Source organism: Acinetobacter sp. FY683, assembly GCF_059515885.1.
In genome coordinates this window covers 57672-157686 of record NZ_JCAKNA010000006.1, presented here as the reverse complement: position 1 = coordinate 157686, position 100015 = coordinate 57672, and the positions used below count along the sequence as shown (strand labels likewise).

Sequence of the window (100015 nt, the reverse complement as noted above, 5' to 3'; positions counted from 1 at the left end):
TAGGGTCTGTTGACATTTGCTGTGCAAAAAAAATAGCGAGAAAGTAAAATTTAATCGCCAAACCAAATCTACTCCTCGCTATGCCTCGTACAATGTTGACTGATCAACACTGGTCTAAGTTAGAAACTATTTTCCGTAATTTTCGTATTTATCTCAAACAAAATCTTCGTAATTTTATTGAAGCTATTCTTTATAGAATCCGTACAGGTTGCCCATGGCGGGATTTACCCGCCACTTTTGGAAAGCCAAACTCCATATTCAAGAAATTTTCTAGATGGTCGAAAGATAATAAGCTATTAAAAATATTTAAGTTAATTTCATCTGATGCTGACCTAGAGTGGATATTTATTGATGCTAGTCATGTGAGAGCTCATCAACATGCTACAGGAATTAAAAATCAGGCTATTTCAAAAAGTATCGGTGGAAACAGTTCTAAAATTCATTTGGCTGTTGATGCTCATGGGAACCCTGTTCAGTTTCTAATAGAGGATGGCACGACCCACGATGTAAAAGTGGCACCTAAATTAGTTGATAGCCTCTACCTAAACGAGACAGAAACTCTATGTGCAGATAAGGGTTATGACTCTGAATCCTTGAGAGAACAGATAGAAAATACGGGTACTCAAGCCAATATTCCTAAGAAATCCAATACACTATCAAATCATGATCATATGGATTGGTATTTATATAAAATCAGGCATTTAGTTGAGAATGCCTTTGCTAGATTAAAGCACTTTAGAGGCATTGCCACACGCTATGATAAGCTAAAGCAAAGCTATGAAAATTCTGTTGCCTTAGCTTGCATCTTTATTTGGTTACCATTATGAAATGTCAACAGCCCCTATAAAAAGTGAATAGTTTCAGCCTGTGGTTTCAGTCATTTAAATCTAATGCCATTTTAGTATATTGCTTACAAATTTTTATTGTCTTAACAGGTACAACTTTAGGTTTGTATTATTTAGGCGCTCAAGAACTAATTGTACCCACCACTTTAGGTGCTATAGCAACTGCCCTCACCGACTTTGATGATCGCTTAAGTATTCGCTTACGTAATTTAGTTTATGTCTGTATTTTATTTTTTGGTGTAAGTAGCATTCTTGATTTTTTGCATGAATATAAATTTTTATTCATTTTATATTTATCACTTTCTAGTGCAGGTTTAATTTTACTTGGTGCTTTAGGTCAGCGTTATGTAGCCATTTCATTTGGTACTATTTTACTTTCAATTTACACCATGTTTGGCTTAGACGAATACACCGAATGGTACTTTCAACCATTCTGCTTTGTGGCGGGTGCATTGTGGTATGGCTTTACTGCTATTTTATTTTACCTCATTAAACCAACCCTTGCTGTACAAGATAACTTAAGCCAAAACTTCGAAAAAATAGCAGATTTACTCTATGCAAAAGCTAAGCTGTTTGACCCAGATAATACCAAAAATGTCGAACAACTCTTGTATGATCTTTCACTTAAAAATAGTGAGGTTGTTCTTGCGCTCAATAAAACCAAAGCATCTTTACTTACCCGTTTAAAAGCCTCTAGAGCAAATCAAAATACCATTTACTGGCTCAATTTATATTTTCTTGCACAAGATATTCACGAACAAGCAAGTTCCAACTATTTGCATTATGAACATCTTCATCAAAACTTCAGTCGTACCGATTTAATCTATCGAATTCAAAAGAATATTCGTTTACATGCTCGTAGTTGCCAAGAATTAGCTCAAGCCATTTTAAATAATAAAAACTATGAAGCGAGCCAAGAACGAATTTTGGCATTGAGTTATTTAAGAAGCTCCATGCAGGATTGGATTAGGGAAAATCCGTACAATTTAGAAGTTAAAAATTTACAGCTTATTTTAAGTAATTTAGAAAAATTCCTAGCTCGATTTCAAAATCTAAAAGAACTACAAAAACAAAGTTCAGTACAGGTGCAGCAACATCTTAAAAACTTCGATTTATTAGATGATGATATTCACGGCGCTGAAGATTTGTGGCTAAAGTTAAAACAGCATTTAACACCTCAATCTGCATTATTTAGACACGCAGTACGCATTGCCTTTGTATTTGCAGTGGGATACTCCATTTCCTTGTTACCCTTTGCAAAAAATGGATATTGGATTTTATTAACCAGTTTATTCGTTTGCCAAATGCGTTACTTTGCCACCAAAAGCCGCTTAAAAATGCGAACTTTAGGCACGCTTTTAGGTGTACTTATTGGTATACCAATTTTATATTTCGTACCGAGTATTGAAGGTCAATTACTTCTCACTATTATTTTTGGCGTGTGTTTTTTCTATTTGAGTGCAAAAAAATATGCCATGGCAACACTTATGGCAACGCTCATGGTTTTGCTTATTTTTAATTTAAAAGGCGCAGGATATGCCATTATTTTACCGCGTATTATAGACACCCTGCTTGGCTGTTTTATTGCATGGTTTGCAGTGAGTACTATTTGGCCCGACTGGGATTTCCGCAACATTTCAACCACAATGAAAAAAAGCACCAAAGCAACTTTGGACTATTTCCATGCAGTCGTTTTGCAGTATCAATTTGGAAAAAATAATAGTTTCGATTATCGACTTGCACGGCGCTCCGCACACAATACTCAAATTGAACTTTCAAATATGATTTCAAGTTTAAGTACAGAACCCAATCCTAATCCAGAGCTCATTCACCATGCCTTTCGCTATTTGGTTTATAGCCACAGCCAACTCAGCTATATATCTGCTTTAGGAAGTCACAGAGAATATGTGAATGAACCTCATGTATTGGCGCTCATGCAATGGACACAACACACTTTAGACAATGTTCTTATTCAGCAACATACACTTTCATTGACAGACATTGAACAAAAGCTTGAGGAAATTAAACAACTCAATGCAGAAGCGCACTTATCGGAACATTTATTATTAGTACTCAAGCAAATGAGTCTATTACTAGAAACCTTGCCTGAATTATTAAAACTGCAAAATAAATTGCTCGAACTAGATATTAAGTAACAATTCCATTTTCAAATAAAAGGGAATGATATTTCCCTTGAACTATTTTTCAGTTTTGTTCGATCTATCGTTCAACTTTTCAACTTTATGCACTACACTGCCTGTTCATTCTCATTTTAAATATAGTGACCATGAATATTAAAACCTTACGATGTGTTGGTTTCTTAGAAGCTATTTCCTTCTTACTTTTACTTTTTATTGCAATGCCTGTGAAATACCTAATGGATAATCCTATTTTGGTAAAATACGTTGGCATGGGGCACGGGCTATTATTTATCGCTTTTCTTGCAGTATTGTTTATTGTGTGTGAAAAGCAAAAATGGTCTATTAAGATGTTTGTTTTAGGTTTAATTGCATCTATTTTGCCATTTGGTCCTTTTGTTTTTGATAGAAAATTGAGAAAACTAGAGCATCCAGAACGCTATTCTTAATATAAAAGCTTTAAAAAAACCTCCAAATGTGGAGGTTTTTTTTGATGTAAAAATGCAATATTGATGATTTAAAACTGACCTTTTTCAACACGTTCTTGCATGACTTTTTTCAAATGTAACCGTGGCAAAGTAAACCAAAAGGCAATAAAGGCTAAACAAATTAAGCTATATGCCCAAATATGAAAACTTTCATATAACACACGCCCAAGTTCTAAGAATATAAAGAAACTCAGCATCATTAATACAGAAACTGCTGCTGCAACTGTTCCTTTAGATACTTCAGATGACATGAGTGCAAAACGGTAAAGTACAGAGAAACTAATGCCTTCACCAAAGCTAATGAGCGTCATTCCTAAAATTAAGCTATGAATAAAGTATTCTTGCCAAATGGCACCAAGCACTAAAATAATTGCACCTGTCAGCATGAGTGGTAAGCCCATGAGTACCGTTTGTCCTAAAGCATATTTATCTATAATTTTAAGTAAAACTAAGTTACCTACAATTAAACCGCCCAATACAGGAAATTGTGCAAGTCCGTATTGCATACTGCTTAAGCCTATGTATTCCACAAGCATGACAGGTGATAGTGCAATCCATAACATAAGTGGCATGCTCACGAGTGGCAAAGCCAAGGTAAGCGCAACAAACCGCTTGTTTTTAAAGACTTGTTTAAAGTCATCTAATATATAGCTTAATGGTTTTTTTGTTCTGCTGACTTTTACATCGGGCATTTTGGCATTTAAACCAAACCAACTGATGAGTGCAATAACGGCAATGCCTATAAAGCCCCAATGCCAAGACACATGATCAATCATAAATGCGCCAAGTACAGGTCCTAATAATGGCGCAAGTAATGATACATTTGCCATAAGCGCCATGACTTTAATAGCATCGCGTTCATCGAAGGTTTCTTGAATGGCAGCATAACCTACGGCGGCAATAACAGATAAACCAAAACCTTGTAAAAAGCGCAGTGCTAAAAAGCTTTCGATATTGGTTGTAAGTAAAATAAGTAGGCATGTGAGTACAAAAAATAGTACGCCACCCAATAGGACTTTTTTTCGTCCTAAGCGGTCTGAAAGTGGTCCAAGTAGCCATGCAACAAATGCCCCACCCAATAGGTAAAATGACATGGAAGATGGTGCCCACGCGCTGCTTACGCCAAAGTCTTTGGTAATGGCAAGCATGGCTGGTTGGACTAAGTCGTTACCGATATAGACGGAAAATTCAAAAAGTACCAATGCCAACGGAAACATAAAGGTGGCACGGTTAAGTTTTACAGTTTGTATATTTTGCATTTATTTCTACGTGTGGAGACAACTTTGCCTAAACCACTTTTATTTTAGGGAAATGAAGTTTCTACCCAATGACATGCATTGAGTTTTAACTTTGAAATTTGTATGGAGTTAAGTTTGTTTAGAAGTACATCGTGTTCACGAGATGTGTTTTCTTTGGTTTTGCTGTGAGATTTTTGCTCATGCCAATACACCTAAGGATGAGTAGGTGTATTGTAGCAATTTTTCTAATAAAGAGCATTCTAACTTCCAGTTATAGGAAAATCTCTTGCTATCAAGTATTTCTCAATCGCATTTTTATTTGAGTTTTCAGTAAAATATTTTGGGCATATATTCATTATTTTTGCTGAAAGTTCCTCATAACTTAGAACATCATGAATATCCTTTAGAGTGTCTTTCTTAAATTCAATGACTTTTCTTCCATGTATAAAAGAACAAAATGCTTCTAAAAAAACACTCAAAAAATCTTCACTTTTGATAATGTCATTTAAATACCTTTCAACATTAATTTTTTTGCTTTGCTTCAACAAATATAATAGTGAAAATATTTCAAAATCATCTGAACAGTCAAAAATATTAAATTTATGATCTTTGATTCTTACTACTAAATTATCTGCTAAATAGCTACGCACATCATCACATTTTGCCTTAACAATCATATAAAATTTAACAAACAACTCATTGCTCATCTTTTCTAAAAAGTCATTCGCCTCAATGAGCTTATTTAAAAGATCATAACCCTCCATGACCTCGATCATACTTCTCAAAAATCTTTCTCTATTTTTTATTGGAAAGAAACCATCATCGTAATATTCATTATTAAATTTATTATAAGCATTAAAAAGTTGAATAATTATTTTTTCCTTATCTTTTACCAAATTTATAAATAAGAAAATTTTATTAATTACTTCATAATGCTCATATTTATCCAAGATTTCATCAAATTTTTCAATGAAATCAACATTATTTTTAGTATTAAACAATAAGTCTTTAACCAAAGTTTCGGGCAATTCCATAGGATTCAGACTATATGTAAAATATCTATCAAAATAATCTTTACTACCTATTTTTAATTTCGTTTTTAAATCTCTAGACTCAACCCCATAACCAAATCCTGTCCATAATGCATTTAACGTGGGAAATAAATCCTTGAGAAGACTTAACACTCCTTTATAATTGGCAATTTCTTGTAAACATGTGATTTCATAAAATTCATCAATTCGTCTTTTATCCCTTTCCTTTTGTTTCCTTGCATCACTAAATAAAGTAACACTCTCACTAAAGTCTTTACTTTCATCAAAAATATCAAATTTCTTATACTTTAACGCTAAATACAAATTGGGATAAAAAAACCTCATACTTTCAATTGTGATTAAATCAACAATATTAGTTTTATTATTTAATATCGGCAGAACATAGCTTAATGAGTTTTCGATATTTTTAATTTTTCTCAAGTCATCCAAATTTTGCAAAAATCCCTTATGAATTCGATTTCGAAGTTCAATCCATTGAGTATCATCAAACTCAATGCTATTTGTTTTCAAAACTCGGGCTAAACTTTTCTTCCACTCTCTTAATAATATTTTTTTATTTATTAAAGGCACTTCTATTTGTAATTGAATTATTTTTTCTAAAAATGTTGCACTCTTATCAAAAGAATAAACTTCACCTAATGCTTGCGTAACCACTTGCTTATCAAAGGCTAATATATAAGTAACATTATCAAAATCGCCTAATAATTTTATAACTTTGAATAAGTCTTGAATTTCTTTTCGTGGTAAGCGATCTATATCATCAATATAAATAACAACTTTTTTCTGCTTCTCGATAAGTAACTCTTGTACCCTTAACTTAAAATCATCCAATTCCGATGTCTTTAAAAAACTACTCAACCAAGTTGCAACGCTCTGAGATGAATTTGTCGGATCGCCAGCCATCACACTTATTAAACTACCAACTTTATCAGTATGCTTCTTAAAGAATTTTTTAACTAATTCTCCACCTGTTTCAAGATTTTTATCTAATGCCCCAGCTATACAATTAAAGAAATTCATCAAGAGTTCATTTTCCCCACTGTACCTCCATGGATTAAAAAATATAGTTATAACATCCTGATTATTTGTCTTTATCTGACTATCAATCAAATTTAAAATTGAACTTTTACCACTTCCCCAAGCCCCGATTATACCTATTGTAAAAGCCTCTTTATCTTCTCTCGAAACTATTAAATCAGCAATATTGTTTGCAAATTCCCCACGCTCTAATACATCTTCTTTAAAATCATGTATTGCTGAATCACTTACTAAAGCCATTCTAATCATCCCTAAATAAAAAAGCGTATCAACCGATACGCTTTTTTATGAGGTCTTTATATTAAATTTCAATCATTTTTTAATCAAATATTAAGAACAAAGAGCCGTTTGGAAAGCTTTCGTATTCTTACCACGTACACATTTATACGCTTCTTTCTTATCTACCTGCTTCCAAACATTATCTTGCAATTTAAAACTATAAATAGTACGAATCGCACTCACAGAGTCATCCATTAAACCTGCTTGCAATACCATTACTTGTGCCACATTTGGAGATTCCACACGGTTAAATACCTGACGAATTTCAACCATATTCAACTCATTTTTTAAATTAGGTTGAGCCTTTAAAACTTGCTCAAGTGGCGTATGTGAAGTCCCCACTTTAGACACCAAATCCTTCGTAGTCGCACAGCCAGCCAAAAGCCCCACACATGTTACCATTACGAATAACTTTTTCATCATTTTTTAATACTCAATATAAAAAAGGCATAACACCAATGATGCTATGCCTTTTACAGTTACACGATAGTTAGTCTGTAACAACTTAATCTATCTAACTTTTCAAAACATTTAAAAACTTACTTCAAAGAACACTTACATATTCATGAAATCCCCTCTCCTCTTAGGAGAGGGTTAGGGAGAGGTCTATCTATAAAACCTACACCCTCTTGCGAAATACATGCTTCACTTCATAGAAAAAAGAAACATATTTCACCATATTCAATATTCATTAAAAATCACATTTAAAAACTATAAATGTCATGATTAAAGATCAAATAATTTACCAGGGTTCATAATACCGTTCGGGTCAAAAACTTGTTTCAACGCTTTCATGTATTCAATTTCTTCTGCTGTACGTGTGTATTCTAAGTATGGCTTTTTCGTCATACCAACACCGTGTTCCGCAGAAATAGAACCATCATATTTTTTCACAGTATCAAACACATACTTATTCACGACCTGACATTTTGCAAAGAATTCGTCTTTGCTTAAATCTGCAGGTTTTAAGATGTTTAAGTGCAAGTTACCGTCACCAATATGACCGAACCAGCAAATTTCAAAATCTGGATAGTTTTCAGACACGATTGCATCAATTTCTTTAATAAACGCAGGAACGTGCGTAATTAACACAGAAATATCGTTTTTGTATGGTGTAAATGGTGAAATAGATTCTGAAATATCTTCACGTAAACGCCATAAGCTTTCTACTTGGTCTAAGCTTTGGCTCATCACACCATCAAGTACCCAACCTTCTTCCATACAATGCTCAAAAATTTCCATTGAAGCATCCATAATTGGTTCATACGGCGCTTCAAATTCTAGCAATACATAAAATGGACATTCTGTTTCAAATGGACGTTGAACATGACCATGATCAAGTACTTTTTGCATTGCAAGTTCACCAAAGAACTCAAATGCAGTTAAATCAATTTTCTTTTGGAATGCATGAAGTACAGGCATAATTGCGTCAAAATCTGGAACGCCCAATACCATCACTTGTAAATCGTGTGGTTGACGTTCAAGTTTAATTTCAGCTTCTGTTACCAAACCTAAAGTTCCTTCACCACCAATAAATAAGTGTTGAAGCGCATAACCTGTTGCGTTTTTAATCATGCCTTTGTTTAAACGAAGGATGTCGCCTTTACCCGTAACAACGGTTAAACCTAAAACCCAGTTACGTGTCATGCCGTATTTAATTACTTTAATACCGCCAGCATTTGTACCAATGTTACCGCCAATTTGCGATGAACCCGCAGATGCAAAATCTACTGGGTAGTACATGCCCTGTTCTTCTGCGTAGTTTTGAAGTTGTTCAGTCACCACACCTGCTTGAACACGAACCATACGGTCTGCTGGGAAAAATTCAAGAATTTGGTTCATTTTGTCCATGCTAACAACAATTTCACCGTTAGCAGCTACAGCACCCGCAGATAAACCAGTACGACCACCGCTTGGTGTAACCGCAACATTAAATTGGTTAGCAAGTTTTACAATTTCTTGAACTTGTTCAGTGGTGGATGGAAAAACGATAACCGATGGATTTGGATCGAAGTGCTTAGTATGGTCACGTCCCCAATTTTGGAGGCTATCCGCATCTGTTTTAATGCGGTTTTCACCAACAATTGCAGTTAATTGGGTCAATAACTCTGGGGTTAAAGCGACTGGAGCGTTCATCGTTTTCAGACCTTGCAAGAAGTAAACAAGTAGTTAGGGCTTAAGAATACTGTTTTTAAACAATATTTTTCATGTTCAAATGCACGTTTCTTAGACCACTCATGAATATAAAACCAACACTGAATATGCGTGGTAATTTCACGAGGCAGTATTATAAGCCATTTTTATTAAATCCCGCAGAAAATCGTATTTTTCGAATGTCACCTTTGAAATTACACAGTTAATTAGACCAATTTCGACAAACCTTGTCACATATTTTAGAAAAATACCTATCTTCAAAGCCATAAAGGAAATGTATATAGGCTTATTTCCTATGCTATTATATCGCCACTAAATTTGGCCTTTGTAGCGGAGCCGTAATGAGCCAACATCTTTCTTTGCCTAAAGATAAAATTCGTTTCTTGTTGTTAGAAGGCGTTCACCAAAACGCAGTCGACACTTTAAATGCTGCTGGATACACCAATATCGATTATCGTAAAACTGCGCTTGAAGGTGAAGCGCTGAAAGAAGCGATAAAAGATGCTCACTTCATTGGTATTCGTTCTCGTACTCAACTTACTGAAGAAGTATTCGAAGCTGCGAACAAGCTTATTGCTGTTGGTTGTTTCTGTATTGGTACGAACCAAGTGAACTTAGATGCAGCAATGCGTCGTGGTATTCCTGTATTTAACGCACCGTATTCAAACACTCGTTCAGTTGCTGAACTTGTTCTTGCTGAAGCGATTCTCCTTCTTCGTCGTGTACCTGAAAAATCTACAGATACACATGCAGGCGGTTGGAATAAATCTGCTGTAGGTTCGTTTGAAACACGTGGTAAGACATTAGGTATCGTTGGTTACGGCTCTATCGGCTCTCAACTTTCTGTACTTGCAGAAAGCTTGGGTATGAAAGTGATCTACTTCGACACAGTGACTAAATTACCTTTAGGTAATGCACGTCAAGTTGGTAGCCTAGATGAGCTATTGGCAAATGCTGATGTTGTATCTCTTCATGTTCCTGATGTTCCGTCTACACGTAACTTCATGACAAAAGAAAAATTTGCACAAATGAAAGAAGGTGCAATCTTCATCAATGCTGCACGTGGTACATGTGTTGTAATTGAAGACTTGGCTGATGCGCTTAAATCGGGTCATATTGCAGGTGCTGCGGTTGACGTATTCCCGAAAGAGCCAAAAGCGAACGGTGAAGAATTCATTTCTCCACTTCGTAACATTCCAAACGTAATTTTGACTCCGCACGTAGGTGGTTCTACTATCGAAGCGCAAGCAAACATTGGTTTAGAAGTTGGTGAGAAATTTGTTGCTTACTCAGATAAAGGTATGACTTTATCTGCTGTGAACTTCCCAGAAATCGCGCTTCCATTGACTGAAGGTAAACATCGTTTACTTCACATTCATAAAAACATTCCTGGCGTTCTTTCTAAAATAAACAACTTGTTTGCTGAACACGGCATCAACATCTCTGGTCAATCTTTAATGACTAAAGGTGACGTTGGTTACCTAGTAATGGACGTAGATGCTACTGCATCTCAAGAAGCACTAGATACGCTTCACGAAGTTGAAGGTACAATTCGCGTACGTGTATTGTTCTAATATTCGTTTATATTAAAAACCACAGCATTCGTGCTGTGGTTTTTTTATTGCCTTATTTTATGTTTTTCATTTTCCGCTACCTATGAAAACAAAACGAATTTAGTTCATGCCCAATTTAAAAAATGCACCACATATTCAATCTTTGTTCTTATTACTTATTGCTATGGTGAGTATGCAAAGTAGTGGTGCGCTCGCAAAATCACTTTTTACCCAATTTCCTGTTTTGACCATTTCGGCTATGCGCTTAATGCTTGGCGCACTGATTTTGGCAATTATTTTTCAGGCATGGAAAATCAATTTCAAACAAGTGAAATGGTCTGCCATTATTAGCTATGGCATTGCACTTGCAGGTATGAATGCCCTGTTCTACTTATCTATTCAAAGACTGCCTTTAGGCATTGCGGTTTCTTTTGAATTTATTGGGCCTTTAAGTGTTGCGCTTTATTATGCAAGACAAAAGTTCGATTTTATTTGGGTTGGACTTGCCATTATTGGCTTAATTTTACTTTCCCCTTTTCAGCAAGCTTCACAAAGTTTAGATTTAATTGGAATTGCATTTGCATTGGGTGCAGGTGCCTGTTGGGCACTTTATATTGTTGCAGGTCAAAAGCCTTCAGGCGTTTCAGGTAATCACACGGTTTGCTTAGGCATGTTTATTGGCATGCTGTGTTTAATGCCAATTGCACTTATTTCTGGTATGTCGAGCAACGTTTTTCAACCTTCAAATTTAATGTATTTTATTGCGCTAGCAGCACTTGCAAGTGCCTTGCCTTTTACTTTAGAAATGATTGCTCTGCGAAATTTAACAGCATTAAGCTTTGGTACTTTAATGAGTGTTGAGCCGGCTATTGCTGCATTTTCAGGATTTATTTTTTTAGGTGAGCAACTTGCTTGGAATCAATGGCTCGCTTTAGCCACCATTATTACCGCATCTATTGGTTGTACTTACACCACACAACAAGCAAAGAAAAAATCTGGAGTTTAAATTTAAAATATTTTGAATTCAAATTTTCACAGAATAAATACTAAAAAAATAACGATGTGCATTTTTTGAATTCAAAACTTTGAATTTACATTTTGGCTATATTTCCAACATCAAAATAAAAGCAGAATTGATATACTCAATCTTCGACTTTAATGCTCACACCTTTTGGGTGTAGTGATATAAAAATGCCAAAATCACAACTTCTCGCTGTTTTGTACATGGTTCTTGCCATGATTTCGTATCAAATAAGCGCTTCATTTGCCAAACAACTTTTTAGCCAAATAGACCCTCTTTCTGTGACTATTTTACGCCTATGTTTTGCAGCCATTATTGTCTGTTTGATGTTTCGTTCTTGGCAAATTTTAAAACGATTACCATTTTTAAAATGGCGAGATTTATTGTGTTATAGCGCAGCTTTATGCTTCATGAATGTCTTGTTCTATATGTCTTTAGGCAAGCTTCCGCAAGGTATTGCAGTCGGTTTAGAATTTATTGGGCCTTTAGGTTTAGCCTTACTTTCCATTAAGCAACGTAGCGATTTTATTTGGGTACTTTTCGCCATTTTAGGTGTAGCACTTATGGTGCCTTGGGGACAAGCCAATACAGATAACTTCTCTATTTTTGGTGCGCTTTGTGCTTTAGGTGCGGGCTTATGTTGGGCAGGATATATCTTTTTTGGACAAAGGGTTGCTCATCAAAATATAGGCATGCACGCCCTCACTATCGCAATCACTTTATCTACTATTAGCTTGTTGCCCATTGGTTTATATAACAATGCTGATGCACTTCTAAATACACAATATTGGGGACAAGCGCTCGCTATCGCTATTTTAGCAACAGCCATTCCATACGCTTTAGATTTAAAAGCCTTAAGACATTTAAGCCGTTTAAGCTATGGAACTTTACTTAGCCTTTCACCAGCACTTGCAGCATTAGCAGGGTTATTTTTATTGGGGGAAAAAATCGGATTCTTACAATGGATTGCACTGTCTTTCGTCATGCTTGCATCTATTGGTGTGACTTTTAAATCCAATAAAGTAAAAACAGCTTGAATAAAAAAGGGATGTATCAACATCCCTTTTACTTTTTAGGTTCATAAATTTAAGTAAGACTATCTTTGTCCGCTTTCAAATACTTTTTATATTCAGTCAAATACTTCTTTGCTAAAGTTTCCTTTTGCTTATCATCCAAAATTTTTCCTGCTTGCTGAAAAAAGCTATGTTCCTCTTCTTCTAAATGATGAAGCACAGTTTCAGACAATTTTTTCGCTATCGCCAACCAACCCGTATTACTAAAATCTATTTCAGTTAATTGCTCAAGCAATTCATCCATTTCATGATGTTCTGCAAGTGCGTGACGAGTTATATTTAATCCTGAATCGGTCATCATTAATGGAATATAAAAATAACGATCCTCTGCTACAGCATGTGCAAATAGTTCATTTTTAAATTGATCAAACAAAGCTCTTCTTTCTTCTGTATCTCCTGATGTTTGTATTAATTTTTCTGCTATGTCTCTTTGTTTATTATGACTTTCACGTAATGCTTCAAATATATTCATTATTATGACCTCTGGCTTTTAGCTATATGATCCATTCAAATTCACACAAATAAGTAAGTGAAATCTACACTCACCTATTTATGCAATAACTTTACAGAGATGTATGTTTATTTTTGTTGTTGGTTTTTTAAGCAGCAAAAAAGGTTTGATATCCCAAGCGAACAATTAATACTGAAACTAATATCAAGAATAAAATTCGAATGAAACCGCTACCATATTTTAATGCCATCTTAACACCAACCAATGAACCACAAACATTAGCAACAGCCATCATAAGACCAACACCAAAAAGTACATGACCTGTTGGAATAAAGAAGCTTAACGCAGCAAAGTTCGTCATAAAGTTAGCAATTTTAGACAGCGCCGAAGCATGTAAAAAGTCTGTTTGTAAAAAACGAATGAAGAAGAAAATGAAAAAACTGCCCGTACCTGGCCCAAAAATTCCGTCATAAAATCCAATCAGCAAGCTACCTACAGCAGCCAATATTAGAACCTTAGTGCTGAGTTCTTGGCTTACATGAACCTGACCAAATTCTTTTTTAGCAAAGGTATATATCGCAATCACAATAAGCATGACCAAGACAAATGGTCGTAATACTTCTTTTGGAATCATCGAAACACATGCAGCACCCGCAAAGGAACTAATAAATGCACATATTCCAATAACAGCCAATAGTTTCCATTTCAGTTTAACTTTGCGAACAAAACTATAAGCGGCCGATGCAGTACCACAAATTGATGCAAGTTTATTGGTACCAAAAACAGTTGCAGGACTAAGTTGAGGCATTGCCCCCATAATGGCAGGAATTTGAATTAAGCCACCACCACCAACAGCTGCATCAATTGCTCCTGCAAAAAAAGCAAAAAAAATCAAACTGAGAATAATCTCAATATCCACAAATATCTCCCTTTGCTTTTTTATTTAAACTTTATAACAAGTTTAGTACGCGTTTCGGCACTAATCTTTTCTTATCTGTAATTTCAGCTAAACCTAAACATTTATCGCCATCAAAGACCACAACCTGCTCTGCTGCTTCATGATCAATATTACTTTCCATACCACGGCTAAAATATTCAGCACGACCTTCAGGTGCCTGAATTTTTGGAAAATGATCAATAGGTGCATAAACAGGAAGTAATAATGCTTCGCGCTCCATTTCAGTCAAACTTTCTAAATATTCAATGGTATATGTTGGAATAAGTTCAAATTGCCCTGTTTGAATACGGTGCAGATAGGTCAAATGACCATATGTATTCAACGCTTGTGCAATATCTTCACCCAATACCCGAATATATGTACCTTTAGAACAAGTGATATCGAGCGTAATACTGTCGTTGGTATAAGACAGTAGTTCTATTGCAAAGATATGTATTGGACGTGCTTCGCGTTCAATTTCAATGCCTTGACGTGCCAACTCATATAAAGGACGACCATCTTTTTTTAGAGCAGAATACATAGGCGGTACTTGTTGAATATCACCAATAAATTTATCTAGCGCTTCTTTTATTTTTTCTTCAGTTAATTCAGGTACTTCTTTTTCAAGAAAAACTTCGCCTTCTACATCGCCAGTTGTTGTGCTATTGCCTAACTTAATTGTTGTTTGATAGCGTTTAGTTGAGTCTAATAAATAATGTGAAAACTTTGTTGCTTCTCCTAAGCAAATAGGAAGTAAGCCAGAAGCTAAAGGATCTAAAGCTCCTGTATGCCCTGCTTTTTGAGCACGGAACAACCAACGTACTTTTTGTAATGCACCATTAGAACTAATGCCCAAAGGCTTATTTAAAAGAAATACACCACTAATATGACGACGTTGAATTTTAGGAGAAGGCTTTTTCATATAAAAATTAGGCTATTTATAAACTGCCTCATGGTAACAATCTGTAGGTGTTATTATCAATGTTAGTTCGTCTTATTTAAATTTTAAGTATAAAAAAATGCGCCTAAAGGCGCATTTTTCGAACTCGTGTAAAACTTAAAATTAAGCTTTAACTTTACGAGCTGGTAATTTTTCACGGATACGTGCAGCTTTACCAGACAATTCGCGTAGGTAGTAAAGTTTCGCGCGACGAACATCACCACGACGTTTAACTTCAACTTTAGCAACGATTGGAGAATGTGTTTGGAAAACACGTTCAACACCAACACCGCTAGAAATTTTACGAACTGTGAATGCAGAGTTTAAACCACGGTTTTTAATCGCAATTACAACACCTTCAAAAGCCTGAAGACGCTCACGGTCGCCCTCTTTAACTTTTACAGAAACAATTACTGTATCACCTGGTGCAAATGCAGGGAGATCAGTTCTTAATTGTGCGTTTTCAACAGCTTGTACTAAAGGATGCTTACCGCTCATGGGGTATCTCCAATAAATGCGAGTCAGAAGAGGTCTGATCATCGCGGGGTATAGAGGCTAAGGCGCATACACCCGATTATCTTTCTCTTTATGCTTGACCACTTCAATGCATAATGAGCCTATTAAAGAATACTTAATTTTAAAATTAAGTACGGAATCCTAAGTAAAACTTCGGACTTTTACAAAATAAGAGATAAAAAATTACGACTTATTTTGCGAATCTTTTAGCCATTTTTTCTGCTGCTTTGTCAGTTCTACTTGTTCGACCAACTCTGGACGGCGTTCAAGTGTACGCTGATATCGCTGCAAAAACCGCCATTTTTCAATATTTGCATGATGCCCAGATTTTAACACCTCAGGCACATCCAAACCTTCAAAATGATCTGGCTTGGTATATTGTGGGCAGTCTAGAAGACCATCCACAAATGAGTCTTGAACGTGTGATTGCTCATCAGACATTGCATTCGGAAGTCTCCGAATAATACTATCTAATAAAACCATCGCAGGTAATTCACCGCCAGATAACACGTAATCACCAATTGACCATTCCTGATCAACATATTGCTGGATCAAACGTTCATCGACACCTTCGTAACGCCCACACAGTACAATTAACCCATCATATTCGACAAATTGTTGTACCGCAGGTTCGTTTAAAGTTTTCCCTTGTGGTGACATATACACCACTGGAACCTGAACTGCTCCTGCTTGCGCTGCAAGCTCTTTGGCATGTTTGATTGCCTGAGACAAAGGCTCAGCCATCATTACCATACCTGGACCACCACCAAATGGACGTTCATCCACTCTTTTGTAGTTGCCCTCAGCATAATCACGAGGATTAATACAAGTGACTTGTACTATTTCGCGTTTTGCTGCACGCCCGCTAATTCCGTAGGCTGTAATCGCTTCAAACATTTCAGGAAAAAGCGTAATGACTGCAAAAAACATCGCAGACTCCCTTATTTCCAAAAAATATTAGTAATCTACGCCCCAATTCACGTAAATACGACCAGCTTCAAGATCAACTTGCTGTACCACATCTTTATGCCATGGAATCATGCGCTCTTCAGCATCAACGCTATCTGGTGTTGCGTGAACCACCATCACATCGTTGGCACCTGTCTCAAACATTTCATGGATTTTACCAAGATTTACTTCTTGTTCGTCATCGCCAAGCCCTAACACTGTTAGACCTTTTAAATCAGACCAGTAAAACTCGTCCATTCCTGCTTTTGGAAGTTGCGCTTTTGAAATCCAAACATTGGTACCTACTAAGCCATCAGCAGCGGTGCGATCAATCACACCCTTTAAACTAACAACTAAGCCTTTACCATGTGGCTTCCAGCGTTTTACATCTACTGTATGCCAACCTTCCTTAGTCTCAATGTACCAAGGAAGATAGTCAAAGATGTTGCTCATAGGTTCGGTATTGGAATAAACCCAGAGCCACCCATTTAATCCATATGCTGAACGTAGCTGTCCAATCTGAATACGATCTTCTGGAACATTCTGTGTTGGTGTCATGGGCTATCTACTACTTAATTCAGAATTATGCAGCAGCTGCAGCTTTTTTAGCTTGAACAGCTAAAGAAGCAACACGGTCAGACGGTTGAGCGCCTTGAGAAACCCAATGAGCAAAACGGTCAGCATCTAAACGAAGTTTTTCTGCTTTACCTTGAGCTGTAGGGTTGAAGAAACCAATACGTTCGATGAAACGACCGTCACGTGCATTACGGCTATCAGTCACAATGATTTGATAGAACGGACGTTTTTTAGCACCACCGCGTGCAAGACGAATAACAACCATGATAGAACCTTATAGTTTTTACGGATTATCCGTGCATCGACCATCGATACATTTCAAACCCCTTTCATAGAGGGCAGTATTTTACTTTAAATTCTGGAAAAGTGAAAGGTTAAATAATGATTTATCCACAGTTTTGAATTTAACTTATTTGCCATCCCAATTGGTACTTGCCGTAGGGACACAAGCAGTGCCATTGGTTTTACCTGTACCTTTATTCCAACAACGCTCTCCACGATGGTTTAGTACAATAAAACCATCACCTAATTGGCTATTAATGGGAGCTGCTGTTAATGTCCAGGTATTCGCAGTTACATTACCTAATGTAATCGCGTATGTTGGTTTATTCCCTATTGGTAGCAATAAACTGCCATTGCTTAATGCATACCCTAAATCTGCCAATGTTATTGCCGTATTTGCAGGAGTAAATGTAAAATTTGCAATTTTATAGCGTTGCAAATGGCTAGATAAATTTACAAGCTCTGCCTGCATTTCTACACGCTGAGTTTTTTTGAGATGATTTTGATATGCTGGATATGAAATTGCAGTAATAATTCCAATTATCACAACGACTATCATCAACTCAATTAAAGAGAAGCCTTTATTCATTTACCACACCTCCGTACCAGCTGCCTCGCAGGCTAAAAAAGTGACATTTGCTTTTGTTTTATTCTTACACCTAGTTCCCTGACTCGTCATTAAATAATTATAATTTTTAGCATCTGTTGCTTCAGCACGAATAGCCCAATTACGACCTGGGGCATTATTAGCACTAGATAATATTTGAGTCGTAACATCACCATCACGAATCAGAATTGTGTACTTAACAGAATCTCCTGTAGCACCTGTTGGTATAACTACTTGAGTTCTATTAAAGTTTTTATAATTAAAATTACGAGATTTATGACGCTCTAATTGCATAGCCAAGTTCTGCATTTCTTGTTGAACTTGGCTTTCTAATGCCTTTCTCCCATAAGCTTGATAAGATGGTATCGCTATTAAAGAAAATAGAGCAATCACGATCACCACAATCATTAACTCAACCAAAGTAAACCCTTTGCTAAATAATTTAGAGCTCATTTTCTTATTTACTCCAAATTATTGTTTAACGTACCAACGCTGAGGGATTAATCGGTTACCTGTTTGATACTTACGTTTCAAAATTTCATTACCCTCTAAACCGCTTGTATCTCTGGTCGCAATAATGCGGCGAACCATACCTTCGAAATCACCAGCGCCAAGTGCCCCACCTACAATACCCGCACCTAAATTTAATCTATAATCATCTGTAGTTCCTGTTGCTGCTTTACACTGACCGTAAGGCATACAGAATAAAGTAATAAAACTTTCACCTTTAACACCTGCACCACATGCACCCGATGAACCAGGTTTACTTGCATCAAATGTTGTAACATACAAATCATTATTTATGACAATTGGTGTAGCAAATACTTTTTCACTCTGAAGCTTATTACTCTTAAATAAATAGTACCAACCCTGTGTATCACCATAAGAAGCAGTAGGGCTTAATTTATCTACATTTTTTAATCTATCGCTATTTGCTAAATTAATTAACATCTTCGAAGAAGTAGCAGTAATTCCATTTGTTTCCTCTGATTGCAAAGTAACATCAACTGTAGTCAATAATGTTTGATTCGTTCCTTTTTCACTAGGTACATATTTATAAACTTTCGCCGCACCTGGACCACTCACAAAATCAAATAAATCTGAACGTGCTACATCTTTATCATAAATATTATAAACACCATCGTGTGATATATCATTAGTACCAACGGTATAGTCTTTCAATGGCAAACTTCTATTTCCAGAACCTATTGATACAACACCAAAAATTTTATTCCCCTCATTTGTATATGTTGAGAATCCTGGTGCCTCATAGAAACGTTTTCTTGTTAGTCCTGAACCACCTAAATTCAACAATCGAACAGGAGCTTTTGCAAACTGTTCACTAGTAATAGCTGAATCATTATTTAAATCGACTCTCCAAACTTGCCCACCCAAATCACCAAAAAATAAATGATCACTTAAGCCATCAGAATTTCGATCAACTGCTTTAATTGGACTCACAACACTAAATTTCATTTCAGCAGCAGGTGTGGCAACATAACCACCTTCACTCGTCGTCGCATTTGCACTAGACCACCAAAGTAAACTTCCTGTTAAAGCGTCAAACATATAAACACCAGCTCCACGCTTATTGATCTGCTCATATGAATCGCTTTCATACCCAGCATAATTTTGTTTTACACCTTGGGCATCTTTTGCATTGCCATCAACACCACCAGCATCGTAGCCACCACCAACTAGCATCACTAATTTTTTCTTACCTTCCCAATTTACATGCGTAATAGTAGGTTTAGACCAACTTTGCCCCATACATCCTAAAGGATTTTCTGCACTACACGCACCACTTGGAGAAATCTTAAATTTTAGTTTTGGATCATCGATATCAGATAAATCTAATGCATAGTAATCACGCCCCCCCATACGTAAACCACCGTATACAAGCTGCGTTCCTACTGCATTATCTCTACCAGCACCTACTGTTAATGTTTTATTATCTTTATCTAAAACATATTCGGTATAAGCTGTCCACTGCCCATCTATACCATAGAACATTTTATCACGACCAAGGAATGGTATATTGGGGTCACCAAATGCTAAGTGTTGATCTTCAATCATTTCATTTGGAACAAATGCAAATTTCTCTACACCCGTTTCAGCATCCACAACATGTAACAGACCTTGTGTTGTACCAAATAGAATATAGTCTTTCCTATTTTTTGATCCTAAAACATTGTTTTCAGAAGTAACTTGCCCACCATTAGTTAACAACATTGGCGTTGAATGCATTACAGCCCCAAAGCGAATTCCCGCTGTTTTATCAAGCTCTGCTTTAGAAATACTTGTATCATCCCCAACAGTAGACTTCACCTGATAACCCAGTAATTCTAATAATGAAGCTGCTTTATCCGTTTTTTTCAAATTCATGCTAGCTAAGTTTTCGGTGGAAAATTGCTGCAAAGTATTTGTTGCTGCTTTTGTAGAAAAATTACGAGTACTTAAAATTTTTCGCTCTTTAGAGGCTGTTTGGTCTAATTGCAACTGTAGTTTTGCACCACCAATCAATGCATTTTCGCGTTCTGCATCCGTAGGGGTAGCTGTCGCATTTGGTGACCACAAATCAAAAATTTCTACAGGCGTTGCTAATTGATCTGCCACAGTTTGCAACAAGCGACCCTTGCTATCCGCAATTAAACGGCCGAACTTGTCAACTAGGGCACCATCTTCACTTACCTTATATTTTTTGACATTTCCAAGCCAAATTTGCGATGCAGATGCTGGTGTTGGTTGAAACTGTGGGTAATATGCATAGTTTTGTAATGCTGAGGGAATTAGTGCATCTACAGGAATTTCTGGTGTTCCTGTTGTTACAGCAGGAATTTCTTTACCTAAATCGCCTAAAAATGAGTTTACGCTATCCACAACATCTTGCGAGCTACTACCTGAATACCAACCACCTTCAGCTAAAACCCCCCACCTTGCAGCATTTTTAATATCTTCAGCATTATTACCACTTAAATTTGTATTTGTAATATTATCAAGGTTTTGCTGTTGAGTTAACTTTCTATCAAATGAGGGAATACTATTAAAACTACCACCGAAACCAACAACAGCTGTTTTAAATTTTAAATTTTTAGGGTTGCCTGCCTCATTTAAAATACTAGCTGCAAGCTTATGAGTACAATCCCAAGAGGAATTATTACAACTAAAATTAGCACCAAACACCCCTCCTAACGCAGCTTTCATTAGTGCTTGGGCATTATCATCTTGTGTTGGCTCACCATCAGTTAAAACATAAATCCCCTGCCCGCTACATTGCTTTCCATCAACTGTTTGATTTAATGAACTCGGTGCTGCATATTTTGTATAACTAGGTGCTGCCTTAGTTTCTTGTTTGGAATATTCAAAACCACCATTATTATTTGTAGTTACAGCAACATTATGTTGGTAATAACATGTCCCTGTTTGATTATAATAATTAATTTTTACCGTACACTTCTCAGAAGTTGTTCCTGAAGTACTAATACTATTCACTGCACTCCAAGACGTACAGTTATCATAATCGCCATCCGTCCATCCATTACATTGATATCTATTCGTATTACTATAACTAAAATACTTCAAACTCTTTGGCGCAACAAAAGATGACGTTGTCGCTCCCATTAAGTATGCAACAGTTTCTGCGTATGAACGAGCTGTGGGAGTATTTGCATATGCGACAATACTATCAATAGTATTAATTAATAATTGTCTCTGAGTAATATTGCCAACTTGCTCATTAAGCCTTCTTGCTGGAATCCATACAGCCCCTGTATTTTTAAAATTTGTACCACTATTATTAACAAGATAACCCAGAGTGGATAAACCAATAATTTTATCATCAGTAATTCGCGTAATACCTTTATCTGCATTACCCTGTAATAAATCTTTCATAGCTGTTTTAACAAGATTAATACGTGTAGCTTTCTGCCCAGAATCTTTGTTATTCATACTATTCGAAATATCAAGCATAAACATTAATGTAGTATCACCAGCTGTTGCATTTTGATAAATATCAATATCACTCGCTGTAACCGATGTACAAATTAAACCTGTCATTACAGATGAAACACATGCAGTCAAAAACTTTTTTATAGGATAATTCTGCTGCTTTAAATATGATTTCATTTTCATTACCCCTTATAAAAATTCCTGACCCAATGTGTATTCTGTTACATGTGTTGTAAACGGAACATTAAGATTCGTTAAACAAGCATTAATACTGAAATTTGCATTTGTGCTATTGCTTAACCTTCTTAAACACGTATCAATGTTAGCTGTTGTTGCAGTGGAAATTGTTGGCATAAGCGAAACTGCATGAACAATCACTTTTTGTCTTTTATCTAAAGGTATGTCATCATCTGTTCCACGAACAGAATCTTCAAATGGTTGACTTCCTGCTGCATTAGCAACAAAACTTACCGAAACCTGTGTCATAACTGCACGGCGATTACTTGTGAAAAAGTTATTTGTTCCCCCAGATTGGCAATATCCTGCCACCCCTAAATCAGTATCTACAAGCGTGCCGCTATCATTCAAATAAATTAAACTTGCATCTGATAAATTAAAGAACTGAGTATTAGAACCCCTAAAACAAAAAACTAACTCTTTGCCTTTATTACTATCTGTTTTGATATAACCAAACATGCCATCTCGCGCCAAACTTCGTGCAAGGTTAGTCGAGTCCTCTACATTAAAAATTGCAGCATCTGAATTTTGCAGCATTAATTGTGTAGCTTGGCTATTCGTTGCAATATTTAAAGAAACTAAACTTTGTCGAATTGCTAAAGTTCCAATAATCGTAATGGCAAGCAACAACATCAATACAACAATTAATGTCGCACCTTGTTCTTTTCTTTTCATCATTGATCTCTTACTCCCAAGCCATTACGTAAAGCTATTTCTTGTGTAATAACCTGACGCACATAACCTGTTGGATTTCCATTAGCATGAATTCGTACAGTACGATCCAACACATTAAATATTTGATTAGGATTAATTGCAGTATCTTCACCAACCGCTTGCGTAGATCTTGCTAAAATACCTAAAGATACTGAAACAATTCTTGGCTTAGGTGCCGTTGCAGGTAAAGCACGGTATTCACGAATACCGATATAGCGTTTTTCACCAGTAGTATTCTCAATACCCAAAAGTACTCTCAAGTAATCAACGCGTTTCATTAAAATTTGCCCAGAACCACCAAATCTTGTTCCTGTACTTGCTGAATTATCTGCATTAACATCTACAATATTCGTTGCTGTAGAAACATATTGTCCTGCGTCACACACAAGTGCCAAGGCATTACCCTCTCGAGTTTCTGCATTCGTATCTGTTCTTAAAAAATAGCGCTCTATCACGATTTGACCAGAAGGATAGGCATTACCTTCACAATCGCGACCACTAGTTTGAGCGACATATTGGATAACTAGCTGGTCACTAGCCAATAAGACATCTGCAGAAGTAGTTAAAGCAACGTTAGACAATCCACGCCACTGATTATTCACCCCTGCATTATCACCATCACTAGCACTCAATAATTGAGCTGGCACTTCTGCAACACTAGGATTAAAGTTATTTTGTGATAAGACCAAGCCACCTGAAACCAACTCATCGTTTACAAAAGCTTTTCGATTATTCAAATTAGCAAGACGCACACCTTGCGTTATAAAATTTAATCCAAAATTTGCGTTATCTTGTAAATCAGCTGTGCCCTGCTGCATGCTGTAACTTTTTTGCCCAGTCAAGAATAGTAATAATGCAGTAGCTGTAATCATTAATCCTAAAGTTAAAGCAACCAATAACTCAACCAATGTGAAACCTTTTTGAGTTTTCATTAATAGGTCTCCATCACAATACAACTAGAATTTGATCTATATGTTCCATTGGTCGTGCAATCATTAACACCATCACCATTTGTGGCACTTGTCTCCCCCCAAGCGACATAAATACAGCTTCTACCGTTTGCAATACCATCACATGTCATCATATTCATGGTCATTCCTAAGCGCTGAGCAGCTAAAGAGGATTGAGCAACATCAAAATCTGCTTTCTCCGCAGGAGAACAAAACTCCGTATAACAATTCTCAGCAAACGAAACTCTATCTGCAGCTGATGATCCAAAAGATGCAACATATGTATTTACTGCGCTTCTATTCGTTCTAATTTTTTCAGCGATATCTCTTGCTAAATTCATCGCTTGAACTTTATTTATACCTTCTGATGTTGCATCTACAGCTCTAACTTGTAATGCAACAAATCCTAAAACTGCCACCGATAAAATTAATAGTGCAACCAAAACTTCAATTAATCCGACACCCTTTTGATTCTTTCTAGCAATCATGAACAGCTCCCATCTCGGATTATTTGTATTGTACCCATTCTACTTATGGTCACTATTTTTGACCGAGTAGAATCCACAAGTGCCTGATCACACAACTGAAACGTGCTATCGACTCCAATATTAGTCATTCCGTTCGGTAAAAATACAATTTGATTAACACCTGATCTTTGGACAACTTTTCCAGAAGGCATCCAGTTAAACTGATTATCTGTATTTGCTGTTGCTACATTAAGATTTACCGTAATATTTCTTCTTTCTAATGCTGCTTTAGCCCTAGCTTGTGAAAAAATCATCGTGAGTTCTTTTGTGCTTTTATTTAAATTTTGTCTTAAAATCACATTATTAAAGGCAGGTATGGCCATAGTTGTTACAATCGCAAGAACTCCGATCGTAATCATCAGCTCAATCAAGGTAAACCCCTTTATACCTTGTAAACTCAGATACACTTTATTTTTCATTCCCACTGGAACAACCCCTGCACAACATAACTTTTAAAATAAATTTTTTAATTAAATTCGTGTTTTCAGAACCCATAAAGTGATTTTTTGAGTACTAAACTTACCGTTACGCAAAATAACATTTACTCAACATTTCACACAATAACAAACAAGATGAAAGGTAAATTATTACGATAAAAAGACACCAAACGATAATGTAAAACAAATTAAGATAAGATATATCTTTAAAAGTTGTAATATAAATCACATAAAACTCACTTTAAGCATAATAAAAAAGAGCAAATGATTTTAATCATTTGCTCTTTCTTTAGTCTTAAATTGATAATAATTTTACCAAGTTTCCATACCTGTATTTACAGCACCACAACCTGTAAAATTAATGTTTGCTTTGGTTTTGTTTTTACAACGAAGCCCTGTACTTGTGAATAAAAAACTATAATTTTTTTCACTTTCACTTAAAGCAATAATTGCCCATCTTTGCCCTAAACCACTATCTGAACTTAATAGTTTTTTTCCTGTTGCTTCACTACTATCATACAAATTAATCGTGTATTTTTTTGTACCTTTAAGTGGAAAATTAACAGAGCTCATCGGATTTACTTCATCGTATAAATACTTTGGATCAAAACCATGATATGAAAAATTTCGACTTTTATATCGCTCTAATTGATCTGCCAATTTAAGCATTTCTTGTTGTACCGCAGATGCATCCAACTTTCTCATTTCATACTGATACAAAGGCATTGCAATTGCTGTCATTACTGCAATAACAGCCAAAACAACCATTAATTCTATTAAGGTAAAACCATTTTTTATATTCATAAGCTTCTACCGTTATTGAACTTCACGCCAATTTCGACTCTTAAACATTTTTGTCATTTGATAACTTTGCCCAACATCAGGAATAATTGTCACCAAATTTCTTGAACCATCGTTATATCCACCGGCATTTACGCGGGAGAATCCATCTGTTGGCTTAGATACAAATGCCACTTTTTTGTTATTTGTAACAGAGGAACCTAAAGAAGAGTCACCACATACGCCATAAGGTAAGCAGAATTTGGTAATAACACTCGAACCTGTAATCCCCCCAACACAAGCACTTGGCTGCTGCGTTGATGCATGATTTGGATTAAACAATGATACATATAAATCTGAATAAACATCATTATATGCAACAACTGTATATCCATTCAGTGCTTTTACAGTACCTGTATTTAATGGCTCATCTATACCTGTTCTGGTCGATGTTAAAATGTAATACCAACCTCTTTTAGTTTTTGTTCTTAAATCTCCAATATTTGATGCTGAAATTGCACCCCAATCGTAAATATCAGCTTCGGTAAGCGTTACTGATGGTGCGAAACCTGCTGCGTATAAAGATTCAGATGCTATATCTTTATCAAATAAGACATAAACTCGATTATCAAAGCCATTACTTACACTGGTTGGAAAACTTCTATTTCCTGAAGCTATGCTAATTACACCAAATTTAGCACCACTATCTTCATGAATAGATAAAGCAGGCATTTCATAAAAACGTTGTTTCTTTGCAGAAAAATCTGCCACGCGCACTACACGACCAAAGCTGGTTTTAGCTGTTCCCAAATTATTATTCAAATCTACACGGAAAACTTGCCCACCCAAATCACCAAAATACAAATTATCAACCAACCCATCAGCATTACGATCAAACGCCTTAATTTGGCTAACTACGCTGTATTTTAAAGTTGAGTTTTTAACATCTGTAGTAGATGTATTATCCGTGCCATATCGAGCATTCCATAAAAGCTCACCCGTTTTAGCATCAAACATATACACGCCAGCACCTTTGTCACTTGTTGACCGTGCTTGAAGATTTTCATAGACATTATAGTCATAACCCCCACCTACAATCATGACATCACGTAGCGTGCCATTGAAACGTACTTTAGCTAAGGTTGGTTTTGACCAACTTTGTCCCATAGCTTGTAAAGCGGGATTTGCAGATGTGCTCGTAATGCCTGTTGTTGCACTTTTAATTTTTCCATTTGCAGCATCTACATGAAATAAGAATTTAGGCGTTATCGGATCTTTAACATCAAGTGCATAATAACTATTTCCACCCATGCGCATACCACCATAGATATTAGCTGTTTTGGCTTTAAATTTACGCATATATGTTTTCTTATTTATGTTATTTTGCAACACCTCAAAAGTATTATCTGGTTCTTCAATATACTCATAATCGACTGAAGATACCCATGGACCATCTATACCGTAAAAAGGATGCTTTGTTGCTTTTTGCAAATTACTTATATCGAGTAATGCATCTTTACGCTCAGGATCATTAATAATCTCGTGAGGTAAAAATGAAAATACTTCTCGACCTGTATTTTGATCCACCATGTGTAGCAACCCCTGCATAGTGCCAAACACGATATAATCTTGGCGAGATGCTTTAAGATTATTAAATCTATCCCGAAGTTCTTGTACGACATTTCCATTTTCATCAACTGGAGCTTCTGAAGTCACCAAAATCGGATCTGAATGTAATACCCCGCCCATTTGACGTGTTGTATTCAAGCTTTTTACCTTATCTAGATCCCAGCTCCAACGTGTAGTATTCCACTCAGTATCTAAATAAGATTTATCCATGTGATAACCAAGAGCGGATAACAAGTAAGGCTGATAAATTGATCTTCTAAAACCAACCTTAAATAAATCTACCTCATTAAGATCAAGTACTAATGCAGTATCTATCTTAGTTAAAGCATTATGACTCGTAAGCTTCTTTAATCTCAGGCTCTCAACAATCCTATCTAAAGTTTCAATTTTTGCATCTGTAAACAGCGGACGCGTATTAATTTCACTTACATTACTAACAACTTTATGTGAGCCTGTTTTACCATTTGGAATATTAATTAAACTTGCAACACCACCTAAAATAGCACTCGCACCATCATTATCATTTGAGATATTCCATGAATCCTTACTATTCGTATTTACCAAACCATTTAAAGAGAGCAATTCAATATTTCTTGCATCAACCATTACACCTAAATTGTTTAGACGATATTTTTTCAAATTCCCTAACCATAATTGTTGTGTAGATTGAACACTTCCCCCAGCCCCGCTAATTTTTGGTTGAAATTGCGGTGCAAATACATTTGAAGATGCAAGTGATGATAATGGGTCAACAGGTACGACATAAGTACCAATACTTGCGGTATCAAAATTCACACTCATACTGTTTACGAAATTTGAAAGCGCATCAATAATTGGCTGTGACTCTCCATTACTAGCATCAAAGTAACCACCACGCTCTGGGATAATATTTGCTGGATGTGTATCTGATGCATCAGGATAATGTAATTTACTTGTTGTACCTTTACCTAACTCGCCCCAACTAAAAGCATTTTGAACGTTTAAACCATTTGAATAACCGCGCGAACTTGCAGTAATTTCTTCACTTCCACAATACTTATACCGCGTATCGCCTGCATAAGTTGTACCAGCAGACTCAATACAAGTTTGTGATAAGTCTTCATTAAAATCAGGACCAAAACCTACTATCGCAGTATAAATACGCTTCCTTGGATCTGTTTCAAAAGCAATATGCTTCGCCATTGCACCTATACATTGCCAAGCACTGCGATCCTCATAAACATCATGCTTACCATTTACATAGGAATTCTTCCCACTTACCCCTGCAACTACGATTTTATTTTGTAAACGAGTCGCATCAGCATATCCCATTTCCTTAACTTCAGATTTATCAACACCAGCTCCTCGATGATAGCCATCAACATTTTTTAAATGGTAATAAATCGCAGGCGTTTCTGTAGACTCACAAGAAAATGACATATCATTTAATGCATTTTTATAAATTGGCTCTGCTATAAGCGGTGTAATCGTGGTTGGAGCACCATCTGTGAAAAAGAAAATACCTTGTGCTGAACATTGTTGTTCCTCAGCAGATAATTTTGACATAGGTGCAATATATCTTCCCCCAAACATTCCTGAGACTAAAGGAGACTTAAGACTTGAATCCGTAATACTATCAAACTTCGTGTGTGGCCCTTTATCAACATCAACACCATCATTAATAGATTTGATTTCTAAAGGTCCAGATGTCGCTGTTCCCCTTAGGTAAGAAACCGCCTCACCATATAGTAAGCTTGTAGGTGTACTCGCATTTGCTGAGACTTTATTAATTTCTTCGATTAATAATTCTCTTTGGGTTTTCGATGATGTAATTGAGACCCTTTCATTCAAGGCTCGTGCGGCAACTAATATTCTCCCATGTCTAGGCCCATTACCAAATACAGATAAACCAACAATAGTATTATCTGGTAATGGTGTAGTTGTATAGTTACCATTAGCATCTTTAACTCCCTGCAATACATCTCTCAAAGAGTCTTTTAAAATGGCCAATCTAGACTTATTTTTACCTGAATCCGTCAACCCCATACTATAAGAGTTATCCAGTGCAAGCATTACAATCGTATGGCCTTTCACTGTTGGGTTTTTATAAATTTCAATATCACTCGCATATGAAATTGATGTTGAAAAAATACCTGTCAAACTCGCTGAAATCAAACAAGCAAGTAGCTTTTTGGTGTTTTGTTTTATGTTATTTTTATACATTTTTATTCTCCCCAAATCTAGATTTTAGCTCGCAACACCCATATAAGTATCTAAAATGAAATCTTGCATCTGCGTATTAAACGGAACATTTTCTTTGGTTAAACATGCATCTATTGTTTCTGCACTACCTGACAATGGTTTTTCACTTGGTCGCTTTAAACATGCTGTTATTTTGACTGCTGTAGCTGTACTTAAATTGGGCAAAATTGATGTCACATAAACACGCACACGTTTAGTTTGCTCTGCATCCAATTTACCTAAACTAGATAAATCACTTCCTAAGTTCACACTTTGCAATGGTTTTGATTCAATATTAGAGGGTGGATTAACCACAATCGTAACTTGTGTAATTTGTGCTTTACGACTACTTGCATAATCTGCCTGTTTCGCTAAGTCACAAAACCCAGATACACTACTTACAGTAATATCAGTACTGTTCTCATTCCAGTTCAATAAACTTGTTGTACCAACAGAAAATGCCGTATCTTGCTTTAATTGACTTCTAAAACAGAAAACGACTTCATTTCCTGAGTTTTTAAGTGCATATCCCAATAAAGATGTCGGATTCCCACTTGTACTAGCAAAGTTTGTATTTCCAATTCTGTATAACACAGCATCAGATGATTGCATTAACAGTTGTTGTGCTTGGCTATTTGTCGCTACATTTAAACTCAACATACTTTGTCGTATCGCAAATGTACCAACAATCGTAATTACCATAAGTAGCAATAGAACAATCACTAAGGTAGATCCTGTTTGCTTTCTCATTACATCACCGCCTTCGCTTCTGTGTACATTCCATTTCTTAAAGCAATGGTTTGAGACACAACTCTGCGTAGATATTTTGTTGTATTTGCATGTGGTTTTAAGTAAATATTTTGGTCTAAAACACCATAAACCTTATCATCTGAAATCAAACTAGAAACATTCGCTGTATCGTTTGAACGTACAAGCATTCCAACCTGTATTGAAGATATTCTTGGTCTTGGATAAGTCTGCAACGCAAGATAGTCAGATACACTGATATATCTAAAACTATTATTAAGGTCGTTGTTCGAAACGCCCAATAAAAAACGCAAGTAATCTACGCGACGAATTAAAATTTCACCGTCAGTTTTCCCAAATTCCAATGTAGAGGTCGATGGATTTTTTAGAATTTTTATACTTGCATCGGTATACCAACCAGCTTCACACGCTAAGGCTAATGCTTGATTTGCTTCGGCATTCGAAACATTCGTATCTAATCTTAAGAAATAACGTTGTACGATATATCGCCCAGATGTATAGCTATTTCCTTCGCAATCCGTTCCATTTTGATCTGCATAATATTGGATAACCAATTGATCCGACTTTAATTCCGCTTTGGCTTCATCAAGCACATTACTTAATTGTGTTTTACTCGAACTCAAAGGAACCGCAGTCGCAAGACTATTTGGATAATTTATTGGGATATTGGAGGGATTAAATATAGTAGTTGGAACAACGGCAGGTGCATTTCTAGATGTTAAAAGAATGCCACTATTCAACAACCGATCATTAATTAAACCTACATTTTCATAATTTGCACGACGAATATCGCTCGTAATATAACGTAAACCAAAATTTCCACTTTCTTGTATTTCTGCCATACCCTTTTGAGTATTTATAGAAATTTGCCCCGTGATAAATAATTGAATAGCCGCTGCTGTAATAAGCAAACCAAGCACAATCGCAATCATTAACTCTATAAGAGTAAAGCCAAGTTGATTATTATTTTTCATTAATATAGCTCCATGACAATGCATTTAGCTTCAGGTAAATAAGTACCTCCCGAAGTACAAGCTTGTTTATCTGTCGCATGATTTATAGGCTTTGTTTCACCCCAAGCAATGTAAATACAAATACGGTCTACAGCACCTACAACTTGACAATTCGGTAAAGAAATTTGCATTGCTGTGCTTTGAGCACGACTTACGATTTGAGCTGTATCGTATTTCGCCATGTCGGTACCCGTACAAACGGTATTACCCAAACACTTTTTTAATCCAGATGTTGTTATATTGATTTGTGTTGTTTTATTTAGCTCATCTACATATGTCGCCAAACTATTTCTATTTACACGAATACGTTCAGCAACATCTCGCGCGATATTCATCGCCTCAATTTTTGACATTGCTTCATCGGTCGCATCTACCGCTTTAAGTTGTAAAGCCGTAAATCCCATAACACCAATAGCAAGTAGAAGTAATGCAATCAAAACTTCAATCATGCCTACACCTTTTTGATTTCTTATTTTTATCATTAGCATGTCCCATCCGCTTTATAAAAAATGGAACCACTTTTCGTCAAAATTAAATTTTTAGTCATTCCTATTTTTGAATTGCATAATTTAAATTCGATATCGGCTGTTACAGCACTTAAAGCACCATCTTTTTTAAATGTTAAACTTGATAAAGTTGCCGGTGAAATTAGTTTATTTTGTGGATTGATACTCCAATAGTACTGAGTATCTGTATTAGCACCGGTCGCAAAATTAATTTGAATTTCTTTTCTTAAAAAAACAGCCTGACTGCGCCCCTGAGTCAGAACATTCGCTAAACTACGAATATCAGAATTGAGATTTTGTTTCGCCAACATTTTGCTAAAAGACGGTATTGCGAGCACAGCTACTATTGCAAATACTAAACTTGCAATAATAAGTTCTATAAAAGTAAAACCCTTTCTTATTGTTCTCATGACCACCACCATGGCAGTTAACTTTATTATTGTTTTAAACTAAACCCCTTGTGAACAAAAAACATACTAATATTTGATAAATGGTATAAAAAAACAGATGACCAACACACAGTGATCACCTGTTTTTGAGACTTAATTCATGTAAAAATCAAGAAATTTATGCTTGTACCACCTGAATACGAAGTTCTTTTGGCAAGCTAAAAGTAATATTTTCTTCACGACCTGCAAGCTCTTCAGGCGCCTGTGCACCCCAATCTTGCAAACGTTGAATCACTTGTTTAATTAAAATCTCTGGAGCGGATGCACCCGCCGTTACACCAATTTTAGAATTTTCTGTAAACCACGATTTATCTAACTGTTCTGCATTATCGACCAAATATGCTTTTTTTCCCATTCTTTCAGCAAGCTCACGTAAACGATTTGAGTTTGATGAGTTTGGTGAACCAACAACAAGTACAACATCACACTGTGTTGCTAAATCACGTACAGCATCTTGACGGTTTTGCGTTGCATAGCAAATATCGTCTTTGCGTGGACCTTGAATTTCTGGAAATTTCTGACGTAAAGCATCAATTACTTTCGCAGTATCATCAATTGAAAGCGTAGTTTGCGTTACAAATGCAACTTTATTTGGATGATTAACTATTAATTTCTCAACATCTTCTTCATCTTCTACTAAATAAATTTCACCACCATTTTTTTTGTCATATTGCCCCATCGTACCTTCTACTTCTGGATGACCTTCATGACCAATTAAAATAGCTTCGACACCTTCGCGTGCATACTTAGTCACTTCAATATGAACTTTGGTCACCAATGGGCAAGTTGCATCAAATACTTTTAAGCCACGACGTGCTGCTTCTTGTTGAACCGCTTTGGATACGCCGTGTGCACTAAAAATAACAATATTGTCATCTGGAACTTCATCTAGCTCATCAACAAATATTGCGCCACGCTGACGTAAGTCATCTACAACAAATTTATTGTGTACGACTTCATGACGCACATAAATAGGAGGATTAAAACACTCAAGAGCGCGATTTACGATCGCAATTGCACGGTCTACACCTGCACAAAAACCACGTGGATTAGCCAATACAATTTCCATAGAACCCTCGATGTTCAAGTCAATTTGCAGAAGAATTGAAAAATAATACAAACAAAACGACGCTTAGCTATTTTGTTTAAGCATGCTCTACTCTAAAATAGAGAAGATATTTTATCATATCAGGAAAAATATCATGTCGGGTCTCTTGTTTGTCGTTTCTGCTGCTTCAGGAACAGGCAAAACATCTTTAGTTAAAGCCCTACTTGAGCGTGTTAACAACCTACACGTTTCTGTTTCTCATACGACACGTGGACAACGCCCTGGCGAGTTAGACGGCGTTCATTATCATTTTACGCAAAAAGAAACATTCCTTGAGCTTGTTAAGCAAGATGGCTTTGTAGAATATGCAGAAGTTTTTGGCAATTACTACGGAACAGCACAAGCAACCGTAAAAGAACAACTTTCAAAAGGTCATGACGTTTTACTTGAAATTGATTGGCAAGGTGCTGAACAAGTTCGTAAACTTTTTCCTGAATCTAAACAAATTTTCATTTTGCCACCTAGCCAGTTTGATTTACGTCAACGTTTATCTAACCGTGGCACAGACTCTGTTGAAGTAATTGAACATCGTTTAGGTTGTGCCGTTGAAGACATGCAACAATATTCAAACTTCGATTATGTCATTATTAATGATGACTTCAATAAGGCTTTACATGATTTAGAAGCAGTTATTATTGCAAATCGTTTAACACTTTCTCAACAAGCAAACAGACATCAAGAACTTATTATGAAATTAATTACTCCAGCAATGAAGTGATTAAAACTTGAGTCTAAGAGCAAAGAGCCTTATACTGTTCAGTCTGTTAAAATTTATTAATTCAAACGAGAATTCTTATGGCACGCGTAACCGTTGAAGATTGTTTAGACCATGTAGACAACCGCTTTGAGCTTGTACTAGTGGCAAGCAAACGCGCGCGTCAATTGGCACGTCAAGGCATTGAACCTACTGTTGAGTGGGACAATGATAAACCGACTGTTGTCGCTTTACGTGAAATTGCTGAAGGTCATGTGTCTAAAGACATCTTGAAACAACGCGACCAAGACTATCAAACATCTAGTCTTGACCTTGCACTTTCTGCAAACAATTTAAATTTAGATGGTTTTTCTTTTCAATAAGAATTAACCCTCAAAAAAGCCTAGTTTAAAACTAGGCTTTTTTTATTTTAGAACTTTAATATTTTTTAAATAACAGTTATAAATAAGAGATAAAGATTTTTCTTTGAATTGATACTACTAACTCCCAAAATGAAAAAATAATTGACATACTTCTCAATATGCTTTTCATTAGTAGTTTCTATCTCCTATTACATTGCAACTTTAGAGAAAAGGTGGTTTATGCCGGGTGCAGAAGTCAGCCAAGCCAGACAACAACTTAAAGTAATTATCGATGCTTATTTAAGTGAAAGCGATGTCGATAGAGTGCTTGCGGCTTGTGATTACGCAGACATTGCACATGATGGTGTAACACGTAAAAGTGGTGAACCTTATATCCTGCATCCTATTGCAGTCAGTTGTATTCTGGCTCATATGCGATTAGATGCTGAAACACTTATGTCTGCACTATTGCATGACGTTATTGAAGATACAGAATTTAGTAAAGAAGATATTACCGAAAAATTTGGAAAAACCGTTGCAGAGCTTGTAGATGGCGTGACCAAACTTAGCCACTCAAGCGATAAAGAATATAATAAAGCAGCATCCTTCCGAAAAATTCTACAAGCCACCCTACAAGACCCTCGCGTTATTATTATTAAGCTTGCAGACCGTTATCATAACATGACGACCCTTGAAGCATTACGCCCAGATAAACGCGCACGTATTGCCCAAGAAACCATCGATATTTTTGTACCAATGGCACGTATAGTTGGTATGAATGAAATGGCAGATAACCTAGAGCATCTGTGTTATCAGAACCTAGATTTAGATATGTTTGATAACATTCAAGAAGCACTACTGCAAACAAAGCCAAAACGCTGTGAATACCAATCTATTTGGGAAAAAAATCTAAACGACCTATTAAAGAACCATAATATTGAAGGTCGAATTAAAAAGAAAAATAACAATATTGAGCTACTCAGACACTTCGTTAAAAATGATATCAACCTACAAGAACTCACGCACAGCCATGCCTTTGAAATTATTTTACAAAGCATTGCAGACTGTGACCGTCTTGCAGACATTTTAAGAGAAAACTTTAAAGTCCTTCATTACGTAGATCATATTCGTCGCCCACTTCCTGGCGGTAACCAATCGTTAATGATGCGATTAAAAGGCGAAAATACGACCTTATCTCTTACAATCCAAACTGAACTGATGCGTAAAGCAGCACGTTTTGGCGTAGTACTTGGTGAAAATGCACCTCAAGCTTGTCGTTCTGCAATTCAAGCATCTATGCAAAACTTAAACTTCCTTGTAGATGGAAGTTGTGCCAAAACAACATTTAATGATTTCTTAGATTATTTACACCAAGAAAAAATTTGGGTGTACACCCCTCATGGTCATTTACATGAACTGCCACAAGGTGCAACTGCTGTAGACTTTGCTTACTCAGCAAGCTTATTTTTGGGTAACCATGCAGTTGGATCAAAAATTAATGGTGAAACAAAGCCTTTATCTACACCGCTACTCAATGGTCAAGTCATTGAAATTATTACCGATGTGTTGGCAACACCTAATCCAGATTGGTTGAGTTTTATTAATACACAAAAAGCACGCCGTGCTTTACAAAATATTTTGCGTGAACAAGATCTTGATGAACAACGTCTTGTTGGCGAACAAGCTTTAAATCGTGCTTTAAAACTGTTTAATCGCTCTATTAAAGACCTAACAGATAACGACTGGAATGACTTATTAACTTGGCGTCATGCAGAGTCTAAAGAGCATTTATACGAACAAATTGCAGTGGGTGATTTATTACCTCAATTGGTCGCAAACCATTTATTTGTTCAAGACCAAATAATTGAAGAACACACATCAAATCGCTTAATTCAAGGTACAGAAGGTGTAGATGTTAAATATGCACATTGCTGCAACCCTGTTTTAGATGACCCGATTATGGGACATTTGTCTCGTCGTGGATTAATTGTTCACCGTATTCGTTGCCATAATTTATTACATGAACAGCAATTGCATCCTGAAAATATCATGCCACTTCATTGGACATCTGAAGATGTAGATGATGTGAGTTTCAATGCTTATTTATCTATTGATATGGACATGAATGATGAGCAAATCTCTGAACTCATTTATCAATGTCGTAAAGCTAAAGTAGGTGTAGAAATGGTTCGTGCTTACGAAGCAAAAACCTATGTCAATGTTGTGGTAAACGACCGAAATCAAATTGCTAAAATTATCCGTGATTTACGTATGCACTTTGGTTTCCCACGTATTACTCGTTTATCTTTACCTATCAATATGCCTGAATCATCAATTGCGAGCTAGAATTTAGCAAGAAAGGCTTCTATGAAGCCTTTCTATAGCTTATGATGAATTGAAAATGACCAAAGGAGAAATAGATGTCCCGCCAAGTGATTCATACTGAAAATGCACCTGCTGCTATCGGTACTTATTCTCAAGCTATTTTAGTAGGTAATACCCTATATCTTTCTGGTCAAATTGGTTTAGACCCATATAGCATGGAACTTGTTGAAGGTATTGAAGCACAAATTCGACGTGTATTTGATAACGTAAAAGCAGTATGTGAAGCTGCAGGTGGCTCTTTGGCAGATATCGCTAAATTAAATATCTTCTTAACAGATTTATCTCATTTCCAACTTGTAAACCAAATTATGGGCGAATATTTTGCTCAACCTTATCCTGCTCGTGCAGCATTAGGGGTTGCAAGCCTACCCAAAGGTGCTCTAGTTGAAATGGATGGTATTGTAGTTATTAATCAATAACTTAAAATCTAATTATAAATGCCACTTGCGCTAAAATTTGATCAACACTCAAATTTTCGCTCAGGTGGCATTTTTTTATTCAAAAACTCAATAACAATAAAAGGCAAATTAAATGATTTTTATTGACAAACGATAATAATTATCAATAATATCACTTATCTTATTTATTCTTTTATGGTTGTATCAATGTACGTATGTTTGTGCCGTGGTATTACAGATCAAGACATTAAAGATGCTATTGCAAATGGCGCAGATAGCTACAGAGACGTACGTGACTTATTAGACCTTGGCACATGCTGCGGTCGTTGTGCACCAGAAGCTCGTTCGATTATTAGCGATGAAATTTCAATGATTGCTTCTCGCTTAGCAGTTGCAGCCTAACTCAATTTTCAAATAAGCATAATTATAAAACCAATGATCTAAAGATCATTATTCCTCCCCCGCTTCTGACTCTAGCGGGTTTTTATTGCCTTGCGTTTATAAAATTCTAAATGTGTCCTTTTGATTTTGATTGCGATTTTCATTTGCTGTTCTATAAATCTCTCGCCAATAGTGCTTCTGTTGGTTAATATAATTAAAAATGCCGCTTGATGAACAAGCATTGAATAATGGATGGAGTAGTTTAATGAAAGGCAATCGTGATGTGATTAACCAGCTAAATCAGGTGCTTTATCATCATTTAACGGCAATTAACCAATATTTCTTACATTCACGTATGTTTAATGATTGGGGAATTGAGAAATTAGGTTCTGCTGAATACAAAGAATCTATTCGCCAAATGAAACATGCAGATAAAATTATTGAACGTGTTTTATTCTTGGAAGGTTTACCAAATTTACAACACTTAGGTAAGCTTTATATTGGTCAGCATACGGTTGAAGTTCTAAACTGCGATGTTCGTAAAGTTAAAGAAAATATTGAAGCACTTCAGAAAGCTGTTGTTTTAGCTGAACAAGAACTTGATTATGTTACGCGTGACATCGTTCAAGAGATTCTTGAAAAAGAAGAAGAATACCTTGATTGGACAACGACTCAATTAGATTTAGTCGAAACAGTTGGCACTGAAAATTATATTCAAAGTCAGCTTTAAAATATTTATGTCATAAAAGAGCCAGCTAAATGCTGGCTCTTTTATTTTCTTAGATTCGTATTTAAAATTCAGGCTTTAAAATATTTTCATAAGGAATATCTGCCTTACGAATAATTTTAATCATTTTTAACTGATGTTTAGCTTCTGCTTCATAGCCATTAAATGCAAGTAATCTTGCAAATTTCACCATGTTATAGCTTGTTGGATAAAGTAAAACGATGTGTGAAATATCTTCAATTTGCTGAGGCGACACATGGCTATAAGGATCCATCTTCACCCATTCAATTCTATGTTTAAACTCTGTAAGCAAAAGCACAGGTTGATAATTGGTTATTTTTTCAGGTGTTTTCTCATATTTCATTGCCTGACTTAATCGAGTTGAAGCAACATCATAATCTCGATAGATAACAGCCAATAAAATAATACCTACAGCAAAACTTAATTTCATAAAAACTGGCGATACAACGATATCTGTTTTTAAAATACGTTGTGCTTGGACTACACCAATAATAAAACCAACAGGAAGCAAGAAATATGCATAATTTTGCGGGAATTCTAGCATCGCATGAATAATGAAGACTCCAACCATTAAAATACCAATAATTGATTCTGTAGATTTCACATGCTTTTGAAGTTGGTATCCCCAATAGCTGAAATAGGCTAAAAATGGCACGCCAATAATTGCGCCATTCCAAAGAATAAAGTCGAGTATGAAATTATGTGCGCTACGCACCCATACAGGCCCTTGAAAGTATTCGCTAATGGTCGTGTATGCAGTGCTCGATTGGAACCAACCATAGCCAAACCACGGCTGATATTCGACAGCGTGTAGCATCTGCTTCCAAATTGCTAAACGCGACATATCGCCTGTTGTACGACGTGCAATATCTACAGACTTAATTTGTGCATCTGAAAATTGACTCAGATATGCACCCAGAACAGGAAATAAGAAGATAAGCCCTACAAATACAGCTAACCAAGCAGTTAAGGCATACCATTTAATCGTAATTTGACCTTTAAATTGCTGATATCCCAAATAAACAAGAATACATGCACAAGCAACCCAAGACGTTCTAGATTGGCTAAGTGCAAGACTAATAAGCATAATGAATGCACAACTTACCAATACCGATGTTTTTATTTTTTGTTTTTCGAATAAATATAAGCATGCAAGCAAAGCCATGAGCAAAAATGTTGCCATATTATTTGGTTGTGCAAAGTTTGCGTATGGACGTGCATTGACTAATCGTGTAATTCCGGGAAGTACTTCATCTAAATTAAGCCATTGGCAAATTGCAATGAGTGCAGTGAGAACACCTGAAAGCAAAAATACATAACTTAAAGTTGTAAAAATTTGCTCTCTATTAAATTTACCAATACTCAGGTTATAGCCAAAAATAATTGCAAACCAAAGCCCTAGAATATAAATAGAGCTCATTAAAGCATTACTAAAGAAAAATACTTTTCCAAAGAAAAATTGCCCAAATGGAATGACAGCCAATACCACCAAGCCTAAACTCAGTTTAGGAATATGAACTTTTTCTTTTATTAATAATGCAGCAAGTGTAACGAGTGCAAAAAATGCATAAAGCTCGCCTGTATAAGTTACCCATGGGTGATAATGGATAGGAATGAGCCAAGCAAGTGAAATAAATACACTTGCCAACAAAACTAAAAGGAAGTTCATATTTAAGGAAATACTAAAATTTTAGATATGATAAAGAAAAAAATGCATTAAAAAAATAAATGCTTCTTATATTTAACATAGCAATAATAAGCAAACTCCCTATAATACAAAAATAGCTTTAACTTTCATGTGACTATGAATAAAAAAAGAATTTTACTCGTAACTCGAAATCTCCCTCCTCTCATTGGCGGTATGGAGCGTTTAAATTGGCATATTGCTGATGAACTTAGTCACGATCATGAAACTATTCTTTTAAGTCATTATGATGCTAAAAAACTCGCACCTAAAAATTGTGAGTTTATTGGAATCCCTCTCAATCCATTACCGATCTTTTTAATTTTTGCTTTTTTTAAAACTTTATTTATTTGTTTAATACAAAAACCTGATATTTTATTTGCAGGTAGTGGGCTTACAGCACCTATTGTCGTGTTTTGGGCAAAAATTTTTAGAAAAAAAAGTCTTGTTTACATTCACGGTTTAGATATTGCAACAAACCACCCTATATATAACGCTATATGGATACCATTTATTCGACATTCAGATCAAATTATTGCAAATAGCACACCAACTCTAGAAATTTGTAAAAGTAAGAAAATTCCTAATCATAAAATAACAATGATTCATCCAGGTGTTACTTATCCACCATTAGATAAAAATTTATCACTCATCGGTCAATTGAAATATGACTATAATTTGGAAAGCTCAAAAGTTCTTATTTCTGTTGGACGCTTAACCAAAAGAAAAGCACTTAAAGAATTTGTAGACTTATCTTTAGCACAAATTATTGCGAAAGTTCCTAATACAAAATTAGTTATTATTGGTGATACACCCTCACAGTCTTTAAATAAAAATCTTCAAAGCAAAGAAGAGATTTTACATGTTGCCAAGCAACATAATATTGAAGATCACATCGTATTTATTGGTAATATTTCAGATGACAAGCTTCTTTCATCATGGTTTTATCTCGCAGATTTACATATATTTCCTGTGAAGCATATTCCAGATGATCCAGAAGGATTTGGCATGGTTGCTATTGAAGCAGCAGCACATGGAACACCAACCATTGCATTTAAAACAGGTGGAATTGTGGATGCTATTGAAGATAAAAAGACTGGTTTTTTAATTAATAATGATGATTATGAAAACTTTTCAAAATTAACAATAGAAATCCTTCAAAAACAATCCCATGTAACTTCTGAAGACTGCTGCAATTTTGCCAATAATTTTTCTTGGATAAAATTAAAATCTAAGTTCAATAATACAATTGAGAGCTTTCAATGAGCATATTATTTATTGGAAAACGCTTCTATACCAATCGAGATGCTTATACAGAAAAGTTTGGACGTATTTATCAATTACCCTACTATTGGTCTAAAGAAACTAAAACAGATTTATGGTTAGTGGATTATCACAGTAAAGAAAAAATTACAGATCAACATGACTCATTAAAAATAACATCAACCCCTATATTTAGCCTTATATTTTTTTTAAGTGTAGTGAATACACTATTTATTAATAGACCTAAGATCATTGTTGCAAGTGGTGATTGTTATATCGGACTACTATCATTTATTTTAGCTAAAATATGCAGAGCAAAATTTATATTTGATGTTTACGATAAATATGATGCTTTTACAGGATACAAAAATTTAGGCTTTAAAAATTTATTTCAGTTTCTCTTAAAACATGCAGATACATGCCTATTCGCTAGTAAAAAATTAAAAAATGATAGCGAAAATCTTTGTAAATCAACATTCTTAACACCTAATGGAGTTGATACAAATCACTTTTATCCTAGAGACAAGAATCAGTCACGTAAATTCTTCAATTTAGATATAGATAAGATTTATATAGGCTACTTTGGCAGTATGGAGATTGAACGTGGTATTGATGATTTGATTTCAGCTGTAAAATTACTACATAAAGAAAATAGTAAAATTTATATATTACTTGGCGGGAAGAAACGTGATGAATTGAACTTAGAATATGAGTTTATACATTATTTAGGAAATGTGCCTTTTAAAAATGTACCAATAGCTATGGCATGTTGTGATATTTTAACTTTACCTTATAGAAATTCTGATTTTTTAGATAATGCATCATCTTGTAAAATTGGTGAATATTCGTGTATGTGCATTCCAATTATTTCAACAAGCAGTAATAGCGTAAAAGAGTTAACATCAATAAATCAACAACTAAATTTGAATAACAACATAGCTGAAAGCATAAAAAATGTGCTTAAAAATACTTCCAATTTAAACTTTGAAACTATAGAATGGAAAAAAATTTCATATACAACATTATTTAATTTAAATGACTAAAAAAGCCATAATCCTTTTAAACATTATAGCTGACAATAAAGGAGGCCTAACAAACTCCGCAATTAAAAAAGCAAATACACTTACTGAATTAGATATTGAAACCACTATAATTACTTACCATAATCAAAAAAAACTACCTGTAGAACTATATAATCTCTATAAAAGCAGAAAGTTAAATAAAAAAGTTATAATTAAAAATTTATACTGGGATTGTACCAACCTAGATTATTCAAAAACAAAAATAGGATTAATTTATTCATATTTTTCTAAATCCTTATTAATACTGAAACATTATTTAAAAAATATGTTTACAAAAAATAAAAAAAGTATGCATATGGACCATAATAATTTTTTAAGCAAGACAATAAATAGTGAAGATGTTTTATTTTTAGAAGACAATATTCAAAAATGGACGAAAATTTTAGATGATTTCAAAAATAAAATAATAGTGACTGTACACAGCAACCCCCAATTTGATGCTACTGCAAAATTTATTATAGAAAATCAATATAAATATAGCGTTGTAAACTTTCTAACAAAGAAACAAATGCAAGAATTCAGAGAAACTAACTCATATTATTTTCCACATGCTACAGCCTCTTACAACAAATTAAATCCCAACAGAATTAAAAGAATTGTTACCCTAACCAGATTAGATTTTAGACATAAAAATATAATGGATGCTATTCAAGCCTTCGCAAATATAAAAGATACTTACCCTGATTTTAACTACGAATTATATGGCGATGGTCCAAACAAACAGGAAATATTAGATTTTATTTCTCATTTAAAATTAAATGATAGAGTTTTTATTAGGCCATACACGAATAATACTGATTTCGTTTTTCAAAATTCTTATGCAAGCATTAATTTAAGTTATTATGAAGGATTCGGTTTAAGTATTTTAGAATCACTAAGTAACAATTGTCCATGCATTGCTAGTAATGTCGACTATGGACCAAATGAAATAATTACACATGGAAAAAATGGATTTATTGTTGAAAATGATATAGAAGATATCACCAACGCACTATCCCTTATCATTAAAAATAATGACTATTATTATACCAATACATTCAAATATCAAAATAAAGATTTTAGTTTAGAAAGCTATAAACAAAATCTATTGGCACAATATAAATTATAATTCAAAACTGGATTTATTTGGGTATCTCAAATTAAAAGCTGCGGTTAACTTTTCTTTTAATTCATCAAAATTATCAACTAAATCACTATCATTAATACAAAGCGTTTTAGCTCTACATTCAACAATATCAGCAACAATACTATCAATATTTGAAGAATTTATATTATAAAAGTTACCACGATTATATGGATATACAGGATTAAATAACCCTGAAAGAAGTTGCCAATTACGGAATATATATTGATTTACATCTGTTGCTTGCCGAAACTTATTGCGACACACTTCATTAAGAAACTGCTCTTCATTTTCCCAAACATCTGAGAAAACTTTTTTTAAATATGCTTGTGGTAAATGTGGTGTTGATAGATATGAAAAATTAGACATTGGTAAATTCAATATATTTAAGAGTAAACCAATACCATATTTAAAATTAAATACTTTAAAAAAGTGGTTAGATAGAACATCGTACTTTTTAAAATATGAGTTACAAACAGCGATAGATCTATGTTTTATACAACCAAAAAAACTATCAATACCCGTTTGACGTAAAGAATCCATTACCAAAAAATCTACTGGAAGATTTTTTTTGAAAAAAAACTCGGGTTTAACTTTCTGATTTAAAAAGAAATCATCATTAAAGTAAATAAATTTCTCAGCCAGACCTTCTATTCTATGAATATTTAACTCAATTGTATGAGAGTTAAAAGTAGGTAGGAATTCAGAGTCTATAATTTCAGAATGTAAAACAATATTTAATTTTTCATTATTTATGTTTAACCAATGAGGTAAATGACCATACGTCACAAAATGAATTTTATTGATCCAATTTGCATTCTGTTCAATTGATCGAAACCAATATTTTAGTAAGTCCCAATCCCTATATCTACTGATTGAAGTGCTATATACATTTTTTTCTTCTTTTCTATAAAATGCATACTGTTCGCTCCACTTTTGATCATTTTGATCAACCCACAATATTACGATATCAATCATTACACAGACTCAAAAGTAGATTTATAAGGATACCTTTTACCAAATGATGAATTTATATCATTTTTATATTTAATAACATCAATATCATTACCATCATTTAAACAAATCATTGGAGATAAGGCACTAGCTATATCGTTCTTAATCATGGAGATACTAGTACTATTAATATTAAAGTACCTTCCCCTATTAAATGGTGAGCATGGGCTAAAATTCCCCGTTACTAATTGATTATATTTAACAACATATTGATTTAAATCATCTGGTTTTCTAAATTTATTGGATGTAACACTTTCCAAAATAGCTGGTTCTTTCTTCCAAACATCAATGAAAGATTCTTTTAAAAAAGACTGTGGTAAATGTGGGGTTCTAAAATAACTAAATTGTGTATGGATTCTATTAATTAAATTTACTAAATTAAATTTACCATATTTAAAATTATAAACTTTATTAAAATTATTTTTTAAAAATACCTTCTTTTCATAATGCTTATTTATGAAGCACATATCTCTATATACGATACATCCAAAAAAATCATCCAAATAACGCCCTCTTAAACTTTCCATGACAAAAAAGTCACAAGGCTTATTCTCAATAAAGAAAAAATCTTTTTCTAGTGGTTTATTAATAAAGAAATCATCATTAAAATAAACAAATTTTTCGGATAAACCTTCTATTCTATGAATATTTAATTCAATAGCATGACTATTAAATGTTGGTAAATAACTGGATTTTATAATATCTGAATGCTTAACCAAATTTAACTTAGAATTATTTTTATTTAACCACTCTGGATAATGACCACATGTCACAAAATGAATTTTTCTAACCCATGGGCAATTTTCTTCGATAGCCCTAAACCAATATTGCAGATTATCCCAATCCCTAAACCTTGTTAAAGACACTCCATGATTATTATTATTTTCTATATTTCTATAATATAGATAGTCTTTTTGCCATTCTTCATCATTAGAATCAACCCATAAAACTACAAAATCAATCTCATCACTCACTTATAATCCCCAAAATCTAATATTTTGTCACAATATATTAAAGCTTCTTTTCGATGTGCAATTATAATAATGGTCTTATTAGATGACAACTCTTTTAAATTTTGAGTAATTGTAGAAGCTGTTTCATTATCTAATGCACTTGTTGCCTCATCCATTAATATAACTTCTGGATTTTTATATAAAGCTCTCGCTATACCAATACGTTGTTTTTGACCACCTGATAATAATACCCCTCTTTCTCCTACCATAGTATTATAACCATCTTCCAAACTTAATATAAAAGCATGAATGTCTGCATTTTTTGCAGCCAAAACAACATCATCCATATTTATATCATGCTTAGATGTAAATGCTATATTCTCTGCAATTGTACTATCAAATAAATATACCTGCTGAGGAACATAACCAATTTTACTCCTCCATGATTTAATATTTTCTTCATTTATAATAGTACTATCAACAATAAAATCACCAGATTTGGCAAACAATAAACCTGAAATTAAATCTAAAAATGTGCTTTTCCCACAACCACTTTTCCCGACAATACCAACAAATGAATTCTTTTTAATTACTAAATTAAAATTATTTAACACATTAGCTTTATTATAAGCATAGCAAATATTTTTAAATTCAATTTGTTCATTAAATTCAATATCAAATCCTGAAGTGGTTTTTTCGTTATCTTTCAATTCAAAATCATTTGCAATTTTCTCAAAAATATCATTAACAAAGTTTAATGTTGAAATATTTTTATATATATTTTGAGCCGCTGGTAGCATTCTATATGCTGCAAAACCATATAAACCCAATAATGGTAGAATCCCTTCAATATCTTGCAACATGAAAACTAGAAAAATAGATAAAACAACAAGCCCTATATAACCAAGCAATTCAATTAAATTTTGCGGCAAACTAGAGAAAATATTATTTTTAGCTAAATTTTCCGCATATTCTCTCGAAATTTTATTGTAATTATTTATATATTCATCAGACAGATTATTGATTTTTACATCCTTTATTCCCAATAAAACTTCATGACATAACTTATATCTTAATTTATTTATTTCACTATTCTTTTTACCCATCAATTTTACTTTTTTATTTAATGTTCTATACAATATAAAATATGCAACAAACAAAAATACAAAAGCCGCCACAGCAACCACTGGTTCATAAAAGAATATTAACCCCCCCATAAATACTAAGACCAGTGTATAGCTTATTATATTTAATAAGGGATTTATTACACCATTTACTATCTGATCTACCTCAGACAAAATTCCTTTTGTTAATTCTGAAGTTCTATTATTTACAAAAAAAATGTAATTCTGACCTAAATATTTTCTTAGCAATCTTGTAGATAAATAGTGTCTCTGCAAATTTGAAAATCTATTTACATAATATTTATTTATTATTTTAAATAAAGTAGATGTCGCTACAACAAAAATTGTAATTAACCCCAATTTAATTACAAAGTCCTTATAATCTTCTGCTTGCAGGATTTCTTTTAATTTTATTAAAAGCTTATTTTGTTCTATTATTTCAGCATTTGCTATAGTTGTTAAAAATGGCACTATAGACAAAACACCTAGCATATCTATAAAAGCCATAATAACCGTTAATATCAATACAATGATTAACTTTTTTTTATCGTTATCCTCTAAAATTTTCCATAGTTTTTTTGAGTTAACAAACATATCAAACCTATTTTTCTCTATACATCAATGTTGTAATTTGTTCAGATATTAGGCCCATTAAAAAAACCATAATACTTCCCGTATAAAATAACGCACTCATGTTTGTAAATCGATGATATTCATAGAGTGTATACCCATACCATCCTGTTGCTAACAAGAATAGTAAAATAGCTAAAGGTAAAAACATTTTTAAAGGAGAATATAATGTTGCAATTTTAAAAATAATTAAGAAGAAACGTATTCCATCTCTTAATGGTTGAATGTGGCTCTTCCCAATTCTTTGACTAGCATGAATTGGCACATAACAAATAGAATAGCCGGCTCTAAAAAATGCCATTGTGCTTGTTGTTGGATAAGAAAATCCATTCGGTAATAAGTAAATAAACTCTCTAAATTTATCGGCCCTAACAGCCCTAAAACCTGATGTTAAATCTTCTACTTTATGCTCAGTCATGTAACTTGCTAAATTATTATAAAGCTTATTTGCTATTCCACGCCCTAAACTTGCTTGTGAACCTTTTTGGCGTGCCCCAACAACTAAGTCATAACCTTTATTTATTTCTGCTAACAACTTTGGTATATCAGCGGGATTATGCTGACCATCAGCATCCATAAATATAATAATATCTCCCGATGCATTCCGCGCACCTGTTTTAATAGCAGCACCATTACCTTTTGCATAAGGATGGTTAATAACCCTAGCTCCTGATAGTATAGCTAACTCTTCAGTTCTATCAGTTGACCCATCATTTACTAATATTATTTCAAATATATCGCTAATTGCTTTTACTTTCTCAATTGTAGTCGCTACCACAGACTCTTCATTTTTAGCAGGAATTACAACAGAAACTTTCATTAGTCTATCTTTTCCTGTTCTATTTCTTCAATAATAACGTTGCGAATACGCTCTATTTCCATATTATATTCCGCCTGGCTTCTCCTTAAAGTTTTTACATCCTGTTTATGATACAAATCAATAATATAATAATAAAATTCCTGAGTAACCAAAATATCACCTCTTGATGCTAATTCAGCAAACATCATTAAATTTGCCTCTATATTATTATACCTTTTTGCTGCCTGCATATAATAAATTTTAGCTTCAATAATATTATTTTTACTTAAGTGCAATTTTGCAATAAGATATGGTGAAACCCTTCTATACACCCTATTACGTGTAAAGCTTTTATTTTCATTCAATACCTCTATAAGCTTAATTAAACTAGTGTTATACTTACTATTTAAAAGTTCATCTGATACTACCGAGTCAACGATATTCCTCAAGCCCTGTACAGCTTGTGCATCAAAACTCTGATTTTTTAATCTTTCTGATGTAGCAAAAAAGTCCTTTTCCTCAGCTAAGCCAACATATACTTTATGCATTAGTAATTGTATATTAAGCAATGCACTGTCAGGTTTTTGTCTAACCTGCGATTCTAAAAATATAATAGACTCATATGCTTTTCCACGTCTTAATAGATATGATGCCAATACATTTTGTGCACGAGCAGAATTAGGTGTGTTTTTTGCCCAATACAATTGAAGCTTTTCACTATCCCCCCATAATTTCACTCGCTCGAAACTAAAAAATGCTAATAAAGACAAAATAATAGAAATAATAAAAATAACTAATTTAGGCTCTATTTTTTCTCTTAATAAATACAATCCACTAGCAATAGGTAGAAATAAAAACAAAGCTGATAAATAATTTCTATGCTCAAAATATAACTCTAAACCTAATACAGTTGACTCCATCATATGGGCTGCAAAGAAGAATAAAATTGCCACAGAAAATAAAGGAAATCTATTTTTTAAAATAAATGCTAAAAATAATAATACGATTAAAAATAGAATTGAATAAAGCGTTGTAATTGGCTGCATTAATGATTTTGAAATCAAATAACCATCTTGATAAAGACCACGCCCTTCAATTTGTGGAATAATCAGGTGATATAGATACTCTACAACAATTCTAGACTCACTATATAAACGCTCCACCTGATTAAAATTACGATTTGGCCAAAGATTTTCTGAAAAATTAAGCTCTCTAAAAATTATATACAACACAAGAATAGAAGGAAGCCATAAACATAATGCTCTCCATTGCCAAATAGGCTTATTTTCTTTATTGGGGTTACAGAACTCTAAAACCAAGATAAGTAATGGTAATAGAGCACCATTTTCCTTACTGTATGTCGCTAAAACTGTGCATATACCGATCGATATGGCCATATAAAAATAAGCATGTAGTGGCTTATTCATCAAAAGCTGACGTGCTTTGAAATATCCAACAATACCTATTAAGCTAAATAGTGTTGCTAATTGTGCCATTCGTTGAACGACATACAATGTAGTTGAAACAAAATAAGGATGTAATATCCAAATACTTGAAGCTATAAATGCAATCCAAAAAATTTTTTCTACTTTATATTTATAAGATTGTAAAATAAGAATAATTGCCCAATATAAAAATAAGCCATTTAATAAATGGATAAGTGTATTGGTATATTTAAATGATGAGGCTATAGATGGCCATGTATTATCATTGAGTAAAAAACTCGCTAATGAAATTGGTCTACCAGTGGGACCAGAAAAACCATTACTTATAAAATTTTTAGCTTTATTCCAAGTATTTATGTCTCCATAATTACCTAGGTCTTGTAAATTTGGATAATCATCAAAAATAAAATCCGCTTTAAAACCATTGCTATAAATTATGAATGTTATGCTTAATACAAGTAATAATAAGCTAAAACTTTTATTTTTAGACATTTTCCCCTCAACAATAAAAGAAAACCTACCATAAAGGTAGGTTTTCAAATCACACAAGTTAAACTAAATTAGTTTGAACCTGTACGACAGTTACTTGGTAAGTATTTTTGGTTAACACCGTTAGTATCAGCAGCTTTACATTTCCAAGTTACACCACCAGCAGAAGTTGATGGACTTAATAATAAAGCTTTATCTTTTTCAACTTTTTCATTATAAGTAATTGTAATTAAACCATTTGTTACATTTACTTTAGTAACAGAATTGCCTTTAATATCACCTTCAGCTGCCAAACCTGCTTTTGTATTGTCAGCAGGATATGCACCTTGAGAAGAAGCAAACTCTGCAACAGCAGCTTTAGCACCACCAGCAAGGCTTAAACCTTCTGTAACATGTGAACGCTTAGTGTAATCTTGGTATGCAGGAATCGCGATTGCTGCAAGAATACCGATAATCGCTACAACGATCATCAATTCAATAAGAGTAAAACCCTTTTGTACTGATTTCATAACATTCTCCACAAATGTTTTGTTAAGTTTTTATAAGCTTTATGAGCTATTTTGTACGTAGCATTTTACATGCCAGCTTTTATTATAATTATATTTTAAGCAAAAACAGAGCCTTATAATAAGTATTTTTAGAAGACTAGATGCAAATTGTTTTTATATGTAAAAAAGTGACAAAAAACGTCACCAAAAACTCACTCACCCAATAATAATTGGAGAATTTGTTAACTCGTTCTCAATATTTATTGTTCTACCTGCATAATATTCATCTAAAACTTTTCCTATTTCTCCAACACCATTTACAACTGCTTTTCTATATTCTTGCTGTTTTATACTTTGAATTATTGTTTCACAAATATTATTCCATACATCTTGAGTTGTGGCTTTCTTAATGCCTCTATCTATCAATATTTCTACTTTTTTGTCACATAAATTTATATACAACAATACACCGCTATTAAACTCTGTATCCCAAACACCTACTTCCGCAAATAACTGTTTTGCTCTTGCATGTGTATCTTGATAAAATGCATTGGCTGCTGGAATGTAAGCCTCAATAACAACTTGAATTTCCCCGACATGCCCTTGCTCTGCTACTTTTACAGCTTCTGCAATAGCATGCTGATCCTGCTGATTAAAATACCGTTTTGTTGCAGGCATGAAAAAGAAATGCTTTAACCATCGTTTAAGACTCGGTGTCGCTATTTCATTTAATTTAGGTTGCGTGACAATTTTTGTCGTTTCCGTATTTTTTACCATGAGCCTGATGCTCCTCCCCCGCCAAAACCACCGCCACCACCGCGATATCCTCCACCACCAAAACCACCGCCCGAGCCGCCCCCTCTACCACCACTGCCCGATAAAACAGCTTGAAATAATACTTGTGCAATCGTTGTAATAAGTAGAAAGAAAATACCTCCGCCAATTAATAAACTTGTGAGTAATCCTGCACCGTTTACGAGCCCTGCAACAGTTCCCGCAACAGCTGCGGTAGAAGCACTTAAGCGCTTACCAACTACAAATGACCCAATAATTCCTGCAATTAAAATAATTAATGCCGTATTAAACGTTTTCTCTTTTCCTTGCTGTTCATGTAAAGCTTGTTCTTGACGTTCTTTAAGCTCCAAAGCTGCTTGCGCTGCAATTTCAGGATCCATATTTAAAATATTTTCTATTTCAGCTAAACCCGCATCAACACCTTGTGCAAACTGATTTTGCTTAAAGTAAGGTGTAATATTATTTCGAATAATTCGACTTGCAACAATATCGGGCAAAACACCTTCTAAACCATAACCTGTTGCAATTTGAATACGTCGATCATTAATTGCTATTGCCATTAATAATCCATTATCTTGCTTTTCCGAGCCAAGTTTCCATTGCTCCGCAACACGCATTGTGAAATCAAAAATATCTTCCTGACCTGTTGTTGGAACAATCACAACACCTATTTGTGCTTTGGCTTGTTCATTTAACTTTAAAATGCGTGTGCTTATTTGTTGCTTTTCACTTGCAGATAAAATATTGGCTTGATCAATAACAGGTTCATTTAAACTCGGTAATGATCGGATTGATTCACCATCCGCTAAATCACTTTCAACTTGCAGTGGCTGAACATTTTTTTGCTCAACGCTCTGTGAATTTAATGTTTTTTGCTGATTCTGAATAATTTTTCCTGCAACAATAACATCTGCACTTTCATCCGTTGCAGTTGCTGTTTCACTCCAAGCAGAAAAACTAAAAAGCATCATGCAACTTAAAACCATAAGCTGCATGAACTTTGCTATTGGAAAACTTTTTTCAGAATCAATCATTCGCACCATTCCTACCGTGTTTTGAGCAATTTAATTATTCAAATGACACTTTTGGTGCTGTTTGTGCACTTTGATCTGCTTTGAAGTTTTCTTTGGTTTTCATACCAATGACTTTCGCTGTCATTACTTGCGGGAATTGGCGTGAATACGAGTTAAAGTCTTGCACGCTTGTAATATAACGATTACGCGCCACAGCAATACGGTTTTCCGTTCCCTCTAACTGAACTTGAAGCTCTCTAAACTGTTCATTTGCTTTTAAGTCTGGGTAGTTTTCTGAAACCGCAATTAAGCGTGACAAGGCACTGGTCATTTGTGCTTGTGCTTGTTGATATTTTTCAAATAATGCAGGATCTTCTAAAACCTCTTTATCTACTTTTAAGCCAGCAACATTGGCACGTGCTTGAGTCACTTCAGTTAATACTTGCTCTTCGTGTTTTGCATAACCTTTCACAACATTCACAAGATTAGGCACTAAATCTGCACGGCGTTGATATTGGTTTTGCACTTCTGACCATGTTGCAGCAACAGACTCATCTTTTACTTGTAGTGTGTTATAGCCACAACCCGTTAGCATTAATGTACTTGCCAATGCAGCTGCTAAAACACTTTTCTTCATATAATTCATTTCTATAAACCTCAATGACTTCGTTATATTTATGATATTCATTCGATTCTAACTCGATTCTTTATCTTTATTGTGTATTTTCTTTACTTAAAATTAAACATAAATTTCAAACAAACTTTATAAATAAAAAACCCGCCGAAGCGAGTTTTTATCATACAAAGATAAGATATTTAAGTACTTAACAGATTACACATCTAAATAATCAAGAATACCTTCTGCTGCTTGGCGACCTTCATGAATTGCTGTTACAACCAAATCCGAACCACGTACCATATCTCCGCCCGCAAAAATTTTCGGGTTAGATGTTTGGAATTTAAATTCTTGTTGTTCAGGAGCAACTACACGACCTGAACCATCTAGATTGATATTTACACCACCAAACCAATCCGCAGGACTTGTACGGAAACCAAATGCAAGTAACACAGCATCGGCAGGTAAAATTTCTTCAGAGCCTGGAATTGGCTCAGGACTACGACGACCACGACTATCAGGCTCACCCAATTGCGTTGTTACCACTTTAACGCCTGTTACTTTGCCGTTCTCACCCACAATTTCAATTGGCTGACGGTTAAAAGCAAAGTTCACCCCTTCTTCACGTGCATTTTTTACTTCACGACGTGAACCTGGCATGTTCTCTTCATCACGACGATAAGCACATGTTACAGATTCAGCACCTTGACGAATTGAAGTACGGTTGCAGTCCATTGCAGTGTCACCACCGCCAAGAACAATGACCTTTTTACCTTCAACTGAAATATATTCTGAAGGATCTTTTTCCCAACCTTGCGTACGGTTTACATTGGCAATTAAGAAATCAAGTGCATCTACAACACCATCCAAATCTTCCCCTGCGAAACCACCTTTCATATATGTGTATGTTCCCATACCCATAAAGACAGCATCGTATTCTGCAAGAAGCTGATCGATGGTGATATCTGTACCAATTTCAACATTTAGACGAAACTCTACGCCCATGCCTGAGAAAATTTCACGGCGGCGTTTCATCACGTCTTTTTCCATTTTAAATTCTGGAATACCAAACGTTAAAAGACCACCAATTTCAGGGCGCTTGTCGAATACAACAGGTTTTACACCGTTACGTACAAGAATATCTGCACAACCTAAACCTGCAGGACCTGCACCAATAATCGCAACTTTTTTGTCTGTCCATTTCACATGAGACATGTCTGGACGCCAGCCTAGTGCAAAAGCTGTATCATTGATATATTTTTCAGCATTACCAATAGTCACTGCACCAAAACCATCGTTTAAGGTACACGCACCTTCGCATAAACGGTCTTGTGGACATACACGACCACATACTTCAGGCAAGGTATTGGTTTGATGACACAATTCTGCTGCTTGGAAAATGCGACCTTCTGCAATTAGTTTTAGCCAGTTTGGAATGTAGTTATGTACTGGACATTTCCACTCACAATATGGATTACCACAACCTAAACAACGATGCGTTTGGTTTGCAGCAACTTCTGCTGTAAATGGTTTGTAAATTTCCACAAATTCTGCTTTGCGGATATTTAGATCTTTTTTCTCTGGATCTTGGCGTGCTACATCCAGGAATTGAAAGTCATTGTTTAGGCGCTCTGCCATGTCTCTCTCCGTGGGTAGATGTAACGGCTTTTTTACCGCTACATCTGCCTATCTTTCAGCAAGTAGTGGAATTATTGTGGATCTGCTTGAGTTGTTTTTAACAAAGTCTGCAAGTTTGCAGCTTTTGGTTTCACTAGCCAGAATTTACGGCTGTAGAAATCAAACTCATGGCGGATCTTGTACGCCCAAGCACTACCTGTTTCTTTAATATGTTCATCTAAAATGCGTAGTAAGAATGATTGATGTTCTTCCATCGCTTCAGTTGAAATACGATTTAACTCGATTAGTTCGTGGTTATAATGGTCAACGAAGTCATTATCTAAATCAAGTACATAAGCAAAACCACCAGTCATGCCTGCACCAAAGTTATGACCTACCTTGCCTAATACAGTCACAATACCGCCAGTCATATATTCACAGCAGTGATCGCCTGCACCTTCAATGACAGCAAAAGCACCTGAGTTACGAACTGCGAAACGCTCACCTGCTGTACCTGCTGCAAACAACTTACCACTTGTTGCACCGTATAAACATGTATTACCAATAATTGCTGTTTCTTGGCTTTGGAATGGTGAACCTTTTGGTGGGAAGATAGAAATACGACCACCTGCCATACCTTTACCTACATAGTCATTTGCATCGCCTTCTAAGCTAATATGCAAACCACCAGCATTCCAAACACCTAAAGACTGACCTGCTGTGCCTGTCAAATTCACTTTAACAGGATGTGCTTCCATACTTAGGTTGCCGTAGCGACGTGCAATTTCACCCGATAAACGCGCACCAATAGAGCGGTCACAGTTACCAATCGTGAAGTGGTATTCACCACCCGTTCCAGCTTCAATTGCAGGAAGAATTTCTGCAACCATTTTTTCAGCGAGTAAGCCTTTATCAAATGGCGCATTTCCTTCAACTTGGCAATATTGCGCTTTGCCTTCAGCAGCAGGATGCGACTGAAGCAATGGACTTAAATCAAGGTGACCATGCTTATCTGTTTCACCTGGTAAAACTTCAAGTAAGTCTGTACGACCAATTAAGTCTTTTAAACTTGAAACACCTAAAGCCGCTAACCATTCACGTGTTTCTTCTGCAATAAATGTGAAGAAGTTAATCAACATTTCAGGTTCACCAATATAGTGTTCCTGACGTAAATGATCTTGTTGAGTTGCAACACCCGTTGCACAGTTATTTAAGTGGCAAATACGTAGGTATTTACAACCTAAAGCAATCATTGGTGTAGAACCAAAGCCAAAGCTTTCTGCACCTAAAATGGCTGCTTTCACAACATCTAGACCTGTTTTCAAACCACCATCAGTTTGTACGCGTACTTTGCCACGTAAATCGTTTACACGAAGTGCTTGATGCGCTTCAGATAAACCGAGTTCCCATGGAGAACCTGCATGATGAATTGAAGAAAGTGGAGAAGCCGCTGTACCACCGTCATAACCTGAAATGGTAATGAAATCGGCATAGGCTTTTGCAACGCCCGCTGCAATCGTACCGACACCCGGCTCAGAAACAAGCTTAACGGACACCATCGCCTGTGGGTTAACTTGTTTTAAGTCGAAAATTAATTGAGATAAATCTTCAATTGAATAAATGTCATGATGCGGAGGAGGAGAAATAAGCGTCACACCTGGCACAGAGTAGCGTAAACGAGCAATTAAGCCATTCACTTTACCACCCGGCAACTGACCACCTTCACCTGGTTTTGCACCTTGAGCCACTTTAATTTGAAGTACTTCTGCAGATGTTAAGTATGCAGGAGTTACACCAAAACGACCTGACGCAATTTGTTTGATTTTCGAGTTACGAATTGTGCCGTAACGTGAAGGGTCTTCACCGCCCTCACCCGAGTTTGAACGACCACCAATGGTGTTCATTGCAATCGCAATTGCTTCATGTGCTTCAGGAGATAATGCACCTAAAGACATGCCTGCTGAGTCAAAACGAGGAAGAATTTCTTTTACAGATTCAACTTCATCTAAAGCAATTGAGTTTTCTGTTTTAAGCTTAAATAAATCACGAATTGTGGCAATTGGACGTGTATTTACAAGCTCGGCATATTCTTTAAAGTCTGCATAGTTACCCGAACGAACAGCTTTATGTAAAGCGTTGATCACATCTGGGTTAAATGCGTGATATTCCTTATCGAATACAAACTTAAGTAAACCGCCTTGTTCAATTGGTTTACGTGCTTTCCACGCCAAATCTGCCAATTTTTTCAAATCATTTTCAAGGTCAACAAATGTTGCACCTTTAATACGACTTGGTACACCCGTGAAGCATTTCGCTACCACTTCATCAGATAAGCCAACTGCTTCAAATAACTGACCACCACGGTAAGATGCGACAGTTGAAATACCCATTTTCGAAAGAACTTTTAATAAGCCTTTTTCAATGCCTTTGCGGAAGTTTGCTTGAGCATGAATTGGATCTCCCAATAACTCACCTTTTGCAATTAAATCATTAATTACATCATAAGCAAGATATGGATAAATCGCGGTTGCGCCAAAACCTAAAATAACTGCAAACTGATGAGCATCACGCGCTAATCCTGTCTCAACAATAATGTTAGCATCTGTACGTAAACCCGCATTCATCAAGAAGTGGTGAATTGCACCTGTTGCCATAATCGCATTTGCAGGTAAGAAACCTTCACGGATTTTCTTATCTGAAATAACAAGCAAGGTTTTGCCATCACGAATTGCTTGGGCTGCTTCTTCACAAATACGTGAAATTGCAGCTTCAAGACCTTCTGCTTCAGCATAGTTCAAATCGATATCTGCAATTTCATAACCTTTACGACCACAAGTACGAATTTGATGCATTTTCGAATTTGAAAGTACAGGGCTTGAAATAATTAAGCGATCTGCATGTTCTGGACTTTGTTCAAATACATTTTGCTCACGACCAAAGCACGTTTCCAATGACATAACAATGGATTCACGTAATGGATCAATTGGTGGATTTGTCACCTGAGCAAACTGCTGACGGAAGTAATCTGAAACATGACGAACTTGACGAGACAATACAGCCATTGGCGTATCATCACCCATTGAACCTACTGCTTCTTGACCACTTTCAGCAATTGGACGTAATAATTGATCACGCTCTTCAAATGTCACCATGAACATTTTTTGAGATGCTTTTAGATCATCACCTTTTAAGCCTTGATCACATAAGTATTCTTCTAGCTCAGGGCTACCTTGAATACGAACAGAATTTTCACGTAACCATTCACGATAAGGACGCATGCGTTTCAAGTGATTACTTACGTCTTTCGTATCAAGCATCTTACCGGTGAAAGTATCAATTACAAGAATTTGACCCGGCCCCACACGACCTTTAGAAACCACATCTTCAGGCTCATAACCCCAAACACCAATTTCTGATGCAAGTGTAATGTAACCATTTTTGGTAATCACCCAACGCGCAGGACGTAAGCCATTACGATCAAGCATACAAATCGCATGACGACCATCTTGAATGACTAAACCTGCTGGACCATCCCAAGCTTCCATGTGCTTAGAGTTGAACTCATAAAATGCACGCAAATCTGCATCTAAGGTTTCAACATTTTGCCATGCAGGTGGTACCAACATACGAAGTGCACGGAATAAATCCATACCACCGCTTACCAAAATCTCAAGCATGTTATCCATACTTGATGAGTCTGAACCTGTGCGGTTAACAATAGGATTTAAGTCTGTTAAACCTGGTAAAAACTCATTTTCAAATTTAGGTGTACGCGCCACAGCCCAGTTACGGTTGGCTGTAATGGTATTGATTTCACCATTGTGTGCCAAATAACGGAAAGGTTGTGCCAATGGCCAACGTGGTAAGGTATTTGTAGAAAAACGCTGATGGAATACTACAATGTGTGATGCTAGACGTTCATCAGCTAGGTCTGTATAGAAGTCTGCAATATATGCAGGCATCATCAAGCCTTTATATGTAATCACTGTTGAACATAAAGTCGTTACATAAAAGTAAGGATCGTTTGTTAATTGCTGTTCTGCACGACGACGTGCCATAAACAATTTACGGTTAAATTCTACTTCTGTAACGCCCATTGGGCAGTTCACAATAATCTGTTCAAATGCAGGCAAAGACTGCATTGCAATAGAACCCAAAGCATCGTTATTGGTTGGAACTACACGCCAACCTAGAACTTTACATCCTTCAGCTTCAATTTCTTTGCTTAGAATTTTTTTAGAATGTGCAGCTAATGCAGGATCTAGATTTAGAAAAATAGTCCCCGCAGCAAAGACTTCACTTAATGTTACATCACTAATTTTTTTTGCTTCTTCGCGGAAGAATGCTTTCGGCATAGCCAAAAGAAGACCACAACCATCCCCAGTTTTGCCATCTGCGGCAATACCACCACGGTGGGTCATACAACTTAAACTATGAATTGCGGTCTTGACTAAATCATGGCTTGCATCACCCTTCATATGGGCAATTAAACCGAAACCACAGTTATCTTTAAACTCATCCGGTTGGTATAAACCTTGAGCGGGAGCTACAGTATTAGGCGATGGCATGTGCATAGCGTACCCTTCTTTTCAGCATACTCTTTCGAGTACTAAAATAAATCTAATTTCTTTGCGATTAGTCTGACTCACTAATATCAATGAATATTCACAAAACTTGTTCTATTTACAATTGAACTATTAGCTAAGTTATAGCGCATCGTAAGGCGATGAAGAACAAATCTATGCTGTTTATGCACTTAAATTACGTAAGAAAATTTAACAAAACCGCACAATAATTGAATATTTTTGCGCCAAAATAGTGACGTTTCTTCTATTCATGCACCAATAAAGCAAAAACAATGCCAACTGTTTATTGAATGTTTGAAACATTTATTTTGAAAGGGCTGTTATAAAAAAATATAGGGAACCGAGTTTACTTGTGAAAATAATGCACTATTCATGTGCGTTATTGAAATAATAACTAAAGTGATTGCGCTATTTTAGGACGGTCTTGTGACCCATTTTCACTCACTTTATCTTTTTTATTATTCTGACGACACTGCTGGCGTAACAGGAACTTCTGTATGCGTCTTTTGAACATCTACAATGTTTCCATTTCCATCCCGACGAGTCACTGTTGTGGATGTTGTTGCAGAATCTGGGATTTGATTTTCACTGATGGTGTTCTGTTTAACGACTGGTACTACAACTTTAGGAAGAGCAGCAGGTAACAATCTAACTTCATATAACTTTCCAGTAACACCTAGATCATCTGAGCCAAGATCATTGACCAAACCTGCATATTCAGAAAATGTATGAATACTTGGTTTAACTGAAGCAGGAAGGTTTATTGTCAATTGTGTTAAATCAGCTTTCGCAGCATTTGAACTATCGTAGTTACCATAAAGTACGACATATTGTTCTTGCTGATTTTCACCACTTAAACGAATATAAGTAAACTGTGAACGATCTTTTTGCTTTTGAATAAAACCCTTAACAACACTTTCGTCTCTTGCTCGAAATAATTCAATGGTCGAGTTTTTAGCATGATCTGCAATAAACTTAGTACCTCGAAATTCTGCTTCATGATTACCTGATGCTGTTAACCGCGTGGTGATTTCTAAAGGTTTTACTTCCTCTAAAAGCGCACCTAAATGTGCTGTTGCTGCAACTTTTTCAGGCTGAATTTGAATTTCAACCTCTGTCTCAGGCTCTTTTACAATTTCAACATAATCTTCTTCTTTGTCTGAAACAGCCCAAAAAACCAAAGCAAAAAATAAGCACAACACACCGCACGTAAGCCAAATTGAACTTTGAATACGTTCCCAATATGTACGGAGTGTTGCCATAAAAATACCCTATGAAGTTTCTTGATTGGCTAAAATTGATTGTTTCATCAATTCTACATCAAACTCTTTTGTAATAACTGCATGACCTAATTGCTTCATCAATACAAGACGGAGCTGACCGTTCAGCACCTTCTTATCATGTGACATAAATCCAAGAAAATCATCCAAGGGGATTTTAGGGCAAATAATAGGTAATTGTGCACGAGAAATGATGTTTTTTGTACGCTCTAAATCTGCTTCACTAACCCATCCCATTCTATAAGACAAATCTGCCGCCATGACCATCCCGGTTGCTACAGCTTCCCCATGTAACCACTCGCCATAACCCAAGTATGATTCAATCGCATGACCAAAAGTATGACCTAAATTTAATAATGCACGTTCACCTTGTTCTTTTTCGTCATTTGCAACAATACGTGCTTTATGTGCACAAGAACGATAAACCGCTTCAGCAAGTAATACTTCATCACCCGCAACTAGACCATCAATATGCTCTTCAAGCCAAGCTAAAAACTCAATATCACCCAAAAGCGCATATTTAATAACTTCGGCTAAACCTGCTGAAAGTTCACGTGGTGGCAATGTTTTTAATTGAGACATATCTGCAAGCACCACTTGGGGCTGCTGAAATGCACCAATCATATTTTTGCCTAAAGGATGATTAATTCCTGTTTTACCGCCAACACTAGAATCGACTTGAGAAAGTAATGTTGTAGGAACTTGAATGAAATAAACACCGCGCTGAAAACTTGCAGATGCAAATCCTGCCATATCTCCAATCACGCCCCCACCCAAAGCAAGAACAGTACAATCTCGATTGAAACCAACCTTTAACAAAGCATCAAAAATTAATGTTAAATGTTCAATATTTTTATACTTTTCACCATCAGGTAAAATACAAGTTTCAACTGTTTTACCCAAGGCTTCAATTGCACATACATAGCGGTCTAAATACAAAGGCGCAACTGTTGTATTGGTCACAATCATTACTTGGCGACCTTTAATATAAGGCTCAAGTAATGTTTGTGGATTCAAATCACTACCAATAAAAATTGGGTAACGGCGATCGCCGAGTTCAACATGTAGAGTTTGCATGAAATAGACCGCTTAACAACTTAAAGTAATTCGTTAGAAACAACTAAATTCAAGATACTATGCGCTAAATCTCGCGCTGCACCTTGGTTTGTTTCAATAATATAATGAGCAACATCTCTATACAAAGGGTCGCGGATAGCCAAAAGATCTCGTAACTTACGTTCAGGATTTTCGACTTGCAGTAGAGGACGATTTTTATCGCGATAAGTCCGTTGAAGCTGAATTTCAACAGGCGTATATAAATAAACAACGATACCACGCTGTTTTAAAAATTTACGATTAGGGGCTTGAGTCACAGCACCACCACCTGTTGCTAAAACAAGGTTTTGTCGATTTGTTAACTCATCAATAACCGTTGTTTCTCGACTTCTGAATCCTATTTCACCTTCTTTTTCAAAGATCCAAGGAATCGTCGCACCTGTTTTTCGCTCAATCTCATGATCGCTATCTAGAAACTCACGACCTAACAACTCTGCGAGGTGTCGTCCAACGGTTGTTTTTCCTGCCCCCATCGGCCCTACCAAATATATATTTGGTAGAGACCCAAACTCTTTGCTTAGCAAGGAGTCACCTTTTAATTTTGTTTAAATTGAAAATATATTAATGATTTCTTGAAACACTGTCATTAACAATTCGTGGTGTAACAAAAATCAATAGCTCAGATTGAAGATTTGATTTGACATTATTCTTAAATAAATTCCCTACAAATGGAATATCACCTAAGAATGGCACTTTTTTATAGGTGTTACTTTTCGCATCATCAAAAATACCACCAAGTACAACCGTTTCGCCATCATCAATCAACACATTGGTTTCAAGTTCATTCTTCTTAATCGCATAGCCTGCTGTAGTTAACTCACCCACAGTATCCTTTTGAATTTTTAAAGACATCTGAACTTTACCGTCAGGGGTAATACTTGGCGTAACTTCCAATTTAAGATTAGCAGCAACAAAGTTTGTTGTTACACCTGTATCAGCACTCCATGTTTGGTATGGAAGCTGATCACCACGGAGAATGTAAGCCTTTTGCTTATCACCTGTCAAAACTTTTGGTGCAGAAAGTACTTCACCATGTCCATCGGCCTGCATTGCCGTTAACTCTAAATTCAGCATGTAATCTGAGATTTTAAGTAAACCAAAATTAAAAGTACCTGATGTTGCTGTTCCTAAATTCACGCCCAAATCAAATTTCGGAGAAAAATCCCCACCCCAAACCGTAGAACCATTTGGTCCATCAGCAAGAGATGGATTATTTCTATCAAGATTCCAATTAATACCCAACTCTCGAGCAAAACTTGTATCTGCAGTTACAATTCTTGCTTCAATCATGACTTGCTTAACGGCTACATCAAGCAAGTCGATCATTTTTTTCACTTTTTGAATAAATTGCTCGGTATCATTCACAATCAGTGTATTGGTTCGTTTATCGACAGAAATAGAACCTCGACTACTCAGAAGACTTTCACCTTTCTCACTTGCTCCACCTGCAGATTTATTTGAGGTGATTAATGAGGCAATATCTTCAACTTTTGCATAATTCAATTGAATATATTCTGTTTGAATTGGTGCTAGTTTAACTTGTTGCTCAAGCATTTTTACTTCTTCAGCATCAGCCTTAGATAACTCTGTTACTGGTGCAATCCAAATCACATTGCCAGTACGGCGTTTATCTAAATTTTTTGCTTTTAAAATAATGTCTAAAGCTTGATCCCACGGCACATCTTTTAAGCGTAATGAGATACTTCCCCCTACACTATCAGCAGCAACCATGTTCATATTGGTAAAGTCTGCTAAAAGTTGAAGAACTCGACGAACCTCAATATCTTGGAAGTCTAAAGAAAGCTTTTGACCTGTATAGCTTGTTGCTGAACGTGGTTTTAAAACATTTTTTTCAGTTGGACGCTTTAACGTAATTGTGAGCTTATTTTCAGCTTGATAAGCCATGTATTCATAGCCACCAGTCGCCTGAATAGTGATTACACCATTTGCTCCATCATTATGTGAATCAATGGTTGATACAGGAGTTGCAAAATCATTCACATTTAAACGACGTGTTAAATTTACTGGGATTTTATTACCAATGGTACGAACAATAATTTTGCTACCATTTTGCTGAACATCAACAGGGGTATCTTTTCCAAGCAAATCAACAATAACTTGCCCATCACCATCCGCACCACGTTGAAAAGAAATATTTGAAACACCTTTTGCAATTTGGTTTCGTATTGGTGCAGGTACAGGTTTAGCAACCGCATTTGCTGAGTTAATTTTTAATATGAATGTATTGCCTTCAACACGTGTTGTGAATGCGCCTGAATTTGCTAAATTTACAGTTAAACGTGAACGCTCAGCATCTGAAGCCACATCTACAGAACTGGCTTCTTTTGATGTAACAGGAATGGTTTTTTGCTGTAGCTTTTGTTGTGTTTTGTCAAAATCTAGAATTAAGCGTGACGGCTGTTCCAACTGATAAGCCGCTGGTTGCGAAGGAATTCCATTAAACATCACACGTATTTCAGTCCCCTGACCAGGTACTTCCATTGGGACAATGTTTGTAATACTTAATTGAGCATTTGCAGCTTGTACTATGGCAAAAGCAACTGCCCCCATAGAAAATTGACGGAACAAGTTGTTCATTGTATGACCATCCCCAAATATAAAATCTTTTATACTATTCTTCATTTTTATTCCTTAACTTATGGCGTAAGCCCAATTAAAATCAGACTTCTTGGACGTTCGACATATCCATCACGACCATCTGGAATAATTTCAATTAAGTCGATTTGTGTGGGTGTAATTTTCACTACACGCCCGTAGCTTGTCCCCATATAGCTACCGACTTGCACACGATCTACTTCCCCATCTGGTGTTTGAATTAATGCAATAATCTGTCCTGCATTATTTTTAAGACTTCCTTTCAGGCTTAAAGATTCAAGCGGATAACTTTCTAACGGTTGTGGTTGACGTGATAAGTTTGGATATACTCGCTTACCAGCCATAAGTTTTAACTCTGCCGCCAAAGAACTCTGTATAAATGGACTACGTAGTTGCAAAGCTGAATAATTAAACACTGGAGCAGGATCAAAATTAGGGGTCGGCTCAATAGGTAACGGTGGCTGACTTCGAATTTCAGCCATTTGTAAGTTAACCTCATCAATTCTAGAATCACAAGCTACAAGTGTTGCTGTAGCAAAGCAAAGAAGCATTAATGTTTTAATCTTCATTATTGTGCTCCTTCTGCATTACCCACATAACGATAAGTCTTGGCTTTTACGTTATATGTAATTTGAGGTATATCTGTTCTCTTTTCTGTATTTGGACCAGCTGTCAGCGTAAAATCATGCAATGTTACAATTCGTGGTAATGCTGCAATACTGCTCGAAAATGCACCAAAAGAATGATAATCACCTACAGCTTCCATAGAAATAGGCTGCTCAATGAAAAATTCTTGTGCAACTTCTGGTTCTAAACGAATATTTCTAAACTTCAGCCCTGAATTTACCCCTGTTACGTTAATGTCTTCAACCAAACCAGGAATTTCAGTTTCTTTCGGAAGTTGCTCTAATTGCTGATTAAAGTTTGCTTCCATTTCTTGTAATTGGCGCTGATACGCTTGTAAGTTTCGAAGCGTGGAATCTTTCGCTCTAAACTCATTTAACAAGTTTTGCTCTTGTGCATTTGCATTAGAAATCTCATCCATCTTAGGTTTTAACAACAACATATAACCTAAGAACATGATCCCCACCAAAACAAAAATCCAAACGGTAACTTTTACCGAAACTGGCCAACCACCATAGTTATTTGCATCCAATGTATTCCACTGTTGCATAAATTTTTGAAAATCAAATTTTTTCTTTTTCGCAACTGGCACTTCTTCAGTCATATCATCAAAGTCATTTATACTCATTGCACGACCTCCGAAGCTGAAACTTCAACAACTTGTTCTTCTACAACTACTGCTGGCTGCTCTGCTGCAACAGCTTGAATAGATGGTTCATCTAAGTCTGCTGTCACCACAAATGTTCCATAACTAGCTTCTGGGCGTGGTACTAAAGATTTTTGACCTTGAGCTGGCTCTGGACCTGCAAGAAATGAATTCATAAACGCATTTCTATACCAAGAGGATGCTTCTAAATTTCTCAAAAACTCAGCTACAGCATTTGGGCTTTCAGCTCTACCTTCAAACGTAAATTTATTCCCTGCTCGTGTAAAACGAGTGATATAAACATTTTCTGGTGTTACACGTACCAATTCATCAATCAAGCGGACTGCAATGGGTCTTTGACTTTGTAAGCCTTGAATTAGCTGCATACGTTCAATAATTTGATTACGCTTTTCTTGCAAACCTTCTAAAGATTTAAGTTGCTGATCTAAATTTTGATTCGTACTAACAATAAGTTGATTAGCTTGCTCTTGATCACTTAATTTTTGGTCATAGAAAAACCATGTAATCCCAACAAGTAATACGCCCAACAATGCAACTACAGCACTTGCAGCAACAAATTGTTTCTTTCTTTTTTCTCTCAGCTCTTCGCGCCAAGGGAGTAAATTAATCTTTGCCATTAATCAAAACTCCTCAATGCTAATCCGCATGCAACTAATAACGATGGCGCATCACTTTCAATTTTTTTAATATCGATTTGTGGTGAAAAACCCATCTGTAAAAATGGATTTGCTGTCGTCACGCGATAACCTAGTTTTTGTTGTAAAACCTTTGCTAAGCCTGGAATATTTGCATTTCCGCCAGCCAACAAAATATGGTCAATTTCATTGAATTGAGAAGATGAGAAAAAGAACTGTAATGAACGAGCTGCCTGTTGAATTACAGCATCTAAAAATGGCTCTAAAACCTCTGTATCGTAATCATCAGGTAAAGTACGCGTTTTTTTCGCTCGCCCTGCCTCTTCATACGACAACCCATAACGGTTTTGAATTTCTTGTGTTAACTGTTTACCGCCAAACACCTGTTCGCGGTTATAAATAATTTTATTATCTTGCAATACAGACAATGTAGTCATGGTGTGACCAATATCTAAAATACCAATCGTATTTGCACCCATTGGTAAAGTATCAGCAAAAACTTTAAATGCATTTTCAATAGCAAAGTTTTCAACATCGGCAATTTTAGGTGTTAAACCAGCTAATTCAATTGCCTCACAACGCATTTCCACATTTTCAACACGTGTCGCAACGAGTAATACATTCACACGATTTGGGTTAGATAAACGATCTGATAAGACTTCAAAATCTAGACTTACTTCATCCAATGGGAATGGAATATATTGCTCTGCATCCATACGAATTTGAACTTCCCGTTCATCACTCGTCATATCCGCATCCATTTCAATGACTTTGGTAATTACCATAGATGTAGGAATTGCGAGCGCAACATTGTCAATTCGAATATTAGAAATACTCAAAGCTTTTTCAATGGCATCGCCAACAGCTTCTGGATTGAGAATATTTTTTTCAACAACACTACCTTCTGGTAATGGTACTAAGGCGTAATTTTCCACCCAATATCGACCATTTTTTACAGAAAGTTCCAGCAATTTAACAGAAGTAGAACTAATATCTACGCCTATTAACCCCTTACTCTGCTTACTATATAGACTGCGCACTATAGTCAATTCCTATTATTTTTCTTCCCCAAAAAAAATAAGCTACTAATCGATGATGTTCTATTATTATTAAGGTATACAATAACTCATCTAACAATCGACATCCTTAAAGGATATACTGACTATCAATTAGTTTGCCATTAGCCCTTATTAAAACTCACTTGTTATGAAAAAGCTATCTTGTTCGGGTCGTGTTCATCCATTTTTTTTGTTAATTACTATCATTTTAGCTGTAATCCCTATGGGATTTTACGGTATGTATCTATATATCGCACCGTCACTACCTGAAATGTCTAGCTTACAAAAAGCTCCACTTCTCAAGCCTTTACAGGTTTTTAGTGCCGATAATGAGTTAATTGCAGAATATGGTGGCAAACTTTCTATTCCAATGGAATATGATCAAATTCCTAAAAAATTTACTTATGCGTTTCTTGCAGCAGAAGACTCATCTTTTTTTGAGCACAGTGGTATTAGTTTCAAGGGCTTAGGGCGAGCCGTTAGTGAGGCTGTTACAGGATCAAATGTACAAACTGGTGGTTCGACCATCACAATGCAAGTGGCAAAAAACTATTACTTAAGCCCAGAAAGAACAATCAAAAGAAAGCTGACCGAAGTCTTCTTAGCAAGAAAAATCGAACAAAATTTAACGAAAGAAGAAATTTTAACGCTCTATGTAAACAAAATTTTTCTAGGTAAAAATGCATACGGCATTGCGGCAGCCGCTAAAATTTATTATGACAAGAGTGTTAATGAGCTTTCAATTGCCGAAATGGCAATGATTGCAGGTTTACCCAAAGCACCCTCTAAATACAACCCTGTTGCCAATCCCGAAAGAGCTCTTGAACGTCGAAATTGGATTTTAGGCCGAATGCTTCAACTTGGTTATATCAATCAACATGAATATCAAGTTGCTACAGCTGAACCGATTAATCTGAATATGCCCGACCGTGGTATCAGCAATCGATTTCCCTATGTTGGAGAATTAGTTCGCTCAGAATTAGTTGAAAAGTTTGGTGAACAAGCAATTGATTCAGGTTATAAAGTTTACACAACTATTGATAGCAAACGTCAGGCTTATGCAGAACAATCCGTTCAAGAAGGTCTAGAAGCATATGACCGTCGTCATGGTTGGCGTGGTGCAGAAGCATACGATAAGCCTCTTAAAAATTTTTCTATATTTGCTAATACTTATCCAGCAAAAGTAATAGCAGTACATAGTTCTAGCTTTGAAGCACTTATGCAAGATGGTAAAACCGTTACTGTAAATTGGGCTGGTATGTCTTGGGCTCGCCCTTATATCAATGCAAATGCAGTGGGGGCAGCACCTACCAAAGCATCACAAATTGTTAAAGTGAATGATATTATCCGCCTCCGACCAAATGAAAATAAAACAGCTTGGTCACTGATTCAAGTTCCGCGTGTACAAGGGCAACTTATTGCACTCAATCCAAACAATGGTGCAATCGAAGCCATAGTCGGTGGATATAACTTCTATCAATCTTCATTTAACCGTGCAATTCAAGGCTGGCGTCAACCGGGTTCTACCATCAAACCTTTCATTTATGCACTCGCATTAGAAAAAGGTATGACACCTTACACCATGGTAGATGACTCTCCTATTACGATTGGTAAATGGACACCTAAGAATTCAGATGGTCGCTATTTAGGGGCTATTCCACTGCGTCGTGCCTTATATTTATCTCGTAATACCGTTTCGGTAAGATTGCTTCAGCAAGTAGGAATTAGTCGCGCACGCCAACTTCTTATGGACTTTGGTTTACAAGAAGACCATATCCCGAGCAACTACACTATTGCTTTAGGTACACCACAAGTATTACCTGTACAAATGGCAACAGGCTATGCAACTTTTGCAAATGGCGGTTATCGCATTCAACCACATTTCATTAATCGCATTGAAGATGCTTATGGAAAAATCATTTATCAAGCAAACCCCGAATATGCATGTATTGAATGCATTAATGAAGATTCAGTAGATTCTGCCGATGTGATTACACCTGACGATGAGGTTATTGCAGCAACTCAAAAAGATAAAGCTATGACCACAACTACTGAAGATAAAACCCAATATCGCCAAGCACAGCGTATTTTAAAATCCAGCTCTGCATTTGATATGGCAAACATCCTACAAGATGTCATTGTTCATGGTACAGGTCGAGCAGCTCTGAGTATTGGTCGTAATGACTTAGGTGGTAAAACAGGAACAACAAACGATGCCAAAGACGCATGGTTTGCTGGATTTAATGGGAAGTTGGTTTCTATTGCATGGGTCGGTTTTGACCAACCAACAACATTAGGACGTCGTGAATATGGTGGTGTTGCAGCTTTACCAATTTGGACAAACTTCATGGCTAAAGCCCTAGAAGGTACACCAGAATCATGGGTTCGTTTAGATAACAAGCATGCAACAACTGTCCATGAAAAACTGGACAAACCTGCAAAACCTATCGACCGCTCTACTCCGCCATTAGCTCGACCTGTATATCGTCCAGCACCTGTAGAAGCACCATCAACTGCTGATCGAGATTTTTCAGATTTACCAGACACCGTGCTTACACCTTCTCAAAAAGCACCACCTCCGATGCAGAATAAATCTGAAGTGAAACCATCTAATCAGAAAAAAGATGCTCTAGAAAATTTGATTGACCAAGTTCAATAATCACTACTCACTCTTTAATAAAAAGCCCTCAAATGAGGGCTTTTTATTTGCAAAATGAAACATGTAATGCTTATTTTTTCTTAAACACATAAATTTGGAATTGCGCTTTTAATTCCAAACTTTCTTTTTGCTCCAATGCCTCACGACGTTCAGCTTTTGCTTTGTAAGCATACGGTGTCATTGCTATTAGATTTTTTAAATCTTGCTGAGGCAACGTAAATGGCGCATCTACCACTACTTCCTCCACAAGCTCAAAGTCACTTGAAAGCTGTTCTACAAACTTATGTGAATCATGCGGTTTTACTTCTTCAAAAAGTGCTTCACGCATTGCATAAAGATGTTCAGTTGCAGGAGTAACCACAAGCAAATAACCATTTACTTTGAGTACACGTAAAATTTCTTCTTTTGGAATTGGGCTAAATAAACTTGTACATAAATCAATAGACTCATCGAGCACTGGCAAAGTTGCACCTGTACCAACAATCCAAGCCACATCTTTATTTAACTTCGCAGCAACTTGTACCGCATTTTTTGCAATATCTACACCTACACATTGCATCACTTCGGCTTGCATCGCATTGGTGTAATAACCTTCGCCACAGCCAATATCAAGCAAGTTTTCAATGCGTAACTCACGTATCTTTTCAACCACTGCTTGTTGTAATGGTGCGTAATAGCCTGCACTTAAAAATGCACGACGCGCTTGAACAGATTCAGGCGTATCACCTGGATTTTTGCTGTGTTTATGCTGTACAACATGCAAATTTACATAGCCTTGTTTTGCCATGTCATAACTATGATTACTCTCACAGCGCCAAGTTCTGTCAGTAAGCTTCAGCGCCTTTCGACATACAGGACACATTAGTAGATTCATCATTTTCTCCAAAAATTTCACAATAAAAAAAGCCGGCAATTGCCGACTTTTTCTATGCAATTTGCTTAACGTAATTTTAAGGTCATTAAGCCCAAAACTACCAGCATAATTGTAATAATCCAGAAGCGAATAACAACTTGTGTTTCACGCCATCCTTTTTTCTCATAATGATGATGTAATGGCGCCATAAGAAATACGCGTTTATTACGCATTCGTAATGAACCAATTTGTAAAAATACAGATATTGCTTCTACCAAAAACACACCTGCCATAATAGCAAATACGATTTCTTGACGAACCATCACCGCAATTGTACCCAACATTGCACCTAAAGATAATGCACCTACATCGCCCATAAAGACTTGTGCAGGATGTGCGTTAAACCATAAAAATGCCAAGCCTGCGCCAATCATTGCCGCACAAATGACAACAAGTTCAGATGTGTATTTCACATAAGGAATATGTAAATAGTTCGCAAAACGAATATCACCAGATAGGTAGGCAAATACACCTAAACCCGCAGCAACAAGAACAATTGGCATGATCGCAAGACCATCTAAACCATCTGTTAAGTTCACTGCATTTGATGCACCGTTAATTACAAAATAAGTAAAGACAATAAAACCAATACCAAGAGGAATCATGGAAAGTGGAATACTAATTTCCTTAAAGAAAGGAATCAGAATATCCAACATATCTGCCGATACATTCGCATCTGGTTGTTGTTTTGCAATCACATATAACGCAATACCAGCACCAATTGAACCGACAGATGTCCAAAAGAATTTCTTTTTCGCAGGTAAGCCAGCATTATCTTTGTAACGAATTTTGATCCAGTCATCCGCCCAACCAACGGCACCAAAAATCACCATTACAGCCAATACAATCCACACATAAGGGTTAGATAAATCTGCCCAAAGTAATGTAGAAATACCAATTGACAGTAAAATCAGTACACCACCCATTGTTGGTGTACCCATTTTTTTCGCATGGTTTTCTGGAGCAAATGAACTTACCGCCTGACCATATTTCAAAGCTTGAAGCTTACGAATCATGATTGGACCAAGTACTAATCCGATAGTAAGAGCAGTCAATACGCTCAACAATGAACGTAAAGTTAAATAACGCACAACTTGGAATGAGCTGTTATAGCCCGCAAGATGTTCAAATAGCCATAACAGCATTAGATTTTCTCCATCAGGTCAGCCATCAAGGTTTCCATGTGGGTATAACGTGACCCTTTAAATAGGAAACTCATGGTCTGAGGTTGATGTGTTTCGATCAAACTTATTAAAAATGGCAAAGCTTGCTCTTGTGTCAAGAATGCCTGTAATTTTTTACCATATTGTGTACTACGCGCGCCTTCTTGTGAAGCAGGTGCAAATTCCCCGACTGCCACCACAAAATTTAAGCCTTTCGTAGACACTAAATCTCGACCCAGCATGTAATGTTGCTGTGCCGCAGTTGCGCCTAATTCACCAATATCACCAATAACCATCACCCTTACGCCTTCTTGCTGTGCTAAAACTTCAGCCGCAGCGCGCATAGAGGTTGGATTTGCATTGTAAGTGTCATCAATGAATAAATGCTTTTTATGCTGAATAAAGTTTAAACGACCTTTTGCGCCAGTCGCCTGTTCTAATCCAAGTACAATATCATCTAAAGCAATGCCAATAGATAATGCAAATGCTGTAGCAGCCGTTGCATTTTGAACATTATGCTCACCAGCAAATGGTAAATTAAGCGTTCTGTTACCTTGTGGCGTATTTAAAGTAAAGCTCGATGATTGCGCATGTAATTCGATGTCGGTGGCAAAAACATCACCACCTAAACCAAAACTTAATGTGTTTTTTGTTTGTACTGCTTTACGAATATCATCTGCAAAATCATCTGCCGCAGGAACAATAGATGTTCCATCTTGAGCAATATGTGCATAAATTTCAGATTTGGCACGGCAAATACCGTCACGTCCACCAAACTCACCTAAATGTGCAGTCCCAATATTAATAATGCCTGCAACATGTGGCTGAACTAAACTTGAAGTGTAATCAATTTCACCTTGATGACTCGCACCCAATTCCATCACTGCATATTGATGTTCAGCACGAAGCTCTAACAACATCATTGGAACGCCTAAATCGTTATTTAAGTTTCCACGCGTAATTAAGGTTGGTGCTAAGCGAGATAAAATACTACCCAGCATTTCTTTAGTTGTGGTTTTACCACTACTACCCGTCAGTGCGATCACTTTTAATTGTGAGTTTTTCGCACGACGATAAGCACCTAAATGACCTAATGCCAAACGTGTATCTGCAACAACTAATTGGCAAATATCTGCATCTATAGGATGACTCACAATTGCTACTTCACAGCCATTATTCGCCACTTGCGCGACAAAGTTATGCGCGTCAAATCGCTCACCTTTTAAAGCTAAAAAAGCATCGCCTTTTTCTGCATCACGCGAGTCTGTTAATACCCGTTTAATTTCCCCTTGAGGTGCTTTGCCATTATGCCAATAACCTTGAGTCGCTTCTTCTAACTGTTTTGCTGTCCATGGCTCTAAAGGCACAGTACTCGTTGTCGATGTATGCATAATCTTTCCTATTGAGCTGGATATGCTGAATCTAAATTATTATGTTGTGCATCAATTGCAGACTGAACTTCAACAACATCATCAAACCAATGACGAACACCATCAATTTCTTGATAGTTTTCGTGTCCTTTACCCGCAATAACCACAATATCGCCATCTTTGGCATTTTTTACTGCAAATTTAATCGCTTCACGGCGGTCATGAATTTCATGAACAATATGTTGATCGAACTGAATTCCTGCTTTCATATCAGCAAAAATTTGTTCAGGATTTTCAGTACGCGGATTATCTGAGGTAATTAAAGCAACATCAGCATGATCAATTGCCGCTTGCGTCATCAGTGGACGCTTACCACGATCACGGTCGCCGCCACAACCAAATACCGCCCAAAGCTGAGCCGATACGTGACGTTTGAGTGTTTGTAATACTTGAATTAAAGCATCAGGAGTATGTGCATAATCGACCACAAATAAACGCTCATCATCACGAATCACTTGCATACGACCTGGGGCACCTTTTAGTTGTGGTGCAGCCGCAATTAAATCTGCCAATGCAAAACCAGCTTGTTCTGCCGAAATTAAACTCGCCACGATATTTTCAACATTAAAATGCCCCAATAACGGACTATTTACGTCAAATGTGCCTTGCGCTGTAACAAGCTGGAAGTTTGCACCACTTAAGCTATATTCAATATTTTGAACTTGATAATTAGCAACTTGCGTTGTTGAGTACGTTAATATTTTTGGCTTAGCAGGATTTGATTTAGCAGCAGCAATCATAATAGATGCATGTTCATCATCAATATTAATAATCGCAACTTTTAAAGATTCAAATTTAAATAAGCGTGATTTCGCTTCAGCATAAGCTTCAAGCGTACCGTGATAATCCAAATGGTCTCGGCTTAAATTGCTATACGCTGCAATTTCAATATCACAACCATTTAAACGACCTTGTTCTAAACCATGTGAGCTTGCTTCAATTGCTGCAAATTCTGCGCCTTGCTGTGCATATTCATGTAATGCAGTTTGTAAATGTACTGCATCTAATGTGGTATGCGATGATGCTTCCAAGTTTGGCAAAATGCCATTCCCTGTTGTACCCATCACTGCACATTTTTTGCCTTGTAACATTAATAATTCAGCGACTAAACGCGAAATGGTTGTTTTACCATTTGTACCAGTTACAGCAATAATACGTGCTAAAGATACGGGTTGCGTTGCAAGTAAATATTGCTTTTCCCACTGTCCCATTAAATGGCGTACATTTGGTACAACAACTGCATTTTCCAAACCAAGATCAGTTTCAGAAACAATAGCTAAAGCACCATTTACTAATGCTTTCTGTGCAAATTCTATGGTTTTTTCAGGCTGTGAAAACGAAGTCAGGGCAATAAATATTTGCCCTGTTGTCACTTTGCGACTATCGAGATTAAAACCCTGAAATTGTTGCGTCATCCATTCAGAGGGTTGGTCTACGCTATATAGTTCTTGAAATGTAATTGACATTCTTCACCTATTTACTGAACTTTGGGAGCATCTAAGGGTTTATCTAAGGGTACGTTCATTAAACGTAAAGATTCTTGCATTACTCGTGCAAAAACTGGGGCAGCAACTAAACCGCCATAATATTGACCTTTAGGATTCTCTACGACCACAATCATTGCCAAACGTGGGTCACTGACAGGCGCAACACCAGCAAATAGTGCGCGATAATCTGACTGAGAATAGCCTTTACGGTCTGCTCTTAACTTATGCGCTGTACCTGTTTTACCTGCTACACGATAGCCTGGAATATCAGCTTGACGTGCTGTACCACCCGGTAAAGTTACAGCTTCCATCATAAGTAAAACTTGATCTGCAATTTTAGGGTCAATCATTTGCTCGCCTTTCGGGAGCTCTTCAAGTTTATATAAACTCAAAGGCATTTTTTTCCCTTTATTTGCAATCATTGCATACGCATCTGCTAACTGTAGAACTGTTGCATTTAAACTATAGCCATAAGCCATCGTTGCAACTTCTGAAACATTCCATTTGCTTTTCGGCAAAATTAAACCCGCACTTTCGCCAGGGAACTTAACCGCAGAACGCTCACCAAAACCAACGCGTTTATAAAATGTAGGCAATGTTGAATATGGCAATGATAGTGCAATTTTTGCCACACCCACGTTAGATGACTTTTGAATAATGCCACCTAAAGTAAGTGGACCATAATTATGCGTATCACGAATAGTATGATTACCTACACGCATAGAACCCGGTGTGGTGTTAATGACTGAATTTGTTGTAAATTTACCGCTTTCCAAAGCCATAGCAACCGTTAATGGTTTCATTGTTGAACCCGGCTCAAAGGAATCTACTGCACCGCGGTTACGCATCGCATCTTTATTACCCAAACCTTTTTTATCGTTTGGATTATAAGATGGCCAACTTGCCATTGCTAAAATTTCACCCGTCTTAATATCAACCGTAATTGCTGTTGCAGAACGTGCATTATTTGCAACACCTGCCGCTGTTAACTCACGGTACATAATATATTGCAGACGTGAATCTATACTGAGGGTAATATTTTCGCCAGCTTCAACTTCTTTAACAATTTCAGGATCTTTGACACGATTGCCACGCTTATCACGTATGGCTTGTTGCTCACCATCCACACCTGCTAAACGTGAGTTCAATTGCATTTCTAAACCTTCAACACCTACACCCTCACTATTGGTCAAACCAATAATTTGTGCATTTGGCTGAGGTTGCGGATAATAGCGTTTATAGTATTTTTCACTGTAAACACCCTGAAAATCACGCTTTAAAATTAAATCTACTTGCTGTGGTGGTACTTCTTTTTTCAATACTAAATAACGTGAACGTGGACGTTCATTCATTTTTTTACGTAATTCAGCACGATCCATTCCAACTGCATCGGCAAGTTCATCTAAATTAAGATTACTATCTGGCAATTGACGTTTCAGTTTTCTATTATCTGGATCTTTTACTAGCTCTGCTGAAATATCTTCATATAATTTCTTAGTTTCAAAGTAGTCACGTGGATCTATCACCACTTTCATAATGGGCGTACTAATCGCAAGTGGCACTCCATGACGATCGTAAATGACCCCACGCATTGCTTTAATAGATTCGGTTCTTAAAATTTTAGCATTAACTTTATTTTGCAAAAAATCATGATTTACAATTTGCACATAAAACGCACGACCAATTAATGCAATGAAGCAGAATAAAACAACGCCCCACATTAAATAAAAGCGCCACATTTCAACACTAACTGCATTTCGACTGGTAATCGACTGTTGTTTTTTACCTGTTTGTCTTTTTCGTGGTTCTACCATTGAAAGCCAGTCCTATTTTTTATTTTCAGTCGAAGTCGGTATCGAAATTACAACAGTTTGCGTTGCAGGTGGAGAATACATACGAAGTTGTGTTACCGCACGTGTTCCAATTTGTGCAGTCGCACCAAAGGTTTGCTGTTCAATCAACAAACGCCCCCACTCTGCATTTAAATCATCACGTTCACGATAAAAAGAACTCAATTCACGATAGTCATGACGATATTGAAATACCTGTAGTACAACCATAATTGCACTTGCCATAACCAATAACAGTAGAACTGCATAAGCAATTCTACGTTTTAGGCGCAAATTTTCGCTTTTTTCTTCAACAACTTCTGTTTTCATTATTCGCCTTTTAAAGCTAACTTTTCTGCAACTCGTAACCATGCACTACGCGAACGAGGATTTGCTTTAACCTCTTCATCACTTGCACGAATACGTGAAATTTTCTTTAATTTACGTGTATCTTTTTGCTTCTGCGGTAAGCCCCACCCTGTATCTTCCGGCAAAGTCGATTCTTGTTGAATAAATTGTTTAATTAAACGATCTTCCAAAGAGTGGAAGCTAATTACAGCTAATCGACCATTTTCTTTTAATACATCAACTGCTTGTGGTAAGAAAACCTCAATATCTTCTAATTCTTTATTAATAGCAATACGTATAGCTTGGAATGTACGGGTTGCAGCATGTTTATTTTTTTCCCATTTTGGGTGAGCAACTTTTACAATTTCAGCAAGTTTTGCTGTTGTGTCGATATAACCTGCATTTTTAATTGCTTTGGCAATACGGCGACTATAGCGTTCTTCACCATATTGATAAATTACATTGGCAAGTGCTTCTTCTTCAATATCTACAAGCCATTGTGCTGCAGTTGGACCTTGTGAATTATCCATACGCATATCAAGAGGACCATCTTTCATAAAACTGAAACCACGTTCCGCCTGATCTAGCTGTGGTGATGACACACCTAAGTCAGCCATAACACCATCAACCTGACCAATATTTCTCTCGTCAAGTTCTTGTTTTAAATCTGCAAAACTGGCATGAATAATTTTAAAACGCGGGTCTTCTTGTTCTAATTCTGCTGCAACAGCTAAAGCTTGAGGGTCTTTGTCAAACGCATAAACTCGTGCATTTTCATCTAATTTTGATAGAAGTAAACGAGTATGCCCACCTCGTCCAAAGGTACCATCAATATAAATACCTGTATTGCGTTCAGCGAGCAAAGCATCAATAGTTTCGTGAAGTAATACAGAAATATGCGACATAGTTATTCAAATGAAAAAGCTAAAAATATAACCTCACATTATTACCTTGTTTTAACAAAGCTCCAAACGACTTTTTGTACTTAATTATTACTTTCAATTGAGAAAACCGTTTCAAAGCCAATTTAAACAAATAATTTAGACAAAATCATCTATAACGCTCCTACATTCCAATCATTTTCTAAATACGATAGTATTTACTCATCATAAAAATAGTGAATAAAAAATAAGACTATGCTCAAAATTGCAGTCGTCACTCCCTATTATAAAGAGTCACTTGAACAACTTAAAAAATGCCATGAAAGTGTTTTAACTCAAGGCTCTAACGTAACTCATTTTTTTATATCTGATGGAGTTCCCAATACTATTCTAGACACTTGGAACTGTGTTCATATTAAATTACCTACATCCCTAAATGATTATGGTGATACACCTCGTGGCATTGGGGCTGCAATTGCTTCTGCACAGCTTTACGATGGTATTTGTTTTTTAGATGCGGATAATTGGTACGAGCCTGAGCATATTCCTAATATCCGCCAAGTTTATAATGAACACAAAGCACCTGTAATCTCAACAGCGCGTAATTTGTATTTAAAAGAAAATGGAACATTTTTAGGTTTATGCCCCGAGTGTGACGGCGTTAAATTTGTCGATACAAGCTGTTATTTTTTCCATCGAGATGCTTTTGATGTGTGCCGTCATTGGCTATTCAAAACAGAAGGTATGGGTATGTTAGATGATCGAATTATTTGGGCTGAAGTATTAAAACAAGATCTCAAACGTGCACACATTCATATTCCTACCGTCAATTACCTAACCGATTTTGCTATACATTATGAGTACTTCGGACTTACCCCTCCAGCTTACTCACGTGTTCTAAATTTAGAAACAATGAAAAGTGAATCTTATGAAGAGTTTATAAAAAAATACCAGCTTTAAAGCTGGTATTTTTCTGTTCATAAATTAGCGTTTTGAGTTGTAAATTTGATCAAAAATCGCACCATTTGCAAAGTGAGTTTTTTGAGCATTTGCCCAACCACCAAATACTTCATTAATCGTAAATGTTTTTAATGCAGGAAATTGCGCTTTATATTTAGCTAAAACTTCTGCATTACGTGGGCGGTAGTAATGCTTAGCTGCCATTTCTTGACCAATTGGAGAATACAAATAGTTAATGTAACCCTTTGCTAACCATTGGTTTCCATCTTTCTCAACTGTTTTATTTACAATTGCTACCGATGGCTCAGTTAAAATTGAAATAGATGGATAAATAATATCAAACTTATTTTTACCCAAGGTCTTTTGTGTAATAAGTGCTTCATTTTCCCAAGTTAAAAGCACATCTCCAATACCGCGCTCCGCAAATGTCGTCATAGATGCGCGAGCTGCAGAATCCATTACTTTTACATTATGGTATAACTTTCCTACAAACTCTTTAGCCTGAGCTTCGTTACCACCTGGTTGTTTCAGCGCATATCCCCAAGCAGATAGATAAACCCAACGAGGTAAACCACCTGTTTTAGGGTTTGGCGTAATAATTTCAACACCTGGTTTTGTTAAATCATTCCAATCTTTAATCCCTTTTGGATTACCTTTTCGAACCATAAATACAATTGTAGATGTATATGGTGCAGAGTTATACGGAAACTCTTTTTGCCAATTTGCCTTGATTTGTCCAGACTTAACAATTTCATCAATATCATTGGCAAGTGCTAAAGTTACAACATCGGCCTTTAAACCATCCACTACAGCACGTGCTTGCTTACCCGAGCCACCATGAGATTGCTTAAAGTCTACAGTTTGACCTGTTCTAGACTTCCAATATGCACCATATGACTGATTAAATTCAGTATAAAATTCACGTGTTGCATCATACGAAACATTTAAAAATTCACGATCTGCAGCTTGAGTCGTTGCAGTTGAAGCTACACCCATCACAATAAGTGCAGCACTAAATAATGCCTTAAATTGAGTTTTCATAAGACCAAAAAGTATTTATCTATAATGGTACTAACTATATGAAGTAAATCCATAAACCGCAATTCAGATAATTTTTATTTATTCATAAACAAAACTCATAAAAATCACTTAAACAACTGTTTTCAATTAAAATAATTTGAAAAAATAGTCTATATTCCATTTTATATGTTTTTATGCAATCCTTATGCAGAAAAATGAATAATAAAAATTATCCATCTTCTCATGCATACCGTTATACATTAAATGTTTTGTATATTAGCTCTTACTTTTCAGTATAAATTTGATCAAAAATAGCTCCATTCACAAAATGAGTTTTTTGTGCTTTCGCCCATCCTCCGAACACATTTTCAATGGTAAATGTTTGTACTTTCGGAAATTTATTTGCATATTTTGCTGCAACTTGTGCATTACGTGGACGGAAATTATTTTTTGCCGCCAACTCCTGTCCTTTGGGAGAATATAAATAATTCAAATATCCTTGGGCTAAATTTCGATTACCGTCTTTATCTACGTTTTTATCTACAATTGCCACAGAAGGCTCTGCCAAAATCGAAATAGATGGATAAACAATCTGATATTTATCTTTATCTGGACCTTGTGTTGCAAGTAATGCTTCATTTTCCCAAGAAAGTAAAACATCCCCAATACCTCGTTCAGCAAACGTTGTTAATGAACCACGCGCTCCCGAATCCAATACTTTTACATTTCGATAAAGCTTTGTAACTAGCTCTTTTGCCTTTGCATCATTACCACCTGGTTGTTTTAGTGCATAACCCCATGCAGACAAATAAATCCAGCGAGGTGCACCACCTGTTTTCGGGTTGGGTGTGATAATTTCTACGCCTGGTTTAGTTAAATCATTCCAATCTTTAATGCCTTTTGGATTGCCCTTTCGCACTAAGAAAACAATTGTAGATGTATAAGGTGCTGAATTATTTGGAAATTGCTTTTGCCAATCTTTTTTAATTAACCCTGCATTTACAATTTCTTCAATATCGTTAGCTAATGCCAAAGTAACAACATCGGCTTGTAAGCCATCAATCACAGCTCTTGCTTGCTTTCCAGAGCCACCATGTGATTGTTTAAAGTTCACAGTTTGATTGGTTTTTTTCTTCCAATATTCCCCAAACTCTTTATTGTATTCTTGATAAAATTCACGTGTTGGATCATAGGAAACATTCAAGAAATCTTTGGCGGTCGCATTATGTGCAATCAAACTACTTAATACTGTTAAAACACTCGATACTATTATTTTTTTCATTTTTAACTCTTTTTAAATTAAATAACCAATAGCATCATAAAAATATAAAAAGATTTTAACAATCAAATGCTTATAAAATATTATTTATTACTATTTCATTTTCAAGATATCGAATAAACGCATATAAAATTCACTTTTTATGATTTTAAATTCATCACTTCTCATGCAATATGTGAAATCTCCATGTTCTCCACATAGTCATTTGGTAAAACTAGCATCCGTTTTTGTATGATCACTGACTTAAATCAGTAAACTTCAGATGAAATATATCTTTTTTGTAACATTTGTGACACAGATCTACATTTATTATACAAGATATGGTTAAATAAACACCTGAAATACAAAAAAACACGATTTTGTTAACAATTTATTAAAATTGCTCGAACCAAAATAGGGGATATTTGGAAATGATCCGAACTTTATTTAAAGCATTTTGCTTAACTATAGGATTAATTGCATTTTCACAAGCAAGTTTTGCTGCTGCAATAAAATCAACTACTGACTCAAAAACTACAACGTCAATTGTAGCTAAAGTTTCACCTATTGAAAAAGCATTACAACAACAAAAGAATGAACGTAAATTTAGCTCTGAAAATAGTTTAAAAGTGCTTACATCTATTAATGTACCACCTACGCAAAGTTTCTTTGCATCTCAAAATGAGCGTTTTTCTCGCTTTATTCAGTCTATTTTTTCACAAGATAATTCATAATATTTGTAACTTAAGATCCCTAATTATTTTACAAATTAAAGCCTAATTACTTTATGCCGAATTAAACATAAAAGTAGTTAGGCTTTTTCGTTATAATAGTTTCAATTTGCATTCTAAATAATATCTAGTTATGACAGTTCGTACTCGTATTGCTCCTTCTCCTACTGGCTTCCCTCATGTAGGTACTGCTTATATTGCTTTGTTTAACCTATGTTTTGCAAAACAACATGGTGGTGAATTTATTCTTCGTATTGAAGATACCGACCAACTTCGCTCAACGCCTGAATCTGAAAAAATGATTTTAGACTCACTTCGTTGGTTAGGCTTAAACTGGTCTGAAGGACCGGATGTTGGCGGTCCACATGCACCATACCGCCAATCTGAACGTATGGGTATTTATAAACAGTATGCTTTAGAGCTTGTAGAAAAAGGGCATGCTTTCTACTGTTTCGCAACAAGCGATGAACTTGATCAAATGCGTGCTGAACAGCAAGCTCGTGGGGAATCTCCTCGTTACGATGGTCGTGGTTTAAATCTTTCAAAAGAAGAAGTCGAGCAACGTTTAGCAGCTGGTGAACCGCATGTTATTCGTATGAAAATCCCAACTGAAGGTATTTGTAAGTTTAACGATATGCTCCGTGGCGAAGTGGAAATTCCATGGGCACAAGTGGACATGCAAATTCTTCTCAAAACAGATGGCTTACCAACATACCATTTAGCAAACGTAGTAGATGACCATTTAATGGAAATCACACACGTAATTCGTGGTGAAGAATGGATTCCTTCTGCACCTAAACACCAATTACTTTATCAATACTTTGGTTGGGATATGCCTGTGCTTTGCCACATGCCACTTCTACGCAACCCAGATAAATCAAAACTATCTAAGCGTAAAAACCCAACATCAATTAATTACTATAAAGATATTGGTGTGCTTCCTGAAGCCTTATTAAACTATTTAGGTCGTATGGGTTGGTCTATGCCTGATGAAAGTGAAAAATTCACTTTGGCAGAAATGATTGAACATTTTGACATTCAACGTGTTTCATTGGGCGGTCCAATTTTTGATGTTGAAAAATTGAATTGGTTAAATGGTCAGTGGATTAAAGGCTTAACTCCTAGTCAATTACTTGACACTTTGTTAGCGTGGAAATCTGATCGTCAAACACTAGAAGATATTGCTGCTGCGATTCAACCGCGTATCAACCTTTTATCTGAAGCTGTGAATTGGGCTGGTTTCTTCTTCAACCAATTCCCAACTTTGTCAAAAGAACAATTTGAAAGCAAAAAATTGTCTGAAGAGCAAGTTCGCCAAAGCTTACAATTTGCAATTTGGCGTTTAGAAAGCTTATTCACTTGGAATAACGACACTGTAAGTCAAACACTTATGGATTTAGCAAACCAAATGGAAATTAAGCTTCGTGATTTCATGCCAGCATTCTTCATTGCAATTGCAGGTTCAACTTCTTCAACACCAGTAATGCAGTCTATGGTTACTATTGGTCCAGACTTAACCTTCGCTCGTTTACGTCATGCACTTGAAATTGTAGGTGGACCGAGCAAAAAAGAAGTAAAAGTATGGGAAAAACTTAATGAAAGCTTAAAATTGCCGAAAAATGACGCAGTTGATGGAGCATAAGTGATTTTTTAGTTGACGCATGGGTGTTATATCCATAATATAGCGCCCATACAGAGATGCAGTGTTTAACACCAATCCTGTTGCCTCACTTGTCCCTATCGTCTAGAGGCCTAGGACATCGCCCTTTCACGGCGGTAACCGGGGTTCGAATCCCCGTAGGGACGCCATATTCAAGATTACTTTTGAAGTGGTCTTAATAAAAAACCCAAGCATTATGACTTGGGTTTTTTATTGCCTAAAATTTAATGTAATGTCTTTTTTTGCTTTCTACATTATTCTGATTAAAATAAGCTATAAATTAAAATTTGGAGTTGTAATGCAATATCGCTGCCCGAAATGCCAAAGTGCAAAACTATTACCTATTACTCAACCTGGTCAAGCTGTTGCACGTCCTGTTGTACCTAAAAGCTTAATTTTTCTGATTCCAGCCATTTTAATTTTATTACTTTTAGTTTCAATTAGCATTGCAATGTGGGCATTCGGTAATGGTGCAGGTGAAACATTACAACTTGCCACTATTACTGTGTTCTTTGCATGCGTTATTGCAGGTTTCTTGTTCTATCGTGATTTACCTGATTTTAAAATTTCAATGCAAGCCTTCATGCAATCGCAAAAAAAATGGAAATGCCGTGACTGCAACCATGAATGGGAAAGCTAAAATCATTAACTCACATCAACATTAATGTTGATGTGAGTGTTGTTGTACATCTTCTTCATCATGATGTTGATGCTTATAACTTTCATGTGAATGCGTAATACATTCATCATCTTCTATTTGCAAAGTCATTTCAGTAATACCATGCTCATGTGTCAACATTTCTAAGGCTTCTTTATACAGCACGTTTCGATCTGCCTTAGGTGCAAATAAATGCACGGTTAAATGCACATTCTTTGAGGTAATTGCCCAAACTTTCAATTGATGAATGCTTTCAACATCTTTTAAGCTCAACAAATCATTTCGCAATTCTTCAATATCAATTTCTTCTGGCACACCTTCTAATAAAATATTGATACTTTGCTTAAGTAAAATCCAAGTTCTAGGGAGCACCCAAAAACCTATAAGCACAGCAACTAACGTATCTACCCACATCCATCCTGTGAAATAAATAACAGCAGCACCAATAATGACTCCCACAGAACCTAAAGCATCACTTAGAACTTCAAGGTAGGCTCCTTTTATATTCAAACTTTCTTTTGAGCTTGAAAACAGAATCTTCATGGAAATTAAGTTAATGATTAAGCCAATTATAGCGACTATCATCATTCCAGTACTTTGAATTTCTGGAGGCTGACTAAAGCGCTGATAAGCTTCATATAAAATATACATTGCCACTACAAACAGCATAGAAGCATTAAAAAGTGCTGCTAAAATTTCAAAACGCTGATAGCCAAATGTTCTTTTACTGTCCGCAGGCAATTTACCAATTTTAATAGCAACTAATGCAATCGCAAGCGCAGCCGCATCGGTAAACATATGTGCCGCATCGGATAACAGTGCCAAACTTTGTGTAATAAAGCCCGCAATTACTTCAACCACTAAAAAGATTGAAGTCAAAATTAAGGCAAATGTCAGTTTTTTAGCATTGCCCTCTGTCACTACCGCATGACTATGGTCATGTCCATGATGTCCACTCATAGCAGACTCCTTATTTTAGGAAGGTGACTCAAAGCCACCTTCTATTTTGTAATTCAGCTTAGCATTATTTGAAATAAAGAATAATTTTCTCTTTCAAAACACCTAAAAAACCAATACTTTTCGTTTCATTCATCCAGCGATAAATCACAGGCAATAACACCAATGTCAAAATAGTGGATGATAAAATTCCGCCAATGACCACAGTTGCTAAAGGTCTTTGAACCTCCGCCCCTGTTCCTGTTGCAATTGCCATAGGGACAAAACCAAGTGATGCGACACAAGCAGTCATCAATACTGGACGTAACCGTAAAATTGCGCCTTGCCATGTCGCTAAATGTATATCTAGACGTTCTCGAAGCTCTTTAATAAAAGTCAGCATGACTAAGCCATTCAAGACCGCAACACCAGATAGTGCAATAAACCCAACACCAGCAGACATTGATAGAGGTATATCTCGCAACCATAGCGCGATCAATCCGCCTGAAAGTGCAAAAGGAACACCACTAAATACAAGTAAACTTTCTTTGAAATTATGAAAAACAGCCATGAGCAATATAAAAATAGTGATCAGCGCAAGAGGCACTACTATTTGCATTCGACTTTTAGCCGAAGCAAGATTTTCAAATTGACCGCCATAATCTAACCAATACCCTACTGGTAATGGTTGCTGTGCCAAAGTCGTTTGCAATTCATTTACAAATGAACCTAAATCTCGACCAGATACATTGGCAGTAATAACAACTCGGCGTTTTCCATTTTCACGGCTCACTTGGTTCACACCCAAAATGTTTTCAACTTTCGCCACATCTTGTAGCTGTATAAGCCCACCATTCGGAAGTTGAACTGGCAAGGATGCCAATTGTAAAGCCGTTCTTTGCTTGTCATTTAACCTGATAACAAAATCAAAGCGCCTATCTCCTTGTAATATCTGCCCGACATTCTGCCCACCAACACCAGTTGCGACCAAATCTTGAATTTCTTTTACAGACAATCCATATTGAGCTGCTAACGCTTTATCCACTTCTACATTGAGCAATGGTAGACCATCTGTTTGTTCAACTTTAACGGCTGTTACACCAGAAATTTTTTGAATCTGTTTCGATATTTTTTCAGCTTCTTGATTCAGTACATCCATATCATCGCCAAAGATTTTCACTCCAACATCACTACGTATTCCCGAAATTAATTCATTGAAACGCAATTCAATTGGCTGTGAAAATTCACTATTGTTGCCTGGCAAAGTTTCTAGAAATGCTTCCATTCGACCACGTAAATCTTCAATAGACTCTTTTGGGTTTGGCCATGCATCTTTCGATTTTAATAAAATGACACCATCTGAAATATTAGGTGGCATTACATCTGTTGCCACTTCGGCTGTCCCTGTCCGTGCGAAAATACCTTTAATTTCGGGAAAGTTCTTCAGCAGTAATTTCTCAGTATTTTCCTGCATACGAAGTGATTGTTCTAAGCTTGTGCTGGGTGAACGCATTTGTTGAATTGCAAAATCGCCCTCGCTGAGTGTTGGAGCAAACTCACTTCCCACCTGCGTTGAAATAATACCTGTAATTACTAAAATACACATCGCAAGGGTGATGACCGCATATTTAAATTGATAAGCTAAATTTAAAATATATTCATATTTTTTCTTTAACCACAGCATCCAACGCGACTCTGTTTCTTTCACCTCACCCGTAACAAACATTGCCACAGCTGCAGGCACAAAACTGACAGATAAGATCATTGCACCAACTAAAGCCAACACCACCGTAAATGCCATAGGATGAAATAATTTAGCTTCCACACCAGATAAGGCAAAGATCGGGAAATACACCACCAAAATGATCAGCTGTCCAAAAATCAGCGGTCTTCTTGCTTGTTGAGCTGCAAGAAATACTTCTCGATAACGCTCACTTCGGGTCAGCAATCTACCCTTTAAATGTTGTGCTTCTGCTAAACGTCGTATGCAGTTTTCTACAATGACCACGGCACCATCAACAATAATTCCAAAGTCCAAAGCACCCAAACTCATTAAGTTTGCACTAATATTTTTTTCCGCCATTCCTGTTAATGTGAATAACATTGATAATGGAATGACACAGGCAACAATTAAAGCTGCACGAAAATTACCTAAAAATAAAAATAGAATCACAATCACTAAGATTGCACCTTCTACTAAATTTTTTTGTACGGTTTGAATTGCACGTTCGACCAATGTTGTTCGGTCATAGACTGTGGTGATAGTGACACCTTTGGGCAATGACTTCTGAATTTCTTGAACTTTTGAATCGACAGCCTTAGCAACGGTACGACTGTTCTCTCCCATCATCATCATGGCAATACCAAGTACGGTCTCTTCGCCATTGTAAGTAGCCGCACCTGTTCTTAAATCATGACCTATTGAAACTTGAGCAAGATCAGCCACTCGAATAGGATAGCCCTGCTTGGTACTGACTGTAATATTTTCAATATCTGCAACATTGTTTAATGTCCCAGGTACACGAACGGTAAGTTGCTGTCCATTTTCCTCTAAATAACCTGCACCACGGTTTTCATTGCTTTCTTGCAAAGCCTTTTGCAAATCTGACAGAGGAATTTGCATTTGTTGCAAACGGTTTAAATCAGGCTCGACTACATAAGTTTTGTTATAACCCCCTATGCTATTGATCTCAGCTATACCTTTCACTTTTTGTAATTGTGGACGCACAATCCAATCTTGTATTTCCCTTAGATCTTTTGGTTCATAAGCAGTTCCATCTGGCTTTTTTGCATTTTTTTCTGCCTGAATCACCCATTGATAAATTTCTCCCAATCCTGTTGATACGGGTGACATCAACGGAGAAATATCATTTGGTAATTCTGTACGTGCTTCTTGCAAGCGCTGATTAATTTGCTGTCTTGCCCAATAAATATCAGTACCATCTTTAAAGACAATGGTCACTTGAGAAAGACCATAACGTGATATAGAGCGTGTTTGCTCTAAATCTGGAATACCCGCCATTGCTGTTTCAATGGGATATGTAATGCGTTGTTCCACTTCAAGCGCTGTAAAACCATTGGCTTGACTATTTATTTGTACTTGTACATTGGTAATATCAGGCACAGCATCAATCGGTAGCTTTTGGTAACTATAAATACCAACCGCAATCCACGCTGCGACAAAAAGCATAATCCAAATTGCATTCTGTATTGAGAAATGAATGATGCGATCAAAGATGCCTTCTGCTTTTTCAAATTCATCTTCATTCACCCGATTACCCTGACTTTGCTTAATGTCCATGGCTTGCCTCCCCTTTTTCCATTTCGGATTTCAATAGGAAACTTCCACGACTCACATAAGATTGTCCTTGTTTAATACCCTCTGTAATTTCGATCCATTGCCCATCCGCAGATGTTTGCCCAATCGTGACAGCTAGAGGTTTAAAGTTAACTTTTTTTGCTTGTGAACTTGGTGCAAAAATGACATTTTTACCTTCTATTTGCTGAATTGCTTCTTTTGCAACACGTACTACAGCTTTAGGCTGACTCTGTTGAAGTTCAACATTCACCATTAAGTTTGGACGTAATTCTTCAGCTTGCTCTAAGACTTTTGCTCGCACTTGCAAACGCCCTGTTTGAGCATCAGCAATTGAATTTAAATTCATAATTTGTGCTTTATAGAGCTTATTTGTTTGCAGTGATTTAAATTGAATTGTTTGATTTGGCTGAATTTTAGCAATATCAATATTGGGTACAATGAACTCTAGCCACAGCTGATCCAACTGATCAATTACAAATAACTGACTTGCTAATTGAACATTTTCACCAACCACCAAATCTTTTTCACTAATAACCCCTGCTATAGATGCTGTTAATACATAACGACCATTTGACCCCGAACTTGCACCAAATGCCGATAATCTTGCGCGAGAGGCTTGAACTTGAATTTGGGCTTGTCGATAAGCATTAGATGCTCGTTGATAGTCTTGTTTTGCAGATATTCCTTGCGACCACAAATCTTTTTCACGCGCAAAATCTTCTTGAGCAAGTTGTAAGTTTGTCCGATCAATTTGCAACTGCGCTTGTAAATCGACAAGTTCAGGCACCAATAATGTTGCTAATGCCTGTCCTTTTTTAACTTGCTGACCCAGTTCGACATGTACAGACTGCACTTGACCACTAAAACTTGGTGAAACATGTGCTTGTCGGTCTGTATTTGCTGTTAGCTTTGCAGGATAACTTGCTAGTTGATCAATTATGCCTGTATCCACTTTTGCAATTTGAACCCCTTGTTCCACCATTTGCTGTGAACTAAGTGAAATTACATCTCCCTCCTCATGACCTTCTTCACCTTCGTGTTCTTCAGTCACAGATTCTGCTTGATGATCATCATCTTTCTGATTTGGCTTTTTAAAAATAATAAAGGTTAAAACAAACACTGCCGTTATAAATAAAATAACGATGATGACTAGTTGTTGAGAAATTTTTCCGAATTGTTTTTGCATTATGTTCATCTTAATTTCCCATTCCAATTACAGGTAATGCTTGTGTTTCTTGAATTAAATTTTGATTAATTTGTGAAAGAGCATCACTTGTAGTGACAACACTTGGATCTATACCCAAACTTAAACTTTCAATCTCAATTGCTTTTTGCCAAGCGCTCTTCAACAGTTGTGCACTTTGAATACGTACATCATGAAGTTGAGCTGTGGCTTGCTGAACATCCATCACAGTGAATTTTCCAGCTTGAAAACCTGCCAATGTCTTTTTTTGTATCGCCAATGCAAGTGGAATTTGCTGTTGAGAAACCAAATTAAATTGCTCTTTTAAGCCATCTAATTCACCCAACAAGACATATAGTTCACGCTTATTCTGCGTTTGAGAAAATTGCTTTTGTTTCTCTATTAGATTTTCTTTTGCTTGTGCAATTTGAATACCGTATTGATTACGGTTAAAAATTGCCAAAGGAATAGTGACACCAAGTGTCACCTGATCATCATTTTCATTTTGCGGAGTTTCTGTTTTTTTAACGCTCAAATTCACATCAGGATTTGGACGTGCTTCAGCTCTTAAGCTTTCCATCTGAGCTTTTGCTTCTAAAATTTGAAAATTTTGAGATTTTTCAATTAAGTTTTCCAATAAATTGGCATTTACTTTCTCTAAAACTTTTGGTGGCCAAAATGAAGTAATATCGCGCCCAACAACATTATGACTTTCACCCGCCCCCCATAAATGAGCCAATTGTTTTCTCGCTGTTTGCAAGCGCAAACCTGCTTGTTGAACCAACTTCATATTTTCAATATGCATTAACTTCACACGATCTACATCAACCTGAGCAATGCTTCCCGCACGAAATCTTCTCTCAGCGATATTTAAACTTTCTTCACTAACTTTTAATTGCTCCATCAATAGCGAAGCTTCCACCTCTGAAAGCATGACTTGAGACCATGAATACTTCACAATTAATTGAAGCTGCTCATCATAAATTTTTTGTTTTAATCCCAATTGATCACGACTCAAGCGAGCCATTTTTTGTTGTGCCTTTTTTTGCCCAAAAATATCTAAAGGCTGAGAAACACCAATAGTGAACTCCTTGTCTTGAGTATTTGAAAAGCCCGCTTGCTCAATATTCAAACTTGGATTTGTCCACAATTTACTATTGTGAATATTAGCTTCAGCAATTTTTTGCTGTGTTTTCCAAATACCCTGACTGTCCTGATATTCACGTACACGTTGCAGAATTTGTTCAAGCGTCACTGGTGAACTTTCAGTATTTGTAGATGCCTTTACAACCTCTGGCAATGCACCTACACCCACTAAGGCAATAGCAAATACACAAGCTCTAGTTTGAATAAAAATACGTTTATGCAATGTTGAAAACTGATTCAACTGTTTTTTAGACATAGTAATGCCCCACTAAGTAAATGAACGAAGTGGTGGGCTAAATTTCGGCTACCCCACCAATAGCGGGGTCAAAATAGGAGGCTGTTTAAGGGCGTTTAAATAAGGAGATTTATACGTATTTTCCCATTTGGAGTATTGATCTCCAATACTCCAAATAGAAACATCTAAATGAACTTTAGCATCATGTTCACTTAAAGAAATATGCGCTAAAGACGGCAAATGATCGCGATGATCATCATGATCAATTTGCTCTAAATATTGAATAAATTTCAAAGTCGACTGTTGCTTTACTTTTTCTACTTGTAGACTTTTTTCATCCGAATGATGCCCAAAATGATTAATTACTTCAGCATTCGGTTCACTTTGATGAAGACAAAAAGCGGCTGCCACGTTCCAAACACTTTGAAACATGAACAAACTTAACAAGACGGTAATCAATAATCCTGAACGTTTCACACAACCAATCAGTCAATCAAAATTATGCAGGGAATATAACAAGTGAGCTGCACGTAATAAAATTACATTTACTTGATAAGGAGCCCAAATTGGTAATTTTATGTAATAAAAAACCAGCCCGAAGGCTGGTTTTTTTATTTCAAAACTGGAAATTAATTACCAATTTTGCGGTATTTTTGACGCTTAGTCACTAAGTCATCACCATCACGTTTTTGACGGTATGCTTCAAATTCAGCATAGTTACCTGTGAAGAACTCAGGTGTTTCACCTTCAAATGACAAGATGTGCGTTGCAATACGGTCTAGGAACCAACGGTCATGCGAAATCACCATTACAGTACCTGGGAATACAAGAATCGCATCTTCAAGTGCACGTAAAGTTTCAATGTCCAAGTCGTTTGACGGTTCATCGAGTAAAATTACGTTTGCACCCATTTGTAGGATTTTCGCAAGTTGTAAACGGTTACGCTCACCACCTGACAATTGACCTACACGTTTTTGCTGATCTTGACCTTTAAAGTTAAAGCGACCGATATATGCACGAGATGCAATTTCGTAATCACCAATTTTTAAGATGTCTAAACCGCCAGAAACTTCTTCCCAAACCGTTTTGTTGTCATCTAAGGTGTCACGAATCTGACCCACGTAAGCCACTTTAACTGACTCACCCAGTACTACAGAACCTGTATCTGGTTGTTGCTCACCCGTCATCATACGGAATAGTGTCGTTTTACCCGCACCGTTCTCACCCACGATACCCACGATTGCACATGGTGGTACTGTGAATGTTAAATCTTTATAAAGCGTACGATCACCAAATGATTTGCTGATGCCTTCAATTTCTACAACCTTGTTACCTAAACGTGGACCAGGTGGAATGTAGATTTCTGAAGTTTCGTTACGTTGTTGGAACTCACGAGAGTTAAGTTCTTCAAAACGCTCCATACGCGCTTTGTTTTTCTTTTGCTGACCTTTCGCATTTGAACGAACCCATTCAAGTTCTTTTTTCAATGCTTTAGCAAAAGACTCTTCTTGCTTGTTCTCTTGTTCTAAGCGAGCATTTTTCTGCTCTAACCAAGAAGAGTAGTTACCTTGGTATGGAATACCCATGCCACGGTCAAGCTCAAGAATCCACTCTGCTACGTTATCTAAGAAATAACGGTCATGCGTAATCGCAACGATTGTGCCAGCAAAGTCTTTCAAGAAACGCTCTAACCAAGCAACAGATGAAGCATCTAAATGGTTTGTCGGTTCATCAAGAAGCAACATGTCTGGTTTAGACAATAACAAACGGCAAAGCGCAACACGACGGCGTTCACCACCTGAAAGCAACTTAACATCTGCATCCCAAGCTGGAAGGTTCAATGCTGCAGCAGCCTGATCCATTTGGTTTGAAAGATTATGTGCATCCCAAGCATGAATAATTGCTTCTAGCTTCTCTTGCTCTTTTGCAAGCGCATCGAAGTCAGCATCTTCAGCTGCATATTCAGCAAAAACTTCGTCTAGACGAGCTAAAGCATCAAGCGGTTCGCGTAAACCATCTTCAACGTTACCACGAACGTCTTTCGTTTCATCCAAAGGTGGTTCTTGCTCTAGATAACCGATTTTAATACCTGGTTGTGCACGAGCTTCACCAGAGAAATCTTTATCTACGCCAGCCATAATACGAAGCAAGGTAGATTTACCTGCACCGTTTAAACCAAGAACACCAATTTTAGCGCCTGGGAAAAATGATAAAGAGATGTCTTTTAAGATTTCGCGTTTAGGCGGAACCATTTTCGACACACGGTTCATCGTGTAAATATATTGGGCCACGTAGGACTCCTCAATAGAAAAACCAAACTGGAGATATCAACAGCCTATCCCCCTACTCAAATGAGCAGAAAAAATAATCGACCATTATACGATGAAAGTCCCGAAAAAATAAGGCATCTAGATTAACTTCATCACTTTGTTGTAAAAAACTTTTCGATTACAAATTAATCATCGTTTTAAAGACTCTATTTAATACATTTTCTCTAAAAAATATTTCAACGCCATGAAGGTGAAATATAAAATTCGAATGAATAGATGCTTGTATAAATTCAATATTTTTAAAAACTGTAATTCTGGTATAAATAATAAGAAATTTTCACCTTCAAGATATTGGTTTTACCGAAACTTCATGCTAAGAATAATAAATAAACAATTAATATAAAAAGATTAAAGGGAATGTAAATTTAAAAGTTTGCATAACGTAATGAATATAAAAACAAGCATTTTTGATATTCATTACACTTATGCATTGCTTTAAACTGCCATTATTAATGAGTAACTGAAACCTTGAAGTCATCAACATTTCAGCTAATTTTTATTAGGGATATAGAGTCGTGAAAACTAGATTAGAAAAAACCTTTAAACAAAAAGTAAATGGAAAAACTGTACTTATTACAGGTGCATCCAGTGGTATTGGTTTAACTGTTGCTCATAAACTTGCAGATGCTGGTGCACGCGTACTTCTTGTTGCTCGTACCGAAGAAACACTCAATGAAGTAAAGCGTGATATCGAGGCAAAAGGTGGTCAAGCCTTAGTTTTCCCATGCGACTTAAATAATTTAGACTCTATTGATGAAGTTTCGAACCAAATTTTAAGTTCTGTCGATCATATTGATATTCTTATTAATAATGCAGGACGTTCTATTCGTCGTGCCGTTCATGAATCGGTAGACCGTTTCCACGACTTCGAACGCACCATGCAATTAAATTATTTTGGTGCTATTCGTTTAGTTATGAATATTTTACCGCAAATGATGATCCGCCGAGATGGTCATATTATTAACATTAGCTCGATTGGTGTTCTAGCGAATGCCACACGCTTCTCTGCTTATGTTGCTTCAAAAGCTGCATTAGATGCTTTTAGTCGCTGTTTATCTGCTGAAGTTCATTCGCACAATATTGCCATTACTTCTGTGTATATGCCTCTTGTACGCACCCCCATGATTGCACCCACTAAAATCTATAAATATGTTCCAACGCTATCTCCTGAAGAAGCAGCAGATTTAATTGCAACAGCAATCGTAAAGCGCCCTAAAAAAGTTGCAACTCACTTAGGTCGTTTAGCCTCTATCACTTACTCCATTGCGCCAGATATTAATAATAAATTAATGTCGATTGGTTATAACTTATTTCCAAGCTCAAGTGCATCTGTCGGACAACCACAAAAATTGAATTGGGTTCAAAAAGCTTATGCTCGCCTATTCCCAGGTGAACATTGGTAGAATCTGTAAACCCTCAATTGAATGATTAAATTGAGGGTTTTTTGCTTTTTTTATAAAAATTAATAATACTTTAAGAATAATCATTAAAAATTTAAAAATAAAAACTAAGGAGATACCTCATGAGTAGATCAAGCGTATTTAAAATCTTTTGTTTTTTAACAGCATTACTATTATTCACAAATATTGTTTCCGATTTGCGCCTAACAGAAACACCTTATTTTAGAATAATAATGCAATTTGGTTTGATGGTCTTTCTTGTAGATCTTGGACTGCATACAAACATGCAAAGTGAAAAGGAAAATACCAATCCAAATACAACAACCTTAAACTATCAATTTTTAGCATCCAAATTGGGTTTAAGCACAATGTTTATTGGGTTTTTAATTCAAACATTTACTATTTAATTCGGTACTATTTTCACTTTACAAAGCCCTTTGAAAAGTTATATTTCACTATTAATTTTTTTATAGTGAACTCTTTTCATGCTATAAACATCATGCTTTTTCATTTTGTTTATTGAGTTTATGCGAATACTTGGTTTTGTTTTACAGTTTGCTTGTTTAGCTTTTGCACTTTATTTGAGCTATAAAGTAGGCGTATCTTTATATGAAAATGACTACGTGCTTATGGAGCTTGTAGCGGATATTGGTACTATTTTAATTTGTATCGACTTGGGAACTTTCTTATTCTCTAACAATAGTAAAGGTGGATTAAGCCTTGAACAGTATGCAAAACAAATAGATGAACCACCATCAAAACTCATTAGCGTAACGCGAAAATTAGGTCATTTGGGCATTATGCTCATTATTTGTAGCTGGATTGTTCCGCTTATATAAGAATTGATTTAAGAAATAAAAAACCTCCCATTCGGGAGGTTTTTTATTTAGCAGTTAAAGATTACTTAGAACCTTTAATCCCTGCTTGTAATAACAATGCACCTAAACCACCAATTTTTTGCTCTTGAGGTTTTTGGTTTTGTGGTTTCTTCGCTTGAGGGCGATCACCTTGAGGACGTGCATTTTGTGGGCGTTTAGCTTGTGGCTTACGTTCAGCACGCTGTTCATTGTTTTCACGGCGTGGCTGACGTGGTGCTTTAGCTGGCGCTTCAGAACCTTCAGGACGCATAGATAAGTTCACACGGTTACGCTCAACATCTACGTTTAAAACACGTACTTGAACAATTTGACCTGGTTTAACCACTTTATGCGGATCAGATACAAATTCATTCGCAAGTTCAGAAATATGAACCAAACCATCTTGATGAACACCAACATCAACAAATGCACCAAAGTTCGTTACATTGGTAATCACACCTTCCAATTGTAAACCTTCAGTCAATTGCTTCACTTCTGTGATGTCTTCACGGAATTTAGCAGTACGGAATTCTGGACGTGGATCGCGACCTGGTTTTTCAAGCTCTGCTAAAACATCCTTAATTGTTGGAAGACCAAAATTATCATCAACCAATGCTTCAGCATCTACTTGGCGAATAATTTCAGAATTACCAATAATGTCTTTTACAGTCGTTGCTTTTTCATCAACAATTTTACTTACCAATGCATAAGATTCAGGGTGAACAGCTGAAGCATCAAGTGGCTCTGAACCATCTTGAATACGTAAGAAACCTGCAGCTTGTTCAAACGTACGCTCGCCTAAACGTGGTACATTTTTCAAAGCTTGGCGATTGTCAAAACGACCATTTTCTTTACGGAAGTCTACAATTTGCTGAGCAATTGATTTATTCAAACCTGCGATATAACCCAAAATTGCTGAAGATGCAGTATTTACATCTACACCAACCGAGTTCACACAGTCTTCCACTACAGCTTCAAGTGTTTTCGCTAAACCAGCTTGATTTACGTCATGTTGATATTGACCTACACCAATCGATTTAGGATCAATTTTCACAAGTTCAGCAAGCGGATCTTGTAAACGACGTGCAATTGAAACTGCACCACGAATTGAAACATCAAGATCAGGCAATTCAGCAGATGCTAATTCAGATGCTGAATAAACCGATGCACCTGCTTCAGATACAGAAACACGTGTTAATTTCAAATCTGCATTGGCAGTCATCATTTCTGCGACAACCGCTTCAGTTTCACGGCTTGCAGTACCATTACCAATCGCAATCAGTTCGACATTGAATTCACGGCAAAGACGCTCAAGTTCAGCAATTGAACCTGCTTTATCTTCTTTTGGTGCAAATGGATAAATGGTGCTGTGTGCAAGTACATCACCCGATGCATTTACAACCGCAAGTTTCACACCTGTACGAATACCAGGGTCAACACCTAAAGTTGTGCGTGCGCCTGCAGGAGCAGAAAGTAATAAATGGCGTAAGTTTTCAGCAAATACATTCATCGCCTCTGCTTCAGCAGTCAAACGCTTTTCAGTCAGTAATGAATGCTCAATGCTTGGACGAACTTTACCTAACCAGAATAATTTTGCTGTTTGCTTTAAGAAATCTTGACGGCTTTGCGGCTGTGTAGTTTCTAAATCGTATTCAGTTTCAATACGAGCAAGTGGAGCAGTATCTTCACCATCTACTTTTAAGCCAAGTACGTTTTCTTGACGACCACGTAACATTGCAAGTAAACGATGCGAAGGTACTTTATTTAGGTTTTCAGAGAAATCGAAGTAATCACGGAATTTCTTACCAACTTCTTTTTTCTCTTCACTCGCAACTAAGCTTTTTAAAACTGCTGTTTTTGCAAATGTTGTTTTTAATTCTGTTGTTAAAGCAATATTTTGCGCCCAATCATCAATTAAGATATGTTGGATTGCATCTAATTGGCTTTCTAAATCTGCATAATCTTCATGGCTAAAACCAGCCAAAGCTTCTGTAGGATCTACTGCTTCTTTAAAGATCTTGTCGCTAATTGGCCCCAAGCCAGCTTCTTTTGCTTTAAATGATTTGCTCGTACGTTTTGGACGGTACGGTGCATAAATTTCTTCTAATGCATTTTTTGTTTCAGCAGCATTCACTCGAGCAAGCAAATCATCAGACAATTTATTTTGTTCTGTTAATGATTCAATTACTTTTTCACGACGTTCAAATAGGTCGCGTAAATAAGATAAACGAGTATCAAGCTGACGTAATTGTGTATCGTCTAAACCTTGCGTTACTTCTTTACGGTAACGAGCAATAAATGGAACACTTGCTCCATCATCAATTAACTTGATAGCAGCTTCAATTTGATTAGGACGTACGGCAATTTCATTTGCCAACTGCTGAACTAAGTCAGTCATCGTGTTTAATTCCACAAAGGATAAGGACTAAAAGTTAGTGATTATAAAGACCAAGACCATAAAATCCACAATTGTTTTTCAAATTACCAAAGAAAAAAACTATAAAAGCTTAGTTTTCAATATTTTTTTCTGTGCAATCAGCAGTTTCTTGTTATTGGCTAGAATCTATTGTTTTAGTCTAACAACATAGAATGCTTTCTAGCAAAGATCTTTCAACCTCTTCTCTAGCAAGAATTAAAACTACAATTACCTGTATCTCATAAAATAAAACGATATGCCCTTATCTTTAAATTGAAACATGACAATTTTATGATTTGTACACAAAAGATAATCTGAATTACTTGTAGATGTTGTTTTTTAGTTTAAAAACACCCTTTAAATTGTAATTTTGAGCAAATTGATACATAGTCTTAACAAGAGTTTAGGCATTATACTGAGATTAACGAATATTTATAATTTACAACATTTAGGGAGTGCATCATGAGTTTAGTTGTACCTGCTGAAAATACAGATGTCGTACATAACGAAACTGATCGTGTCGAACGCATTTTAGTGGTCGATGATGATGTGCGTCTTCGCACATTACTCCAACGCTTTTTAGAAGATAAAGGCTTTGTCGTAAAAACTGCACACGATGCAGCGCAAATGGATCGCTTACTACAACGTGAGCTTTTCTCGCTTATCGTCTTAGACTTTATGCTTCCTGTAGAAGATGGTTTAAGTATTTGCCGACGTTTACGCCAATCGAATATTGATACACCTGTCATTATGCTAACTGCTCGTGGTAGCGATGCAGACCGTATTGCTGGCTTAGAAGCTGGTGCAGATGACTATCTTCCAAAACCATTCAATCCAAATGAATTACTTGCGCGTATTCGTGCCGTATTACGTCGCCAAGTTCGTGAAGTACCTGGTGCACCTAGTCAGCAAATGGAAGTCGTCAGCTTTGGTCCTTGGTCTTTAGATCTTTCTACACGCACTTTAACGCGTGAATCTCAAGTTGTAACTTTAACAACGGGTGAATTCGCTGTTCTTAAAGCGCTTGTTCAGCATCCACGTGAACCACTTACACGTGACAAGTTAATGAATCTTGCACGTGGTCGTGAATGGGGCGCAATGGAACGCTCTATCGATGTTCAAGTTTCACGCTTGCGCCGTTTAATTGAAGAAAATCCTGCCCGTGCTCGTTACATTCAAACAGTTTGGGGTGTGGGTTATGTCTTTGTTCCAGATGGTGCTGAATAAAAATTTATCTTTATGTAAGAGCTAAAAATAGCTCTTACATAATTTTAAAAAGCCATTCCAAACTTTTAACATTTTGTTCAATCTATTGTGCTAGAGAACATATAAAAGTTCAGTGAATGGCTTTTTTTGATTTACTCAAAATAAATGGTACAAATTTTTCGAAGATACCAACATCGTTTGTCTTATAAATCTCGAACAATCATCTGCCATTAAAAATAGATCTAAAGGAATCAGGTGTGAAACTCGAACCCGTTGACCCACAAAATTTCACAGAATATGTCGCTTATTCAGAAAAAAAGCGCACGCCTTGGGAGCGCTTTTTAGATAAGATAAAACCACGTTCTGCTGCAATGCGAACAGCCGTACTGGTTGTATTTGTTGTTTTCTTTAGCTTATTTATGTCTTTGTGGTTCTTTTGGCGCACACTATATCTACCTGAAATACAACAACATGCTCGCTATTTAGCCATTGAACTCGAATTACTTCGTGACAACAATATTACAATCTCATATCAAGGCAAAGAGCTTACACCCCATCAGTGGCTCAATGAACGAGCAGGTCTAGAATACGTTACAGATCCTAAAGATTTTCCAAATGTAAAAGATAAAGTTGTTGCAGAGTTTTTTACCAACAAAGTAGAAGAAAGCTTAGCGAAAGAACTCAATATCGAATCGGCTACGGTTTATTTCCAATTTAAACCCAGCCCTCAAATTTGGATCCAAACTCCAGAAATGCAAGGCAAATGGGTTCGAGAACCCTTAAGAACGTATGCAAACTATAGTCCTGAACTTATTTTAATCTGGCTACTGGGTGTTCCATTATTTTCAGCTATCATTATTTTAACGCTTGTTCGCCAACTCAA

The 100015-nt window shown here is 36.2% G+C and carries 86 protein-coding genes and 1 tRNA gene (1 of these 87 running past the window's edge); 26 read left to right on the top strand and 61 right to left on the bottom strand.

Annotation, left to right across the window (positions count from 1 at the left end; translation table 11 throughout):
- The first annotated feature begins 80 nt into the window (after positions 1-80).
- The 3 genes from AC5YDH_RS05300 to AC5YDH_RS05290 all read left to right on the top strand — a co-directional run bounded on the left by AC5YDH_RS05300 (position 81) and on the right by AC5YDH_RS05290 (position 3432).
- Entirely contained in the window at positions 81-827 is a 747-nt protein-coding gene (locus tag AC5YDH_RS05300; RefSeq protein ID WP_496116939.1) for an IS5 family transposase, read from the top strand.
- Between the two features lie 23 nt (positions 828-850).
- The gene (gene yccS, locus AC5YDH_RS05295) at positions 851-3001 is read left to right on the top strand and encodes a YccS family putative transporter (RefSeq protein WP_496117372.1); all 2151 of its coding nucleotides are present in this window, start codon (positions 851-853) and stop codon (positions 2999-3001) included.
- 131 nt (positions 3002-3132) lie between these two features.
- On the top strand, positions 3133-3432 hold the full coding sequence (locus AC5YDH_RS05290; protein ID WP_496117370.1) for a DUF3817 domain-containing protein: 300 nt from the start codon (positions 3133-3135) through the stop codon (positions 3430-3432).
- A 68-nt stretch (positions 3433-3500) separates the two neighbouring features.
- Here the strand turns inward: AC5YDH_RS05290 and craA are convergent, their stop codons facing one another.
- The 4 genes from craA to AC5YDH_RS05270 all read right to left on the bottom strand — a co-directional run bounded on the left by craA (position 3501) and on the right by AC5YDH_RS05270 (position 9214).
- On the bottom strand, positions 3501-4730 hold the full coding sequence (gene craA / locus AC5YDH_RS05285; protein ID WP_496117368.1) for a chloramphenicol efflux MFS transporter CraA: 1230 nt from the start codon (positions 4728-4730) through the stop codon (positions 3501-3503).
- Between the two features lie 239 nt (positions 4731-4969).
- Complete coding sequence (locus AC5YDH_RS05280; protein ID WP_496117366.1) at positions 4970-7039, bottom strand: KAP family P-loop NTPase fold protein; 2070 nt, start codon at positions 7037-7039, stop codon at positions 4970-4972.
- A 90-nt stretch (positions 7040-7129) separates the two neighbouring features.
- Positions 7130-7498: a hypothetical protein gene (locus AC5YDH_RS05275; protein ID WP_496117379.1), complete on the bottom strand. Its 369-nt coding sequence runs from the start codon at positions 7496-7498 to the stop codon at positions 7130-7132.
- A 306-nt stretch (positions 7499-7804) separates the two neighbouring features.
- The gene (locus tag AC5YDH_RS05270) at positions 7805-9214 is read right to left on the bottom strand and encodes a D-2-hydroxyglutarate dehydrogenase (RefSeq protein WP_154771810.1); all 1410 of its coding nucleotides are present in this window, start codon (positions 9212-9214) and stop codon (positions 7805-7807) included.
- A 359-nt stretch (positions 9215-9573) separates the two neighbouring features.
- On the opposite strand from AC5YDH_RS05270, the gene serA reads away from it, so the two are divergent.
- The 3 genes from serA to AC5YDH_RS05255 all read left to right on the top strand — a co-directional run bounded on the left by serA (position 9574) and on the right by AC5YDH_RS05255 (position 12843).
- Entirely contained in the window at positions 9574-10806 is a 1233-nt protein-coding gene (gene serA / locus AC5YDH_RS05265) for a phosphoglycerate dehydrogenase (RefSeq protein WP_321088919.1), read from the top strand.
- 106 nt (positions 10807-10912) lie between these two features.
- The gene (locus AC5YDH_RS05260; protein WP_496117364.1) at positions 10913-11791 is read left to right on the top strand and encodes an EamA family transporter; all 879 of its coding nucleotides are present in this window, start codon (positions 10913-10915) and stop codon (positions 11789-11791) included.
- Between the two features lie 185 nt (positions 11792-11976).
- The gene (locus AC5YDH_RS05255) at positions 11977-12843 is read left to right on the top strand and encodes an EamA family transporter (protein WP_496117362.1); all 867 of its coding nucleotides are present in this window, start codon (positions 11977-11979) and stop codon (positions 12841-12843) included.
- 49 nt (positions 12844-12892) lie between these two features.
- Here the strand turns inward: AC5YDH_RS05255 and AC5YDH_RS05250 are convergent, their stop codons facing one another.
- The 21 genes from AC5YDH_RS05250 to ispH all read right to left on the bottom strand — a co-directional run bounded on the left by AC5YDH_RS05250 (position 12893) and on the right by ispH (position 33383).
- A complete protein-coding gene (locus AC5YDH_RS05250; protein WP_248101286.1) occupies positions 12893-13351 on the bottom strand; it encodes a hemerythrin domain-containing protein in 459 nt (152 codons plus the stop codon).
- A 127-nt stretch (positions 13352-13478) separates the two neighbouring features.
- Positions 13479-14249 carry a sulfite exporter TauE/SafE family protein gene (locus tag AC5YDH_RS05245; RefSeq protein ID WP_432612600.1) on the bottom strand — a complete coding sequence of 257 codons (771 nt, stop codon included), beginning with the start codon at positions 14247-14249 and terminating at the stop codon, positions 13479-13481.
- Positions 14250-14280: 31 nt separating this feature from the next.
- On the bottom strand, positions 14281-15189 hold the full coding sequence (truB, locus tag AC5YDH_RS05240; protein ID WP_248101284.1) for a tRNA pseudouridine(55) synthase TruB: 909 nt from the start codon (positions 15187-15189) through the stop codon (positions 14281-14283).
- A 141-nt stretch (positions 15190-15330) separates the two neighbouring features.
- On the bottom strand, positions 15331-15705 hold the full coding sequence (gene rplS, locus AC5YDH_RS05235) for a 50S ribosomal protein L19 (RefSeq protein ID WP_086213123.1): 375 nt from the start codon (positions 15703-15705) through the stop codon (positions 15331-15333).
- A gap of 201 nt (positions 15706-15906) precedes the next feature.
- Complete coding sequence (trmD, locus tag AC5YDH_RS05230; RefSeq protein ID WP_321087577.1) at positions 15907-16653, bottom strand: tRNA (guanosine(37)-N1)-methyltransferase TrmD; 747 nt, start codon at positions 16651-16653, stop codon at positions 15907-15909.
- A 27-nt stretch (positions 16654-16680) separates the two neighbouring features.
- Positions 16681-17229, bottom strand: coding sequence for a ribosome maturation factor RimM (gene rimM / locus AC5YDH_RS05225; protein WP_321088923.1), 549 nt, complete (start codon positions 17227-17229; stop codon positions 16681-16683).
- A gap of 25 nt (positions 17230-17254) precedes the next feature.
- Positions 17255-17512: a 30S ribosomal protein S16 gene (gene rpsP, locus AC5YDH_RS05220; protein WP_496117358.1), complete on the bottom strand. Its 258-nt coding sequence runs from the start codon at positions 17510-17512 to the stop codon at positions 17255-17257.
- A gap of 144 nt (positions 17513-17656) precedes the next feature.
- A complete protein-coding gene (locus AC5YDH_RS05215) occupies positions 17657-18118 on the bottom strand; it encodes a type IV pilin protein (RefSeq protein ID WP_321088924.1) in 462 nt (153 codons plus the stop codon).
- Positions 18119-18589: a type IV pilin protein gene (locus AC5YDH_RS05210; RefSeq protein ID WP_321098534.1), complete on the bottom strand. Its 471-nt coding sequence runs from the start codon at positions 18587-18589 to the stop codon at positions 18119-18121.
- Between the two features lie 18 nt (positions 18590-18607).
- Complete coding sequence (locus tag AC5YDH_RS05205; RefSeq protein ID WP_496117356.1) at positions 18608-22261, bottom strand: pilus assembly protein PilY; 3654 nt, start codon at positions 22259-22261, stop codon at positions 18608-18610.
- Between the two features lie 12 nt (positions 22262-22273).
- A complete protein-coding gene (locus AC5YDH_RS05200) occupies positions 22274-22999 on the bottom strand; it encodes a pilus assembly PilX family protein (protein WP_407060904.1) in 726 nt (241 codons plus the stop codon).
- Complete coding sequence (locus AC5YDH_RS05195) at positions 22996-23967, bottom strand: PilW family protein (protein ID WP_496117354.1); 972 nt, start codon at positions 23965-23967, stop codon at positions 22996-22998. Before AC5YDH_RS05195 ends, AC5YDH_RS05200 begins: the two co-directional genes overlap by 4 nt.
- Positions 23967-24473 carry a type IV pilus modification protein PilV gene (gene pilV, locus AC5YDH_RS05190; RefSeq protein WP_321088928.1) on the bottom strand — a complete coding sequence of 169 codons (507 nt, stop codon included), beginning with the start codon at positions 24471-24473 and terminating at the stop codon, positions 23967-23969. Before pilV (AC5YDH_RS05190) ends, AC5YDH_RS05195 begins: the two co-directional genes overlap by 1 nt.
- Complete coding sequence (locus AC5YDH_RS05185; protein WP_496117352.1) at positions 24470-24931, bottom strand: pilus assembly FimT family protein; 462 nt, start codon at positions 24929-24931, stop codon at positions 24470-24472. The genes pilV (AC5YDH_RS05190) and AC5YDH_RS05185 overlap by 4 nt, the downstream gene beginning before the upstream one ends.
- A 330-nt stretch (positions 24932-25261) precedes the next feature.
- Positions 25262-25753 (bottom strand): type IV pilin protein, encoded by a 492-nt coding sequence (locus AC5YDH_RS05180; protein ID WP_321088929.1) that lies wholly within the window; start codon positions 25751-25753, stop codon positions 25262-25264.
- A 12-nt stretch (positions 25754-25765) separates the two neighbouring features.
- Positions 25766-29560, bottom strand: coding sequence for a PilC/PilY family type IV pilus protein (locus AC5YDH_RS05175; RefSeq protein ID WP_496117350.1), 3795 nt, complete (start codon positions 29558-29560; stop codon positions 25766-25768).
- Positions 29561-29584: 24 nt separating this feature from the next.
- Positions 29585-30328: a PilX N-terminal domain-containing pilus assembly protein gene (locus tag AC5YDH_RS05170; RefSeq protein ID WP_496117349.1), complete on the bottom strand. Its 744-nt coding sequence runs from the start codon at positions 30326-30328 to the stop codon at positions 29585-29587.
- A complete protein-coding gene (locus tag AC5YDH_RS05165) occupies positions 30328-31320 on the bottom strand; it encodes a PilW family protein (protein ID WP_321088932.1) in 993 nt (330 codons plus the stop codon). The genes AC5YDH_RS05170 and AC5YDH_RS05165 overlap by 1 nt, the downstream gene beginning before the upstream one ends.
- Positions 31320-31841, bottom strand: coding sequence for a type IV pilus modification protein PilV (gene pilV, locus AC5YDH_RS05160; RefSeq protein WP_321087570.1), 522 nt, complete (start codon positions 31839-31841; stop codon positions 31320-31322). The genes AC5YDH_RS05165 and pilV (AC5YDH_RS05160) overlap by 1 nt, the downstream gene beginning before the upstream one ends.
- On the bottom strand, positions 31841-32275 hold the full coding sequence (locus AC5YDH_RS05155) for a pilus assembly FimT family protein (protein WP_311917907.1): 435 nt from the start codon (positions 32273-32275) through the stop codon (positions 31841-31843). Before AC5YDH_RS05155 ends, pilV (AC5YDH_RS05160) begins: the two co-directional genes overlap by 1 nt.
- A 157-nt stretch (positions 32276-32432) precedes the next feature.
- Positions 32433-33383, bottom strand: a complete 951-nt coding sequence (ispH, locus tag AC5YDH_RS05150; protein ID WP_321087569.1) for a 4-hydroxy-3-methylbut-2-enyl diphosphate reductase — start codon at positions 33381-33383, stop codon at positions 32433-32435.
- Between the two features lie 133 nt (positions 33384-33516).
- Here ispH and gmk point away from each other — a divergent pair, with 133 nt between their 5' ends.
- From gmk to bfr, 6 genes are all read left to right on the top strand, one after another.
- A complete protein-coding gene (gene gmk, locus AC5YDH_RS05145) occupies positions 33517-34140 on the top strand; it encodes a guanylate kinase (RefSeq protein ID WP_311917909.1) in 624 nt (207 codons plus the stop codon).
- Between the two features lie 77 nt (positions 34141-34217).
- Positions 34218-34499, top strand: a complete 282-nt coding sequence (gene rpoZ / locus AC5YDH_RS05140) for a DNA-directed RNA polymerase subunit omega (protein WP_004809957.1) — start codon at positions 34218-34220, stop codon at positions 34497-34499.
- 219 nt (positions 34500-34718) lie between these two features.
- Positions 34719-36824 (top strand): RelA/SpoT family protein, encoded by a 2106-nt coding sequence (locus AC5YDH_RS05135; protein WP_321087568.1) that lies wholly within the window; start codon positions 34719-34721, stop codon positions 36822-36824.
- Positions 36825-36898: 74 nt separating this feature from the next.
- Positions 36899-37282: a RidA family protein gene (locus AC5YDH_RS05130; protein WP_154772216.1), complete on the top strand. Its 384-nt coding sequence runs from the start codon at positions 36899-36901 to the stop codon at positions 37280-37282.
- Between the two features lie 186 nt (positions 37283-37468).
- Positions 37469-37663 (top strand): bacterioferritin-associated ferredoxin, encoded by a 195-nt coding sequence (locus AC5YDH_RS05125; RefSeq protein ID WP_154772217.1) that lies wholly within the window; start codon positions 37469-37471, stop codon positions 37661-37663.
- A gap of 244 nt (positions 37664-37907) precedes the next feature.
- Positions 37908-38372, top strand: coding sequence for a heteropolymeric bacterioferritin subunit Bfr (gene bfr, locus AC5YDH_RS05120; RefSeq protein ID WP_154772272.1), 465 nt, complete (start codon positions 37908-37910; stop codon positions 38370-38372).
- Between the two features lie 61 nt (positions 38373-38433).
- Here the strand turns inward: bfr and AC5YDH_RS05115 are convergent, their stop codons facing one another.
- Positions 38434-40059: a PglL family O-oligosaccharyltransferase gene (locus AC5YDH_RS05115; RefSeq protein ID WP_496117343.1), complete on the bottom strand. Its 1626-nt coding sequence runs from the start codon at positions 40057-40059 to the stop codon at positions 38434-38436.
- A gap of 135 nt (positions 40060-40194) precedes the next feature.
- On the opposite strand from AC5YDH_RS05115, the gene AC5YDH_RS05110 reads away from it, so the two are divergent.
- Genes AC5YDH_RS05110 through AC5YDH_RS05100 form a run of 3 tightly spaced genes read left to right on the top strand, consistent with a single transcriptional unit; the run spans position 40195 to position 43527 of the window.
- On the top strand, positions 40195-41340 hold the full coding sequence (locus AC5YDH_RS05110; protein WP_496117341.1) for a glycosyltransferase family 4 protein: 1146 nt from the start codon (positions 40195-40197) through the stop codon (positions 41338-41340).
- A complete protein-coding gene (locus AC5YDH_RS05105; RefSeq protein WP_496117339.1) occupies positions 41337-42380 on the top strand; it encodes a glycosyltransferase in 1044 nt (347 codons plus the stop codon). Before AC5YDH_RS05110 ends, AC5YDH_RS05105 begins: the two co-directional genes overlap by 4 nt.
- Positions 42373-43527 carry a glycosyltransferase gene (locus AC5YDH_RS05100; protein WP_496117337.1) on the top strand — a complete coding sequence of 385 codons (1155 nt, stop codon included), beginning with the start codon at positions 42373-42375 and terminating at the stop codon, positions 43525-43527. Before AC5YDH_RS05105 ends, AC5YDH_RS05100 begins: the two co-directional genes overlap by 8 nt.
- On the opposite strand, the gene AC5YDH_RS05095 is transcribed toward AC5YDH_RS05100, so the two are convergent.
- The 19 genes from AC5YDH_RS05095 to AC5YDH_RS05005 form a co-directional block, all read right to left on the bottom strand.
- Positions 43522-44520: a stealth conserved region 3 domain-containing protein gene (locus tag AC5YDH_RS05095; protein WP_496117336.1), complete on the bottom strand. Its 999-nt coding sequence runs from the start codon at positions 44518-44520 to the stop codon at positions 43522-43524. The genes AC5YDH_RS05100 and AC5YDH_RS05095 overlap by 6 nt on opposite strands.
- Complete coding sequence (locus AC5YDH_RS05090; RefSeq protein ID WP_496117335.1) at positions 44520-45530, bottom strand: stealth conserved region 3 domain-containing protein; 1011 nt, start codon at positions 45528-45530, stop codon at positions 44520-44522. Before AC5YDH_RS05090 ends, AC5YDH_RS05095 begins: the two co-directional genes overlap by 1 nt.
- Complete coding sequence (locus AC5YDH_RS05085) at positions 45527-47227, bottom strand: ABC transporter ATP-binding protein (RefSeq protein WP_496117334.1); 1701 nt, start codon at positions 47225-47227, stop codon at positions 45527-45529. The genes AC5YDH_RS05090 and AC5YDH_RS05085 overlap by 4 nt, the downstream gene beginning before the upstream one ends.
- 7 nt (positions 47228-47234) lie before the next feature.
- Entirely contained in the window at positions 47235-48083 is an 849-nt protein-coding gene (locus tag AC5YDH_RS05080) for a glycosyltransferase family 2 protein (protein ID WP_496117333.1), read from the bottom strand.
- On the bottom strand, positions 48083-49999 hold the full coding sequence (locus tag AC5YDH_RS05075) for a tetratricopeptide repeat protein (protein ID WP_496117332.1): 1917 nt from the start codon (positions 49997-49999) through the stop codon (positions 48083-48085). The genes AC5YDH_RS05080 and AC5YDH_RS05075 overlap by 1 nt, the downstream gene beginning before the upstream one ends.
- Before the next feature lie 68 nt (positions 50000-50067).
- The gene (locus AC5YDH_RS05070) at positions 50068-50505 is read right to left on the bottom strand and encodes a pilin (RefSeq protein ID WP_496117331.1); all 438 of its coding nucleotides are present in this window, start codon (positions 50503-50505) and stop codon (positions 50068-50070) included.
- A gap of 195 nt (positions 50506-50700) precedes the next feature.
- The gene (locus AC5YDH_RS05065; RefSeq protein ID WP_321088946.1) at positions 50701-51261 is read right to left on the bottom strand and encodes a TPM domain-containing protein; all 561 of its coding nucleotides are present in this window, start codon (positions 51259-51261) and stop codon (positions 50701-50703) included.
- Positions 51255-52274, bottom strand: coding sequence for a TPM domain-containing protein (locus tag AC5YDH_RS05060; protein WP_407060878.1), 1020 nt, complete (start codon positions 52272-52274; stop codon positions 51255-51257). Before AC5YDH_RS05060 ends, AC5YDH_RS05065 begins: the two co-directional genes overlap by 7 nt.
- Positions 52275-52347: 73 nt before the next feature.
- On the bottom strand, positions 52348-52938 hold the full coding sequence (locus AC5YDH_RS05055; RefSeq protein WP_248101209.1) for a LemA family protein: 591 nt from the start codon (positions 52936-52938) through the stop codon (positions 52348-52350).
- Between the two features lie 186 nt (positions 52939-53124).
- Positions 53125-54546: an FAD-dependent oxidoreductase gene (locus AC5YDH_RS05050; protein ID WP_496117330.1), complete on the bottom strand. Its 1422-nt coding sequence runs from the start codon at positions 54544-54546 to the stop codon at positions 53125-53127.
- A 71-nt stretch (positions 54547-54617) separates the two neighbouring features.
- Complete coding sequence (gltB, locus tag AC5YDH_RS05045) at positions 54618-59093, bottom strand: glutamate synthase large subunit (RefSeq protein ID WP_496117329.1); 4476 nt, start codon at positions 59091-59093, stop codon at positions 54618-54620.
- Between the two features lie 476 nt (positions 59094-59569).
- Entirely contained in the window at positions 59570-60373 is an 804-nt protein-coding gene (locus tag AC5YDH_RS05040; RefSeq protein ID WP_496117328.1) for a hypothetical protein, read from the bottom strand.
- A 9-nt stretch (positions 60374-60382) separates the two neighbouring features.
- Positions 60383-61468: a 3-dehydroquinate synthase gene (gene aroB, locus AC5YDH_RS05035; protein WP_496117327.1), complete on the bottom strand. Its 1086-nt coding sequence runs from the start codon at positions 61466-61468 to the stop codon at positions 60383-60385.
- 20 nt (positions 61469-61488) lie between these two features.
- The gene (gene aroK / locus AC5YDH_RS05030; RefSeq protein WP_496117326.1) at positions 61489-62031 is read right to left on the bottom strand and encodes a shikimate kinase AroK; all 543 of its coding nucleotides are present in this window, start codon (positions 62029-62031) and stop codon (positions 61489-61491) included.
- A gap of 37 nt (positions 62032-62068) precedes the next feature.
- Complete coding sequence (locus AC5YDH_RS05025) at positions 62069-64150, bottom strand: type IV pilus secretin PilQ (RefSeq protein ID WP_496117325.1); 2082 nt, start codon at positions 64148-64150, stop codon at positions 62069-62071.
- 14 nt (positions 64151-64164) lie between these two features.
- Positions 64165-64692, bottom strand: a complete 528-nt coding sequence (locus tag AC5YDH_RS05020; protein ID WP_496117324.1) for a pilus assembly protein PilP — start codon at positions 64690-64692, stop codon at positions 64165-64167.
- The gene (locus AC5YDH_RS05015) at positions 64692-65375 is read right to left on the bottom strand and encodes a type IV pilus inner membrane component PilO (RefSeq protein WP_496117323.1); all 684 of its coding nucleotides are present in this window, start codon (positions 65373-65375) and stop codon (positions 64692-64694) included. Before AC5YDH_RS05015 ends, AC5YDH_RS05020 begins: the two co-directional genes overlap by 1 nt.
- Positions 65372-66031, bottom strand: a complete 660-nt coding sequence (locus tag AC5YDH_RS05010; RefSeq protein WP_496117322.1) for a PilN domain-containing protein — start codon at positions 66029-66031, stop codon at positions 65372-65374. The genes AC5YDH_RS05015 and AC5YDH_RS05010 overlap by 4 nt, the downstream gene beginning before the upstream one ends.
- Complete coding sequence (locus tag AC5YDH_RS05005; protein ID WP_496117320.1) at positions 66031-67089, bottom strand: pilus assembly protein PilM; 1059 nt, start codon at positions 67087-67089, stop codon at positions 66031-66033. Before AC5YDH_RS05005 ends, AC5YDH_RS05010 begins: the two co-directional genes overlap by 1 nt.
- 166 nt (positions 67090-67255) lie before the next feature.
- On the opposite strand from AC5YDH_RS05005, the gene ponA reads away from it, so the two are divergent.
- Positions 67256-69766 (top strand): penicillin-binding protein PBP1a, encoded by a 2511-nt coding sequence (gene ponA, locus AC5YDH_RS05000; protein ID WP_496117318.1) that lies wholly within the window; start codon positions 67256-67258, stop codon positions 69764-69766.
- 70 nt (positions 69767-69836) lie between these two features.
- On the opposite strand, the gene AC5YDH_RS04995 is transcribed toward ponA, so the two are convergent.
- The 7 genes from AC5YDH_RS04995 to rsmH form a co-directional block, all read right to left on the bottom strand.
- Positions 69837-70640, bottom strand: coding sequence for a putative RNA methyltransferase (locus tag AC5YDH_RS04995; RefSeq protein WP_496117317.1), 804 nt, complete (start codon positions 70638-70640; stop codon positions 69837-69839).
- A 65-nt stretch (positions 70641-70705) separates the two neighbouring features.
- A complete protein-coding gene (gene mraY, locus AC5YDH_RS04990) occupies positions 70706-71824 on the bottom strand; it encodes a phospho-N-acetylmuramoyl-pentapeptide-transferase (RefSeq protein ID WP_496117315.1) in 1119 nt (372 codons plus the stop codon).
- Positions 71824-73233, bottom strand: coding sequence for a UDP-N-acetylmuramoyl-tripeptide--D-alanyl-D-alanine ligase (locus AC5YDH_RS04985; RefSeq protein WP_496117313.1), 1410 nt, complete (start codon positions 73231-73233; stop codon positions 71824-71826). The genes mraY and AC5YDH_RS04985 overlap by 1 nt, the downstream gene beginning before the upstream one ends.
- A gap of 8 nt (positions 73234-73241) precedes the next feature.
- Complete coding sequence (locus tag AC5YDH_RS04980; protein ID WP_496117311.1) at positions 73242-74738, bottom strand: UDP-N-acetylmuramoyl-L-alanyl-D-glutamate--2,6-diaminopimelate ligase; 1497 nt, start codon at positions 74736-74738, stop codon at positions 73242-73244.
- A gap of 11 nt (positions 74739-74749) precedes the next feature.
- Positions 74750-76573, bottom strand: coding sequence for a penicillin-binding protein PBP3 (gene ftsI, locus AC5YDH_RS04975; protein WP_496117310.1), 1824 nt, complete (start codon positions 76571-76573; stop codon positions 74750-74752).
- 12 nt (positions 76574-76585) lie between these two features.
- Positions 76586-76918: a cell division protein FtsL gene (gene ftsL / locus AC5YDH_RS04970; protein WP_496117308.1), complete on the bottom strand. Its 333-nt coding sequence runs from the start codon at positions 76916-76918 to the stop codon at positions 76586-76588.
- Positions 76918-77841: a 16S rRNA (cytosine(1402)-N(4))-methyltransferase RsmH gene (gene rsmH / locus AC5YDH_RS04965; protein ID WP_496117306.1), complete on the bottom strand. Its 924-nt coding sequence runs from the start codon at positions 77839-77841 to the stop codon at positions 76918-76920. The genes ftsL and rsmH overlap by 1 nt, the downstream gene beginning before the upstream one ends.
- A 231-nt stretch (positions 77842-78072) precedes the next feature.
- Here rsmH and AC5YDH_RS04960 point away from each other — a divergent pair, with 231 nt between their 5' ends.
- Positions 78073-78777, top strand: coding sequence for a glycosyltransferase (locus AC5YDH_RS04960; protein ID WP_496117304.1), 705 nt, complete (start codon positions 78073-78075; stop codon positions 78775-78777).
- A gap of 24 nt (positions 78778-78801) precedes the next feature.
- Here AC5YDH_RS04960 and AC5YDH_RS04955 read toward each other — a convergent pair whose 3' ends face one another.
- Both AC5YDH_RS04955 and AC5YDH_RS04950 read right to left on the bottom strand, forming a co-directional pair.
- A complete protein-coding gene (locus tag AC5YDH_RS04955; RefSeq protein WP_496117303.1) occupies positions 78802-79818 on the bottom strand; it encodes a sulfate ABC transporter substrate-binding protein in 1017 nt (338 codons plus the stop codon).
- A 262-nt stretch (positions 79819-80080) separates the two neighbouring features.
- Positions 80081-81079, bottom strand: coding sequence for a sulfate ABC transporter substrate-binding protein (locus tag AC5YDH_RS04950; protein WP_496117301.1), 999 nt, complete (start codon positions 81077-81079; stop codon positions 80081-80083).
- Between the two features lie 407 nt (positions 81080-81486).
- On the opposite strand from AC5YDH_RS04950, the gene AC5YDH_RS04945 reads away from it, so the two are divergent.
- The 4 genes from AC5YDH_RS04945 to AC5YDH_RS04930 all read left to right on the top strand — a co-directional run bounded on the left by AC5YDH_RS04945 (position 81487) and on the right by AC5YDH_RS04930 (position 84086).
- The gene (locus AC5YDH_RS04945) at positions 81487-81789 is read left to right on the top strand and encodes a hypothetical protein (RefSeq protein ID WP_496117300.1); all 303 of its coding nucleotides are present in this window, start codon (positions 81487-81489) and stop codon (positions 81787-81789) included.
- Positions 81790-81919: 130 nt separating this feature from the next.
- Positions 81920-83428, top strand: coding sequence for a glutamate--tRNA ligase (gene gltX, locus AC5YDH_RS04940; protein WP_496117298.1), 1509 nt, complete (start codon positions 81920-81922; stop codon positions 83426-83428).
- Positions 83429-83519: 91 nt separating this feature from the next.
- Positions 83520-83595: transfer RNA gene (locus AC5YDH_RS04935), tRNA-Glu, on the top strand.
- 149 nt (positions 83596-83744) lie between these two features.
- Positions 83745-84086 carry a hypothetical protein gene (locus AC5YDH_RS04930; protein WP_496117297.1) on the top strand — a complete coding sequence of 114 codons (342 nt, stop codon included), beginning with the start codon at positions 83745-83747 and terminating at the stop codon, positions 84084-84086.
- A gap of 21 nt (positions 84087-84107) precedes the next feature.
- On the opposite strand, the gene AC5YDH_RS04925 is transcribed toward AC5YDH_RS04930, so the two are convergent.
- The 6 genes from AC5YDH_RS04925 to ettA all read right to left on the bottom strand — a co-directional run bounded on the left by AC5YDH_RS04925 (position 84108) and on the right by ettA (position 93214).
- Positions 84108-85064, bottom strand: coding sequence for a cation diffusion facilitator family transporter (locus AC5YDH_RS04925; protein WP_496117295.1), 957 nt, complete (start codon positions 85062-85064; stop codon positions 84108-84110).
- A gap of 64 nt (positions 85065-85128) precedes the next feature.
- A complete protein-coding gene (locus AC5YDH_RS04920; protein WP_496117293.1) occupies positions 85129-88341 on the bottom strand; it encodes an efflux RND transporter permease subunit in 3213 nt (1070 codons plus the stop codon).
- Positions 88331-89554, bottom strand: a complete 1224-nt coding sequence (locus AC5YDH_RS04915) for an efflux RND transporter periplasmic adaptor subunit (RefSeq protein WP_496117291.1) — start codon at positions 89552-89554, stop codon at positions 88331-88333. The genes AC5YDH_RS04920 and AC5YDH_RS04915 overlap by 11 nt, the downstream gene beginning before the upstream one ends.
- Position 89555: 1 nt before the next feature.
- Positions 89556-90944, bottom strand: a complete 1389-nt coding sequence (locus tag AC5YDH_RS04910) for a TolC family protein (protein WP_496117289.1) — start codon at positions 90942-90944, stop codon at positions 89556-89558.
- A gap of 48 nt (positions 90945-90992) precedes the next feature.
- Complete coding sequence (locus AC5YDH_RS04905) at positions 90993-91400, bottom strand: cation efflux protein, CzcI-like (RefSeq protein WP_496117287.1); 408 nt, start codon at positions 91398-91400, stop codon at positions 90993-90995.
- A gap of 152 nt (positions 91401-91552) precedes the next feature.
- Positions 91553-93214, bottom strand: a complete 1662-nt coding sequence (gene ettA, locus AC5YDH_RS04900) for an energy-dependent translational throttle protein EttA (RefSeq protein WP_496117285.1) — start codon at positions 93212-93214, stop codon at positions 91553-91555.
- A 554-nt stretch (positions 93215-93768) separates the two neighbouring features.
- On the opposite strand from ettA, the gene AC5YDH_RS04895 reads away from it, so the two are divergent.
- The 3 genes from AC5YDH_RS04895 (at position 93769) to AC5YDH_RS04885 (ending at position 95492) form a co-directional block, all read left to right on the top strand.
- Complete coding sequence (locus tag AC5YDH_RS04895) at positions 93769-94656, top strand: SDR family NAD(P)-dependent oxidoreductase (RefSeq protein ID WP_496117283.1); 888 nt, start codon at positions 93769-93771, stop codon at positions 94654-94656.
- 119 nt (positions 94657-94775) lie between these two features.
- Positions 94776-95060: a hypothetical protein gene (locus tag AC5YDH_RS04890; protein ID WP_496117282.1), complete on the top strand. Its 285-nt coding sequence runs from the start codon at positions 94776-94778 to the stop codon at positions 95058-95060.
- A 120-nt stretch (positions 95061-95180) separates the two neighbouring features.
- The gene (locus AC5YDH_RS04885; RefSeq protein ID WP_496117280.1) at positions 95181-95492 is read left to right on the top strand and encodes a hypothetical protein; all 312 of its coding nucleotides are present in this window, start codon (positions 95181-95183) and stop codon (positions 95490-95492) included.
- A 61-nt stretch (positions 95493-95553) separates the two neighbouring features.
- On the opposite strand, the gene AC5YDH_RS04880 is transcribed toward AC5YDH_RS04885, so the two are convergent.
- Positions 95554-97908 carry a Tex family protein gene (locus tag AC5YDH_RS04880; protein WP_496117278.1) on the bottom strand — a complete coding sequence of 785 codons (2355 nt, stop codon included), beginning with the start codon at positions 97906-97908 and terminating at the stop codon, positions 95554-95556.
- Positions 97909-98388: 480 nt separating this feature from the next.
- Between AC5YDH_RS04880 and ompR the strand changes: the two genes are divergently transcribed.
- Positions 98389-99153 carry an osmolarity response regulator transcription factor OmpR gene (ompR, locus tag AC5YDH_RS04875; protein WP_154772257.1) on the top strand — a complete coding sequence of 255 codons (765 nt, stop codon included), beginning with the start codon at positions 98389-98391 and terminating at the stop codon, positions 99151-99153.
- A 236-nt stretch (positions 99154-99389) separates the two neighbouring features.
- A protein-coding gene (locus tag AC5YDH_RS04870) for an ATP-binding protein (protein ID WP_496117276.1) crosses the window boundary here: on the top strand, positions 99390-100015 show its beginning. 835 nt of this gene lie beyond the right edge of the window; the window shows 626 of its 1461 coding nt (coding positions 1-626); the start codon lies at positions 99390-99392; the stop codon falls past the right edge of the window.

Coding starts and splice junctions, on each gene's coding strand:
- AC5YDH_RS04955 (WP_496117303.1), bottom strand. CDS start 79,818: ATGAAAACTCAATTTAAGGCATTATTTAGTGCTGCACTTATTGTGATG.
- AC5YDH_RS05050 (WP_496117330.1), bottom strand. CDS start 54,546: ATGGCAGAGCGCCTAAACAATGACTTTCAATTCCTGGATGTAGCACGC.
- ispH (WP_321087569.1), bottom strand. CDS start 33,383: ATGGAAATTGTATTGGCTAATCCACGTGGTTTTTGTGCAGGTGTAGAC.
- bfr (WP_154772272.1), top strand. CDS start 37,908: ATGAAAGGCAATCGTGATGTGATTAACCAGCTAAATCAGGTGCTTTAT.
- AC5YDH_RS05040 (WP_496117328.1), bottom strand. CDS start 60,373: ATGGCAACACTCCGTACATATTGGGAACGTATTCAAAGTTCAATTTGG.
- aroB (WP_496117327.1), bottom strand. CDS start 61,468: ATGCAAACTCTACATGTTGAACTCGGCGATCGCCGTTACCCAATTTTT.
- AC5YDH_RS05255 (WP_496117362.1), top strand. CDS start 11,977: ATGCCAAAATCACAACTTCTCGCTGTTTTGTACATGGTTCTTGCCATG.
- ompR (WP_154772257.1), top strand. CDS start 98,389: ATGAGTTTAGTTGTACCTGCTGAAAATACAGATGTCGTACATAACGAA.
- AC5YDH_RS05080 (WP_496117333.1), bottom strand. CDS start 48,083: ATGAAAGTTTCTGTTGTAATTCCTGCTAAAAATGAAGAGTCTGTGGTA.
- AC5YDH_RS05070 (WP_496117331.1), bottom strand. CDS start 50,505: ATGAAATCAGTACAAAAGGGTTTTACTCTTATTGAATTGATGATCGTT.
- AC5YDH_RS05085 (WP_496117334.1), bottom strand. CDS start 47,227: ATGTTTGTTAACTCAAAAAAACTATGGAAAATTTTAGAGGATAACGAT.
- AC5YDH_RS05115 (WP_496117343.1), bottom strand. CDS start 40,059: ATGAACTTCCTTTTAGTTTTGTTGGCAAGTGTATTTATTTCACTTGCT.
- AC5YDH_RS05105 (WP_496117339.1), top strand. CDS start 41,337: ATGAGCATATTATTTATTGGAAAACGCTTCTATACCAATCGAGATGCT.
- AC5YDH_RS05280 (WP_496117366.1), bottom strand. CDS start 7,039: ATGGCTTTAGTAAGTGATTCAGCAATACATGATTTTAAAGAAGATGTA.
- AC5YDH_RS04950 (WP_496117301.1), bottom strand. CDS start 81,079: ATGAAAAAAATAATAGTATCGAGTGTTTTAACAGTATTAAGTAGTTTG.
- AC5YDH_RS04995 (WP_496117317.1), bottom strand. CDS start 70,640: ATGAATCTACTAATGTGTCCTGTATGTCGAAAGGCGCTGAAGCTTACT.
- ftsL (WP_496117308.1), bottom strand. CDS start 76,918: ATGAAAACAGAAGTTGTTGAAGAAAAAAGCGAAAATTTGCGCCTAAAA.
- pilV (WP_321087570.1), bottom strand. CDS start 31,841: ATGATAAAAATAAGAAATCAAAAAGGTGTAGGCATGATTGAAGTTTTG.
- AC5YDH_RS04945 (WP_496117300.1), top strand. CDS start 81,487: ATGATCCGAACTTTATTTAAAGCATTTTGCTTAACTATAGGATTAATT.
- AC5YDH_RS04915 (WP_496117291.1), bottom strand. CDS start 89,554: ATGAACATAATGCAAAAACAATTCGGAAAAATTTCTCAACAACTAGTC.
- AC5YDH_RS04890 (WP_496117282.1), top strand. CDS start 94,776: ATGAGTAGATCAAGCGTATTTAAAATCTTTTGTTTTTTAACAGCATTA.
- AC5YDH_RS05205 (WP_496117356.1), bottom strand. CDS start 22,261: ATGAAATCATATTTAAAGCAGCAGAATTATCCTATAAAAAAGTTTTTG.
- AC5YDH_RS05065 (WP_321088946.1), bottom strand. CDS start 51,261: ATGGTAAAAAATACGGAAACGACAAAAATTGTCACGCAACCTAAATTA.
- AC5YDH_RS05155 (WP_311917907.1), bottom strand. CDS start 32,275: ATGAGAACAATAAGAAAGGGTTTTACTTTTATAGAACTTATTATTGCA.
- AC5YDH_RS05195 (WP_496117354.1), bottom strand. CDS start 23,967: ATGAAAACTCAAAAAGGTTTCACATTGGTTGAGTTATTGGTTGCTTTA.
- AC5YDH_RS05130 (WP_154772216.1), top strand. CDS start 36,899: ATGTCCCGCCAAGTGATTCATACTGAAAATGCACCTGCTGCTATCGGT.
- rsmH (WP_496117306.1), bottom strand. CDS start 77,841: ATGTCGCATATTTCTGTATTACTTCACGAAACTATTGATGCTTTGCTC.
- serA (WP_321088919.1), top strand. CDS start 9,574: ATGAGCCAACATCTTTCTTTGCCTAAAGATAAAATTCGTTTCTTGTTG.
- truB (WP_248101284.1), bottom strand. CDS start 15,189: ATGAAAAAGCCTTCTCCTAAAATTCAACGTCGTCATATTAGTGGTGTA.
- AC5YDH_RS04880 (WP_496117278.1), bottom strand. CDS start 97,908: ATGACTGACTTAGTTCAGCAGTTGGCAAATGAAATTGCCGTACGTCCT.
- AC5YDH_RS05020 (WP_496117324.1), bottom strand. CDS start 64,692: ATGAAGATTAAAACATTAATGCTTCTTTGCTTTGCTACAGCAACACTT.
- pilV (WP_321088928.1), bottom strand. CDS start 24,473: ATGATTGCTAGAAAGAATCAAAAGGGTGTCGGATTAATTGAAGTTTTG.
- AC5YDH_RS05125 (WP_154772217.1), top strand. CDS start 37,469: ATGTACGTATGTTTGTGCCGTGGTATTACAGATCAAGACATTAAAGAT.
- AC5YDH_RS05010 (WP_496117322.1), bottom strand. CDS start 66,031: ATGGCAAAGATTAATTTACTCCCTTGGCGCGAAGAGCTGAGAGAAAAA.
- AC5YDH_RS05275 (WP_496117379.1), bottom strand. CDS start 7,498: ATGAAAAAGTTATTCGTAATGGTAACATGTGTGGGGCTTTTGGCTGGC.
- AC5YDH_RS05200 (WP_407060904.1), bottom strand. CDS start 22,999: ATGATGAAAAGAAAAGAACAAGGTGCGACATTAATTGTTGTATTGATG.
- AC5YDH_RS05015 (WP_496117323.1), bottom strand. CDS start 65,375: ATGAGTATAAATGACTTTGATGATATGACTGAAGAAGTGCCAGTTGCG.
- rpoZ (WP_004809957.1), top strand. CDS start 34,218: ATGGCACGCGTAACCGTTGAAGATTGTTTAGACCATGTAGACAACCGC.
- AC5YDH_RS05170 (WP_496117349.1), bottom strand. CDS start 30,328: ATGAGAAAGCAAACAGGATCTACCTTAGTGATTGTTCTATTGCTACTT.
- ponA (WP_496117318.1), top strand. CDS start 67,256: ATGAAAAAGCTATCTTGTTCGGGTCGTGTTCATCCATTTTTTTTGTTA.
- AC5YDH_RS05165 (WP_321088932.1), bottom strand. CDS start 31,320: ATGAAAAATAATAATCAACTTGGCTTTACTCTTATAGAGTTAATGATT.
- AC5YDH_RS05060 (WP_407060878.1), bottom strand. CDS start 52,274: ATGCAGCTTATGGTTTTAAGTTGCATGATGCTTTTTAGTTTTTCTGCT.
- rplS (WP_086213123.1), bottom strand. CDS start 15,705: ATGAGCGGTAAGCATCCTTTAGTACAAGCTGTTGAAAACGCACAATTA.
- AC5YDH_RS04910 (WP_496117289.1), bottom strand. CDS start 90,944: ATGTCTAAAAAACAGTTGAATCAGTTTTCAACATTGCATAAACGTATT.
- ftsI (WP_496117310.1), bottom strand. CDS start 76,573: ATGGTAGAACCACGAAAAAGACAAACAGGTAAAAAACAACAGTCGATT.
- AC5YDH_RS05175 (WP_496117350.1), bottom strand. CDS start 29,560: ATGTATAAAAATAACATAAAACAAAACACCAAAAAGCTACTTGCTTGT.
- AC5YDH_RS04925 (WP_496117295.1), bottom strand. CDS start 85,064: ATGAGTGGACATCATGGACATGACCATAGTCATGCGGTAGTGACAGAG.
- AC5YDH_RS05270 (WP_154771810.1), bottom strand. CDS start 9,214: ATGAACGCTCCAGTCGCTTTAACCCCAGAGTTATTGACCCAATTAACT.
- AC5YDH_RS04920 (WP_496117293.1), bottom strand. CDS start 88,341: ATGGACATTAAGCAAAGTCAGGGTAATCGGGTGAATGAAGATGAATTT.
- AC5YDH_RS05095 (WP_496117336.1), bottom strand. CDS start 44,520: ATGATTGATATCGTAATATTGTGGGTTGATCAAAATGATCAAAAGTGG.
- rimM (WP_321088923.1), bottom strand. CDS start 17,229: ATGACACCAACACAGAATGTTCCAGAAGATCGTATTCAGATTGGACAG.
- AC5YDH_RS05185 (WP_496117352.1), bottom strand. CDS start 24,931: ATGAAAAATAAAGTGTATCTGAGTTTACAAGGTATAAAGGGGTTTACC.
- AC5YDH_RS05100 (WP_496117337.1), top strand. CDS start 42,373: ATGACTAAAAAAGCCATAATCCTTTTAAACATTATAGCTGACAATAAA.
- gmk (WP_311917909.1), top strand. CDS start 33,517: ATGTCGGGTCTCTTGTTTGTCGTTTCTGCTGCTTCAGGAACAGGCAAA.
- AC5YDH_RS05180 (WP_321088929.1), bottom strand. CDS start 25,753: ATGAATATAAAAAATGGTTTTACCTTAATAGAATTAATGGTTGTTTTG.
- AC5YDH_RS04980 (WP_496117311.1), bottom strand. CDS start 74,738: ATGTCAATTACATTTCAAGAACTATATAGCGTAGACCAACCCTCTGAA.
- AC5YDH_RS04930 (WP_496117297.1), top strand. CDS start 83,745: ATGCAATATCGCTGCCCGAAATGCCAAAGTGCAAAACTATTACCTATT.
- AC5YDH_RS05300 (WP_496116939.1), top strand. CDS start 81: ATGCCTCGTACAATGTTGACTGATCAACACTGGTCTAAGTTAGAAACT.
- AC5YDH_RS05075 (WP_496117332.1), bottom strand. CDS start 49,999: ATGTCTAAAAATAAAAGTTTTAGCTTATTATTACTTGTATTAAGCATA.
- craA (WP_496117368.1), bottom strand. CDS start 4,730: ATGCAAAATATACAAACTGTAAAACTTAACCGTGCCACCTTTATGTTT.
- AC5YDH_RS05135 (WP_321087568.1), top strand. CDS start 34,719: ATGCCGGGTGCAGAAGTCAGCCAAGCCAGACAACAACTTAAAGTAATT.
- gltX (WP_496117298.1), top strand. CDS start 81,920: ATGACAGTTCGTACTCGTATTGCTCCTTCTCCTACTGGCTTCCCTCAT.
- AC5YDH_RS05250 (WP_248101286.1), bottom strand. CDS start 13,351: ATGAATATATTTGAAGCATTACGTGAAAGTCATAATAAACAAAGAGAC.
- AC5YDH_RS04985 (WP_496117313.1), bottom strand. CDS start 73,233: ATGCATACATCGACAACGAGTACTGTGCCTTTAGAGCCATGGACAGCA.
- AC5YDH_RS05210 (WP_321098534.1), bottom strand. CDS start 18,589: ATGAGCTCTAAATTATTTAGCAAAGGGTTTACTTTGGTTGAGTTAATG.
- AC5YDH_RS05025 (WP_496117325.1), bottom strand. CDS start 64,150: ATGAAGAATAGTATAAAAGATTTTATATTTGGGGATGGTCATACAATG.
- AC5YDH_RS05290 (WP_496117370.1), top strand. CDS start 3,133: ATGAATATTAAAACCTTACGATGTGTTGGTTTCTTAGAAGCTATTTCC.
- rpsP (WP_496117358.1), bottom strand. CDS start 17,512: ATGGTTGTTATTCGTCTTGCACGCGGTGGTGCTAAAAAACGTCCGTTC.
- AC5YDH_RS05110 (WP_496117341.1), top strand. CDS start 40,195: ATGAATAAAAAAAGAATTTTACTCGTAACTCGAAATCTCCCTCCTCTC.
- mraY (WP_496117315.1), bottom strand. CDS start 71,824: ATGCTGTTATGGCTATTTGAACATCTTGCGGGCTATAACAGCTCATTC.
- AC5YDH_RS05215 (WP_321088924.1), bottom strand. CDS start 18,118: ATGAATAAAGGCTTCTCTTTAATTGAGTTGATGATAGTCGTTGTGATA.
- trmD (WP_321087577.1), bottom strand. CDS start 16,653: ATGTTTTTTGCAGTCATTACGCTTTTTCCTGAAATGTTTGAAGCGATT.
- AC5YDH_RS04885 (WP_496117280.1), top strand. CDS start 95,181: ATGCGAATACTTGGTTTTGTTTTACAGTTTGCTTGTTTAGCTTTTGCA.
- AC5YDH_RS05055 (WP_248101209.1), bottom strand. CDS start 52,938: ATGAATTATATGAAGAAAAGTGTTTTAGCAGCTGCATTGGCAAGTACA.
- gltB (WP_496117329.1), bottom strand. CDS start 59,093: ATGCCATCGCCTAATACTGTAGCTCCCGCTCAAGGTTTATACCAACCG.
- AC5YDH_RS05260 (WP_496117364.1), top strand. CDS start 10,913: ATGCCCAATTTAAAAAATGCACCACATATTCAATCTTTGTTCTTATTA.
- AC5YDH_RS04960 (WP_496117304.1), top strand. CDS start 78,073: ATGCTCAAAATTGCAGTCGTCACTCCCTATTATAAAGAGTCACTTGAA.